The 115,343-nt window shown below is 66.0% G+C and carries 103 protein-coding genes, 1 tRNA gene and 2 pseudogenes (2 of these 106 running past the window's edge); 47 read left to right on the top strand and 59 right to left on the bottom strand.

The genetic code is table 11. The features are described from left to right. Positions 1–478: the 3' portion of a LysR family transcriptional regulator gene (locus L1080_RS30380; RefSeq protein ID WP_250770055.1), read on the top strand. The gene continues 398 nt to the left of window position 1, outside the view; only the last 478 of its 876 coding nucleotides appear in the window; the start codon falls outside the window, past its left edge; its stop codon occupies positions 476–478. A 4-nt stretch (positions 479–482) separates the two neighbouring features. Then, positions 483–1,370, top strand: a complete 888-nt coding sequence (locus tag L1080_RS30375; RefSeq protein WP_250770058.1) for a LysR family transcriptional regulator — start codon at positions 483–485, stop codon at positions 1,368–1,370. A 4-nt stretch (positions 1,371–1,374) separates the two neighbouring features. Here L1080_RS30375 and L1080_RS30370 read toward each other — a convergent pair whose 3' ends face one another. Beyond that, a complete protein-coding gene (locus L1080_RS30370) occupies positions 1,375–2,586 on the bottom strand; it encodes an acetyl-CoA C-acetyltransferase (RefSeq protein WP_250770061.1) in 1,212 nt (403 codons plus the stop codon). Positions 2,587–2,626: 40 nt separating this feature from the next. After that, positions 2,627–3,367: a 3-oxoacyl-ACP reductase FabG gene (fabG, locus tag L1080_RS30365; RefSeq protein ID WP_208960314.1), complete on the bottom strand. Its 741-nt coding sequence runs from the start codon at positions 3,365–3,367 to the stop codon at positions 2,627–2,629. Positions 3,368–3,564: 197 nt separating this feature from the next. On the opposite strand from fabG (L1080_RS30365), the gene L1080_RS30360 reads away from it, so the two are divergent. After that, positions 3,565–4,728 (top strand): acyl-CoA dehydrogenase family protein, encoded by a 1,164-nt coding sequence (locus L1080_RS30360; RefSeq protein WP_250770158.1) that lies wholly within the window; start codon positions 3,565–3,567, stop codon positions 4,726–4,728. 59 nt (positions 4,729–4,787) lie between these two features. On the opposite strand, the gene L1080_RS30355 is transcribed toward L1080_RS30360, so the two are convergent. From L1080_RS30355 to L1080_RS30340, 4 genes are read right to left on the bottom strand one after another with little or no spacing between them, the layout of a single operon-like run. Continuing rightward, positions 4,788–6,395: a class I adenylate-forming enzyme family protein gene (locus tag L1080_RS30355; protein ID WP_250770161.1), complete on the bottom strand. Its 1,608-nt coding sequence runs from the start codon at positions 6,393–6,395 to the stop codon at positions 4,788–4,790. A gap of 51 nt (positions 6,396–6,446) precedes the next feature. Beyond that, positions 6,447–7,211, bottom strand: coding sequence for an SDR family NAD(P)-dependent oxidoreductase (locus tag L1080_RS30350; protein WP_250770064.1), 765 nt, complete (start codon positions 7,209–7,211; stop codon positions 6,447–6,449). 32 nt (positions 7,212–7,243) lie between these two features. Next, positions 7,244–8,377: a thiolase family protein gene (locus L1080_RS30345; protein WP_250770067.1), complete on the bottom strand. Its 1,134-nt coding sequence runs from the start codon at positions 8,375–8,377 to the stop codon at positions 7,244–7,246. Then, positions 8,374–9,699, bottom strand: coding sequence for an MFS transporter (locus tag L1080_RS30340; protein WP_250770070.1), 1,326 nt, complete (start codon positions 9,697–9,699; stop codon positions 8,374–8,376). The genes L1080_RS30345 and L1080_RS30340 overlap by 4 nt, the downstream gene beginning before the upstream one ends. A 310-nt stretch (positions 9,700–10,009) precedes the next feature. Between L1080_RS30340 and L1080_RS30335 the strand changes: the two genes are divergently transcribed. Continuing rightward, positions 10,010–11,203 carry an acyl-CoA dehydrogenase family protein gene (locus tag L1080_RS30335; protein ID WP_250770073.1) on the top strand — a complete coding sequence of 398 codons (1,194 nt, stop codon included), beginning with the start codon at positions 10,010–10,012 and terminating at the stop codon, positions 11,201–11,203. A 16-nt stretch (positions 11,204–11,219) separates the two neighbouring features. Continuing rightward, complete coding sequence (locus L1080_RS30330) at positions 11,220–12,377, top strand: acyl-CoA dehydrogenase family protein (protein ID WP_159923740.1); 1,158 nt, start codon at positions 11,220–11,222, stop codon at positions 12,375–12,377. A 73-nt stretch (positions 12,378–12,450) separates the two neighbouring features. Here L1080_RS30330 and L1080_RS30325 read toward each other — a convergent pair whose 3' ends face one another. Genes L1080_RS30325 through L1080_RS30310 form a run of 4 tightly spaced genes read right to left on the bottom strand, consistent with a single transcriptional unit; the run spans position 12,451 to position 16,897 of the window. Next, complete coding sequence (locus L1080_RS30325) at positions 12,451–13,437, bottom strand: TAXI family TRAP transporter solute-binding subunit (protein ID WP_250770077.1); 987 nt, start codon at positions 13,435–13,437, stop codon at positions 12,451–12,453. Beyond that, positions 13,434–14,852: a sensor histidine kinase gene (locus tag L1080_RS30320; protein ID WP_250770079.1), complete on the bottom strand. Its 1,419-nt coding sequence runs from the start codon at positions 14,850–14,852 to the stop codon at positions 13,434–13,436. The genes L1080_RS30325 and L1080_RS30320 overlap by 4 nt, the downstream gene beginning before the upstream one ends. Before the next feature lies 1 nt (position 14,853). Continuing rightward, positions 14,854–15,513, bottom strand: a complete 660-nt coding sequence (locus tag L1080_RS30315; RefSeq protein ID WP_250770082.1) for a response regulator transcription factor — start codon at positions 15,511–15,513, stop codon at positions 14,854–14,856. 16 nt (positions 15,514–15,529) lie between these two features. Further along, positions 15,530–16,897 (bottom strand): MFS transporter, encoded by a 1,368-nt coding sequence (locus tag L1080_RS30310; protein WP_250770085.1) that lies wholly within the window; start codon positions 16,895–16,897, stop codon positions 15,530–15,532. 262 nt (positions 16,898–17,159) lie between these two features. Here L1080_RS30310 and L1080_RS30305 point away from each other — a divergent pair, with 262 nt between their 5' ends. Next, positions 17,160–18,572, top strand: coding sequence for an IS1380 family transposase (locus L1080_RS30305; protein WP_459031529.1), 1,413 nt, complete (start codon positions 17,160–17,162; stop codon positions 18,570–18,572). A gap of 144 nt (positions 18,573–18,716) precedes the next feature. Here the strand turns inward: L1080_RS30305 and L1080_RS30300 are convergent, their stop codons facing one another. Together L1080_RS30300 and L1080_RS30295 are read right to left on the bottom strand one after the other, a co-directional pair. Further along, positions 18,717–19,871: a CaiB/BaiF CoA transferase family protein gene (locus L1080_RS30300; RefSeq protein ID WP_250777000.1), complete on the bottom strand. Its 1,155-nt coding sequence runs from the start codon at positions 19,869–19,871 to the stop codon at positions 18,717–18,719. Beyond that, entirely contained in the window at positions 19,868–21,040 is a 1,173-nt protein-coding gene (locus L1080_RS30295; RefSeq protein WP_250777001.1) for an acyl-CoA dehydrogenase family protein, read from the bottom strand. The genes L1080_RS30300 and L1080_RS30295 overlap by 4 nt, the downstream gene beginning before the upstream one ends. Before the next feature lie 149 nt (positions 21,041–21,189). On the opposite strand from L1080_RS30295, the gene L1080_RS30290 reads away from it, so the two are divergent. Continuing rightward, entirely contained in the window at positions 21,190–22,224 is a 1,035-nt protein-coding gene (locus L1080_RS30290) for a LacI family DNA-binding transcriptional regulator (RefSeq protein ID WP_159923726.1), read from the top strand. Here L1080_RS30290 and L1080_RS30285 read toward each other — a convergent pair whose 3' ends face one another. The 11 genes from L1080_RS30285 to L1080_RS30235 form a co-directional block, all read right to left on the bottom strand. Next, positions 22,225–23,748, bottom strand: a complete 1,524-nt coding sequence (locus L1080_RS30285; RefSeq protein ID WP_250777002.1) for an acyl-CoA synthetase — start codon at positions 23,746–23,748, stop codon at positions 22,225–22,227. Positions 23,749–23,804: 56 nt separating this feature from the next. Beyond that, positions 23,805–24,587, bottom strand: coding sequence for an enoyl-CoA hydratase (locus L1080_RS30280; RefSeq protein WP_250777003.1), 783 nt, complete (start codon positions 24,585–24,587; stop codon positions 23,805–23,807). 43 nt (positions 24,588–24,630) lie between these two features. Beyond that, on the bottom strand, positions 24,631–25,821 hold the full coding sequence (fahA, locus tag L1080_RS30275; protein WP_250777004.1) for a fumarylacetoacetase: 1,191 nt from the start codon (positions 25,819–25,821) through the stop codon (positions 24,631–24,633). Then, positions 25,818–26,708 (bottom strand): hypothetical protein, encoded by an 891-nt coding sequence (locus L1080_RS30270; protein ID WP_250777050.1) that lies wholly within the window; start codon positions 26,706–26,708, stop codon positions 25,818–25,820. The genes fahA and L1080_RS30270 overlap by 4 nt, the downstream gene beginning before the upstream one ends. Continuing rightward, positions 26,675–27,874, bottom strand: a complete 1,200-nt coding sequence (locus tag L1080_RS30265; RefSeq protein WP_250777005.1) for a homogentisate 1,2-dioxygenase — start codon at positions 27,872–27,874, stop codon at positions 26,675–26,677. Before L1080_RS30265 ends, L1080_RS30270 begins: the two co-directional genes overlap by 34 nt. A 94-nt stretch (positions 27,875–27,968) precedes the next feature. Then, positions 27,969–28,523 carry a MarR family winged helix-turn-helix transcriptional regulator gene (locus L1080_RS30260; RefSeq protein ID WP_159923716.1) on the bottom strand — a complete coding sequence of 185 codons (555 nt, stop codon included), beginning with the start codon at positions 28,521–28,523 and terminating at the stop codon, positions 27,969–27,971. 141 nt (positions 28,524–28,664) lie between these two features. Next, on the bottom strand, positions 28,665–30,230 hold the full coding sequence (locus L1080_RS30255; protein ID WP_250777006.1) for a polyamine aminopropyltransferase: 1,566 nt from the start codon (positions 30,228–30,230) through the stop codon (positions 28,665–28,667). Between the two features lie 4 nt (positions 30,231–30,234). Next, a complete protein-coding gene (locus L1080_RS30250; protein ID WP_159923712.1) occupies positions 30,235–30,705 on the bottom strand; it encodes a DUF350 domain-containing protein in 471 nt (156 codons plus the stop codon). Positions 30,706–30,733: 28 nt separating this feature from the next. Continuing rightward, positions 30,734–31,147 (bottom strand): DUF4247 domain-containing protein, encoded by a 414-nt coding sequence (locus tag L1080_RS30245; protein ID WP_201453403.1) that lies wholly within the window; start codon positions 31,145–31,147, stop codon positions 30,734–30,736. Next, the gene (locus L1080_RS30240) at positions 31,144–31,650 is read right to left on the bottom strand and encodes a DUF2617 family protein (protein WP_250777007.1); all 507 of its coding nucleotides are present in this window, start codon (positions 31,648–31,650) and stop codon (positions 31,144–31,146) included. The genes L1080_RS30245 and L1080_RS30240 overlap by 4 nt, the downstream gene beginning before the upstream one ends. Further along, complete coding sequence (locus L1080_RS30235; protein ID WP_250777008.1) at positions 31,647–32,243, bottom strand: DUF4178 domain-containing protein; 597 nt, start codon at positions 32,241–32,243, stop codon at positions 31,647–31,649. Before L1080_RS30235 ends, L1080_RS30240 begins: the two co-directional genes overlap by 4 nt. A 197-nt stretch (positions 32,244–32,440) precedes the next feature. Here L1080_RS30235 and L1080_RS30230 point away from each other — a divergent pair, with 197 nt between their 5' ends. From L1080_RS30230 to L1080_RS30220, 3 genes are read left to right on the top strand one after another with little or no spacing between them, the layout of a single operon-like run. After that, complete coding sequence (locus tag L1080_RS30230; protein WP_109333727.1) at positions 32,441–33,088, top strand: isochorismatase family protein; 648 nt, start codon at positions 32,441–32,443, stop codon at positions 33,086–33,088. Between the two features lie 58 nt (positions 33,089–33,146). After that, complete coding sequence (locus L1080_RS30225) at positions 33,147–40,205, top strand: amino acid adenylation domain-containing protein (RefSeq protein WP_250777009.1); 7,059 nt, start codon at positions 33,147–33,149, stop codon at positions 40,203–40,205. Further along, on the top strand, positions 40,202–41,266 hold the full coding sequence (locus tag L1080_RS30220; protein WP_250777010.1) for an iron-siderophore ABC transporter substrate-binding protein: 1,065 nt from the start codon (positions 40,202–40,204) through the stop codon (positions 41,264–41,266). The genes L1080_RS30225 and L1080_RS30220 overlap by 4 nt, the downstream gene beginning before the upstream one ends. Before the next feature lie 12 nt (positions 41,267–41,278). Here the strand turns inward: L1080_RS30220 and entS are convergent, their stop codons facing one another. Then, entirely contained in the window at positions 41,279–42,538 is a 1,260-nt protein-coding gene (gene entS / locus L1080_RS30215) for an enterobactin transporter EntS (protein WP_250777051.1), read from the bottom strand. Between the two features lie 152 nt (positions 42,539–42,690). Between entS and L1080_RS30210 the strand changes: the two genes are divergently transcribed. The 3 genes from L1080_RS30210 to L1080_RS30200 all read left to right on the top strand — a co-directional run bounded on the left by L1080_RS30210 (position 42,691) and on the right by L1080_RS30200 (position 45,173). After that, a complete protein-coding gene (locus tag L1080_RS30210; RefSeq protein ID WP_159923707.1) occupies positions 42,691–42,933 on the top strand; it encodes a phosphopantetheine-binding protein in 243 nt (80 codons plus the stop codon). Continuing rightward, positions 42,930–43,766, top strand: a complete 837-nt coding sequence (locus L1080_RS30205) for a siderophore-interacting protein (protein WP_250777011.1) — start codon at positions 42,930–42,932, stop codon at positions 43,764–43,766. Before L1080_RS30210 ends, L1080_RS30205 begins: the two co-directional genes overlap by 4 nt. Positions 43,767–43,829: 63 nt before the next feature. Continuing rightward, positions 43,830–45,173 carry a YhgE/Pip domain-containing protein gene (locus tag L1080_RS30200; RefSeq protein WP_250777012.1) on the top strand — a complete coding sequence of 448 codons (1,344 nt, stop codon included), beginning with the start codon at positions 43,830–43,832 and terminating at the stop codon, positions 45,171–45,173. Position 45,174: 1 nt separating this feature from the next. On the opposite strand, the gene L1080_RS30195 is transcribed toward L1080_RS30200, so the two are convergent. Beyond that, positions 45,175–45,384 (bottom strand): hypothetical protein, encoded by a 210-nt coding sequence (locus L1080_RS30195; RefSeq protein ID WP_159923704.1) that lies wholly within the window; start codon positions 45,382–45,384, stop codon positions 45,175–45,177. A 119-nt stretch (positions 45,385–45,503) separates the two neighbouring features. Between L1080_RS30195 and L1080_RS30190 the strand changes: the two genes are divergently transcribed. Next, a complete protein-coding gene (locus tag L1080_RS30190) occupies positions 45,504–47,048 on the top strand; it encodes a bifunctional 3'-5' exonuclease/DNA polymerase (RefSeq protein ID WP_250777013.1) in 1,545 nt (514 codons plus the stop codon). 82 nt (positions 47,049–47,130) lie between these two features. Then, the gene (locus L1080_RS30185) at positions 47,131–49,359 is read left to right on the top strand and encodes an MMPL family transporter (RefSeq protein ID WP_159923702.1); all 2,229 of its coding nucleotides are present in this window, start codon (positions 47,131–47,133) and stop codon (positions 49,357–49,359) included. Between the two features lie 18 nt (positions 49,360–49,377). On the opposite strand, the gene L1080_RS30180 is transcribed toward L1080_RS30185, so the two are convergent. From L1080_RS30180 to L1080_RS30165, 4 genes are read right to left on the bottom strand one after another with little or no spacing between them, the layout of a single operon-like run. Beyond that, a complete protein-coding gene (locus tag L1080_RS30180) occupies positions 49,378–50,232 on the bottom strand; it encodes a DNA-3-methyladenine glycosylase family protein (protein WP_250777014.1) in 855 nt (284 codons plus the stop codon). After that, positions 50,229–50,834 carry a methylated-DNA--[protein]-cysteine S-methyltransferase gene (locus L1080_RS30175; RefSeq protein WP_250777015.1) on the bottom strand — a complete coding sequence of 202 codons (606 nt, stop codon included), beginning with the start codon at positions 50,832–50,834 and terminating at the stop codon, positions 50,229–50,231. Before L1080_RS30175 ends, L1080_RS30180 begins: the two co-directional genes overlap by 4 nt. Continuing rightward, complete coding sequence (locus tag L1080_RS30170; protein ID WP_250777016.1) at positions 50,831–51,337, bottom strand: RNA polymerase sigma factor; 507 nt, start codon at positions 51,335–51,337, stop codon at positions 50,831–50,833. Before L1080_RS30170 ends, L1080_RS30175 begins: the two co-directional genes overlap by 4 nt. Beyond that, entirely contained in the window at positions 51,328–51,840 is a 513-nt protein-coding gene (locus L1080_RS30165) for a methylated-DNA--[protein]-cysteine S-methyltransferase (RefSeq protein WP_250777017.1), read from the bottom strand. The genes L1080_RS30170 and L1080_RS30165 overlap by 10 nt, the downstream gene beginning before the upstream one ends. Before the next feature lie 137 nt (positions 51,841–51,977). Here L1080_RS30165 and L1080_RS30160 point away from each other — a divergent pair, with 137 nt between their 5' ends. Next, positions 51,978–52,532: a ribulose 1,5-bisphosphate carboxylase large subunit gene (locus L1080_RS30160; RefSeq protein ID WP_159923697.1), complete on the top strand. Its 555-nt coding sequence runs from the start codon at positions 51,978–51,980 to the stop codon at positions 52,530–52,532. 7 nt (positions 52,533–52,539) lie between these two features. Here the strand turns inward: L1080_RS30160 and L1080_RS30155 are convergent, their stop codons facing one another. The 5 genes from L1080_RS30155 to L1080_RS30135 all read right to left on the bottom strand — a co-directional run bounded on the left by L1080_RS30155 (position 52,540) and on the right by L1080_RS30135 (position 57,376). Further along, the gene (locus L1080_RS30155; protein WP_250777018.1) at positions 52,540–53,277 is read right to left on the bottom strand and encodes an SDR family NAD(P)-dependent oxidoreductase; all 738 of its coding nucleotides are present in this window, start codon (positions 53,275–53,277) and stop codon (positions 52,540–52,542) included. Beyond that, entirely contained in the window at positions 53,274–54,299 is a 1,026-nt protein-coding gene (locus tag L1080_RS30150) for a phosphotransferase family protein (RefSeq protein ID WP_250777019.1), read from the bottom strand. Before L1080_RS30150 ends, L1080_RS30155 begins: the two co-directional genes overlap by 4 nt. Continuing rightward, positions 54,296–55,507 carry an acyl-CoA dehydrogenase family protein gene (locus L1080_RS30145; protein ID WP_159923693.1) on the bottom strand — a complete coding sequence of 404 codons (1,212 nt, stop codon included), beginning with the start codon at positions 55,505–55,507 and terminating at the stop codon, positions 54,296–54,298. Before L1080_RS30145 ends, L1080_RS30150 begins: the two co-directional genes overlap by 4 nt. A 97-nt stretch (positions 55,508–55,604) precedes the next feature. Then, entirely contained in the window at positions 55,605–56,225 is a 621-nt protein-coding gene (locus L1080_RS30140) for a TetR/AcrR family transcriptional regulator (protein ID WP_159923691.1), read from the bottom strand. A 23-nt stretch (positions 56,226–56,248) separates the two neighbouring features. Further along, complete coding sequence (locus L1080_RS30135; protein ID WP_250777020.1) at positions 56,249–57,376, bottom strand: NDMA-dependent alcohol dehydrogenase; 1,128 nt, start codon at positions 57,374–57,376, stop codon at positions 56,249–56,251. A gap of 214 nt (positions 57,377–57,590) precedes the next feature. Here L1080_RS30135 and L1080_RS30130 point away from each other — a divergent pair, with 214 nt between their 5' ends. Continuing rightward, positions 57,591–58,058, top strand: a complete 468-nt coding sequence (locus tag L1080_RS30130; RefSeq protein ID WP_159923687.1) for an SRPBCC family protein — start codon at positions 57,591–57,593, stop codon at positions 58,056–58,058. Here L1080_RS30130 and L1080_RS30125 read toward each other — a convergent pair. The 7 genes from L1080_RS30125 to L1080_RS30095 all read right to left on the bottom strand — a co-directional run bounded on the left by L1080_RS30125 (position 58,055) and on the right by L1080_RS30095 (position 64,680). Further along, the gene (locus tag L1080_RS30125; protein WP_109333764.1) at positions 58,055–59,044 is read right to left on the bottom strand and encodes an NADPH:quinone oxidoreductase family protein; all 990 of its coding nucleotides are present in this window, start codon (positions 59,042–59,044) and stop codon (positions 58,055–58,057) included. The genes L1080_RS30130 and L1080_RS30125 overlap by 4 nt on opposite strands. Before the next feature lie 3 nt (positions 59,045–59,047). Continuing rightward, a complete protein-coding gene (fabG, locus tag L1080_RS30120; RefSeq protein ID WP_159923685.1) occupies positions 59,048–59,806 on the bottom strand; it encodes a 3-oxoacyl-ACP reductase FabG in 759 nt (252 codons plus the stop codon). Continuing rightward, positions 59,803–61,044 carry an acyl-CoA dehydrogenase family protein gene (locus L1080_RS30115; RefSeq protein WP_250777021.1) on the bottom strand — a complete coding sequence of 414 codons (1,242 nt, stop codon included), beginning with the start codon at positions 61,042–61,044 and terminating at the stop codon, positions 59,803–59,805. Before L1080_RS30115 ends, fabG (L1080_RS30120) begins: the two co-directional genes overlap by 4 nt. A 22-nt stretch (positions 61,045–61,066) precedes the next feature. Continuing rightward, positions 61,067–61,876 (bottom strand): SDR family oxidoreductase, encoded by an 810-nt coding sequence (locus L1080_RS30110; protein ID WP_250777022.1) that lies wholly within the window; start codon positions 61,874–61,876, stop codon positions 61,067–61,069. Between the two features lie 116 nt (positions 61,877–61,992). Next, positions 61,993–62,688, bottom strand: a complete 696-nt coding sequence (locus tag L1080_RS30105; RefSeq protein ID WP_109333772.1) for a TetR/AcrR family transcriptional regulator — start codon at positions 62,686–62,688, stop codon at positions 61,993–61,995. Between the two features lie 44 nt (positions 62,689–62,732). Continuing rightward, a complete protein-coding gene (locus L1080_RS30100) occupies positions 62,733–63,494 on the bottom strand; it encodes an SDR family NAD(P)-dependent oxidoreductase (protein ID WP_159923678.1) in 762 nt (253 codons plus the stop codon). A 40-nt stretch (positions 63,495–63,534) separates the two neighbouring features. Continuing rightward, positions 63,535–64,680: an acyl-CoA dehydrogenase family protein gene (locus tag L1080_RS30095; RefSeq protein WP_250777023.1), complete on the bottom strand. Its 1,146-nt coding sequence runs from the start codon at positions 64,678–64,680 to the stop codon at positions 63,535–63,537. Positions 64,681–64,820: 140 nt separating this feature from the next. Here L1080_RS30095 and L1080_RS30090 point away from each other — a divergent pair, with 140 nt between their 5' ends. The 13 genes from L1080_RS30090 (at position 64,821) to L1080_RS30030 (ending at position 76,045) form a co-directional block, all read left to right on the top strand. After that, positions 64,821–65,420 (top strand): TetR/AcrR family transcriptional regulator, encoded by a 600-nt coding sequence (locus tag L1080_RS30090; RefSeq protein WP_250777024.1) that lies wholly within the window; start codon positions 64,821–64,823, stop codon positions 65,418–65,420. Positions 65,421–65,496: 76 nt separating this feature from the next. Continuing rightward, on the top strand, positions 65,497–66,918 hold the full coding sequence (locus L1080_RS30085) for an HNH endonuclease signature motif containing protein (RefSeq protein WP_250777025.1): 1,422 nt from the start codon (positions 65,497–65,499) through the stop codon (positions 66,916–66,918). Next, the gene (locus L1080_RS30080) at positions 66,915–67,256 is read left to right on the top strand and encodes a hypothetical protein (protein WP_250777026.1); all 342 of its coding nucleotides are present in this window, start codon (positions 66,915–66,917) and stop codon (positions 67,254–67,256) included. Before L1080_RS30085 ends, L1080_RS30080 begins: the two co-directional genes overlap by 4 nt. Continuing rightward, positions 67,253–67,834 (top strand): DUF3558 domain-containing protein, encoded by a 582-nt coding sequence (locus L1080_RS30075; protein ID WP_284708908.1) that lies wholly within the window; start codon positions 67,253–67,255, stop codon positions 67,832–67,834. The genes L1080_RS30080 and L1080_RS30075 overlap by 4 nt, the downstream gene beginning before the upstream one ends. Positions 67,835–67,837: 3 nt before the next feature. After that, entirely contained in the window at positions 67,838–69,199 is a 1,362-nt protein-coding gene (locus L1080_RS30070; protein WP_250777028.1) for a hypothetical protein, read from the top strand. Then, complete coding sequence (locus L1080_RS30065; RefSeq protein ID WP_250777029.1) at positions 69,196–69,957, top strand: ESX secretion-associated protein EspG; 762 nt, start codon at positions 69,196–69,198, stop codon at positions 69,955–69,957. The genes L1080_RS30070 and L1080_RS30065 overlap by 4 nt, the downstream gene beginning before the upstream one ends. A 16-nt stretch (positions 69,958–69,973) precedes the next feature. Further along, on the top strand, positions 69,974–70,447 hold the full coding sequence (locus L1080_RS30060; RefSeq protein ID WP_250777030.1) for a DUF309 domain-containing protein: 474 nt from the start codon (positions 69,974–69,976) through the stop codon (positions 70,445–70,447). Then, complete coding sequence (locus tag L1080_RS30055) at positions 70,447–71,085, top strand: LON peptidase substrate-binding domain-containing protein (protein WP_250777031.1); 639 nt, start codon at positions 70,447–70,449, stop codon at positions 71,083–71,085. Before L1080_RS30060 ends, L1080_RS30055 begins: the two co-directional genes overlap by 1 nt. Positions 71,086–71,146: 61 nt before the next feature. Then, positions 71,147–71,223 (top strand) — tRNA-Met (locus L1080_RS30050). Positions 71,224–71,338: 115 nt separating this feature from the next. Then, on the top strand, positions 71,339–72,556 hold the full coding sequence (locus tag L1080_RS30045; RefSeq protein WP_250777032.1) for a cytochrome P450: 1,218 nt from the start codon (positions 71,339–71,341) through the stop codon (positions 72,554–72,556). A gap of 83 nt (positions 72,557–72,639) precedes the next feature. Then, positions 72,640–74,253, top strand: coding sequence for a phytoene desaturase family protein (locus tag L1080_RS30040; RefSeq protein ID WP_159923656.1), 1,614 nt, complete (start codon positions 72,640–72,642; stop codon positions 74,251–74,253). A gap of 87 nt (positions 74,254–74,340) precedes the next feature. Then, on the top strand, positions 74,341–75,180 hold the full coding sequence (locus L1080_RS30035; RefSeq protein WP_159923654.1) for an alpha/beta hydrolase: 840 nt from the start codon (positions 74,341–74,343) through the stop codon (positions 75,178–75,180). 61 nt (positions 75,181–75,241) lie between these two features. Then, entirely contained in the window at positions 75,242–76,045 is an 804-nt protein-coding gene (locus L1080_RS30030; RefSeq protein ID WP_159923653.1) for a transglutaminase-like domain-containing protein, read from the top strand. Positions 76,046–76,048: 3 nt separating this feature from the next. Here the strand turns inward: L1080_RS30030 and L1080_RS30025 are convergent, their stop codons facing one another. After that, positions 76,049–76,321, bottom strand: coding sequence for a MarR family transcriptional regulator (locus L1080_RS30025; RefSeq protein WP_236603204.1), 273 nt, complete (start codon positions 76,319–76,321; stop codon positions 76,049–76,051). Positions 76,322–76,529: 208 nt separating this feature from the next. On the opposite strand from L1080_RS30025, the gene L1080_RS30020 reads away from it, so the two are divergent. After that, positions 76,530–77,954, top strand: coding sequence for an MFS transporter (locus L1080_RS30020; RefSeq protein WP_250777033.1), 1,425 nt, complete (start codon positions 76,530–76,532; stop codon positions 77,952–77,954). Positions 77,955–77,985: 31 nt separating this feature from the next. Here L1080_RS30020 and L1080_RS30015 read toward each other — a convergent pair whose 3' ends face one another. Together L1080_RS30015 and L1080_RS30010 are read right to left on the bottom strand one after the other, a co-directional pair. Next, positions 77,986–78,510 carry a gluconokinase gene (locus L1080_RS30015; RefSeq protein ID WP_159923649.1) on the bottom strand — a complete coding sequence of 175 codons (525 nt, stop codon included), beginning with the start codon at positions 78,508–78,510 and terminating at the stop codon, positions 77,986–77,988. An 11-nt stretch (positions 78,511–78,521) separates the two neighbouring features. After that, positions 78,522–79,916, bottom strand: coding sequence for a GntP family permease (locus L1080_RS30010; RefSeq protein ID WP_159923647.1), 1,395 nt, complete (start codon positions 79,914–79,916; stop codon positions 78,522–78,524). A gap of 168 nt (positions 79,917–80,084) precedes the next feature. Between L1080_RS30010 and L1080_RS30005 the strand changes: the two genes are divergently transcribed. Continuing rightward, positions 80,085–80,810, top strand: coding sequence for a FadR/GntR family transcriptional regulator (locus L1080_RS30005; protein ID WP_109333811.1), 726 nt, complete (start codon positions 80,085–80,087; stop codon positions 80,808–80,810). A gap of 17 nt (positions 80,811–80,827) precedes the next feature. Here L1080_RS30005 and L1080_RS30000 read toward each other — a convergent pair whose 3' ends face one another. The 5 genes from L1080_RS30000 to zwf form a co-directional block, all read right to left on the bottom strand. Then, positions 80,828–82,282 (bottom strand): sugar porter family MFS transporter, encoded by a 1,455-nt coding sequence (locus L1080_RS30000; protein WP_250777034.1) that lies wholly within the window; start codon positions 82,280–82,282, stop codon positions 80,828–80,830. Positions 82,283–82,453: 171 nt separating this feature from the next. Further along, the gene (locus tag L1080_RS29995) at positions 82,454–83,632 is read right to left on the bottom strand and encodes an ROK family transcriptional regulator (RefSeq protein WP_250777035.1); all 1,179 of its coding nucleotides are present in this window, start codon (positions 83,630–83,632) and stop codon (positions 82,454–82,456) included. A 29-nt stretch (positions 83,633–83,661) separates the two neighbouring features. Continuing rightward, the gene (gene eda, locus L1080_RS29990; protein ID WP_250777036.1) at positions 83,662–84,288 is read right to left on the bottom strand and encodes a bifunctional 4-hydroxy-2-oxoglutarate aldolase/2-dehydro-3-deoxy-phosphogluconate aldolase; all 627 of its coding nucleotides are present in this window, start codon (positions 84,286–84,288) and stop codon (positions 83,662–83,664) included. Next, positions 84,285–86,153 carry a phosphogluconate dehydratase gene (gene edd, locus L1080_RS29985; RefSeq protein ID WP_250777037.1) on the bottom strand — a complete coding sequence of 623 codons (1,869 nt, stop codon included), beginning with the start codon at positions 86,151–86,153 and terminating at the stop codon, positions 84,285–84,287. Before edd ends, eda begins: the two co-directional genes overlap by 4 nt. Further along, the gene (gene zwf, locus L1080_RS29980; protein WP_159923637.1) at positions 86,150–87,646 is read right to left on the bottom strand and encodes a glucose-6-phosphate dehydrogenase; all 1,497 of its coding nucleotides are present in this window, start codon (positions 87,644–87,646) and stop codon (positions 86,150–86,152) included. Before zwf ends, edd begins: the two co-directional genes overlap by 4 nt. A gap of 151 nt (positions 87,647–87,797) precedes the next feature. On the opposite strand from zwf, the gene L1080_RS29975 reads away from it, so the two are divergent. Beyond that, a complete protein-coding gene (locus tag L1080_RS29975; protein ID WP_159923635.1) occupies positions 87,798–88,988 on the top strand; it encodes an ROK family transcriptional regulator in 1,191 nt (396 codons plus the stop codon). 70 nt (positions 88,989–89,058) lie between these two features. Here L1080_RS29975 and catC read toward each other — a convergent pair whose 3' ends face one another. Genes catC through catA form a run of 3 tightly spaced genes read right to left on the bottom strand, consistent with a single transcriptional unit; the run spans position 89,059 to position 91,349 of the window. After that, the gene (gene catC / locus L1080_RS29970) at positions 89,059–89,340 is read right to left on the bottom strand and encodes a muconolactone Delta-isomerase (protein ID WP_109333824.1); all 282 of its coding nucleotides are present in this window, start codon (positions 89,338–89,340) and stop codon (positions 89,059–89,061) included. Positions 89,341–89,355: 15 nt separating this feature from the next. Next, a complete protein-coding gene (locus L1080_RS29965) occupies positions 89,356–90,477 on the bottom strand; it encodes a muconate/chloromuconate family cycloisomerase (protein ID WP_250777038.1) in 1,122 nt (373 codons plus the stop codon). Between the two features lie 29 nt (positions 90,478–90,506). After that, complete coding sequence (gene catA / locus L1080_RS29960; protein WP_250777039.1) at positions 90,507–91,349, bottom strand: catechol 1,2-dioxygenase; 843 nt, start codon at positions 91,347–91,349, stop codon at positions 90,507–90,509. 208 nt (positions 91,350–91,557) lie between these two features. Here catA and L1080_RS29955 point away from each other — a divergent pair, with 208 nt between their 5' ends. Further along, positions 91,558–92,328: an IclR family transcriptional regulator domain-containing protein gene (locus tag L1080_RS29955; RefSeq protein WP_250777040.1), complete on the top strand. Its 771-nt coding sequence runs from the start codon at positions 91,558–91,560 to the stop codon at positions 92,326–92,328. Between the two features lie 14 nt (positions 92,329–92,342). On the opposite strand, the gene L1080_RS29950 is transcribed toward L1080_RS29955, so the two are convergent. Next, positions 92,343–92,831, bottom strand: a complete 489-nt coding sequence (locus L1080_RS29950) for a dioxygenase family protein (RefSeq protein ID WP_159923627.1) — start codon at positions 92,829–92,831, stop codon at positions 92,343–92,345. Positions 92,832–93,060: 229 nt separating this feature from the next. Between L1080_RS29950 and L1080_RS29945 the strand changes: the two genes are divergently transcribed. Beyond that, positions 93,061–94,008 (top strand): acyl-CoA thioesterase, encoded by a 948-nt coding sequence (locus L1080_RS29945; protein ID WP_250777041.1) that lies wholly within the window; start codon positions 93,061–93,063, stop codon positions 94,006–94,008. A gap of 30 nt (positions 94,009–94,038) precedes the next feature. On the opposite strand, the gene L1080_RS29940 is transcribed toward L1080_RS29945, so the two are convergent. Then, entirely contained in the window at positions 94,039–94,977 is a 939-nt protein-coding gene (locus L1080_RS29940; RefSeq protein WP_250777042.1) for an AraC family transcriptional regulator, read from the bottom strand. A gap of 165 nt (positions 94,978–95,142) precedes the next feature. Between L1080_RS29940 and L1080_RS29935 the strand changes: the two genes are divergently transcribed. Continuing rightward, on the top strand, positions 95,143–95,703 hold the full coding sequence (locus L1080_RS29935) for a flavin reductase family protein (protein WP_159923621.1): 561 nt from the start codon (positions 95,143–95,145) through the stop codon (positions 95,701–95,703). 28 nt (positions 95,704–95,731) lie between these two features. Then, positions 95,732–97,348: a 4-hydroxyphenylacetate 3-hydroxylase family protein gene (locus tag L1080_RS29930; protein WP_250777043.1), complete on the top strand. Its 1,617-nt coding sequence runs from the start codon at positions 95,732–95,734 to the stop codon at positions 97,346–97,348. A 20-nt stretch (positions 97,349–97,368) separates the two neighbouring features. Here the strand turns inward: L1080_RS29930 and L1080_RS29925 are convergent, their stop codons facing one another. Then, positions 97,369–98,310, bottom strand: a complete 942-nt coding sequence (locus L1080_RS29925) for an AraC family transcriptional regulator (RefSeq protein ID WP_250777044.1) — start codon at positions 98,308–98,310, stop codon at positions 97,369–97,371. Positions 98,311–98,521: 211 nt separating this feature from the next. On the opposite strand from L1080_RS29925, the gene L1080_RS29920 reads away from it, so the two are divergent. The 7 genes and pseudogenes from L1080_RS29920 to L1080_RS29890 all read left to right on the top strand — a co-directional run bounded on the left by L1080_RS29920 (position 98,522) and on the right by L1080_RS29890 (position 106,222). After that, positions 98,522–99,733, top strand: a complete 1,212-nt coding sequence (locus L1080_RS29920) for a cytochrome P450 (protein WP_159923615.1) — start codon at positions 98,522–98,524, stop codon at positions 99,731–99,733. Between the two features lie 2 nt (positions 99,734–99,735). Next, positions 99,736–100,743, top strand: coding sequence for a 2Fe-2S iron-sulfur cluster-binding protein (locus L1080_RS29915; protein WP_250777045.1), 1,008 nt, complete (start codon positions 99,736–99,738; stop codon positions 100,741–100,743). Positions 100,744–100,914: 171 nt separating this feature from the next. Continuing rightward, the gene (gene benA, locus L1080_RS29910) at positions 100,915–102,297 is read left to right on the top strand and encodes a benzoate 1,2-dioxygenase large subunit (protein WP_250777046.1); all 1,383 of its coding nucleotides are present in this window, start codon (positions 100,915–100,917) and stop codon (positions 102,295–102,297) included. A gap of 14 nt (positions 102,298–102,311) precedes the next feature. Continuing rightward, on the top strand, positions 102,312–102,821 hold the full coding sequence (gene benB, locus L1080_RS29905) for a benzoate 1,2-dioxygenase small subunit (protein WP_250777047.1): 510 nt from the start codon (positions 102,312–102,314) through the stop codon (positions 102,819–102,821). 37 nt (positions 102,822–102,858) lie between these two features. Further along, positions 102,859–104,001: pseudogene (benC, locus tag L1080_RS29900) on the top strand (benzoate 1,2-dioxygenase electron transfer component BenC); the annotation flags it as partial. Between the two features lie 14 nt (positions 104,002–104,015). Beyond that, the gene (locus L1080_RS29895; RefSeq protein ID WP_250777048.1) at positions 104,016–104,810 is read left to right on the top strand and encodes a 1,6-dihydroxycyclohexa-2,4-diene-1-carboxylate dehydrogenase; all 795 of its coding nucleotides are present in this window, start codon (positions 104,016–104,018) and stop codon (positions 104,808–104,810) included. Between the two features lie 74 nt (positions 104,811–104,884). Continuing rightward, positions 104,885–106,222 carry an MFS transporter gene (locus tag L1080_RS29890; RefSeq protein WP_250777049.1) on the top strand — a complete coding sequence of 446 codons (1,338 nt, stop codon included), beginning with the start codon at positions 104,885–104,887 and terminating at the stop codon, positions 106,220–106,222. Between the two features lie 10 nt (positions 106,223–106,232). Here L1080_RS29890 and L1080_RS29885 read toward each other — a convergent pair. The 3 genes and pseudogenes from L1080_RS29885 to L1080_RS29875 form a co-directional block, all read right to left on the bottom strand. Then, positions 106,233–107,106: pseudogene (locus tag L1080_RS29885) on the bottom strand (IS5 family transposase). A 46-nt stretch (positions 107,107–107,152) separates the two neighbouring features. Then, a complete protein-coding gene (locus tag L1080_RS29880) occupies positions 107,153–108,217 on the bottom strand; it encodes a 2-oxoacid:ferredoxin oxidoreductase subunit beta (RefSeq protein WP_250776996.1) in 1,065 nt (354 codons plus the stop codon). 5 nt (positions 108,218–108,222) lie between these two features. Next, the gene (locus tag L1080_RS29875) at positions 108,223–110,157 is read right to left on the bottom strand and encodes a 2-oxoacid:acceptor oxidoreductase subunit alpha (RefSeq protein ID WP_250776970.1); all 1,935 of its coding nucleotides are present in this window, start codon (positions 110,155–110,157) and stop codon (positions 108,223–108,225) included. 123 nt (positions 110,158–110,280) lie between these two features. Here L1080_RS29875 and L1080_RS29870 point away from each other — a divergent pair, with 123 nt between their 5' ends. From L1080_RS29870 to nhaA, 3 genes are all read left to right on the top strand, one after another. Then, positions 110,281–112,980 carry a helix-turn-helix transcriptional regulator gene (locus L1080_RS29870; protein WP_250776971.1) on the top strand — a complete coding sequence of 900 codons (2,700 nt, stop codon included), beginning with the start codon at positions 110,281–110,283 and terminating at the stop codon, positions 112,978–112,980. Positions 112,981–113,099: 119 nt separating this feature from the next. Next, on the top strand, positions 113,100–113,927 hold the full coding sequence (locus L1080_RS29865) for a class I SAM-dependent methyltransferase (protein WP_159923599.1): 828 nt from the start codon (positions 113,100–113,102) through the stop codon (positions 113,925–113,927). A gap of 86 nt (positions 113,928–114,013) precedes the next feature. Then, positions 114,014–115,315: a Na+/H+ antiporter NhaA gene (nhaA, locus tag L1080_RS29860; RefSeq protein WP_250776972.1), complete on the top strand. Its 1,302-nt coding sequence runs from the start codon at positions 114,014–114,016 to the stop codon at positions 115,313–115,315. Here the strand turns inward: nhaA and L1080_RS29855 are convergent. Beyond that, positions 115,306–115,343, bottom strand: partial view of an FMN-binding glutamate synthase family protein gene (locus L1080_RS29855; protein ID WP_159923595.1) — the 3' portion only. 1,567 nt of this gene lie beyond the right edge of the window; the window shows 38 of its 1,605 coding nt (coding positions 1,568–1,605); the start codon falls outside the window, past its right edge; it ends in the stop codon at positions 115,306–115,308. The genes nhaA and L1080_RS29855 overlap by 10 nt on opposite strands.

Raw genomic sequence — 115,343 nt, 5'->3', positions numbered from 1 at the left:
CCTCGGGGCGTTGCGACGCGGTGAGGCGGAGCTCGGGGTGATCGACCTGTCCGTGGATCACAGTGCTCTGCTGTCGGTCCCGATCGGCGAGCAGGAGCTGGTGCTTGCCGTGCCCGACCAGCTGGCAGCCGCCCTTCCCGACCCCGTACCCCGCTCTGCCCTGCGCCAGGTCCCGTTGATTCAGGACCTGGGTGACAAGAGTGACGCGGCGCTGATCTTCGAACTTCTCGGGGAGAACACGGACAACGTCGTCGTCGACTGCTCGCATCCGAGCGCCACCTGGGACCTGGTCCAGCGCGGGGCGGGCGCGACCGTCCTTCCCCGGGTCGTCGCCGAACAGGAACTGCGGGGTGTGACGATCCGGTCGTTGTCACCGCGGTTGACCCGCCCCGTCGGCCTGGTACAGCGCTCCGGACCGAGTTCGCCGGCGGCCGCAGCGTTCGTCGCGAGCGCACACGACACGTCGACAAGGGGCTGAGCACATGGAGTTACGTCAGGTCGAGTACTTCCTCGCCGTCGTCGAGCACGAGGGCATAGGCGGTGCCGCCGCATCGCTGGGCGTCGCCCAGCCGACCATCTCCCAGGCGTTGCGGGGTCTCGAGCGGGAACTGGGCGTGCAACTGTTCCATCGCATCGGCCGGGGCATGGTTCTCAGTGCCGCCGGACGAAGCATGGTGGGCCCGAGCCGCCAGATCCTGCGCGACGTCACCGCCGTCGAGGATCTGCTGGCCACCGCCGACGGAGAACTCGCCGGCCGCCTCGACGTGATGGCGTTTCCCGCCCTGGTCCTCGGCCCGCTCGTCGACCTGGTCGCCGAATTCCGACGGGCCTACCCGAAAGTGACGGTGCGGTTCGGTGAGCTGAAATCCGAAGCACAGGCCGCCTCCCTGATCGAGGACGGGCACTGCGAGTTCGTCGTCGCACATCTGCCCCTCGACGAAGACGGCCTCGACGTGGTGGAGCTGGGTGAGCAGGAGTACTGGCTCGTGTATCCCGCCGACACCGAGGTCCCGGACGGACCGGTCCCGCTGTCCGCACTTCCCAAAGTGCCCATGGTGTTCGTGCCTCGCGGTCACTCCCTCGCCGACGAAATCGAAGAAGCGATTCGTCACGCAGGGGCACGGCCGCCCCTGGCCGTGTTGTCCGATCACCGGGAGGCGCGGCTTCCTTTGGTACTGGCGGGAATCGGCGGCACCCTGGTGGAGAGGTCGATCGCGGAGTCGGCCCGCGACCGCGCGATCGTGCGCGAAGTGGAACCGAGATTCGCCCGGAGATTCGGGATCGCCTTCGATCCGGAAACGCTATCGCCCGTGGGACGCGCGTTCGTCGAACTCATCCGCGCGCGTGCCACAGGCCCACAGGGCGATTAGCCTTCTACGCCACTCGTTCGAACACTGCGGCCAGGCCCTGCCCACCACCGATGCACATCGTCTCGAGCCCGTACCGCGCGTCACGGCGATCGAGCTCCCGGGCCAGGCTCGCCAGCATCCGTACACCCGTGGCACCGACAGGATGACCGAGGGAGATTCCGGAACCGTGGACATTGGTGCGATCCAGATCCGCTGCGCGGAAATCCCATTCGCGCATCACGGCCAGCGCTTGCGCCGCGAACGCCTCGTTGAGTTCGATCAGGTCGATGTCGGAGAGGGTGAGCCCGGCCTTGCGCAGCGCGACCTCGGTGGCCGGGACCGGACCGATGCCCATGATTTTCGGTGCGACACCGGCCGCGCCCCAGGACACCATGCGCACGAGCGGACGCAGACCGAGCCGTTCCGCGGTCTGCGTCGTGGTGACGAGACACATTGCTGCAGCGTCATTCTGCCCGCTGGCGTTGCCGGCGGTCACAGTGGATTCCGGATCGGTCTTGCCCAGAATCGGTTTCAGGGCAGCCAGCGATTCGAGTGAGATGTCGGGACGAGGATGCTCGTCGGTGTCGATCACCTGCTCACCGGCCCGGCTGCGCACGGTCACCGGCACAATCTCTTCGGCGAGGATGCCGTTCTTCTGCGCCGTGACGGCTCTGGTGTGCGAAGACACCGCGAGCTCATCCTGCTCGGTGCGTGAAATCCCGTATTCGCGCCGGAGGTTTTCCGCCGTCTCGATCATTCCCCCGGGTACCGGGTAGAAGCGGCCGCCCGCGGTGGACCGGGCGCGCACGAGGCTGTCGTGCATCTGAACACCGGATCGTGCTCCGCCCCACCGCATATCGGTGGAATAGAAGGAGGCGTTGCTCATCGACTCGGTGCCCCCGGCTACCACGAGGTCGTTGTCACCGGCCGCCACTTGCATAGCCGCCTGGATGACGGCCTGCAGACCGGATCCGCACCTGCGGTCGATGTGCATGCCGGGCACGGTGATCGGCAGCCCCGCATCCAGGGCTACCACACGGCCGATGGCAGGCGCCTCACTGTTCGCGTTGCAGTGGCCGAGGATGACGTCCTCGATGTCGGACGGCTCGACGCCTGTGCGTTCGAGCAGCCCCTTCAGAGCCGCGACACCGAGATCGACGGCGGTGAGGGACTGGAACATGCCGCCGTACCGTCCGATGGGAGTGCGGACGGGTTCGCAGATGACGACTTCACGCATGATGGCCTTTCGGGGAAACGTCGGGAGGGTTCGGTGCGCGTCACATGAAGCGTCCACCGGTGACTTCGAGGACCGTGCCGGTCATGTACGACGAAAGGTCGGAGGCGAGGAACAAGGCAACGTTCGCCACCTCGCCGGCCTCGCCCGCACGCCCCATCGGGATTTCGCTCATCTTCTGGTCCCACGCCTTCTGCGGCATGGCCTCGGTCATGGCCGACCTGATGAGTCCCGGCGCGATCGCATTGACCCGGACACCGTGATGGGCCAGCTCCTTGGCCGCAGCTTTGCTGAGCCCGACGATGCCCGCCTTGGCCGCCGAGTAGTTCGTCTGCCCCACCATGCCGACCTTGCCGGACAGTGAGGAGATGTTGACGATGGCGCCGCGCTTGGCCTCCCGCATGATGGCGGCCGCCTTGCGCGTCCCGTTCCAGGTGCCCTTCAGGTGCACGTCGATGACCAGGTCGAAGTCGTTTTCGGTCATGGTGCGCATGGTCGCGTCGCGGGTGATCCCGGCGTTGTTGACCATCACGTCGAGCGAGCCGAAGCGTTGGACGGCTGCGCCCAGCATCTCGTCGACCTGCTCGGCGTGCACCACGTTGCACCGGACGGCGTGGGCGACGTCCGCGCCACCGAGCTTGTCGGCCGCTGCCGTGGCGGCGTCGAGGTCGAGGTCACCGATCACCACGCGGGCGCCGGCCTCGACGAAGGTCCGGGCAATTTCGAAGCCGATACCCTGGGCGCCTCCGGTGACGACGGCGGTGCGGTTGGCGAGCAGTTCCATGGAAGTCCTTTCGACATGACGAGTGCCCTCCCGCCACTCGGGGGTTCCGGCACCAGCCGAATATATCGGCGCAGAACCCTCCTGAACGGGTCGGAATCATCGGGATCTCCTATGGCGGCGTGGTCCGATTCGTATTGGACATGCGGCGACTACCATCCGACAGTGACTTCATGACAAGTTTGCAGGCCGGTGATTCCATGACCACATCTCAGGTCGGCGACGACGATTTTCAGGACATCCTCGCCCAGACGCGCAGTTTCGTTCGCTCCGCTGTGGTTCCCCGCGAGCAGGAGATCATGGATGCCGACGCGATCCCCGAGGACATCCGCGAGGCCGGCAAAGCGATGGGGCTGTTCGGATACGCGATCCCGCAGGAGTGGGGCGGACTCGGCTTGGACCTGACGCAGGATGTGGAATTGGCGATGGAGTTCGGTTACACGTCGCTGTCCCTGCGCTCCATGTTCGGTACCAACAACGGCATCGCCGGGCAGGTGCTGGTGGCGTTCGGCACGGACGAGCAGAAAGAGACGTGGCTCGAGCGCATCGCGTCGGGCGAGGTGGTGGCGTCGTTCGCGCTCACCGAACCGGGCGCGGGCTCGGACCCCGCGGGACTGCGCACCAAGGCGACGCGGACCGGCGGCGGCTGGATAATCAACGGCGAGAAGCGGTTCATCACTAATGCACCACTCGCGGACCTGTTCGTCGTGTTCGCCCGCACCCGCCCCGCAGACGCGGACGGCACCGGCATCGCGGTGTTCCTCGTTCCCGCCGACGCCGACGGAGTGCAGGTAGGCGCGAAGGACCGCAAGATGGGCCAGGAAGGCGCCTGGACCGCGGACGTGCATTTCACCGATGTGCGCGTGCCTGATTCCGCTCTCGTCGGGGGAAGCGAGGACGTCGGCTACCGTGCCGCGATGACGTCGCTGGCGCGCGGCCGGGTGCACATCGCCGCGCTGTCGGTGGGTGCGGCCCAGCGCGCACTCGACGAGTCGGTGGCGTACGCCGCCACCGCTACTCAGGGCGGCAGCGCGATCGGTGACTTTCAGCTGGTGCAGGCCATGATCGCCGATCAGCAGACCGGTGTGATGGCGGGGCGGGCACTCGTCCGGGACGCCGCCCGGGCGTGGGTGTCCGGTGAGGACCGGCGCATCGCGCCGTCGGTCGCCAAGCTTTTCTGCACGGAAATGGTGGGTAAGGTCGCCGACCTGGCGGTGCAGATCCACGGTGGCACCGGGTACATGCGGGACGTCCCCGTCGAACGCATCTACCGTGACGTCCGTCTCCTGCGCCTCTACGAGGGCACCAGCGAGATCCAGCGGCTCATCATCGGGCGAGGCCTGGTCAAGCGCGCGCAACGCTGAAGGAAACAACCGGCCCCCACCGCCGAGAGCGGGTGGGGGCCGGTTGCTTTCGTGGTCCTCTAGGTGGCTGCGACCTCGAGCATCTTCCGCAGAGTCGTTTTGAGGATCTTTCCCGCCGCCGACGTCGGCAACTGTTCGACCACCACCACGTCACGCACCTTCTTGTACGGCAGCACCCGCTCGGCTACGAACGCCGACACGGCATCCGGATCGACCGTCGCCCCCGGCATCGGGACGACGAACGCCACCGGTTCCTGACCGACGCTGCCGGCCTCTCTGCCGACGACGGCAGCGGAGGAGACGTCCGGGTGCGAGACCAAAATCTCCTCGAGCTCACGCGGATACACGTTGTAGCCCTTGTAGATCAGCATGTCCTTGGTGCGGTCGCAGATGAACAGGTAACCGTCCTCGTCGACGTACGCGATGTCACCGGTATCGAGCCAGCCGTCGACGTATTGCTGAGCGGTGATCTCGGGCTGATTCAGGTAACCGTCGGTGACCTGCGGGCCGCGGACCCACAGCTTGCCGCGGGTGTGGGCGTCGAGTACGGCCCCGGAATCGTCGGCTGCACGGATCTGCACTTCGGTGTCGAACACCGGCAGACCCACACTCCCGAGCTTGTATGCGTCGGCTCCGGTCAGCGGCGCGGACGCGACGAGACAGGTGCCTTCGGTCAACCCGTACCCTTCGACCACTGTCGCCGAGGGGAAAGCGCGGCCGAGCGCCTCGAGTGTGACGTGGTCGATCGGGGCCGCACCGGAGGAGACGACGCGCACCGAATCGGTGTTCCGGGTCGCCGCGTCTGGATGAGTGGCGACCGCATGCCACATTGCCGGGCTTCCCGTGATGTAGGTGGCACGGTGCTTCTCGATCAGTTCCAGCATCCTGCCGGGTTCGAAACGGCCGGCGAACACCTGAGTCGCCCCGCAGAGCAGCAGGAACGACATGTTGATCAGGGCGTGGGCATGGAACAGCGGTGACACGACGACCGTCGCCCCGACCCCGGGTTCGACACCGCGGTCCCCCAGTTCCGGGAGGGGTCGCAACTCGATCCCACCGTCAGCGGTGGCGAGCACCGCGTGTCCCGCTCGCCAGGCGACCATCTGGATCACGTTGGCGAGGACGTTGCGGTGCAGTATGCGAACACCTTTCGACAGGCCGGTGGTGCCGCCCGTGTAGGCGAGGTGGGCCACGTCGTCTCCGGTCACCTTCGAAGGGAACGGTGCGGCCGCGTACCCGCGGACGAACTCGTCGAATCCGAACTGTCCGCGACCTCGCCCGGCGGGCAGTCCCGCCACCACGATCGTGCGGACGGTGGTGCCGTCGGCAGCCGCGGTGAGGTTGTCCAGTTGCCCGGGCTGGGTCACGGCCGCGACCGCACCCGTGTCCACAATCTGTGTGCGGAGTCCCGGCACGGGTTGCAGCGGGTTGACCAGGGTGACGGTTGCGCCGGCTCGCAGGGCGCCGTAGTACGCGACCACGAACTCGATGCAGTTGCCGAGGTGCAGGAGCACCACGTCACGTTCGGTCACACCCGCGTCCCGCAGCGCGGACGCGAATGCACCCGACCGCTGGTCGAGCTCACGGTAGGTACACACCGTGTCGCCGTCGACCACCGCGGCCCGGTCTCCGTACAGGGCCGCCATGCTGGGCGGAAAGGCCGCCATGGTCAGATCCGGGTAGTGCAGTACCGGCTTGTTCACGTGGGTCCTCACTGGTCAGCGGGGTGCCATGCGGATGGCACCGTCGAGGCGGATGGTCTCACCGTTGAGGTAGCCGTTCTCGAGGATGGAGCAGGCGAGTTGCCCGAACTCACCTGGCTTGCCCAGCCGCGACGGGCTGGGTACGGATTTCTCGAGTGACGTCCGCACGTCTTCGCGCAGTCGCGCCAGGAGTGGGGTGTCCATGATTCCCGGGGCGATGGTGCACACCCGGATGCTTCGGCTGGCCAGATCCCGCGCCGCCGTGACGGTCATTCCGACGATGCCGGCCTTCGACGCCGTGTAGTTGATCTGGCCGATCTGACCTTCGAAAGCCGCCACGGAGGCGGTCAGCACGATCGCGCCGCGTTCGCCGTCGATCTCGTCGTGGCGGGCGATTCGTTCCGCTCCCAACCGCAGAGCGTTGAAGGAGCCGACGAGGTTGAGGCGAATCACGAACTCGAAATCCTCGAGTGAACCGGCCTTGCCGTCGTTGTCCAGGATCCGCATTCGTCGTCCCGCGCCGGCGCAGTGCACGATGCCGCGCAGTCCGCCTCGTTCGTCGGCGACATCGAGGGCCGCCGCGAACTGTTCGGGGTCGGTGATGTCGGCCGCCGCGAACTGCGCTGCGCTGCCGAGTTCTTTCGCCGCCGCCGCACCCTCGGAGTGGGGAAGGTCGATGAGCGTCACCTGAGCCCCGGCGTCCACCAGTCGACGGGCGGTGGCGAGTCCGAGTCCCGACGCGCCGCCGGTCACCGCGGTGGAGATGCCTTTAAGTTCCATTGCCTGTGGGGTCCCTTCAGAAAAGTGGTGGTTCAGAGAAGTTCGAGAATGGTGGCGTTGGCGAGTCCGCCTGCCTCACACATGGTCTGGAGGCCGTATCGGATGCCGTTGTCGCGCATGTGATGCACCAGTCGGGTCATCAGGATCGCCCCCGATCCACCGAGCGGGTGGCCGACGGCGATGGCGCCGCCGACCGGGTTCAGCCGGCCCATGGCGGCACCGGTCTCCGCCTGCCAGGCCAGCGGAACCGGAGCGAAGGCCTCGTTGACCTCGAACGCGCCGATGTCCTCGATGGTCAGTCCTGCCCGCGAGAGGGCTTTGTCCGTGGCTGCGATCGGACCGGTGAGCATGATGACGGGGTCGTCACCGACCACCGCGCTGGTGTGTATCCGGGCCATCGGACGCAGTCCCAGCTGCGCAGCCTTGTCGCTCGTGGTGATCAACAACGCCCCCGCGCCGTCGGAGATCTGCGAAGAGTTGCCCGCGTGGATCACGCCGTCGTCCTTGAACACGGTCTTCAGTTTCGCGAGGGACTCGAGCGAACCACCGCGGCGGATTCCCTCATCTCCCTCGAGCACGCCGGGTATCGGTGCGAGTTGCCCGTCGAAGGCGCCGCGGTCGGCGGCACGCGCCGCGAGTTCGTGAGAGCGAAGGGCGTATTCGTCGAGCACCCGACGAGTCAATCCCCATTTCGCTGCCACCATTTCTGCACCGGTGCCCTGGCTGAAGCCGTCGACGCCGTACCGGTCGAGAACGGTTGCGGGGAAGTGCTCGCCGTTCTTGCTGGCACTGCCCATCGGAACGCGGCTCATCGATTCGACACCGCCGGCGACGACGATGTCCTCGTGGCCGGCGATCACGGTCGCGGCGGCGAAGCTCACCGCCTGCTGGCTCGATCCACACGCCCGGGTGAGCGTGGTGCCGGGCACCTTCTCGGGCCAGCCGGCGGCGAGCACCGCGGTCCGGGCGACGTTGCCCGCCTGCTCGCCTGCCTGGCTGACGCAGCCCCAGATGACGTCGCCGACCTCGTCCGTGGAGAGACCGGTACGGGCAACGAGGGCTTCGAGCACGTGGGCCGACACATCGGCCGGATGAATATCCGAAAGGGACCCTCCGCGCCGGCCGATCGGTGTGCGGACTGCGTCGATAATTACTGCGTCATTCATCGTGTGCTCCTCACACTGTCGCCTCGAACCAATTTCTTGTCGCGTTCCGGGTTGGCCAGGATCAACGCGAGGACGGCACACACCGCGGCGACCAGACCGAGCGCTTGGAACGCGGTCGCGTAGCCCGCGGCGGGCGAACTGGCGGCGTCGACGATCAGGCCGGTCGCATACGGGGCGACGAGGCCGCCGACCGCCATGATCGCGAGGAACACCCCGAGCGTGCCGGCCGTCTGACGCGGCGGGCAGATCTCGGAGATCGCGGAGTTGAGCAGCGGGAACACCGAGGCGGCGAAACCGTACCCGACCGACACCACGAGCACCGCGAGGGCGGGGGTGTCGATGGACGGCAGGGCGAGCAGGATCGCGCCGCAGATGAGCACCCCGACGGCCGGCACGATGATCCGCACGATCCGGGACGTCGAGCCGCGCACCAGGAGGCGGTCGCCGATTACGGAGGTGAGGAGCATCAGGATCAGTCCCGCGATGCTCGGGAAGGCAAACATCGATCCGGCCTGCAGGCGGCTGTAGCCGAGGCCCACCTCGAAGTACGAGGGCAGCCAGGTGAGCACCACTGCGACCAGTGCATACACGCTCATGACGAGGAGGGCGCCGCTGATGAACGTGCGTGTCCGGAAGATACGACTCCACGGTACGGCGGGCTCACCGGCGTCACCGTCGGCATCGGTGGTCGCGCTCTTCCCGCTGCGAATGTAGGGACCCTCGGACCACGCGGTCAGCCAGACGGCACACCACACGACTCCGATCACCGACAGCGCGATCAGGGCGTAGCGCCAGCCGAAGGTGACGGTGACGAATGCGAGTGCCGGAGCAACGGCGATCTTCGCGATGGATGCCGCGCCGGCCAGCAGCGCGCTGGGCAGTCCGCGTTTTGCGGGCGCGTGCCAGGAGTACGCCCCGGTGTGCAGCAGCGCCGAGCTCGGGCCCTCGGCGAGGCCGAGGAGTAGCCGGCTGCCGAGTAGAACCACGAAGCTTGCGGCGACGACGAGCGGCAGCATGGCCACCGACCAGGCCAGCGCGAGTAGCACGAGCGCCCACCGCAGGGACATCCATCGGTTGAGCACGCCTGCGAAGAATCCGCCGACCGTGAAGGTCAGGAAGAACAAGCTCCCGACCAGACCGATCTGGGAGGAGCTCAGTCCCAGCTCCTGGGCGAGGGGTTGAGCGATGATGCCGAGTACGGCCTTGTCGGCATAGTTTACGACGTAGAGCAACACGAGGAGGGCGGTCAAGCCCCACGCACGGCGGCGGGACTCGGAGCCGATGTCGACGGGTGCGTCGAGGGTGGCGGTGGAGTGGGTCACCTGGTGATCCCTTCGAAGAATGGGTGGTGCAGGTCACAGCGTCAAGCCCATTCAACGGATGCGGGCCCACCCGATCAATACGCACTCGGCGAACGCACCGGCTGCCACTACCTATGGGTCAGGGCCCCCGCAGGTCACAGGCAGATGCAAGAAGCATTGGAGTGCGCTATCCGACCGATAGCCGAAGGCCTCTAGCCGCTCCACGGGAAGTCGGGCAAGCTGAAATTCGACCTCGCGGCTCCCGAGGCGCTCGTCCGCGCCCCGGTTCCGCACTCCCCTGCTCGGTACAACTCGTATTCGAAGGACCCCCATGAGCCGCCTCGCCCAGACTCTCGGCCTCACCGAGTTCCAGACCGAGATCATCGACACCGTGCGAACCTTCGTCGATCGCGACGTCATCCCCGTCGCACAGGAACTCGAGCATTCCGACACCTACCCGCAGGCCATCGTCGACAAGATGCGCGACATGGGCCTGTTCGGGCTGATGATCCCGGAGGAGTACGGCGGCCTCGGCGAATCCCTCCTCACCTATGCCCTGTGCGTCGAGGAACTCGCGCGGGGCTGGATGAGCGTCTCCGGGGTGATCAACACTCACTTCATCGTCGCCTACATGCTGCGTCAGCACGGCACCGATGCCCAGAAGGAGCACTACCTGCCCCGGATGGCTACGGGTGAGGTTCGCGGGGCCTTCTCGATGTCCGAGCCGGAACTCGGCTCCGACGTCGCCGCCATCCGCACCAAGGCCAAGCGCGGCGCCGACGGAAACTACGTCATCAACGGCCAGAAGATGTGGCTGACCAACGGTGGCAGCTCCACCCTCGTCGCCGCCCTGGTTCGCACCGAGGAAGGTGCCGCCAAGAAGCACGACAATCTGACCGCATTCCTCATCGAGAAGCCCGCCGGATTCGGCGAGGTGGTCCCGGGCATCACCATCCCCGGGAAGATCGACAAAATGGGGTACAAGGGCATCGACACCACCGAGCTCCTGTTCGACAACTACACCGCCGCGGCCGATGACATCCTCGGTGGCACGCCGGGTCGAGGCTTCTTCCAGATGATGGACGGGATCGAGGTCGGACGGGTCAACGTGTCCGCGCGCGCGTGCGGTGTGGCGATCCGCGCGTTCGAGCTGGCGGCCCGATATGCGCAGCAGCGCAGTACGTTCGGTAAGCCGATCGCGCAGCATCAGGCGATCGCGTTCAGCCTCGCCGAGATGGCGACGAAGGTCGAAGCGGCACATCTGATGATGGTCAACGCGGCACGACTGAAGGACTCCGGCGAACGCAACGACGTGGCCGCCGGGATGGCCAAGTACCTCACCAGCGAGTACTGCTCGGAGATCACCCAGGCCAGCTTCCGCATCCACGGCGGTTACGGTTACTCGAAGGAGTACGAGATCGAGCGGCTCATGCGTGAGGCACCGTTCCTGCTCATCGGCGAAGGCACCAGCGAGATTCAGAAGACGATCATCAGCAAGGGCGTACTGCGTAGTTACGCACTGTAAATCGAAGGAGAGATCCGTGCAGCGTACGGTGTTCAACGAAGATCACGAGGCGTTCCGGAAGACGATCCGCGACTTCATCGCCAAGGAAGTGGCTCCCGTCCACCATGATTGGGAGGTACAGGGACATCCCCCACGTGATTTCTATCGTCGGCTCGGCGAGCTCGGCGTCCTGGGCATCCAGGTGCCGGAGGAGTACGGCGGGGGCGGCGAGAAAAGTTTCAAGTTCTCCGCGGTGGTCGGTGAGGAGACGGCGGCGGCCGGTGTCACGTTCGGCAGCTTCTCGGTACACACCAATCTGATCCTGCCGTACCTGGTCGAATACGCGAACGATGAGCAGAAGCAGCGCTGGCTCCCGGGATTCGCATCCGGCGACATCATGTTCGCCATCGCGATGACCGAACCCGGTACCGGTTCCGACCTCGCCAACATCGCGACTTCGGCGAAGCTGTCCGAGGACGGCAGCCACTACGTGTTGAACGGCGCCAAGACGTTCATCACCGGCGGCGCGCTCGCCGACCGCATCCTCGTGGTGTGCCGCACCGCTCCCAGCACGCAAGAGAACCGCCGGGCGGGGCTGTCCATTCTCGTCGTCGACACCGCCGCCGAGGGTTTCGCGGTGGGCCGGAAAATCGAGAAGATCGGCCTCAAGGCGTCCGATACCGCCGAGTTGTCGTTCACGGACGTCAAGGTTCCGGTCGAGGATCGGCTCGGTGAGGAGGGTGCCGGATTCAGCTACCTCACCCACAACCTGGCACAGGAGCGGCTGACCATCGCGCTCGGCGCGTCGGCCACCGCCGCGGCCGCGTTGCAACACGCCCTCGCCTACGTGAAGGAACGCAACGTCTTCGGAAAGCCGGTGGCAGCATTCCAGAACACCAAGTTCGTGCTCGCCGAATGCGCCACCGAGGTCGAAGCAATCCAGCTGATGGCCGACCGCGCACTCGAACTCCACGACGCCGGTGAACTGTCCGTGCCCGACGCGGCGAAGGTCAAACTTTTCTGCACCGAGGCCGCGGGCCGGGTGATCGACAAGTGCCTGCAGCTGCACGGTGGATACGGTTACGTCCTCGAGTACCCCATCGCGCGCCTGTACGCCGACACCCGGGTGTCCCGCATCTACGGCGGCACCAGCGAAGTCATGAAGACGATCATCGCGAAGGATTTGGGATTGTAACCAGGCGCCTTCGGCGCCCGTGCGCCTTTCTGGTTGTTCCCACTACCAAAAGGGCGCACGAGCGCGAAGCGCCTCAGCCGTGGTGCCGCCGGTATGCCGCGGCGGCACCAGGGTGCAACGGCACTCCGGCGGTGACGATCAACGACTGCCGATCGAGGAACTGGCTGCCCGTCGCCTGTTCCGGCACCAGTTCTGCGGCATGGTCGATCAGCACTTCCACGAGTGCACCGGCAGCGTTGTCGGTCACCGTGGGGCCGGCGAGGAGAAGGTTGGCCAAACCGATTGTCGCGACCGGTGTCTGACTTCCGTACGTACCCGGCGGAATGAGCACGGACTCGTAGCGGGGGCCGAACCGCTGTCGCAGCAACTCGAGTTCTGCGGACAGATCGAGGAGTCGCAGCGCGATACCCAGGTTCGCGAACGATGGTGTGGGCACTCCGCCCGCCCATAGGACGGCGTCGACGCTGCCGTCGCGCAGAGCGTGACCTGCGTCCGTCATCGACAGGTGCAGGCGTGTGACGTCGCCGGGGTGGCCGAGGCCCAACACCTCCAGAATTCGTTCCGCGGTGAGTTCTGCGCCTGATCCTCGCGCTCCCAAACTTATTCGTGCTCCGGCAAGTTGGGACGTGTCCTCGATCTCGGAATCGGCGCGCACCGCCAGTTGCATGTAGTTTTCGTACACCTTGCCGATGGCGGTGAAGTCGGCGGCGGCATCTATGGCCGACACCGCGGCAGTGTCCATGGCCGTCACGGCGGCAGTGTCCATGGCCGTCACGGCGGCGTCGGCGAGGCTCAGGGCGAGCTCTGCTTCCCCGGACGCCAGCGCCGCGAGGTTGTCGATGGACCCGGCGGTTCGCAGCGGGACGATCGTCACGCCCAGGTCGGCGCGCTCCGCGGCAGCAGCGGTCAGCTGCGCGAACTCCCAGAAGAATCCACCTTCCTCACCGGCAGCGAGTCGCAGCTGTTCACGGGTGCCACCGGAACAGGCGGCGCCCGACCCGGCCACCGCGGCCACTGCGGTGGCCGCGAGAGCGCGGAACAGTTCGCGCCGGGAGATCACAACGCCTCCCCGGTACCGTCGGGCGACTCCGGCAGCGTCACGGTTACCTCGAGACCGTGCGGCTGTGCGGCCGCCACCGTGAGGGAACCACCACCGTTGTCAGCGAGAGCGGTGGCGATGGACAAGCCCAGACCGGTGCCCGGCCGGCCGGATGCGGACCCGCGAAAGAAGCGCGAGGACAACCTGTCGACCTCGTCTTCGGACACCCCGACGCCGTCATCGCTCACCCGAATACGGATCCCGGACTCCGTCTTCCGCGTGTCGATTCGCACCGTCGACCCGGAACCCGCGTAGGTGTGCGCGTTGCTGAGCAGCACGTCGAGAATCTGAGCGAGCTGACTGGACCGGAAGTCGGCGAACAAGGGCTCGTCGGTTCCGCCCGAGGTCGCGACCATCCCGGACTCCGCCAGCGCCTCCGCCCACGCGTCGAGCCGGTCGGCGACCACTGCGCCGACGTCACAGCCGCCGTGCGAGGTCTCGGCGGGCGACTCGGCGACTGCCAATGCCAGCAGTCCGTCGAGGATCCCGCCGAGACGGTCCACTTCCATACTCGTCCGGCGATAGGTTTCCGCCCCCGCCTCGAGGATGTACGGGGCGAGGGAGTCCAATCGAATATGCAATGCCGCCAGAGGGTTCCGAAGTTGATGCGCGGTATCGGCGATGAGTCGGCGCTGCGCATGGGCGGAAGCCTGAACGGCGCCCGCCATGGTGTCGAAGGCCCGGGCGAGTTCCTGCACCTCCGGCGGTCCGGTGTAGCGGTCCGCGGAGTTGCCGGCAGTGCGACGGGTCCACGGCTTGGGCGACGGGACGGCGTCCGCGAGAGCACCGACGCGGGCCGTCAGTGCACCGAGTGGACGAACGGTCCACCGGGACAGCGCGATGGCCACTGCGGTCACCGCCACCAGCGCCGCGAGCGCCCCGGCGGTGATCACCAGCCACGACGTCCGGATCGACTCGCGCGCCGCTCGGGTGGACACCTCGAGGACGACGGCGCCGTCGACCTGCGCTCCGGTGCCGACGGGGACGGCCGAGAGGACACGGTCCGCCGACCATGGTGTCAGCGAACCGCCGATGCCCTTCTTCTGATTTCGGAGTCCGGCGGTGATCGCCTCGCCCACGCCCGGGTCGGCCGGCGACAGCCCCGCTCCGGCGCGGACACCACCCCTAGCGTCCACGATGAGAACCCCCTCGCCGTACAACTCGTGGTAGCGCGCCACTTCCTCCCGCAACAACGCAGCGCTGCCGGGGGCCTGCGTCTGTCCGGCGAGGCTGGCGAAGTGTGTCGCATCCGCTTCCCGGCTCAGCCGGAGGGCCTGCGTTCTCCCGGCACCGGTGGCCAGAGCGAGGGGGACCGCGAACGCCACCACCGCGAGGGCGGCGAACACCAGCAGGACGGCGAGCACCCGTCGCCGCACGTCAGGTACCCCAGCGGTAGCCGTACCCGCGGATAGTCGAAATGAGGCCGGGGCGAGCAAGTTTCGCCCGCAGTCCGGTCATGTGCACGTCGAGGGTGCGTGAGATCGCCACATAGGCGTCGCCCCACACGGCGTCCATCAGCTGCTGGCGGCTCACCGCGGCGCCGGGCCGGGTGACGAGGACCTCGAGAAGCTCGAACTCTTTGGTCGTCAGCGCGATCGGTTCGCCTGCGACCTCCACTTCGCGAGAGATCAGATCGACCACCACGTCGCCTTCGGTGATCTGCTGCGACGCCGGCCGTTCTGCGGCTCGGCGGCGCTGAGTCACCACGTCGAGCCTGGCCAGCAACTCCGCGAGACGCGCCGGCTTGACGAGGTAGTCGTCCGCCCCGCCGCGCAACCCGCGGACCACCGAACGCTCGTCGTCGCGGGCGGTGAGGATGACCACCGGAACGTCGCTGACGGCCCGCAGCTGCCGGAGCACCTGCAGGCCGTCCGCATCGGGGAGACCGAGATCGAGAATCACCGCATCCATACCGCGATGGCCGAGGAGGAGGTCGGAGCCGCGTCGCATGCGCACCGTGTCGTGGCCGTGGTTCGCCAGCGCCTCCACGAGTGCGTCGCCGACTCCGTCGTCGTCCTCGACCACCGCGATCTGCACTTTCCGTTCCCTTCGATCAGCTCCGCGAGTCGACCAGCTCGACATCGTCGTCCGGGCTGTCTGCCCGGCTGCTCGCCCGGTCGAGCGGCGAACCTTCCGACGTCTCCCGCATGAAGACGTAGACGACGAGCGAGATCGCGATGCATCCGGTCACATAGTAGAAGAAGAGCGATTCGTGACCGGCCCGTTTCAGGGCGAGGGCGACGGTCTCGACCGTGCCACCGAAGATCGCCAGCGTGACGGCGTACGGCAGTCCGACTCCGAGCGCCCGCACCTTGGTCGGGAACAGCTCGGTCTTCACGATCGCGTTGACCGACGTGTATCCGGTGACGACGGTGAGTCCCAGCATCATCAGCCCGAAGGCAACCAGCGGATTCGACGTGTTTCCCAGCACGGTCATGAGCGGGACCGTCAGCAGGGTTCCACCGACACCGAAGAAGATGAGCAGCTTGCGGCGGCCGATGCGGTCCGACAAGGCTCCACCGAGCGGCTGCAACACGATGAAGACCAACAGAGCCGCGAAATTGATCCACGCGACCGTATCCTTGGAGATGCCGGAGGTGTTGATCATGAACTTCTGCATGTACGTGGTGTACGTGTAGAACGCCACACAGCCACCGAGTGTGAGGGCACACACCAGCAGGCACTCGCGTGGGTACTGCAGCAGCATCCGGAGCGAACCTTCCTTCGGCCCGTCGTCCGGGGTGTCTGTGTCACGCTTCGACTCCACCTCGTCGGTGAAAGCCTCGGACTCGTCCATCGTGCGACGCAGCCACATCACCGCGACGGCACCTGCCGCACCGATGACGAACGGAATTCGCCAGCCCCACGACTGCATGGCCTCGGCAGGCAACAGCAGTTGCAGGATAATCTGCACACCCAGCGCAAACAGCTGTCCGGCGACGAGGGTGACGTACTGGAAGCTCGAGTAGAACCCCCGCCGACCCGGTGAGGCGACCTCGGCGAGGTAGGTGGCGCTGGTGGCGTATTCACCGCCGACCGACAGTCCCTGGAGCATGCGGGCGAGCACGAGGAGCACCGGAGCCACCAGTCCGACGCTGTCGTACGACGGCGTGAGCGCGATGACGAGCGAGCCCGCCGCCATCACGGTCACCGACAAGGTGAGCGCCGAGCGGCGGCCGTGCCGGTCGGCATACCGCCCCATGACCCAGCCGCCGATCGGCCGCATGAGGAACCCGACCGCGAAAACCGCTGCTGTCGAGAGCAACTGGGCAGTGGTGTCGCCCTCGGGGAAGAACTCCTTCGCGAAGTACACACTGAACGCCGCGTAGACGTACCAGTCGTACCACTCGATCAGATTGCCGACCGAACCTTTCAAGACGTTGCCGATCACTCGGCGCTCACCAGTCTGTGTGGTGCTCACGCGGACTCCTTCCGATGTCCTGAATCTCTCCGTTCCCACCACAGTGGGTCGGGTCACAGACATTCGGAAGGGTCCGCGGGGGTTCCTAACACTCTCTTAGGAAAGTCCCCCTGTGAGTACTTCTTAACCGCGGGGGGTTAAGCCTGAATCCACCGATGGTTTGAGGTGGTGGGTGGGTCGTAACGGCGAGATGCCCTTACGTTTTGGAAAGATTGGGCTTGTCTAAGGTCCGATCCTCCCCATAACGAAGGGCATCTCTAGGGTGCAACTATCTCATACCCGCCCGGTACGGGCGGCGGTGTTCGATGACCGCAACCTCCTCGCCTCGGCCGGCCTGATTCCGGTGCTGGAGTTGGCCCAGGAAAACGGGCTCGCTGACCTGGCGGACGAGCACGTGTCGGTGCCGACCGACAAGGGCGCCAATGCGGGGCGGAAGGTGACCGCACTGGTCGCGGGCATGGTCGCCGGCGCCGACAGCATCGACGACATGGCGCTGCTGCGGCACGGCGCCATGGCCACCGTGTTCGACCGCCCGTACGCGCCGTCGACGCTGGGCTCGTTCCTGCGGTCGTTCACCTTCGGGCACGTCCGCCAACTCGACGCGGTCGCCGCCCGATTCCTGCGTGGCCTGGTCGAACGGACACCGCTGACCGGTGCTCCCGACGCCGGTGGGCGGGTGGTCGTCGACCTCGACGATACGATCGTGCCGGTGCACGGGCCCGGTAAGCAGGGCTCCGGGTACGGATATACCGGGGTCCGTGGGTTGAACGCCCTGATCGCCACCGCCACCTACGAGGGGCAGGCTCCGGTGATCGTCGGCCAACGCCTGCGCCGCGGGGCCTGCGGATCGCCCCGCGGGGCGGCGCGGATGGTCACCGACGCCCTCGCCGCCGTCCGCGGCCTGCACCCATCGACACCCGGTGGGGCGAAGGAACGGGTGTTGGTGCGGGCCGATTCGGCGTTCTACGGTTATCCGACCGTGTCCGCGGTAATCGGGGCCGGCGCGGACGTGTCGGTGACCGTGCGGATGACCGCGAAGGTGAAGAAAGCGATCGCCGCGATCGAGGAGTCGGCGTGGACACCGATCGAGTACACCGACGCCGTCTACGACGAACCGAGCGGGCGGTGGATCTCGCGGGCCGAGGTCGCCGAGATCGAGTTCACCGCGTTCGGCTCACGACTCGCACCCGAGCGGACACCCGGCCGGTTGGTGGTGCGTCGCATTCCCGACCTGCGTGAGCACACCGACGGTCAGGGCACCTTGTTCGAGACCTGGCGGTTCCACGCGTTCTTCACCACCACGGACCCGGCGGTGCTCGATACGGTGACCGCGGACAAACTTCACCGCAGGCACGCGATCATCGAACAGGTCCACGCCGACTTGAAGAATTCCGCGCTCGCGCATCTGCCGTCGGGGCGGTTCGCCGCGAACAGTGCCTGGCTGGTGCTGGCGGTGATGGCGTTCAATCTCACCCGCGCCGCTGCCAGCCTTACCGGGAAGTCGCTGGCCAAGGCGACGACCGCCACCATCCGCCGCACCCTGATCACCGTCCCGGCCCGGATCGCGTCCTCGGCCCGTTGCCTTACCCTGCATCTGCCCCGGTGCTGGCCCTGGGAAACCGAGTGGAACCGGCTCTTCACTCACACAGGGAGACGAAAACCGCAGGCCACCTAATCCGCCCCGCCATCTCCGGCCCGACGTGAAAGACCCAGTGGAACAATCCGACACCGAGGTCGGACGATCACCCACACCCACAGAGCCCCTCAACGCCCACAACCGGATCCGCTACCCGAACCACACCCGTTCGGTGGATCGAGGTTAAGAAGTACTCACAGCTGGGGTGTCCTCGCCCAGGAGCGGCGGCGCGCTGCGGTACCTCGCCGGGGTGGCACTGAGCCGGATCGGGTTCGCCACCTGTCGTACCGGTGTGTCCCGGCGTGGATCGTCAATCTCGACCACCGGATTCAAGCCGAGCCGCTCGGCCAGCGCGAGGGCATCGGCGATGTCGTTGAGCGGCCCGCACGGGACACCCTGCGCGGTCAGCTTCTCGAACCATACGTCCGCGGAATCCGATGCCAGCGCCGCGGTGAGGTCCCGGACCAATTGTTCGCGGTGCGCCACCCGTTGCATGTTGGTGGCGTACCGCTCGTCGGCGGCGAGGTGTGGAATTCCGAGCACCTGTAACAGAGAGGCGAATTGGCGATTATTGCCCACCGCCAACACGAGCGGGCGGTCGCCGGTGTCGAAGACCTCGTACGGCGCGATGCTGGGATGCCGGTTGCCCATGGCCTGCGGAACGACACCCGCGCCCACATACCCGGACGTCTGGTTCACGAGGGCGGACAGCAACGACGACAGCAGGTTCACCTCGACCCGCTGCCCCTCGCCGCTCCGGTCACGGTGACGCAACGCAGCCAGGATCCCGACCGCGGCGTGCAGCCCGGTGATGACGTCGACGACGGCCACCCCGACCTTGGTCGGGACACCGGGTTCGGGACCGGTGATGCTCATCAACCCGCCGACGGCCTGGATGAGCAGGTCGTAGCCGGGCAGGTTGTTGTGCCCACCGAACCCCGTCACCGAGCAGTAGACGACGTCGGGATTGGAATCCCGCACCGTGTCGTAGCCGAGACCGAGCCGGTCCATGGTGCCGGGCAGGAAGTTCTCCACCACGACATCCGCCCGGGCGACGAGTTCCCGCGCCTGCTGAACGTCGGTGGGGCTGTGCAAGTCCCACGCGACGGACTGCTTGTTGCGGTTCACCGATTGAAAGTAGGTCGACTCCTCACCCACCCACGGCGGCCCCCACTGCCGGGTGTCGTCCCCGACACCCGCACGCTCGACCTTCACCACCTCGGCGCCGAGATCGGCGAGGAGCATCGTGGCATACGGTCCGGCCAGCACCCGGCCGAAATCGGCGATCAGCAGACCGTCGAGCGAAGCACGCAGACCCGACTCGAGCGACCCGCTCACCTGAACGCGGCCTCGCCCGTCAATGCCTTGCCGATGGTGAGTTGGTGCACCTCGGACGTGCCCTCGTAGGTGAGTACGGACTCGAGGTTGTTGGCATGCCGAATAACGGGGTACTCCAACGTGATTCCGTTGGCACCGAGAATGGTGCGGCATTCGCGGGCGATCGCGATGGCCTCGCGGACGTTGTTCAGCTTGCCGGTGCTCACTTGCTCGGGCCGGACCTCGCCGCGGTCCTTGAGACGTCCGAGATGGTAAGCGAGCAGGTGACCCTTGCCGACTTCGAGCGCCATGTCCGCGATCTTCACCTGAGTGATCTGATAGCCGGCCAACGACTTGTCGAACACCTGACGGTCCTGGGCGTAGGAGATGGCGGTCTCGAGGCAGTCGCGGGCGGCACCCATCGCACCGAAGATGATGCCGAATCGGGCCTCGTTGAGGCAGCCGAGCGGACCGGACAGCCCCTTGGCCTCCGGCAGCATTGCGGAAGCGGGCAGCCGGACGTCCTCGAGCACGAGTTCCGAGGTGACGGACGCCCGCAGCGACATCTTGTGCTTGATCTCCGGCGCCGAGAAGCCGGGGGTATCGGTGGGCACAACGAATCCGCGAATGCCGTCGTCGGTGCGCGCCCACACGACCGCGACGTCCGCGACGGACCCGTTGGTGATCCACATCTTCGTGCCATTGAGAATCCAGTCCTCACCGTCCCGCTTGGCATTGGTGCGCATCCCTGCGGGGTTGGAGCCGAAGTCGGGCTCGGTGAGGCCGAAGCAGCCGATGGCCTGGCCGGCGGCCATGCGGGGCAGCCACTCCTGCTTCTGGTCCTCGCTGCCGTAGTGGTGAATCGCGTACATCGCCAATGAGCCCTGCACCGATACCAGGCTCCGGATTCCGGAGTCGACGGCCTCGAGTTCGAGGCAGGCCAGACCGTAGGCGGTGGCGCTCATACCGGCGCAGCCGTACCCCTCGAGGTGCATACCCAGCACGCCGAGTTCACCGAGGCCTTCCGCCAGCTCGCGCACCGGCAGCGCCCCGGCCTCGAACCACTCCCCGATGTGGGGGCGGATGCGCTCGTCGGCGAAGCGGCGCACGGTGTCGCGGATCGCGATCTCCTCGGTGTCGAGGAGGGAGTCGAGAGCGAAGAGCTGGGACAGGGACTGCGGGTCGGACATGGTTCCTCCACGGGGCCGGTGGGGCTGGTGCGCAAACGTTCGCGAGAACGATTGCACGAACGATTTCGTCACGTAGACTAGGGCGCGTTCCCGGTCGCCGTCAACCACGCGGCAGGCCGTACCCCCACCCCCGAGCGCGAGGATTGCCTGTGAACCTGCCGGACCGCCCGACACGCACCTCCGGGCGTCCGCCGACCCTGCGAGAGATCGCGGAACGCGCCGGTGTCCACGTGTCGACGGCGTCCCGCGTGCTCCGGCAGCCCGAACCCGCGGACGGCTGGTCGGAGGCCGCTCTGCGAGTCCGCGAGGTGGCGGTCGAACTCGGCTACCAACCGAATCTGTGGGCGGCCAGCCTGCGGACGCGCAAGACCACCACCCTCGGTGTCGTCATGCCGCGGCTCACCGACGGCGTGGTCGCGACCATGTTCCAGGGCATCGAGGAGACCGCTACGGCCGCAGGATATTCGGTCCTGTTGTCCAGCCCGCCGGACGATCTCGACGCCCAGCGCAAAGCCATCGAGTTCCTCGTCAGCAGGCAGGTGGACGGGCTACTGCTCAGCAGTCTGCACAGCCCCGGACAGGAGTTCGTCGAATCACTGTCGGTGGGTGCTCTGCCGATGCTCCAACTCAACCGGCATGCCGACGTCGGACTGCCGTTCGTGTCCGGTGACGACCACCGGGGCGGATACCTCGCCGGCCGGCACCTCCTCGATCGGGGTTTCACCGACGTCGCCGTCATCGCGGGGCCCGAACACGCCAGCACCTCCCGCGGCCGGGTGGCAGGGTTCCGCGACGCGCTGGCCGAAGACGGGATCACACTGCCCGCGGACCGCCTCGTCCGCTCGGACTTCGACGTGTCGGGTGGCGTCGAAGCCGCCGGCATCCTGCTCGACCGCGACGCGCGTCCGGATGCGATTTTCACCGTCAGCGACACCATCGCCATCGGTGTTCTGGGTGTCGCCCGCGACCTCGGTCTGCGCATACCGGACGACCTCGCACTGGTCGGCTACAACGACATTCCGGTGGTCGCCCAGCTACCGGTGCCGCTGACGACGGTGCGATCGCCGGCCCGTCTCATCGGGGCGACAGGCGTGCGTCACCTGCTGTCACTGATCGCCGGCCACGACGTGGAGTCGGTGCAACTTCCCGTCGAACTCGTCGAGAGGGCGTCGACCAGGCGGTGATCAGAGCGTCGCTCGCAGTTCCCTTTTGAGCAACTTGCCGCTTTGATTGCAGGGCAGTTCGTCGACGAAGACCACCCGCTTCGGCACCTTGAACGGCGCGATGCGCTCCTTGACGTGCGCGATGAGCCCGTCGGAGGTCACTCCGGCCGCGTTCTCCCGCAGCACCACCACCGCGGTGACCGCCTCGATCCATTTGTCGTCCGGCGTCCCGATGACGGCCACCTCGGCCACGTCCGGATGCGTGTAGACGGCGTCCTCGACCTCCCGTGAGGCCACGAGAATGCCGCCGGTGTTGATGACGTCCTTGATACGGTCGACCACGGTGACATAGCCGTCCGCGTCGCGCGTGACCAAGTCACCCGAGTGAAACCAGCCGTCACGGAATGCTTCTGCCGTGGCATCGGGGTTGTCCCAGTACCCCAGGCACAGTTGGGGTGAACGGTAGAGGATCTCACCGGGGGTGCCGTCCGGGACGTCGTTGCCGTCCGGATCCACCACCCGCGTCTCGACGAAGAACACAGCCTTGCCACACGACGACGGCCGATCTTCGTGCTCCTCCGGTTGCAGCACCGTGGCCAGCGGACCGATCTCGGACTGGCCGAAACAGTTGTAGAAACCGAGGTCGGGGTAGCGTTCACGCAGCCGGTTCAGCACCGTCACCGGCATGATCGACGCGCCGTACTGTGCCTTCTTCAGCGAGGACAGGTCGCGTGTCTCCAAATCCGGATGTCCGGCGAGCGGCACCCACACCGTCGGGGCGAGAAACAGCGATCCGATGCGATCGGCCTCGATTCGCCGCAGAATCTCCGGGATGTCCGGAGCCTGCATGAGATTCACCGAAGCTCCCACCGACAGGTAGGGCAACATGAAGACGTGCATGCCCGCCGAGTGATAGAGCGGCATGCAGATCAACGGATTGTCGCGGTCGTTCAGCGCGAGCGCGATCACGGAAGACACGTACTCGCACACGAGACCACCATGAGTCATCATGGCGCCCTTCGGCTTCGATGTCGTGCCCGACGTGTACAGCAATTGGGCCAGGTCAGTAGAAGCGACCAGCTCCGCGAGGACGGGTACGTCACCGGAACTGCTGTGGGACAGCAGGGAACCCTCGGCGTCGCGCAGGGGTACGACGTGGAGCAGGTCGAGCCCATCGCGGACGGAGTCGAGTGTTCCTGCCAGCGCCGGGTCCACCAGTGCCGCACTGCTGCCGGACTGCGACACCAAGTAGGTCAGCTCGTCACCCTTCAGTGCGTAGTTGACGGGTACGTGCACCAGACCGGCACGCGCACAGGCGAGGAACCCGATGACGTAGGCATCCGAATTGGTGCCGTACGCGGCGACGCGTTCCCCCGTCCGAAGCCCGAGGGACCGCAGGTACGCGGCGGCCCGGCTCACCGCGTCGTCGAGTTCGCGGTACGTCCACGTGCGCTCCTCGAAGAGCAGAGCCGTGCGGTCGGGGAACTTGGCGGCCGAGCGCCGGAGCACTCCGTCGACGGTATCGGTACGCGGATCCAGACTCATGCCCGAAGGTTATAGGACGTCCAACTATGACGGCAGAGGTTTCACCATGCCGACACCTACTTCCCCTGCCACTGCGGTGCTCGCTTCTCCACGAACGCCTGCATGCCTTCCTGCGCGTCACACGTGACGGCGTTGGCCGCCATCGTGTCGGCCATGGCCTCGTACGCCTGGTTCTGCGGCAATTCGATCTGCCGATAGAAGGCCTGCTTGCCGATTTTCACCGTGAGTGGACTTGCCTTTGTGATCTTCCGGGCGAGGGTAGTGGTCTCGTCCGCGAGCTTCGCGGCGGGGACAACTATGTTGACCAGCCCCCAGTCCGCGGCCGTCGCCGCGTCGATCGTGTCGCCGGTGAGGAGCATCTGCAGCGCCCGCTTCCGCCCGATCGCGCGGCTGAGCGCCACCATCGGAGTCGAGCAGAACAGTCCGATCTTCACACCCGGAGTCCCGAACACGGCGTCCGACGACGCCACCACGAGGTCGCACGAGGCGGCCAGCTGGCAGCCCGCCGCCACAGCAGCGCCCTGCACCGACGCGATCACCGGCTGCGGGATGTCCTGAACCGTCTGCATCATCTCCACGCAGGTGTCGAAGATGGCCTGCTCGTCCTCGAGGGTGCGACCGATCATCTCCTTCAGGTCGTGTCCCGCGGAGAAGACCGGTCCTTCAGCCCTGATGACGACGACACGGGTGGTGTCGTCGCCGCCCAGTTTCCGAAGCGCTGCGGTGACCTCCCGCATCGCCTCGGACGACAGCGGGTTGCGTTGTTCGGGCCGATTCAGGGTGAGGAACGCGACGCCGGTGTCCGGCTCGACGGTGGTGTCCACGAAGTTCTGGGTCATGCCTACTGCCTACCACCTGTGCGTACTTGTTAACCGTCCGCGGTTAAGAAGTACTCACAGGTGGTGTTGCCGGCAGAATACGACCGCGGACGTCACCGAAGCCGATGCGACTGCCGTTCGGGCCCGGTGCGGTGGCGGAGATGACGATCTCGTCGCCGTCCTCGAGGAAGGTACGCGTCTCGTCGCCGACCTGGACCGGTTCCTTGCCACCCCAGGTGAGTTCGATGAAGGCACCGCGCTGATTCTTCTCGGGACCCGAGATGGTGCCCGACGCGAACAGGTCACCGGTACTGGCGACGGCACCGTTGACGGTGGTGTGTGCGAGCATCTGCGCAGGCGACCAGTACATCTGCGCGTACGGCGGCCGCGACACGACGTGCCCGTTCCACTCGACGGTCAGATCGATGTCGAGGCCCCACTTCTCCTCGCCGCGCAGGTACGGTAGCGGCTCGGGATCCTGGCTCGGGGTGTCGATGCGAGCGGCCTCGAGGGCGAGCAGCGGCACCACCCACGGCGAGATGGAGGTCGCGAAGCTCTTGCCGAGAAACGGGCCGAGCGGCACGTACTCCCACGCCTGGATGTCGCGGGCCGACCAGTCGTTGACCACCACGGCGCCGAACACGTAGTCCGCGAACTGATCCGGGGTGATGGTCTCCCCCAGCTTCGTCGGGACGCCGACGAGGAAGCCCATCTCCGCCTCGATATCGAGGCGGAGGGACGGACCGAAGTCGGGGGCGTCCTGAGCCGGGGCCTTGCGTTGCCCACACGGCCGGATGACGTCGGTGCCCGACACGACGACGGTGCTCGACCGTCCGTGGTACCCGACCGGCAGATGCTTCCAGTTGGGCATCAGCGGCTCGGAGTCGGGCCGGAACAGCCGTCCGAGGTTGGTGGCATGGTTTTCGGACGCGTAGAAGTCGACGTAGTCCGCCACATCCACCGGCAGATGCATGGTGACCTCGTCGACCGCGAACACGGCAGCCGCGTCGACGTCTCCCTGCACCAGTTCGGTGATCTGCCGTCGGACCTCCACCCACCGGCCCCTGCCCTGCGCCATGAAGGCATTGAGGGTCGGCTGCGCGAAGACGTCGTCGCCGAGTGTGGCGGCGAGATCCACGACGGAATCCCCCACCCGCACTCCGACCCGTGGGGCCGAGTCCGCGGTCGAGAACACGCCGTATGGCAGGTTGTCGATCCCGAAAAGCGAATGGTCGGGGATGTCGAGCGTGGTCATGCGGAGGTTCCCTGTTCTGTGGAGAGGACGGACGACGGAACGAGCTGCAGCCCGACGAGGTCTTCGAGCGGCTCGAGGACGCTGCAGGTTCCGAAGGAACGGAACGCGGAGCGCACGGCGTCGACCACGTCGTCGGAGAGGTCACCGAGCTCCTGCGCGAGAAGGGCGCCGTCGCGTTCGGCGAGTGTCGCGGCGAGTTGGGTGACGGTGCCACCACCGAGGGCGTGCCGGGTGGCGAGCAGCACATTGAGGAAGCCGTGCTGTTCGAACCCAGTGTCCGGATCCGTGTTTCGCACGGCATGGTGCAGTCCGGCCGTCGCTTTGAAAGGGACCCCGGTCGCAACCACGGTGTGGATGGCGGCGGCGAGTTCACCTTCGTCCGGGTAGGCCTCCGCAACGACACCGCCGGTACGGAACTTGGCCGAGACCGACGTACCCACGAGTGCGGCCAGCACATCAGGACGCCTCTCGTCGCGTGGAATCTCGACGAACACATCGAGTCCAGCCGTCAAGGTCTCGAGAACCTGCAACGCGGTCATGAAGTCCGCGGCCGACTGCTCCGCCGGAACCGCGATCTCGAGGGCAACCGGGGTGACTCCCTCCACCGCGGCAATGCGCGTGAGCGCGGCCTCGAGAGTGGCAGGGCCGCCCGGCAGAGTAAGACTCACGTCGAGCTCGGCCGGGGTGAGTTCGTTCACCCGAGAGGCCGGAAAGACGAACGGGCCGACCAGGTCTGCGTACGGTGATGTCCGGTGACGTGTGTGCGCGGGGATGGCATCGGGCAAGGGCGCATTGCCGGGGGGAAACAGGGCGGCGTCGTCGCACAGACCAGTGAAGAGCGCGGGAATGCCGGTCACTGCGCCGGCCCCCGTCCCGCCCAGGTCCAGGCGTAGCCCGAGTCCTCGCACGCCAGCGCTCCTTCGCCGAGTTCGAGGGGCCGGAAGGTGTCGACCATGACCGCGAGTTCGTCGAAGAACTCGGCCCCGATGCTGCGTTCGTAGGCACCGGGTTGCGGACCGTGGGCATGCCCGCCGGGATGGACGGAGATGGAACCCTGTCCGATGCCTGACCCCTTGCGGGCCTCGTAGTCGCCGCCGCAGTAGAACATGACTTCGTCGGAGTCCACGTTGGAGTGGTAATACGGCACCGGAATCGACAACGGGTGGTAGTCGACCTTGCGGGGTACGAAGTTACAGATGACGAAGTTGTTGCCCTCGAACGCCTGATGCGCCGGCGGCGGCTGGTGCACGCGCCCGGTGATGGGCTCGTAGTCGGAGATGTTGAAGGTATATGGGTAGAGGCAACCGTCCCACCCGATCACGTCGAACGGATGGTTGGCGTACACCATCCGGGTGCCGACGATGCCGTGCGAGGTGCGGTGCTTGACGAGCACCTCGACGTCGGTGCCCTCGGCCTGCAACGTCTCCCCCGGACCGTGGAGGTCGCGTTCACAATATGGTGCGTGCTCGAGTAGCTGCCCGAACCGAGACAGGTACCGCTTCGGCGGGACGATGTGACTGTTGGCCTCGATTGCGTAGGCGCGCAACGGGTCCGGACCGGTCGGAATCCACCGATGGGTGGTCGACATCGGGATCAGGACGTAGTCGCCCTGCTTCGCCTCGAGCGCACCGAAAACGGTTTCCACTGTGGCCGCGCCGGATTCGACGTATACCATCTCGTCGCCGAGAGCGTTGCGGTAGAGCGGCGATTCCTTGCCGGCGACGACATATGAGATGCGCACGTCACCGTTGCCGAGGATCAACCGACGTCCGGTTACGACGTCGGTTCCCGCCCATACCGACTCCGGGAAGAGGTCGTGAAGCTTCAGGTGCCTCGGCGAGAGCGGATGGTTGGGCGTCGTGGTCTGATCTGGCAGCTCCCACACCGTGGCGTCGACGATCGCCGAGGGAATGTGCCGGTGATACAGCAACGACGAATCGGAGGAGAAGCCCTCCTCGCCCATCAACTCCTCGAAGTAGAGCTGACCGTCCTCATCACGGTGCTGCGTGTGCCGCTTCGGCGGGATGTTGCCCGCCTGCCGATAGAACGCCATGACCGGCCTCCTCGATGTGTCGTCGCTTAGTAAACACATTAACTAGTTTGAGGGCGTGATGGCAAGCACAGGCCGATAACGACGCCAGAAGGATCTAGTTGCGTCCGCGAACGTCGAACTGGCTACGGTTGGTGATCAACTTGTCGAGCAGCATGACGAGGATGCGCTGCTCAGGTTCGGTGAGCACGCTCGCCCACGCATGTTCGCGCTCGTTCTGCTCACGATAAATCTCCCCGATCTCCCGGCGACCGCGCTCGGTGAGCGACAGCTGCACCGATCGGCCGTCCCGCTCATCGGGCGTTCGTTCCATTAGACCGGCGCCGACCAGGGACTTCGTGAGATTGGAGACCGCAGCCCGACTCATGCCGGTGAGCTCGGCCGCACTCTTCGCATCGATCGGCCCGGCCAGCCAGGTGACGAACATCAGCCGGAACGACGACCACGACAGCCCTCGCGGACGGTGGATCGACGACTCGAGGTCGTAGGTCACCACATTGGACGCTCGGTTCAGCGTGAGCAAAACCTGCGTCGCCAGTTGGTGCGTCGAACCGTACTCGGTGCTCAGACGCCGATTGGCCAGCTCGATGAACGACCAGAAGTCGAGGCGCTCAGGCACCTCGACAGGCACCGGCGCAGCGTCATCGGTCATGAGGGAACCCTATCGCGACCGGGTGGCGGGCCGACTGCCTGCCACCGTCACATTTAGTATATCTATTAACCAACTGCGCCCGTGAGTACTTATTAACACTGGGTGGTTAAGAAGTACTCACAGGCGGCGGAGCCGCAGCGCTCAGCGCTGGTAGCCCCTACGCATGTCGTCGACGATGAGCGGCCTGTCAAGCGTGGAGGGCTCGAGTTCGCGCGGTGGGCGGTCACGGGAGAAGACCGCGGACGCCGCGAGAGTAGGACCGTCGAGGAAGCGCAGTTCGGGCGCGTCCGACGGGAGGCGTAGCGACGGCGCCTCGGACTCCGGGGAGGCGAGGACGAACCCCCAGTCGCCGAAGCTGGGCACCAGTACGTGGTACGGCGTGACACTCAGGCCCGCCGACGCGACCGTGGACGTGGTCCGCCAGAACGCGTCCGGTGTCGAATAGGGGCTTCCCGCTTGCACGACCATCAGGCCGCCGGGTTCGAGCGCACGGGCCGCGAGCCCGTAGAACTCGGTGGAGTACAGGCGTCCGAGTGCCGGGGTGTCGGGATCCGGAAGATCGACGATGACGGCGTCGAAGCCGGTGACGGGTGGATCCCGCAGCCACCGGAAGGCGTCGTCGATCACGACGTGCACGCGGGGATCCTGCAGTGCACCCTTGTTGAGGTCGGCGAGGCGGGTGGTGGCGAGTTCGATCACGGCGGGGTCGAGTTCTACTTGCACGATCTCGCGCACGCCGTTCAGCCGCAATACCTCCCGGGCGGCGAGACCGTCACCCCCACCGAGGATCAGCACCCTCTCCGGGTTGCGGGCCATCGCCGGGTAGACGAGGGATTCGGTGTAGCGGTGCTCGTCGGCGCTCGAGAATTGGAGGTCGCCGTCGAGGAACAGACGCACGTCGCCGCCGCGTTCGGTGATGACGATTTCCTGGTACTGCGACCGTTCGGCAGCCACCACCGGGTCGGTGTACAGCCGTTGCCGTGATGTGGTTTCGATATTGTCGGCGCGCACCAGCAACACGGCGATACTTGCGGCCGCCACGAGCAGCGCGACCACCGCGAGCAGTCGGGTGCGCACGCTCAGCTGCCACCTCAACAGGATCAGCGCCACGACCGCAGCCGCCACGAGGTTGATGACCCCGGTGATGGCGGCGCCGCGGATCATGCCGGCGATCGGAAGTAGGACGAACGGCCACAGCAATCCCCCGACGAGTGCGCCCGCGTAGTCGGCGGCGTTCAGGTCGGCCAGCACCTTGCCCGTCGTTTCGGCGTCGTTGTCGCTCCGCCCCGACTGCAGCAGAGTCATCAGCAGGGGTACTTCGGCGCCCACCAGGACACCGATGAGCGCTGTGGCGAGGACGAGAACCACTGCGCTGGAACCGAAGAACGTGAACGTCACATACAGCGTGACTGCGCTGAATCCCCCGGCGAGGCCCAGCACGATCTCTACGGCGACGAACGACACGGCGGCGTGAGAGAGCAGAGGTTTGGCCGCGAGAGCGCCCACACCCAGGGCCGCCACGAATCCGGCAACGATCAGGGAGGTCTGGGTGATGCCGCCGCCGGTGAGGCTGATCGAGAGGGTGAGCAATGCCAGTTCGTAAATCAAACCGCAGGCGGCGCAGGCGGCGACCGCCGCGAGCAGGAGGACGCGGGAACGTCCGTCGAGCGCCCGCTTCGCCTCGGACTGTGCCGCCACCGTGGTCATCGGTTCAGGTGAGCGCGGCGGCGTTGACGAGCCCGATGGCGAAGAGCGACGTTCCGACCGCCCACGCGGCACCACACATCTTCGGGTTGCCGACCAGTTCGACGAGCTGCCCAGGCAGTAGGCGGTTCATGAGACGCAGCGCGATCACCTGCAGGAGCACCCCGAACAGACCGTAGACCGCGGAATCGGCGAGCCCCTGGGCGAACCCGTCGTCGCTCGTGAGGATGGCCGCGACGACGATGACGGTGAGAGCAAGGTGGTTGGACGCGAGCAGGATGGCCGCATTCGGGTTCTTGTCGATGTACACCTGGTGCCGGAGGTTGCCGGGCGTGGCCAGGTCGAGAACCAGGAAGCCGACCCCGAGGACGGCGATCCCGACCACGAAGTACGCCAGGGTCCCGAGCATGCCGACTACGAGGAGCCCGGCGTCGACGGTGCCGATTTCGGTGGCTGCGGCCGTATAGGTAATGTTCACGCACTACTCCCGAGTTGTAGGTCGATGGTCATTTGGCATCGCCGGATCCGCCACTGCCGCCCGCGCCACCGGCCGGTGAGCCGGGGTTGAATCCCGGCCCCAGGTAGGCGAATCCACCGCTTCGGTATCGGCCGTCGATGTCTTCGACGCGGATGAGGCTGCCGCCGCCCGGGGCCCCGCTGACGGTGACGATGTCGTCGTCGTAGCGCAGGTACTCGCTGCCACCGTCGGCTTTGCGGGCGGCCGGGGCTTCTTCGCTGACAATTTTCGACACCGTGGTTCCGATGGGATCCTTGGACGTGTACGTCCTGGCGTCGCCGGAGGTGTTCTGGAGCGCGTACGTGTCTCCGATGAAGTCGCGGATGTTGCCGCCGCAGGCGGTGAGCACCAGCATCACGAGTAGGAGCGGGGCGATCAGCGCCCGCCTGGCGTTGCGTGTCATGGCTGCCACCTGCTTCGCGTCTCCACGATTACCCCGTCCTTCTCGCCCGGGTACAGGTGCCAGGTCTGCCAGGCCCACCCGCCCGAGTGCCCGGACTGTGCGGTCAGGGCCGTCAACGCGGTGGGGTCGCCGGGGAACGATCCGCAGATCCACCCGTCCGCCTCGGTGGCCTGACGGCGCAACCAGTCGGCGGTCTCTTCGAGGTGGACGCGGTCGACCGTCCGGGTGTCGGACGTGAAGTGGTACCCACTCGCCCTCTCCGACACGGGCAGCGGCTGTCCACCGGCCCGCACCGCATCACACGACACCTGCTCGGTGATGTGGTGCCCGCCGAGGGAGGCTCTGACGGCGTGCGACGCGCCCAGCACACCGAGGACGACGGAGTCGTTGCCGTTCACGACGGTGAGTTGCGCCAGTGGAACCGGGATTTCGGCATTCACGACGAGACCGAGTGCGCGGGCCGTCACATCCCGTGACTCGACGTCCAGGATGTGCAACGTCATTGCGGTGGACCCGAATGGATGACGGTGAGCTCACTGCGGGTGACGGCGCGGCCCGTGGATACCTCCCACGACTGCGTCCGGGCCCAGCGCTCGAACGACAGTAGTCCGGTCTTGTCGGCGGTCTCGTAGTCCGCGTAGTCGACGATGCCGCTGGGCGCCGTCCCGGTAGTGCCTTCCGCAGTGAACGAGGCGGTACCACGCTCGATCTGCCGGTGCACCCGGTCGTCGAGGATGACGTCACCGTTCGGCTCGAGTCCGGTGCCTTCACGCCGCATCCACAGCGTCATCTCGAGGTTGCCCTCGTCGTTCTCGACGGTCAGCCACCGTTGCCCGGTCGAGCCGTCGAGCAGGTGTTCGTGCCAGATGTATCCCTCTTCGTCGAGGGTGATCGTGCCGCGCACCACGTGGTCGATGCCGGCGTACGTGATGATGTCGCCGACACCGATCTTGTACGGGTCGTATACCTCGGGGTAGTCGGCGAGCGGATCGACGCGGGCCGGGGGCGCAGACTTCTTGCCTGTCCGGCTCCGCAGAATCAGCACGACGCCGACGATCACGACAACGATCAGCAGCAACAACAGCAGCTTGGTCAACGGTCTCTCCTGGCTCGGCGGCTCCGGCACGTGAGGCCCGTGACCGGCCCCCACCGGTGTGTCACCTTACTGTGCGACGCCTCCTCCGGTCTTCCCCGAGCGCAGGACGTACCGATTGCACAAGCGATGTAGCAAAGGTTAGCCTAACCGAATGTCCGAGGGGTTCTTCCAAGGCTCGACCGACAGTGAGGGAATACATGGCCATCCCGCCGATTGCGACGTACCCGATTCCGGATGTTTCCGAAGTACCCGAATCGAAAGTCTCCTGGCGTCTCGACCCTCGACGGTCCGCACTGCTGATACACGACATGCAGAACTACTTCATCGACGCCTACGACGTGCACTCGGAGCCGATGTCGACCGCGCTCGCCAACATGATCCGGATCCGCGAAGCCTGCTCGCTTGCAGGGATTCCCGTCGTCTACACGATGCAACCGGGCGACCAGCACCCCTCCCGACGTGGCATTCTCGCCGATTTCTGGGGCCCCGGCCTTTCGTCGGGCCGCGACACCGAGGTGATCGAACCGCTGGCACCACGCGCCGGCGACATCCAGGTGACGAAGTGGCGGTATTCGGCATTTCAGCGCACCGACCTTCGGCAGCTGCTGGGCCACCACGGTCGTGATCAGCTGATCGTCACCGGCGTCTACACGCACATGGGGTGCATGCTCAGCGCGGCCGAGGCTTTCATGTCGGACGTCCAACCCTTCCTCGTTTCCGACGCGACCGCGGATTTCAGTCGTGAAGAACATCTGATGGCATTGACATACGCGTCCAAGCGATGCGGCTCGGTGCTCACCACCGACGCCCTGGTATCCGCGCTCGCCCCCCTCGAAGTCGGCTGACCACCGCAGAGGTCGCAATCCGGAAACCCACGCCGACAAATACCAGGAGCACCGTCAGATGTCCCTCTCGATATCGTCGCCGTCCGCCGCGGAAACTGTGGAGGGCACTACAGCACTGTGCCTGACCGCTGCTCAATGTGAGTTGTGGGCCGGGCATCAGCTCGACGAGACCGGATCGGCCTACACCACAGCCGAGTACGTCGACATCGACGGAACCGTGGACATCGGGGCGCTGACGAGGGCCGTACGCACGGTGATCGACGAGGCCGAGGTGCTGTCGGTTCGGTTCGACGCCGAGCCCGATGCCGAACCCGTCGACGTACTGCAGCTGCACGATCGCAGTCCCGAGGTCGAGACCTTGGAGCTGAGCCGGGACGCCGCCCTCGAGTGGATGCGGGCGGATGTCCGCCGACCGCTCGACCTTCGCTCGGCCGGTCCGCTGGTGCGCACTGCCGTCATCCGCGTGGACACCGGTGCCCTCTGGTATCTGCGGGCCCCACACGTTCTCCTCGACGCGTACGGTTATTCGCTTCTCACGCGCCGGGTGGCCGCCCTCTACACCGCTTTCCACCAGGGCACCGATCCACGGCCCGCCCGTTTTCCCACACTGCGGGATCACGTCGAGCAGGCCCGGCAACTCGACTCCGCCCTACCCGAACCGCAGCCGCGAGCGAGCACTTCCGTCACCTTCACCGACACCACCCGCCGCCCGACTGCGGATCCGCACCGCGTCGCACTCACACTCGGGCCGGACGTGTCGACCGGTTTGCGCGACTCCGCCTCCGCACACGGCGCCACGTGGGCGGACGCGGTCTACGCTGCGGCCGCCGGCTACCTCGCCGCCCACACCGGCGCCGACGAGGTGACTCTCCGGGTCCCGGTGCTCGCACGCACAGGCGTGGAACTCGCGTCGCCGGTCACCGCGACGAACGTCGTGCCGCTCCGTCTCTCACTCGGCGGGCACCCCACCTTCGCCGACGTGATCGCCAGGACGACGGCCGAGCTGACGAAAGCGCGCCCGTTCCAGCGGGTCCGGAGCACCCATCGGAGTGCAGGCGGCGGGCCGGTGGTCAACGTCAAACCCTTCGACGCGGCTCTACGTTTCGGTCCGTCGCGCGGTGTGATCCATCAGGTGGCCACCGGGCCGGTGGATGACGTGGTGATCTCGGTGACCGGCGCAGGCGAGCACCTCACCCTCGAATGGGCCGGAAATCCGCTGGTGTACAGCGCAGACGAGATGCGGGTCCACCTGCACCGGTTCGCGCAGTACCTCGAGCGAATCTCGTCCGCGCCCGGGCCGGTAGCGACCGTAGACCTCTGCGCCGCCGACGAGTGGGCGCTGTGGCAGTCGTCGGCCGGACTGCACCGGACTCCGCAGCCCGATGCCGATGCCGATGCCGATGCCGAAACGATCGTCTCCTCCTTCCTTGCGCAGGCGGGCCGTCACGCGGATCATCGGGCGGTGAACGAGCTGACCTACCGGGAAATCGCCCGTCGCAGTGGGATTCTCGCGCGTCGACTTCAGGACGAAGGCGCCGGCCGCGGCACCGTGGTGGCCGTCAGCCTGCCGAGGGGCACCGAACTGATCGTCGCGATCCTTGCTGTCCTGCGGTGCGGTGCGACCTATCTCCCCATCGATCCCTCGTCACCGGCAGAACGCGTCCGCTTCATCCTCGAAGACGCCGAACCGACTCTGGCCATCGGCTCCACCGAACTACTGGGCCACCTACCCCGCATCGACCACCACGTCACCGAGACCGACCACTCGACCTACCCAGACAGCACGGTTCGCGCCGACGACATCGCGTACATCATCTACACGTCCGGCTCCACCGGTGTGCCCAAGGGAGTTCCCATCCCGCACCGCAACGTGATGCGCCTGTTCGCGGCGTCCCGTGAGTGGTTCACCTTCACCGCCGACGACTGCTGGCCACTGCTGCACTCGTATGCCTTCGACTTCTCCGTGTGGGAGATGTGGGGAGCCCTGCTCTACGGCGGGCGTCTCGTCACCGTCCCGGACGATGTGGTCACCTCGCCCGCGGACCTCGCGGCGCTGCTGGTCGACGAAGGTGTCACCGTGCTGAACCAGACACCGTCGGCCTTCGGTCATCTGGTCGATGCACTCGACGCCGAGGGTGCGCGGGAGCGACTTCGCCTGCGCTACGTCGTCTTCGGTGGGGAGGCACTCGATCCCGCCGTTCTGCGTTCCTGGTTCGCCGCGGGCTCGCCTGGTGACACCGAACTGATCAACATGTACGGCATCACCGAGACCACCGTGCATGTCACGGCAGCTCGGGTCACCACTCCCGATTCCGTCGACATCGGGGTTCCCCTCAGTGATCTGCGCATCTACGTCCTCGGACCGGGGCTGCGTCCGGTACCGCAGGGCATCACCGGAGAAATCTATGTGTCGGGGCCCGGTGTGTCGCTGGGGTATCTCGGCCGTCGCGGGCTGACTGCGAGCAGGTTCGTCGCCGACCCGTTCGTGCCGGGCGGGGAACGGATGTACCGCACAGGCGATCTCGCGCGCTACGACGCCACCGGCTCCCTCGACTACCGCGGCCGGATCGACGACCAGATTCAATTGCGTGGGTACCGCGTCGAACTCGGCGAGATCACGGCCGCGATGACCGCGGTGTCCGGGGTGCGTGCCGCCGTCGCCACCGTCTATGCACCGAAGGCCGGGGACGACAGGATCGTCGGGTATGTCGTGCCCGAACCCGGGACCGATCCGGACGACATCGAGGACGCGGTGCGGTGGCACCTGATACGCACGCTCCCCGGGTACATGACACCGTCCACGCTGACGCTTCTCGAGCGGTTGCCGCTGACGTCCCACGGCAAAGTCGACAAGGCGGCACTGCCCGTCCCGCGCTGGCGTGGGGCATCCGCCGACGGTCCCCGCACGGACACCGAACACCGCATCCTTCCCCTGTTCACCGCTGTGCTCGGGGCCGAACAGATCGGCATTCACGACGACTTCTTCACGCTGGGCGGCAACTCCCTGCTGGCGGCCGCCCTGGTGTCGTCGATCGGTGCGGAACTCGGTGTCGCGCTGCGTGTTGCGACGATCTTCGACAATCCCACCGTGGCCGGAGTGGCCGCGCGCGTCGACGAGACCGGGAGAAAGGGCACCGCCTCCGGCCCCTTCGCGCGGAGCATTCCCGAGGGCACGGCTGTGCCGTTGTCTCCCGCGCAGGAACGGCTCTGGTTCCTCGACAGCGCTGCGGGCGGCGGAACGTATCTCCTCGGCCTGGCGGTGGACTTCGACGTCGCGCCGGACTCCGACACTCTCGCCCTTGCACTCACGGACGTCGTCACCAGGCATCAGTCGCTGCGCACAGTCTTTCCCCTCGTCGACTCCGTTCCACAGCAGGTGGTGTTGCCCGCCGAGCAATCGCAGGTCAGCCTCGAACGGGTCGGCAACATCGGCAACATCGAAGCCCACATCTCGGCAATCACCACGGTGGGCCTCGGACTGGCCGAGCAACCACCGCTGCGTGCCGTCCTGTACGAACCGCAGCACACCCTCGTCCTGTTGATCCATCACATCATCGGGGACGAGTGGTCGCAGTCGAAACTGCTCGGCGACCTGGCCTTCGCCTACAACGCCCGCCGCGCCGGCCGCCCGCCGGTGTTCGAACCTCTCCCCCTGCAGTATCCGGATGTCGCGGTCTGGCAGCGCGAACGTGCCTCCGCCGGCCGGCTCGACTACTGGGAGAAGCAACTGGCAGGGCTGCCGCTGGAGCTCGGTTGGCGCACGGACCGGCCGCGCCCAGCGCTGCCGACCCATCGCGGTGCCAGCGTGCACCGCACCTTGCCGCCGTCGCTGCACGCCGCGATCGAAGCGCTCGCGACGGAGCGGCGCGCCAGTTTCTTCATGATCGTCCACGCCGCAGTCGCGGTGCTGCTGGAGCGACTCGGTGCCGGTGAAGACATCGCGCTGGGTGTCCCCGTCGCCGGCCGCAGCCACCCCGACCTCGACAGCATGGTGGGCTGCTTCGTCAACACCGTCGTCCTTCGCACCGATGTGTCGGGGGCTCCCACATTCGACGAGCTGCTCGACCGCGTGCGGAGGGTCGACCTCGAGGCGGTCGACCACTCCGACGTCCCCTTCAACCGTATCGTCGAACTGGTCAACCCGCCGCGGTCCAGCGCCCGCCATCCGCTCTTCCAGGTGATGCTGTCGCACTGGAAGGAGGACGGTTCACCGCAGCGATTCGACGGCGCGGAATCGTCGGTGCGGATGCTCGACGCCACGTCCGCGAAATTCGACCTGGCACTTCGCTTCCAGGAACACGCCGGTCAGGGTGGGGTCGACGTGACCATCGAGTACTCCACCGAACTGTTCGACGACGCCACCGTCGATTCGCTGGCCGATCGCCTCGCTGTGGTGATCGAGCGACTCGTGGCCCGTCATGACGAATCCATCACCAGACTCGACATCCTCACCGACGTCGAGCGTGCGCAGGTGCTCGGCACGTGGTCACACCGGGGCCACAGCATCGAGGCCCGCACGTTCGACGAGTACTTCTCCGCGCAGGTGGCCCGCACGCCGCACGCCGAGGCTCTCGCCGTGGGACGCGGTGTCCGGCCGGCGACGTCCCTTTCGTACGGCGAGCTCGATACGCGCGCGAATATGCTTGCGCGGCTGTTGATCGCGCGGGGTGCGGGACCGGGAGACGTGGTCGCCCTCGCGCTCGACCGATCCGCCGAGTTGATCGTCGCCGTTCTCGCCGTGCTGAAGAGCGGTGCCGCCTACCTACCGATCGACCCCACGTACCCGGCGGACCGGATCGCGCACATGCTCGCCGACGGCTCCCCGGTCGCCGTCGTCACCTCGTCCGTCGGGGTACCGGATCGCAGCCCGCTGGGCAGCAGCATTCCGCTGATCGACCTGGACGACCCCGAGGTTCGGAAGCTCCTGTCCGCGCACCCCGCCGTACCTGTCACGGACCGTGATCGCATCCGGCCACTGCGACTCGACGACGCGGCGTACCTGATCTATACGTCCGGTTCGACAGGTGTGCCGAAGGGCGTCGTGGTTCCGCATCGCGGTATCGCGGACCTGTTGTCGTTGCAGTCGGACGTGATCGGAATGGACTCCACTACCCGGGCACTGCACTTTTCCTCGATCAGTTTCGATCTCGCGTTCTGGCAGATCATGTGGGGTCTGCTGTCGGGCGGAACGCTGGTGGTCGCCACGGACGCAGACCGGGTCCCGGGTGAACCGCTCGCGCGTGTCATTCGCGACCACCGCGTGAACTTCGTGGGTGTCCCGCCATCTTTCGCGGCCGCGTTCCCGCCCGAGCATTCGATCCCCGACGGAGTCGATCTCATGCTCGGTGCCGAGAAACTCCCTGCCCAGCTGATCGAGCGGTATGCGCCCGGCCGGCGGTTGTTCAACGCCTACGGTCCCACCGAGTGCACGGTCAATGCCACGCTGGCCCTGGTGCGGCCGGGACACGAGGGCCCGGTGCCGATCGGCGTCATCGATCCGGGTAAGCATGCGTACGTATTGGATTCCGGTTTGCGGCCGGTGCCACCCGGGGTATCCGGTGAGCTGTACCTTGCCGGAGCCAGCGTCACCCAGGGCTATCGTCACCAGAGCACCAAGACCGCCGAACGATTCGTCGCCGACCCGTTCGGTGACCCCGGCACCCGCATGTACCGGACATCGGACGTGGTGTGGTGGGGCCGGGACGGGCAGATCTACTTCACCGGCCGCGCCGACACGCAAGTCAAGGTGCGGGGGTTCCGCATCGAACTCAACGAGATCGAGTCCGTGCTCGCCGGCGACCCGGACGTCGAGCACGTCGTTGTCGTGGTGCGTGAGGACCGGCCCGGAGATCAACGTCTGGTCGCGTATGCCACGTCGGTTCCCGGCGGCCGCATCGACCCCGACCAACTGCACCGCCGTGCCGCCAGCCGCCTGCCCGACTACATGATTCCCGCGGCATTCATTGCCGTCGAGGAATTCCCGACCCTCCCGAACGGCAAGCTCGACCAGTCGTCGCTGCCCATCCCGCACCTGTCGTTGCAGGTGTCCGAACGGGGCCCGCGCACGGCACGCGAGGAAGTGCTGTGCCAGTTGTTCGCCGAGGTGCTCGGTCTCGAGCGAGTCGGTATCGACGACAGCTTCTTCGACCTCGGTGGCCACTCGCTGATGGCCGCGGGGCTGATGAGTGAGATCTCGAAACGGCTGTCCGTGTCCGCGACGGTGGCGTCATTGTTCGCCGCGCCGACCGTCGCGCAACTCGCGGGCCGCCTCGACGACGATTCCGACGCCGACGCGCTCGCCGTCCTGTTGCCGTTCCGCACCGAGGGCTCCCGGCCGCCCGTGTTCTGCTTCCACCCTGCAGGCGGGATCAGCTGGGGGTATTCGGGACTGCTGCGGCACATTGACCCCGACTACCCGCTGTACGGGGTGCAGGCGTCGAACCTGTCGACCTCGTCCCGCCCACCCGAGACCCTTCAGGACATGGCCGCCGAGTACCTCGAGCACATGCGCGCGGTGCAACCGACCGGGCCGTACCACCTCCTCGGCTGGTCGCTCGGCGGCGTGGTGGCACACGCCATCGCCGGCGCGCTCCAGGAGCAGGGTGACGAGCTTGGCATGCTGGTGATGCTCGACTCCTTCCCGTCCGACGCCTGGGCGTCCATGCCGACGGAGCAGGACGCGCTGGCCGCACTGCTGTACATGGTCGGGTACGACCCGGAACCGCTTCTCGCGGAGGGGCTGACGAGGCAGCAGGTGATCGACATCCTCCGCGGCGAGGGCAGCGCACTCGCCGGCATCAACGAGCACACTCCCGCAGCGATGATCGACAACTTCGCCAACGCCGTGCGCCTCGAGTCCGAGCCCTCACAGATCGTCGTCAATTCCGACCTGCTCTTCTTCACGGCGGCACGCAATCCCGCCACTGCGGCCACGCACCGACTCTGGGAGCCCTTCGTGAACGGCACGATCGTCAATCACGACCTCGACTGTGAGCACAAGGACATGACCCAACCCCGCTGGATCGGGGAGGTCGGCACGGTGGTGAACGAAGCACTGGCCGCGTTCGACTCACACACCCCACAGACCCATCAAGTAAGAGAACAGGGAGATCGATGACAACGTCCGGAAGATATTGGCGCAGAGCCGGGATCGTGATGCTCGCGGCAACCGCTCTGCTGGCCGGTGCCTGCAGCGAGTCGACATCCGACTCGACCGACTCGGCGGCATCCGCCACCGGACAGGCCGATGCGTCGGCCTTCCCGGTGTCGATTTCGTCGGCACTGGGCACCGCCGAGATCACGGAAGCCCCCCAGCGTGTGATCACGCTCGGCTGGGGCAGCGAAGATGCCGCACTTTCGCTCGGCGTCGTTCCCGTCGCCGTCCAGAACATGAAGTCCGATACCGGAACCGACGACGGCCTCCTGCCGTGGTCGCGCGCACGCCTCGAGGAACTCGACCCGAACGCCGAGCCCACCCTGCTGACGGCGTCGAGCAAGGAGATGCCGTACGAGCAGATTGCATCGCTCGATCCCGATGTCATCCTCGCCGTGCACTCGGGACTGAACCAGGAGCAGTTCGACAAGCTGTCGGCCATCGCGCCCACGGTGGCATATCCGGAACGGCGCTGGGCGACCAGCTGGGAAGACCAGATCACCACCGTCGGAAAGGCTCTCGGACGGTCCGCGCAGGCCGAGGAACTGGTCACGAAGACGCAGGAGACGCTGGCCGAGCAGAAGTCGCAGCATCCCGAGTTCGCCGGCAAGACCGTGGCGTTCGGCAGCGGCACCGAGCCGGGCTCGTACAACTTCTATTTCGACACCGATCCGCGGCTGAAGATGCTCGCCAGCCTCGGGTTCACCGTCGACCCACTCGCGCAACAGCTTCGGGAGAAGAGCGACCAGACCAAGTTCGCGGCTCCGGTCAGCCTCGAACTGCTGCCCACGTACAACCCGGATGTTCTGCTCGCGTGGTACCTGTCGCCGGAACTGCAGAACGAGGTGCAGTCGAACCCGCTGTTCGCCGGTCTGAAGTCGGTGCGCACCAACTCCTACCTCGGCCTGACCGACCCGCCGCTGGTGTTCGCGTCGAGCTCACCGAATGTCCTGAGCATGCCGTGGCTGCTCGAGAAGCTTGTTCCGCAGCTCTCGCAGGCCGCGAACAACGCCTCGACCAGCTAGTTCCCCACAGCGTCACTGTGCCGCCGCCGAGAGGTCTTCGGCGGCGGCACTGCTGTAGGTGCGCAGCCCCTTCAGGACGAGCGCCAGGACGGCGAGCACGGCGATGCCACCGGCTCCGTAGAGCAGGAACGCTTCCCGCGGCCCGACTGCGGCACCGACGGCACCGGCGACAAGCGCTCCGGCTGCCGAACCGGTGGAGATCTGCGCACCCCACACACCGGCGACGCGGCCCCGGTATTCCTCCGGCGTCTCGGTCTGAATCACGGCGTATCGCAGGATGTCACCGACTACCCGCCCGAATCCGTGTGCCGCCAGGCCGAGGAACGTGACGGCGAACATCGGCACGGCGCCGACGCCCACGAGGCCTCCCGCGGCGATCATCGCGGCCAGAAATACCACGAGTCCGCCTCGACGGGCCTTCCCGGTCCAGCCGCTGGTGAGCGATCCGGTGAGAGCGCCCACGGCGGGGGCGCTGTAGAGGAATCCGGTTGCGGCGGGGCCGGTGTGGAGCACCTCGCTCGCATAGGCGGGCAGCAGAACGTTCCAACCCGTCAGCATCATCGCGCAGAAGCCCACGAGCAGAGTGCCGCCCACCACGGAATCCTTGGCGGCGTAAGTGAACCCGCTGGCGATCGAACGCAGGGGACCCTCGGTGTTCTTGACAGGTGGTGGCAGCGAGGGCAACCGAGCGATGCAGTAGGCGGTGATCGCCGAGGAGACAGCGGCGAGCACGTAATTCGTGCCCACCGACGTGGTCGCGATGATCACGCCGCCGATCGCCGGCGACGCGACGGTGCCGAGGTCGGCCATGACCGTCATCAGTGCCCCAGCGGCCGCCATCTTGTCCTTCGGCAGCAGCGACGGGATCACGGCCATCAGAGCCGTCGACGAGATCCCGCCTGCCAGTCCCTCGATCACGCCACACAGGTAGATCACCCACAGCTGCGGCGTCGGCAGAAACGCGTTGACCGCCAGGATCGCGAAAGCGATACCCGCACTGGCTCGCGCGACGGCGATCACGGGTCGTCGGTCGTACCTGTCCGCGATCACTCCACCGAACAACGTTCCGATGAACACCGACGATCCGACGACGATGCTGGCCGCGCCGACCGAGAGTGTGGAACCGGTCATGTCGTACACCTGCAGCGGCACCGCCACGAGCAGCAGTCCCAGGCCGAAGATCGAAATGGTACGGGCAACGAAGATGTACCGGAATTCGCGACTCGTCCGTAACGGTGTCAAGTCGATTGCGTACCTCGAGAATCCAGCCATCGTCATCCATTCACACTCGGTTGCAGCAGTTCGCCGTTCCCGCTCGCGGAAGCGACGAACTATGCTTAGGCTTCACTAACCCAGCAACCTACCCCATGTCGCCGAAGACGCTCAACGAGTCGAGTTCCGAGCGACGAACCGGAGGGAAACCAGTGAGCTCTGCCCCGAAGACCGCACTCAGCCGGAACCGGATTCGCGAGGACGTCGCCGACGTGCTCGGCGTTCCGGTGACCGAACTGGACGATTCGGCGAACCTCCTCGACGAGGGCATGGACTCGGTGCGCGTCATGGCGCTGGTGGAGCGGTGGCGGATGGCCGGCGCCTCCGTCGATCTGGTGGACCTCGTCGGCGAACCGACCCTCGACGCCTGGTTCGACGTCACTGCGGCCCGATGAGCGCGCCCCGCCTCCCACTTGTTCTGCGGGTCGCCGACATTCGCCCGGTCACCCCACGGATGACGTGTGTCCGGTTCGCCGGGACGGAGGTACTCGACTACGCCGCGGGATCGTGTGTACCCAACATCAAGTTGTGCTTTCCGCATCCCGTGCACGGACTGCTACTTCCTGATCCCGACGTGGACGGCCGCTACCAGTGGCCGGAGCCCGAGGGACGGCAACTGGTACGCACGTACACGGTGCGACGGCTCAGCCGGGAGAATGCCGAACTGGACGTGCATTTCGTCGACCACGGCGACGACGGTGTCGCTGCAGAGTGGCTCCGGAGCGCCGCGCCCGGTGATCGGCTGGGTGTGCTCGGCGGCGGCGGTAAATCGATCCGTCCCGCGCAGTGGTACCTGCTGGCGGGTGACGAGTCGGCACTTCCCGCTATCGCGGCCATCCTCGAGGACCTGCCCGCCGATGCGTCGGGACGGGTGCTGATCGACGTCGCCGACGAGCACGAACGCCAGGATCTGCGCCATCCGGCCGGCGTCGAGGTGGAATGGCTGTACCGCCGCGGCGGTGCCAGTCGCCTCGCCGACTCCGTCCGTGCCGCTGTCCTGCCCGCGGACCGGTCCGCGATGTTCGCGTGGGTGGGTGCCGAATCCGCGACGGTCCGCGAACTCCGCCGATACCTGCGCACCGAGGTCGGGCTCGATCGGTCCCAGGTGCTGCTCATCGGGTACTGGCACCGCGGCATGTCCGAATCGGCGTACAAGGCGGCCGCCGACAACGACCGGGACCCGGCCGAGTCCTCGAGTCGACCCGGCATTTCCCGGACGACCGCCTAGGCTTGACCCGGCTGGTCGGGTGTGCGGGTCGACCGGTGTCGACACGGGAGGACGCGAGGGGCAATGGCACACGAGACGAGCGGGTCCGGCAAGACGAGCGTGCTTCGGACACCACGCTTCTTGTTCGCACCACTGCTGCTGGTGTCGATCGTCATGTCGCTGTTGGCCGCGCTGTACATGGGCGGCATGCTCGACCCCACCAAGAATCTCGACCACTTCCCGATCGCGCTGGTCAACCAGGACGAGGGTGACACGCTACCCGGCTCGACTCCGCCCCAGCAGCAGAACCTCGGCGACCAGATCGAGGCGGGGCTGATCGAGGGTGTCGACCCCGAGAAGGTGGAACTCCGGCAGATCGGAATCGCCGAGGCGCAGTCGAAACTCGACAACGGTGACCTCTACGGTGCCATCGTCATTCCGAGCGACTTCACGAAACGCACGTTCATCCTGGCTCAGGCGAGTGTGATTCCCGGTGACGTGGAGCGGCCTGTCATCACCATCTACACCAATCCGCGCGCAGGAACGATCAGCGCCAATCTGGTGTCGAACATCGGTCAGATGGCGATGGACAAGGCCAATCAGACGATGGGCGAGCAACTCACCGCCCAGGTGACGCAGCAACTCGCGGCCACCACACCCGATGCCCAGCTGTCGGGCGCCAGCCGGCTCGTCCTCACCGACCCCATCGACGTCCGGACCGTCGCTCACAACCCGCTGCCCGAAGGCACCGGATACGGTCTGGCGGCGTTCTACTACGCCCTGCTCCTCGTTCTTGCGGGATTCACCGGCGCCACCATCGCGAGCACTCTCGTCGACGGCATGCTGGGATTCACCCCTACGGAGGTCGGGCCGCTGTACCTGCACAACGAGGCGGTGCCTATTTCGCGTTTCAATACCTTGCTGGTCAAGTGGGCCCTCATGACACTGCTCGCGGGAATCGTTTCCGGGCTGTACTTGTGGATCAGCTCGGCACTGGGACTGCCGATCACGGACCCGCTGGCCCTGTGGGAATACGGCGCTTTCGCCATCGCCGCTGTGGGTATCACGGCCATGTCGGTGATGGCCGCGTTCGGCAATCTCGGGCTACTCATCAATCTGATGATCTTCGTCGTCCTCGCGCTGCCCTCCTCGGGAGGAACCATCCCGCTCGAGGCAGCACCACGCTTGTACACCTGGCTCGGCGAATTCGAGCCGATGCATCAGATCTACATCGGGGTGCGCGCCATCCTGTTCTTCGGTGCGAAGGGCGACGCAGGACTCATCCATGCAGTGTGGATGACCGCCGGAGGTCTGCTCATCGGCCTGATCTTCGGGGCCGTCGTCACCCGGTTCTACGACCGTAAGGGCCTGCATCGCCGACACAAGGCACCGAACGCACCCGAACCGGTGGACGTGGCCGGAGCGTAGATCAGGCGGAGGAACTCGACCAGTACGTTCCGAACTGTTCGTACCAGGGATGCAGGGCCGGCGCGGCCGCCAGGATCCTTTCGACGAACTGATCGGGATCGCCGAGTTCGGACACTCTGACTCCCCGAGCCTTGTAGTCGGCGAATGTGGAGTGGAGTCCGGCGATCACCTTGTCGGTGACCGACCGCTCGAACTCCTCGATGGTTGCCATCGGATGCGCCTCCTTCCGGCGAGAAGCATCTTGCCTCAGTGTACCGCCCTACCTGCGGGTTTCCTCGCTGCCGACGGGGACGTCCCGGCCCTGTCGGAGGTGGGGAGCAGACTGGGCCCGTGAGAGTGGTGATGGTTCCGGACGCCGATGGTGGTGCGACGACGATCCGCACCGATCCGGCCGGGGTTCCGCTCGAATCGCCACGACATCACTCCGACGCCGCGGCTGTTGTGCGCGACATCGAAGCCGCCGATCATCCCCGCTGGATCTGGGCCGGCACCGCGGCCGTCTACCCCTCGTTGCTGCGGGCCGGAATACGGGTGGGGCGTTGTCACGACCTCGCCCTCACCCACGCGATCCTGAGCATGCGCGACGGGGTTCCGGCGCCGCCCGCCGAGGAACCGCTGACCGACGATCGTCTCGGCCTGTTCGACACCACACCGGTCGCCGATCCTGAACAGGTGGTCGCCAATTTCGCTGCACAACGGAAAACGATCGGCACCGATTCCCGGCTGGATCTGCTGGTGGCGGCGGAGTCGGCAGGCGCGCTCGCCGCCGCGGAAATGGGTTTCGACGGATTACCCTTCTCGACTCCCGCCCACGAGGCGTTCCTCGAAGCCGCACTGGGACCGCGCCCGGTGGGGTACGACCTTCCCCAGCGCATCCAGACAGTGTCCGCCGAGATCGGTGCGGCGTTCGGCCGCAGCATCAACCCGGCGTCCCATGTGGAGGTAATCGACGCCTTCCGCCGCGAGGGCATCGAACTGGTGTCGACGCGCAAGCATCTGCTGCGCGAGATCGACCATCCCGCCGTGCCCCTCCTCCTGCATCACCGCGACCTGTCGAAGTTGTTCAGCACCAACGGCTGGCAGTGGCTCGACAGCTGGGTCCGCGACAACCGCTTCCGGCCGGTCTACGTGCCCGGTGGTGTGGTGTCCGGCCGCTGGGCAAGTCGTGGTGGCGGGGCGCTGCAAATTCCGAAGCCGCTCCGGTCGAGCGTGATCGCCGACCCGGGTCACACCTTCGTCATCGCCGACGCCGGTCAGCTCGAGCCCCGCATTCTGGCGGCCATGTCGGGTGACCCGCGCATGGTGGCGGCGGCGGGCGCGGACGACCTGTACGCGCCGGTAGCCGCAGAGACGTTCGACGGTGACCGCGCCAAGGCCAAGGTGGCGATCCTCGGCGTTCTGTACGGTGCCACGGCGGGTGAAGCCCGTTCGCTACTCACCCTGCTGCGCACGCGTTTCCCTGTCGCAGTCGAGTACGTGGAGAAGGCAGCCCGGGCAGGCGAACGGGGTGAGGTGGTGCATTCGTGGCTCGGCCGGGCCTGCCCACCGCCCGCACCCGATTTCTGGTCACACGGTGACGCCCGTTCGCGTGGGCGGTTCACGCGCAATTTCGTCGTGCAGGCCACCGCCGCCGAATGGGCGCTCTGTGTGCTGGCCGATCTGCGACGCCGGCTCGCCGACGATTCCGACAGCGAGCTCGTCTTCTTCCAGCACGACGAGGTGATGGTGCACACCCGGAACGCGGAGACGGCTACCCGGCACGTTCTCGGCGCCGTCGACGTGGCCACCCGCCTTCTCTTCGGTGACACCCGGGTGCGGTTTCCCATGGACGTGGCGGTGCGGGACTGCTACGGCGAGAGTTCTATCGAGCCCTGACCACACCAATTTCCGGTGTCGCCGACGGGCTACGCGTGGTGTACTGGGACCCATTGCTGGTGGGGGCGGCGAAGGAGAACCCATGACCAAGTTGGATTCGACGGGCGCGAGCACAAGCGGTGAGGCGCCGCGCAAATTCCGCTGGCCCGCGTTCACCATCGTGGCCATCGCGATCATCGCCTTCTTCGCGGGGGGATTCGGTGGGTCGTTCCAGGGAAAGCTGACCGAGGTCCAGAAGAACGACAACGCCGCCTACCTGTCGAGTACCGCAGAGTCGACCGTCGTCACCAACGAGTCGTCGAAGTTCCTCACAGTGGAGACGATTCCCGGCTTCGTACTGTTTCACCGCGACTCGGCACTCACCGATCAGGACAAGGCTGCCATCGCGCAGGCCCGCGAGGACATTGCCGCCGTCGAGGGCGTCGATGCGGAGGGGATGTCGCAACCCCAGTACTCCGAGGACGGCACCACCGCGTCGATTTTCGTTCCCCTCGTCGCAAAGGAGAACGGCACTGCCGTCGCCGGTGACGTGCTCGCCACCACGGAACAGGATGTGCTCACCGCAGCCGAGAACGCGGCCGTCGGGCTCGAGGTGCTTCCCGCGGGGCCAGGTGGTCTCCTCGTGGCCTTCATCGACGCGTTCGCCGGGCTCGACGGCGCCCTACTCGGTGCCGCCCTGCTCGTCGTCGTCCTGATCCTGCTGGTGGTGTATCGGTCCCCGGTGCTGTGGTTCTTCCCGCTCTTCTCGGCGCTACTCGCCCTGGGCCTGGCGTCGATGGTGATCTACTTCCTCGCGAAGGCGGAGGTGCTCACGCTCACCGGTCAGAGCCAGGGCATTCTCTTCGTCCTGGTCATCGGTGCGGGCACCGACTATGCCCTGCTCCTGATCTCTCGGTATCGAGAGGAGCTCCATCTCTATCCCAGCCGGTTCGACGCGATGGCCAAGGCCTGGAGGGAGTCGGCTCCCGCCATCACGGCGTCCGCGGTCACCGTCATCCTGGGCCTGCTGTGCCTGACATTTTCGGAGCTCAATTCCAACAAGAGTCTCGGTCCCGTGGCGGCCATCGGCATCGCCTGCACGTATCTGGTGATGATGAGCTTCCTGCCGGTGGCTCTGGCCACCGCCGGCCGATGGGTGTTCTGGCCACGCAAACCTCGGGTGGACGAGGCAGCGGATCTCACCACGCACGGTCTGTGGGGCAAGATCGCCGCCCAGGTCGGCAGCAAGGACCGGCCGTTCTGGATCGGTACGACAGTGCTGTTGGCCGCACTGTTCCTGGTGGGCATCGGCAGTTTGAAGACGGAGGGGCTGACGTCCTCGGAAAGCTTCACCAACCGCCCGGACGCCGTCGTCGGGCAGGAACTCTACGACTCCAAGTTCGATCCGGGCGCCGGCGCTCCGGCCGTCATCCTCACCAACGCCGCGCAGACGCAGGCAGTCATCGACGCGGTCAGCGCTGTCGACGGGGTATCGAAGGAGCCCGGCGCCGTGTGTCCACAGGTCGACGTGGCGAAGCTGTCCGCACTGGTCAAGGCGAACCCCGAGGCGGTGGCGTCGGCCGCAGCAGGACAGACGGGCTGCCCGCCCGACTTCCTCACCGCAGCGCCGATCGACGGTCGCATGGTGGTCAACGCGACTCTCGCCGACTCGTACGATTCCCCAGAAGCCCTGGCGACCGTGGAGCGACTACGTGAGACGGTGCACGCCGTTCCCGGAGCCGACGGCTTGGTCGGTGGAGGCACCGCAACCACCCTCGACGTGCAGACGGCGTCCGTGCACGACCGGAACCTGATCATCCCCATCGTGCTCGTCGTCATCTTCCTGGTGCTGGCCGTGCTCCTGCGCGCACTGCTGGCACCGGTCATCCTCATCGCCACGGTGGTGTTGTCCTTCGCCGCGACTCTGGGCGTGTGCGGATTCTTCTTCACACACGTGTTCCACTTCGCCAACGCCGATCCGGCGTTCCCGCTGTTCGCGTTCGTGTTCCTCGTGGCACTGGGCATCGACTACAACATCTTCCTGATGACCCGTGTGCGCGAGGAAACCCAGGAGCACGGCACACGGTCGGGCGTGTTGCGCGGACTGGCGGTCACCGGTGGCGTGATCACGTCGGCCGGTGTCGTCCTCGCAGCAACGTTCGCGGTGCTGGGTGTGCTACCTCTGGTGTTCCTCGCCGAGGTCGGTTTCGCGGTGGCCTTCGGCGTGCTCCTCGACACGATCATCGTGCGCAGCATCCTCGTTCCCGCCCTCTCGCACGACATCGGCAAGAAGATCTGGTGGCCGTCCGATTTGGCAAAGGCAAAGGACTAGGTTCCCGAAAGCGAAGGGCTAGAACGCCTCTGCGGTCCAGAGGTGGAAGAGGGCATACGCACGCCACGGCCGCCACGCCTCGGCGAGAGCGGCAGCTTCGCTGCCCTTACCCACCCCGAGTGCCCGCCTGAGAACGAGGTCGTCGGCAGGAAACGCGTCCGGGTCGCCGAGCACTCGCACCGTCAGATAGTCCGCCGTCCACGGTCCGATTCCGGGCAGCGCGAGTACACCGGCCCGAAACTTCGCCGGTTCGGTGTCGGCGTCGAGCCGCAACCCGTCCGCGGCGGCGTGCGCAAGCGCATGCACAGTGCGTGCCCGGGCGCCGGTCAGACCGATCGCCGAACGCAACTCCTCCGGCGATCGATCCGCCAGTGCCTCGGGTGCGGGAAACGCACGGAACTCGCCGTGCACCGGTCGCCCGTAGGCAGCGACCAACCGGGCACCGAACGTCCGCGCTGCGGCGAGCGACACCTGCTGGCCCAGCACGGTGAGGACTGCGGTCTCGAAGCCGTCGACGCTGCCCAGCCGGCGGAGTCCCGGCCGCAAGGTCACCAGCGAAGCGAGTTCCGGGTGCCGGCCGAGTGCGGCGTCGATCGCGAGCGGGTCTGCGTCCAGATCGAGCCAGCGGCGCACGATAGCGGTCAACTCCCCGACATCGGCGGGATGCGCCGGAACGATGTGGGCCTCGACATGCCGTTTCTCGGGGCGGACGACAACGGTCACCAGGGCGGGTCCGTGCGCGGCGTTCACCACGCGGGTGTGGGCGCCGGTGTCGGGATCGTGCCGCTCGAGACCGGCGATGGTATGGGCTCGCAGTGCACTCCACAGCGGAGCGTGGGTGAAGGGGTCGCGGTAGGGCAGGAGAACCCTCACGCTGCGGCTTCCAACGTCAGTAGCAGGGACTTCGCTGCGGTCCCGCCCACGTACTGGCCGAGGCTGCCGTCGCTGCGCACCACTCGGTGGCACGGCACCACCACCGGCAGAGGGTTTGTCGCGCAGGCGGTTCCGACGGCCCGCACGGCGCGGGGACTGCCCGCAGCGGCCGCCACGGTGGCATAGCTCCACGTCTGGCCGTAGTGGATCTCGGGTAGGTGGGTGAGCACCTCCCGCCGAAAGCCCTTGGCCAGGCGGAAGTCGAGCGGGACGTCGAACGACGTGCGTTCCCCCCGGAAGTACTCCTCGAGTTCGCGGGCCACCGCGTCCAGCCGGGCCGGCGCACGGAGTATCCGGGGACTGATGCGCTCGGCGAGTCTCTGCAACACGGCATCGTGGCCCTCGCCGGCAAAGGCGACACGCACCAGGCCCCGGTCGGTCGCGGCCAGCAGCAGCGAACCGACAGGACTGTCCACGGTCCGGTACGCGACGTCGAGGAGTCCGGCGTCGTCGGCGGCGGCGGTGAGCTTGGTGCGGAGTCGTCGTTCGACATCGGAATCCGATACCGACAAGGCGTCGATGATGTCCGGAATGGTGTTCATCCTCTTTCTCCACTCACTCTGTCTCCCCGAATCGAGATCGAGCGGGACCTACGCAGGGCCGCAATACCGTCGGCCGCGGCGCGTCTGGCAGCGTCCGGCGAATTGCCGAGAATCACCGCGATGTCGGCGTAGGGCATTCCTGCCAAGTAGCGGTAGGCCACGGCTGCGCGTTGTTTCACGGGCAAGGCGCCCACCGCCTCCCACAATTCGGGCTCGCCGCTTCCGGGCAGCCCGCGGTCGGTGGTCTGCTCGGGAACGTGATTCGTGGGAACGGCCCGGCGTTCCCGCGCCCGAATGTGATCGAGCGCCTTGCGGTGCGCGATGGTCACGAGCCAGGCCTCGACGTTACTTCCAGGCCGCAGATCGGGATACGCGCGCAGGGCGGCGAGAAACGTGTCCGACCAGGCGTCCTCGGCGTCGACCGGGCCGACCACCGCCCGGCAGACCCGCAACACCGTGGGGCCGTGCTCGGCCACGATCTGCTCGAACGGAATCAGGCCCATCGGCTCAGCCGGATTCCCGCCCGTTCCGCTTCGCGGGTCAGCAGGAAACGCTTGCGGTCGAGCCCTCCCGCATACCCCGTGAGGCTGCCGTCGGTTCCGACGACCCGGTGGCACGGAACGATGATGCTGATCGGATTCTTGCCGTTCGCCGCGGCCACCGCCCGGATCGCCGTGGGACTCCCGAGCGCCTCCGCCAATTCGCGGTACGTCCACGTCTGCCCGTACGGGATGGTCCGCAGCAGGTCCCATACCCGCTGTTGAAACGGTGTGCCGCGGGCGGCGACAGGCAGCGTGAACTCAGTGCGTCCACCGTCGAAGTACTCGGTGAGTTGTGTCGCTGCGGCCTCGAAACCGCCGTCGCCGCGTTCACCGAAAGTCGCGACATCGGGCTGATGCCGATGTTCGGCCATGTAGATGCCGCTGAGAATCCCGTCCACGCTGACCAGCGTGAGGGGACCGATCGGGGAATCGATGACGGTGTGTGCTGCTCGTTCGGCATTCACGGGAACAATCCTTCCAGGTGTGCTGACCTCTGACAGGTAGACGCCTGGGAACGCCGAAACGTGAGATCACCCCGATGTCCCATTCTCGCGGGGCCGTCGTGAGACGGCCCCGCGAGGGCATCAGGCAGGATGTGGGGATGGCTCTCGCATTCCCCAGCCCCGACGACCTCGTGCGCACCGCCACGGGTATGGCCCGCTGGTCGATGGACACTGCTGGTTTCGCTGCCTCACTCCCCGATCGGGTCGCCGCGCTGCTCGACCGAGTGGAGGTGCTCATCACCCGGATCGAGGCGATCAGCGAACGCGCCGAAATGGCCGTCGCCAAGGCGAACGAGGTAGCCGACCGAGCCGCGACCGTGGTCACCTCGAGCACGGAGGTGTCCACCTCGGCCCAGACCCTGATCGGCCTATACGAGCCGCTCGCAACCAAGGCGGCGCCGATGGCGGCACGGTTCGTCGACGACCTGTCGGAGGACGAGATTCATGCGGCGATCGGGTTGGTGAATCATCTGCCCGAGCTGACACTGCGCATGGAGGGGTTGCTGCCCATTCTGGCGAGCCTCGACACGGTGTCCCCGGAGATTCACCTGCTCCTCGAGGAAGTGCAGGGTGTGCGTCAGGCGATCCAGGGTGTTCCCGGCTTCAAGTTCTTCCGTAAGCGCGGCGAATCGAAAGAGGACGACGAGGTCTGACGCCCGCTCAGGCCCGGTACCCGTCCGTTCCCGCGCGCCCGACGACGATCTTGGGCACCACCGCGCGGGACGACAGTCGCAGCAGCGCGTCGACCAGTTCGACGATGTCGTTTACCTCGATCATCGACTCCGGCGGAATCTTGTCGTGGGTCCACGCGGACATGTCGGTGTCGACGAACGCGGGAGCCAGGGCGGTAGCGGACACTCCGTTGCCCGACTCCTCCACGTTCAGTGTCTCGACCAGTGACATCAGGGCGGCTTTGGTGGCCCCGTAGACGGCCAGTCCCGCTTCGGCGTAGACGCCGGTGATCGAGGCCAGGGCGATGACTTTGGCGCCTTTCGCCGGATTCTCGGTCGCGGCGGTCCGGAGCATCGGCAGCGCCTGCTGCAGCAGGCTGAACGGGGCCCGCAGATTCACATCGACGCTCTTGGCGAAGCGGCGCATCGGAAACTCGCCGATCGGCCCGGCCGTCCCCACACCCGCGTTGAGCACCAACGCATTCAGTGAACCGAAGGTGTCGGCATGCGCCGTTACCACGCGGCCGGCGGAGGCTTCATCGGCGAGGTCGCCGGCCACGACGACCACCTCTTTCGCGCCGGCCGCGCGCAGCTCGGCTGCCACGACTTCGAGACGCTCGGCGTCACGAGCACTGAGGGTCAGCCCGTAGCCTGCTTCGGCGAGGCGGGTGGCGATACCGCGGCCGATTCCGCGCGACGCTCCGGTGATCAGTGCAGACCTGCTCATGCGGATTTCCCCTTCAGTGCGCGTAGTCCGGCGTCGACGAGCGCGGGCACCGCCTCACCAGCCTTGTCGAATCCTTCGGCTGCCGTGGCACCCGCGCGGTACCGGTGGTGGATGCCCTGGGCAATGACGGCCAGTTTGAAATTGGCCAACGCCAGGTAAAAATTCCAATTCTTCAGTTCACGACCGGACGCCGCGGTGTACCGCTGGGCAAGATCGTCAGCGGACGGCATCCGCGGACTCGTCCACGCCGCTGCTTCACCGAGCACGAGGTCGAAGGCGGGTGCGCGATAGACGCACATCAGCGCCACGTCGGTGAGAGGGTCGCCGAGAGTCGACAGTTCCCAGTCCACCACCGCCGCAACCTTGGTCACGTCTGCGGCCGACAGGATGGTGTTGTCGATCCGGTAGTCGCCGTGCACGATCGACGACTCCGACCGGTCGGGCACGGATTCCGCGAGAGCGGCGTGCAGACGATCGACGTCGGCCGAATTTTCGGTCTTGACCCTGGCCCACTGGCCCGCCCACAGCTTCACTTGCCGGGTGACGTATCCGTCCGGGCGCCCGAACTCTCCCAGGCCGACGGCCTGATAGTCAACGTTGTGCAGGTCACCGATCACCCGGACCAATTCGTCCACACAGGAGTCGATTTCGTTGTCGGACAGAGCATCCAACTCCGACTGGGTGCGGATGACCTGTCCCGTGACATGTTCGACGACGGTGAAAGGGGCCCCCATCACGTTGTTGTTCTCACACAGCGCCACCGTGGCTGCGACGGGAACGCTCGTGCCCTGCAGCGCCGACGTGACCCGATATTCGCGGGCCACGTCGTGCGCGGACGGTGTGAGCCCCGCGGTGGGCGGCCTTCGCAGCACCCACCGCGAGGAGTCGTCAAAAATTGTGTAGGTGAGGTTGGACTTTCCGCCGGAGATCAGTTCGGCCCGCAGTTCGCCGTCGAGCGGAACCTGCGACTCCGTCAGGAACTTCTCCAGGGCAACGAGGTCGAGCCCGCGATGCTCGGTCATGCCCCCGCCTCCCGCGCCGCTTTCTTCGCGGCACCGATGACGCGCTTGGCGATCGCCCAGCGATGCACCTCGGACGGGCCGTCGTACACCCGGAAGGGACGCACCTCACGAGAAAGCCGTGCGAGCGGCAGATCGCCGGACACACCGAGACCACCACACATCTGGATCGAGCGGTCGACGATCCGGAAGATCGCCTCTGCGGCATAGGTCTTGGCGATGGACGTGGCGTTGCTCGCGTGCCCGCCCTGATCGAGTTCCCAGCACGCCTGTGTCAGCAACGCCCGAGTAGCGGCGATGTCGATCTCGTTGTCCGCGACCATCTTCTGGACCATGCCCAAATCGCCCAGCTTTCCGCCGAACCCTTCACGCCGAGCGACGTGGGCCACCGCGACATCGTGACCGCGCCGCGCAGCACCGAGCCAGCGCATGACGTGCGTCATCCGGGCCGGGCCGAGCCGCACCTGCGCGTACGCGAATCCCTGGTCCACCTCGCCGAGCACACCGCTGTCGGGTATGAACAGATCGTCGAAGAACACCTCGCAGTGGCCTCCGATCATGGACTTGTCGAGCGTGTCGATGTGCCGGCCCACTTTCAGACCGGGCACGTCGGCTGGGGTGAGGAACATCGTGGCGCCACCGCGGTCGCCGGGCTGCCCCGACGTGCGCGCGAAAATGATGAAGAATCCGGCACCGTCGGCGCCGGTGATGAAGTACTTGTGCCCGTTGATCTTCCACCCGCCGGGCACCTTCTCGGCCCTGGTCGTCAAAGCCGACGGATCGGACCCGGCGCCTGGGGAGGGCTCGGTCATGGCGAAAGCCGACCGCACGTCACCGTGGGCGAGGGGTGCGAGGAACTGCTCCTTCTGCTCCGCACTGGCGATGTGCGCGAGCATGTGGACGTTGCCCTCGTCGGGCGCGCCGATGTTGAGGGCGATCGGGCCGAACAGCGAGTAGCCGGCTTCCTCGAAGACCGGGGCGCGGTCCGTCATGTTCAACCCGTGTCCGCCGTATTCGACGGGAGCGTGCGGGGCGAAGACACCTGCCTCCTTGGCGGCCTTCTGCAGCTCGACCCGCAGGGTGTCGCCACCTGCCGCGGTGATGTCGCCGCCGTGTTCGTCCTCGACAGGCAGCACCACCTCACGGGTGAACGCCCTGGTCTTCTCGACCAGCGCCGTCACCTCCGGCGCATAGGTCAGATCGATCGCCACCACTACCTCCAGTCAATACGAACACCGGGACCGACCGATCACTCGCTCGGTCGCATTGGAGTCGACAATCCCACAGGAACACGACCTGGTCAAGACGTCAGTCGACGGCCCCTACCGTGCTACGAGCAATCACCAGATACCGCTCGACGATTTCATCGGGCGACAACGGCCCGTCCTCGCGATACCACGTGGCGACCGAGACACACATCGTCACGACAGCGCGGCTCGCATCCTCCGGGAAGGGTGTCCGGAACAGGCCGGCTGCGACGCCGTCGCGCACGATGTCGTCGACCAGCTGCTGCTGCTCGTCCCGCAGGGCTATGTAAGCCTGCCTGCTGTCCGGCTCCATGCTCCGCGTCTCCCGAGAGGCAACGAAGGACTGTTCACGCCGATACATGTGAAAACGCAGCAGGGATTCGATCACCGCGTCGAATCGCTCGCCAGGAGTCGACCCCGCCTCGGCGACGGCCGCGCGACTGCGGTCGAGCAGGTCACGCATCACCGCGTTGGTCAACCCCACGAGCAGTGCCTGCTTCGAGGGGTAGTGATGGTAAAGGCCGGGTACGGACAGTCCGGCACGGGCCGCGATCTCACGAATCGAGGCGCCGTCGTACCCTTTCTCGACGAACGCAGCCAGGGCGGCCGCCAGAACCTTGGACAACCCCTGGTCCGTGTATTCGCGCCACGAACTACCGGCCTCCGTGCCGTTAACCGTCATGGGACATACGGTAGAGCGTCCCCTCAGTAGTCGTCGTCCGAGTACACGATCAGCCCACGCAGGTTCTTCCCTTCGAGCATGTCCTGGTATCCGTCGTTGACCTGCTCGAGGCGATATGTCCGGGTCACCAGCTCGTCGAGCTTCAGCGTTCCGTTGCGATAGAGGTCGAGGAGAGCGGGGATCTGCGACCTCGGGCCGACGCCGCCGAAGATGGCGCCCTGCAACCGCTTCTGCAGCAAGGTGAGCTCGAAGAGGCTGAGAGTGACCTGCGTGTCTGCCGCGCTACCCATACCCGTCACCACCACCTGACCGCCCTTGCCGGTGATGCTCATCGCCGGCTGAATCATGTCGCCTTCGATCTCACCGACCGTGATGATCGTGACCTCGGCCATCCGCCCCCAGGTGATCTCGCCGATCGTCGGAGCCGCCTCCTCGAGCGACGCGAACACATGGGTGGCACCGAATTCCTTCGCCTTCTGCCGCTTGAACTCCACCGGATCGATGGCGACGACGAAACGCGCGCCGGCACTGGCCGCGCCCTGCACCGAATTGATGCCGACACCACCGACGCCGATCACCACGACCGTGTCACCGACCTGCGTTCCACCGATCTGCGTGGCCGAGCCCCATCCGGTCGAGACGCCGCAGCCGAGGAGCGCCGCCTTGTCGAGAGGGATGTCGTTCTCGATCTTGATGACCGACGCCTCGCTCACCGTCACGTAGGGGGAGAAGGTGCCGAGCAGACACATCTGCAGAACAGGCTCACCGCCGAGGGTGACCCGGAAGGTCTTGTCGGCGATCGCCTGCCCGGTGAGGAGACCGGCCCCTTCGTCGCAGATGTTCTGCATGCCCTTCGCACAGGAACGGCATCGTCCGCACGCCGGGACGAAGGCGAGGACCACGTGGTCCCCTTCGACAAGATTCGACACTCCCGGGCCCACCTTGGTCACCACTCCTGCACCCTCGTGGCCGCCCAGGACCGGAAAGAAGGGCAGGGGCGTGGCCCCGGTTCGCAGGTGCTCATCCGAGTGGCACAACCCTGATGCCGCCAGACGGATCTGCACCTCCCCCGAAACCGGATCGCCGAGTTCGATCTCCTCGATCTCCCAGGGCTGCCCGATGCCTTTGATGACCGCTGCTTTCGTCTTCACGCCGACTCCTCAGGAAGGAAATATGGCCTGGATCACACCTACTTCGGAGTCTGCCCGAACCGTTCTCGTCGTGCAGCAAAATCAGCCGCGCATCGACGGCGCGGAAGGAAGGGGGGACCCGGCGACGCCCTGCTTCGGTACCGGGAGTTCACTAGAGTCGAGCGAGGTCGCCCAGATCGACAGTCATTTCCGACAGAGAGCCAGGGACCACCCGATGATCCACGTCCGTCATTCCGCGGTAGCCGCCGTCCCCATCGACGTGGCGTTCACGTACATCGACGACTACAGGACGGTCCCCGACTGGATGTTCGGCGTGTCGGACTTCCGTCCCATCGGCGGATTCGATCAGGGATTGGGCTCGACGTTCGATGCGTCGATCCACATCGGCCCGACCACCCTGCGGTCCCGCCTCGAGGTCACCGCCTGGGAAAAGGATCGGGTGATCACGTTGGCATCGCTCGACGGCGCGGCCAACTCGTCTACATGGACCTTCGTGGCGCTCGGCCCGGACAAGACCGAACTCGGCGTCGACTTCGCGTACAAGCTCCCCGGAGGTTTGGCCGGCAAGGCCCTCGGTCTCATCGTCGAACCGTTCGTCGAGACGGCCGTGAAGAACACCGAGGCGACCTTGCGGCACAACCTCGAGGAGCTGTACGAGAAACGCGACGCCGACGGCAGCTAGCGGCCCGGCAGGAAAGCGAGCCTGCCGACCGTCGTTCCCTCGCCGAGTCGGGCGAGTCCGTCCGCTACCTCGCTGAGTCCGAGGCGTTCACTGATCATCGGCTTGATGTCACCGGCATCGGCTAACCGTGTCAGCTCAGCGTGGCATTCCCTGATCGCCGCGGGATCGTAGGCGTTGTAGAGACCCCAATGCAGTCCGATGATCGAGTAATTCTTGATCAGCGCGTGATTGAGGCCGGGCGAGGGAATAGTGCCACTGGCGAAACCGATCACGACGATTCGCCCCTCGAACGCGATGCACTTCGTGGACTTCGCGTACGAGTCGCCACCCACCGGATCGAACACGACGTCCGCGCCCCGTCCCCCGGTGAAGTCCTTCACCGCGGCGACGAAGTCCTCACTGTGCCGGTCCACAACCAGGTCGGCGCCGAGAGCCCGGGTGTACTCGGCCTTCTGAGGGCCGCCCACCACACCGATCACCTTTGCGCCGGCCGCCTTGCCCAACTGCACGGCCGCGCTACCCACTCCACCGGCTGCCGCCTGCACGAGAAGTGTCTCGCCCGCCCGCAGCTGTGTCCTGCGGTGGAGCGCGAACCATCCCGTCTGATACCCGATCGACAACGCCGACGCCTCCGCGTCGTCCAATGTGGCCGGTGCCGGGAAGGCCGTGGCCACCGACATCACAGCGAGTTCCGCGAAACCGCCGTTCGGCAGGCTGGGCATGCCGATCACCCGGTCACCGACCGCGAACTCGGTGACACCCTCACCGAGCGCCACCACCTCGCCGCACAATTCCACCCCGGGAGTGAAAGGCAGCGGCGGCTTGATCTGGTACTCGCCGCGGCACAACAGCACGTCCGGGAAGTTGGCGGGAGCTGCAAGAACCTTGACCAGCAGCTCCCCGGACTTCGGCTCCAGGTCGGCGACGTCCTCGAAAGTGAGGACCTCCCTGGGTTGTCCTACTTCGTGCACACGCCATGCCTTCATCGATCAGTCCTTCGGTCCGCCGGCGACGTAGACGACCTGCCCCGAGACGAATCCGGCGCCTTCACTCGCGAAGAACGACGCGGTGTGGGCGATGTCAGCGGGCTGACCGACACGAGCGACAGGAATCTGTGACGCCGCGGCGGCTTTGAAATCCTCGAAGCTCATACCGACGCGCTCGGCCGTGGCGGCGGTCATCTCCGTCTCGATGAATCCGGGTGCAATCGCGTTCGCGGTGACGCCGAATTTTCCGAGCTCGAATGCCAGCGTCTTGGTGAAGCCCTGCATGCCTGCCTTGGCGGCCGAGTAGTTGGCCTGGCCGCGGTTGCCGAGCGCCGACGTGCTGGACAGGTTGACGATGCGGCCGAACTTGGCGTCCACCATGTATTTCTGGACGGCACGTGACATCAGGAAGGCGCCACGCAGATGCACGTTCATCACGGCGTCCCAGTCGTCGACCGACATCTTGAACAGCAGGTTGTCGCGGGTAATCCCGGCGTTGTTGATCAGGATCGTCGGTGCGCCCAGTTCGGATGCCACGCGCTCGACAGCCGCCGTGACCGAGGCCTCGTCCGCCACATTGGCACCCACGGCGAGGGCCTCGCCGCCGGCCGACGTGATCGCGTCGACCGTCCCGGCACAGGCGGACTCGTCGAGGTCGAGGACGGCGACTGCATGTCCGTCGCTCGCCAGCCGCTGTGCGACGGCGGCGCCGATACCGCGGGCCGATCCGGTGACGATGGCGGTTCTACGGTCCTGGCTCACTTGTTTCCTCCATGGTGGTTGTCGTCGGTTGTCGAACGGTATTTACGCAGTTCTCGTCTTGCGATGGAAAGTTTGTGCACTTCGTCCGGACCGTCCGCGAGGCGCAGCGTCCGCATATGGGCATACATCATCGCCAACGGGAAGTCGTCGGTGACACCCGCGCCGCCGTGCACCTGTATCGACCGATCGATAATCTTCAGCGCAATGTTGGGCGCCGCGACCTTGATTGCCGCGATCTCCGTGCGCGCTTCCTTGTTCCCGACGGTGTCCATCAGGTAGGCCGCCTTCAGTGTCAACAGGCGCACCATCTCGATCTCGATCCGGGCCTCAGCGATCCAGTCCTGGATATTGGCGTTCTCGCTGACCGGTTTCCCGAACGTCACCCGCGACGATGCCCGCCGGCACATCAGCTCGAGCGCCCGCTCGGCCATCCCGATCGCCCGCATGCAGTGGTGAATGCGTCCCGGGCCCAGCCGGGCCTGGGCGATCGCGAAACCCTCTCCCTCACCTTTCAGCACGTCCTTGGCGGGAACCCGCACGTCGGCGAAGTCGATTTCCGCGTGCCCCTCCCGGTCCTGATATCCGAACACCGGCAGACCCCGCATCACTGTGACTCCGGGCGCATCGATCGGAACCACCATCATCGACTGCTGCCGGTGCGGCGCCGCCGACGGATCGGTCTTACCCATCACGATCATTACCTTGCAGTTGCGATGCAAGGCATTGGACGCGAACCACTTCCGGCCGTTGAGCACGTAGTCGTCGCCGTCGCGGACCATCGACATCTCGATGTTCGTTGCATCCGAACTCGCCACCGCGGGCTCCGTCATCGCGAACGCCGACGCCATCGTCCCGTCGAGCAACGGCTTCAGGTACTTCTCCTTGTGCTCGTCGGTGCCGAACAGCGTGAGCACTTCCATGTTCCCGGTGTCGGGTGCGTTGCAATTACAGGCCTCGGACGCGAGATGGCTGCGGCCCATGATCTCCGCCAACGGCGCATACTCGAGGTTCGTCAGGCCCGGACCCCACTCCGGATGCGGATGAAACAGATTCCACAAACCCCGGCTACGCGCCTCCGCCTTCAACTCCTCGAGGATCGGCGGCTGAAAATGCGGATCACCTGCGTCGCGCATCTGCTCGTCGTACACCCTCTCGGCGGGATACACGTGCGAGTCCATGAACTCCAGTAGATCGGTCTGGTACTTCTTCGCGCGGTCGGATACGTCGAACACAGACATGCGAACTCCTCGTGGAGGTGGGTCAGGAAGACTGGCCGAGTAGTGCGGCCTGATAGCGGCGCATTCCCCGGATCCATCGGTCGTAGTCGGCGCCCTTGTGTCGATACATCTCCAGCACCTCGGGGTGCGGAAGGATCAGGAACTGCTCCGCTTCGATTGCCGCGAGAGCACATTCGGCCACGTCGGCCGGTTCGAGTACCGCTCCGGCAGTGGTGACAGCGCGTGCAGCCGTGGCCGACAACGCAGCGTCGTCCGTCAACAGCTTGGTGTTGACACCCATCGGGCACAGGCAACTGACGCGCACACCTTGATCGCCGTAGGTGACGGACAGCCACTCGGCGAAGCCCACGGCCGCATGTTTGCTCACCGAATAGGGCGCCGAGCCGATCTGCGTCAGGAGTCCGGCCGCCGACGCCGTACTGACGAAGTATCCTTCGCCGCGCTCGACCCAGCCCGGTATCAGCAGACGCGCGGCCCGAATGTGGGCGCGAACGTTGACGTCCAGGGCGAGGTCCCACACTGCGTCGTCGAATTCGAGGTCGCTGCCTGCCGCCACACCTGCATTGGCGAAGTAGAGGTCGACGGGACCGAATTCGCTTTCCGCTGCCGAGATGAGCGATGCGATCTGCGTGGTGTCCGATGCGTCGGCTCCCACCGCGATAGCGGCACCCGGACTGGTGGCGGTGATCCGGTCGACGACGGACTGCGCCGACGCGGCGTCGAGGTCGGATACGACCACGCGGGCGCCTTCCGCGGCCAGCCGCTCCGCCAGAGCACCACCGATTCCGCCTCCACCTCCGGTGACGATGGCAACTTTCTGCGCGATCTGCACGAGATTCCTCCCTCGGGGGACACGCTGATGATCCCCAGTCTTCCACAGAACATACCTGAATCCGGTGTCGGATTCAGGTATGCGGACCTGGTGTTGCCGTCACCGAGCCACGGTGTTCAGTCCCGATCAGGAAACCGCAGGCCGTTCGCCCAGATTCGGGTCGTGGTGAACACGACGTCGTCGAATTCGATGGGGGTGCCTCCCGAGCCGTGCTCGTTCGCCACGAAGGCGCTGTAGGCCAGGCGGCTGACCATCCCGGACAGCGCCCGCGACGCCAGCATCGGGTCCAGCTTCGTGTCGGCGATTCCGCGCGCCTGCAGTTCGGCGATGCCCCGGGCGTTGCGGGCAATGAAGGCATCGGCACGCTGCCGGCGCAGATCCGCGAATGCCGGGTCGATGTGAGCTACCTGCTCGAGAAGTCCCATGAGCTTGGCATTGCGACGATAAGCCTCGAGGTATGCGCGATTACTGGCCTCGAGCACCGCGTACGGATCATCGGTGTCCTGCACCCGCTTCATCCCGGGATGCATCATGTCTTCCTGCGCCGCCTCCAGGACAGCGGCGAACACCTGCTCCTTGTTGTCGAAGTAGGTGTAGAACGACCCCGTCGAGCACTGTGCTTCCTTGGTGATGTCGGTGAGTCGGGCGTCGAGGTACCCGGACCGCTCGAACACCGTGCGCGCTGCCGCCACCAGAGCCGCACGAGTACGTGCCCCCCGAGGGGTGGCGGGCGGCTCCCGCAGCAGAGCGGTGGCCGCCATCGACGGGGCGGGTTGATCGTCCCAGTCTTCGTGGGCGGTACGCGTGGTCATTTCCTACTTATACGCCAGCGCACCGACGCCGCCCAATCCGACGGTCAGGTGATTGTGATGCCGCCGTCCACCGCGATCGTCTGTCCCGTGACGTACGCGGCAGCGTCCGACGCCAGCCAAACCACGGTCGCAGCCAGCTCCTGCGGGTCACCGAGTCGGCCGAGCACCAGCCGCGGCCGCATCGATTCGAGGTACCCGTCCTGGTACTGGTCTGTCATCTCCGTCTCGAAAAATCCGGGGGCGATCGCGTTGACGCGGATGCCCTTACGGGTACCCCACTGCTGCGCGAGGTCGCGGGTCAAACCGATCACCCCGGCCTTGCTCGCGGCGTACGCGGCCTGGGGTAGTCCCGCGGTGGTCAACCCGAGCACGCTCGCAATGTTGACGATGGCACTGCCCGGCTTCATCACCTTGCCGGCCGCCTGAGCCGCCCAATAGGAGCCGTTCAGGTTGATGTCGACGACCTGCCGGAACTGCTCGGGGGTTTCCCTCGTCGCGGGCACGGCGGTACCGACGCCTGCGTTGTTGATGAGCACGTCGACGCGACCGAACTGCTCCATGGCCTTGTCGATCATGTTCTGCGCTTGCGCCGGGTCAGCGATGTCCGTCGCCACACTGAGCGGCGTCCTCCCCGCAGCCCGCACCAGCTCCGCAGTCTTCTCGAGACGGTCCGTGCGCCGGGCGGCGAGCACCACATCGGCGCCCGCCTCCGCCGCAGCCTGCGCGAATGCAACCCCGAGACCCGAAGACGCACCGGTCACGACGACCACCCGGTCGGTCAAGCTGAACTTGTCGAGAACGGACATACGAAGCGACTCCTTTGTCGTCGGGCTACGGGGTACGGGCTCAAAGGCCGAGGTCGCGACCGATCAGTTCCTTCATGATCTCGTTGGAACCGGCCCAGATCTTGGTGACACGCGCATCCATCCACGCGCGGGCGGCGCGGTATTCCGTCATGAAGCCGTATCCCCCATGGAGCTGGACACAGTGGTCGAGGACCTCGTTCTGCACCTGTGCAGTCCACCACTTCGCCTTGGCCGCGTCTACGGCAGTCAGCTCACCGGCGGCATGGGCGGCGACACAGTTGTCGACGAAAGCCTGGGTCACCTCGACGCGCGTCACCAGATCTGCAAGAAGGAACTTGTTCCACTGCAACGATCCGATGGACTGACCGAACGCCTTGCGCTCCTTGGCGTACTGGATCGTCTCCTCGAGGATCGGCGCTGCGTGCGCAATGTTCGAGATGGCGGCACCGACGCGTTCCTGCGGAAGCATCTCCATCATGTGGATGAAGCCGCGGTCGATCTCGCCGATGATGTTGGTGGACGGCACCCGGACGTTCTCGAAGAACAGTTCCGCCGTATCGGCCTCGTGCTGGCCGACCTTGTCGAGCTTGCGGCCGCGCTCGAAGCCCGCCATCCCGGTCTCGACCGCGAACAGGGTGATCCCCTTGGACTTCTTCTCCGGGCTCGTGCGTGCCGCGACGATCACCAGGTCGGCGTTAAAGCCGTTGGTGATGAAGGTCTTGGAGCCGTTGATGATCCAGTCGTCGCCGTCCTTGACCGCGGTGGTCTTCAGCGCAGCAAGGTCGGAACCGCCGGACGGCTCGGTCATCCCGATTGCGGTGAGCAGCTCGCCGGTGCAGAACTTCGGCAGCCAGCGCTGCTTCTGCTCCTCGGTGGTGAGCTGAACAAGGTAGGGCGCGACGACGTCGGCGTGAATCCCGAAGCTCGACGACACAGCAGCACTCGCACGTGAGAGCTCCTCGGCGAGAACAGCGTTGAACCGGTAGTCACCGGCTTCGCTTCCGCCGTAAGCCTCGGGGACTTCGAGTCCCAGGAGGCCGTTACGGCCGGCCTCGAGCCAGATTTCGCGGTCGATGAAGCGCTGCTCGATGAGCTTGTCTGCCACCGGCAAGATGTTGCGGTTCACGAACTCGCGGGCGGACTCGCGGAACGCCTCGTGATCGGGGCCGTACAGGGTGCGTCGCATGACCAATCCTTCTGGGTTCGAACTCTTCGCTGTGTGACGCTTCGGGCATGTAAGCGTCTGCTTATTTTCTAAGCGCTTGCTTATAGTGATACTGCGACACGGTATTGTCAACCGCCGCAGAGCCGAGGATGGAGAGAGTCATGAGCGAATCACCGAGTCAGGTGATCAGCCCCTCCAAGGCTGCCGCGCGCATCCGTGCTGCTGCTGTCGACGCCTTCGCCACCAATGGGTACGGCGGAACCACTACCCGCGAGATCGCGGCCCGGCTCGACATGAGCCCGGCAGCCATGTACCCGCATTACCGGTCCAAGGAAGAATTGCTCTTCGCCATCAGCTACGAGGGACACACCGCAGCCCTCGACGTCGTGACCGGCGCCGATCTACCGGACGAGTCGCCGTCGACCCGTTTGAAGGCGCTGATCGGAGCCTTCGCCAGTTGGCAGGCCACCCATCACGCCCAGGCCCGTGTCGTCCAGTACGAACTCAACGCCCTCACCCCCGAGCACTATCGCGATGTCGTCACACTTCGACGCGACATCACCCGCGTCGTCCGGGCCGTCGTCGATGCCGGCGCCGCCACCGGCGAGTTCACCGTTCCGGACGGCGAAGGCGTCACTCTCGCGCTCATGTCCCTGTGCGTTGATATCTGCCGATGGTTTCCGGCCGGCGCCTATACCGAACCCCACGTAGTAGCCGACCTCTACGCAGACCTTGCCATGCGCATGGTGGGAGCTAACTGACTCTTGCCCTTGCCTCGCCCGCTGGGTAAGATCGAACATAGGTTCGATTCGGGGGATTCGACGGTGGGGGCTTTCGGTGGATTCAGCAGCAGTGTCTACATTTCTGGCCGAGTTGCCGGAACTGGGCAGCGATATCGATGATGCTGCGCGAATCGACCTACTCCGCACGCTGGAAGAACTGAAGGCCGCATGCGCGGGGGCACAGGCCCGAGTGACGGCCGACCTCGATGCCTCCATCCGCGCATCCCGCGCCGATCAGGGAGTGCCCAGGAATCAGCAAGGGCGGGGCATCGCCAACCAAGTGGCGTTGGCGCGGCGCGACTCCCCCTTTCGCGGTGGACGCCATCTCGGAATGGCCACCGCACTGGTCCACGAGATGCCTCGCACGCTCAGACTGCTCGAGCAGGGAATCCTCAGTGAGTGGCGGGCCACCATCCTCGTCCGCGAAACCGCCTGTCTCACCCGGGAAGATCGCACTGCTCTCGACTTCCTGCTCTGTGCCGATTCCTCGACGCTCGACGGACTCGGCGACCAAGCCGTGTGCGCCAAGGTCCGGGCTGCCGCCGCGCGGATCGATGCGGAGGCGGTAGTTCGTCGAGCGCGGAAGGCCGTGTCCGATCGGCGGGTCACCTCACGACCGGCACCCGACACCATGGCGTACGTCAGTGCTCTCCTTCCAGTGGCGCAGGGAGTAGCCGTACATGCCACCCTAGCCCGCGATGCCGACGCGATCCTGGCCGCAGGTGATGCGCGAACCAGGTCGCAGATCATGGCCGACCTCCTGGTCTCCCGCGTCACCGGCAGCACCACCGCTGCCGAACGGCCCGTCATCACAGTGAACCTGGTGATCTCCGACCAAGCCCTTCTCGGCGGCGGATGCGAACCCGCTCACGTGCAAGGGTACGGCCCTGTTCCCGCAGCGCTTGCCAGGCAATGGGTTTCGGACGCCGCCAGCGCCGAGTTCGAGTCGGGAGCGTTGTTGCGACGGGTGTACGCCAACCCGCAGTCGGGTGCCTTGACCGCCACGGAGTCGCAGGCACGGTGCTTCCCGACAGGACTGGCCAGGCTGATCGATCTTCGCGACAAAACTTGTCGAACGCCATGGTGTGACGCGCCGATACGACACCACGACCACATCCAGTCCCGGCATACCGGAGGCCCCACCACCGCACACAACGGTGCCGGGCTGTGTGCTGCGTGCAACTACGCCAAACAGGGGGTCGGGTGGAACGCCAGTGCGCACCAGCAACCCGGCAAGGCACACGAAATCGAACTGCGCACGCCCACCGGACACCGATACCGGTCAACCGCACCCCCGCTACCCAGGCCCCTACGAATCCGCGGAACCGAGGTCACCTCACCGGTCGAGCGCCTCATCATCCACTACCTACGCGGCCTGAACATCAGCAAGATTTGCAATCCGACCCCAACACACGCGTGCGGTAGCATCACCGCACGCGACCGTGGGGGTCCAGTCGAGCAGGGGGATGGGGAATGAGCAACACACTGCGTCTGGAAGATGACGCGATCGAAAAGTGCGTGGGGGTCTGCGACACGATGTTGGAGCAGATTGATGATGCGATAAAGAAGGCCCGCGCCTTGTCGAACGTTTCTGGGTTCGGCGGGTTTCAGTCCGCACGCGAACTACAGTCCGGCTACTTAACGAAGTTTACCGGCGGCGGCGGGTCGGGTTCCGTAGTAGAGCGGCTTAGCCAGTTCCGTTACGCAATCGAGGGAATGCGCGCGGCATTCTCAAGTGGGGGCGAGTCCTTCGCCGAGACTGACAGCCTTATCGGGCAGGCTTTAGCCTCTCTCCAAGAATCGGCAGACAAATGAACCGCTTGAGCGCGAACATAGGACTCGTTCTACTAGCATTGTTGCTGACGAGTTGTTCCACACACGGCGAAGTGGCATCGCATGATGGGTCGGCGACCGCTTCGTCACCCACACGCGTACCCCGTCATGTCGACAAGTCGAATCGACCGCAGGTCACATTCGACCCCTGCCTCGACCTGCCGGACGCAGCACTCGTCGAAGCCGGTTATAACCCCGCCAGCGAGGAGAACGCGGATTTCACTCCTGAGGAGTACACCTTTTTGGGTTGCAGCTACGACACTCCACAGCGGCTCTACGGCCTGAACGTGCTGTCCGGGAACATATCCTTCGCCGAAGAGTCTCAGAAGGCAAAAGAATACGCTGCACCGATTGACATCAACGGCCGGCCCGCGCTTCTCAAATGGGAGCGAGGACTACCCGACGCTTGTGCTGTATCAGTCGAAACGGCATACGGTGTTTTGATCATCGATCGCAGCGTCTTCAAAGGCACGGGAATGCCCGCACCCGAGGCTGAGTGGTGCGCCGGCCTGGAGGACACCGCCCGCATTTTCGAACGCTACATCCCGAAGGAGGGATGACTCGTGGCACCGAAGGACGTCGTATCGGAGTTGCTCACTTCACTGAGTCCGAATGGAGCGGGGCAAGAACGCCGATCGACCTTGCAGACCTCCGCAACTACGCTCACCGCCGATGCAGCGATCGATGATCCATACATCCGAACCATGGAGAATTTCCACGGTATGAGCCATGAGGAGATGTACTCGCAGGTTCAATCCATGGTCCCCGACGCCATTGGCGAGCTCGCACAGGCCTGTCACGGCATCTCCAATTCGCTACCCCTCGCCTTCGGTTTCGCAATTCTCCGCAACACCATCAGCGAAAAGTGGGAGGGCGCAGCCGCCGACGCCGCGTTGCTCGCCACGGAAAAACTGGCACAAACCAGCGGTCAGCTCACCTCCAGCCTTGCCGCAATCGCGGTCAAACTGGACATCTTGAGTAGTTCGGCGGCAGATGTCAAAGCCGCTGTGCCACAGCCTGATAGTTCTGTTGGCATACTCAGCCAGCTCCCACTCAGTCCGCTTGCGGCGGAGAACTCGGAGACGGCGCGCGAGGCTGCGCGCCTCGAGGCCGTCCGGAAGCTGGAAGCAATCTATGTTCCGAACTATCGCGATGTTGGAACCAACGTCCCGCGATTGCCCGAGCCTTACGCCCCATCAGGCGCAGCTGCTGACGGTGCGCGAATCCTCGGCGTGGACGGCGCGGGTTCTCCGGGTGCGACTGACCGATCCGTGCTGAATGGCGACGGAGGGTTCACGTCCGGCACCGGCGACTCCCCCGCGAACGGTGATGCCGCGACGGACGGACAACCTAACGCCAATGACCCGGCGGCTACGTCTGCCGCCAGTGCCGAGGGTGCCGGACAGGGCGGAGGCACTGGATCCGGATCAGCAGCAGGTACTGCGGCCCCGACTACCGCCGCGAACAGCCAGAACGCCGGGGCGGCCGGTTCAGGTGTGGGTGGTTCCACAAATTCCGGCGGTGTCGGCGGCTTCGGCGAGGGTTCGCGGTCGGGCAGCTCCGGCCCGGGTAGTGGCGGCAGTGGTGCTGGCGGATCGAGCACCCGCAAGCGCAATGACAAGCGGGACAGTGAATCACAGGGAAGCTCCGTGGTATCCGGCAGCCCGATACCACCAGGCGGGGCAGCAGCTGGAGCTGGAGCTGGAGCTGCGGCGGCCGCAGCTGCCGCGACACCGGTGAAGCCGAGCATGAGCCGACCCGGAATGGGCATGGGTCCGGGCATGATGGGTGCCCCCGGACGGGTCGGCGGCAACGGTGATGGTGACACCGAACACCAAACCCCCAGCTACCTGATCAACGTCGACAACGGCAACGAATTGATCGGCAAACTCGACCCCGTAGCCCCACCGGTCATCGGCGCATGAACTGGCAGCTGTCTTCGGCGCAGTTCATGTCTCTCTGGGAGGCAACGAATCTCGACAGAATGCCGTACCCGTTGTTGTATCGTTCGGCCGCTGCGACCGCGGACGGGTACGCCCGCCAACAGCGCGAACTGGAAGAGTGGCGGCTCGCCCTCCGCGAGCCGGAACTCGACGCCGCGATAGCTTCCCTACGGAACCCCGACATGTCGGTTACCGTCGTAGCCCCCTCCGCCCAATCCGACTCTGGGGTGCGGCGGAGGGGCAGCATCCGCGGCCGGGTTGCGGTCGTCGCCGAACAGTTGCGTGGTGCCCCCGGGCGGGGAGACATACGACTCGACTTGAACACCGCCACGGTCAGCGCCAACCTCGACTGGCTCACTACCCGGTTGCTGCTCGATCTTCCCGACTGCACACCCGGACGAACCCCCTCGCTGACGGCACACCCCGACGACCTCGATACCGGTGGCCACCGTTCCTCAGTGCTCCAGAATGCTCAGGCTTCGGACGGCGCATTACTGAGGCGACTGGTCACTCGACCACGGACGGGAATCGGATACATCTGCATCCGGGGACAGCGTCGGGAGCTCGACGAACCGGTGCTCGGTGAACTGACGTGGATCGATGTGGAAGCCGACGGACGATACCTCTACCACCAGGATCACCGCGTCCATCTGCGATCGGCGACCGTCCACACAGTCCGCGAGGAGCTCGGGAAACGTCTGGGCACTGCCCTGGCCGCACCTTCGCCGAGACGGCGTTGAGCGTTACTCTGGTCGCATGGCCGATCGGGACAGGGACGGAACAGGCAAACCCGTCAATGCGCGCCCCCGCGACGAACTCGGCCGCCCGCTGCCGCACGACGCCGAGGGTGTGCCCCGAGTCCCGGATGACTTGCGGTTACCACCTGACGAGTCGATCACCGAAGCGCAACGCCTCCTGGACCACGGTATGCCCTTCCACGCCCATGAAGTTTTGGAAGGCACGTGGAAAATCGCGCCCGAGGATGAGCGGGAACTGTGGCAAGGACTCGCTCAGCTCGCCGTCGGATTGACGCATCTGATGCGCGGCAACAAGACCGGCGCCCGCTCACTTCTGCGCCAAGGTCACGACCGTATCCGGCATTACGAGGTCGAGGCACCGCACGGCCTCGACATCTCCGGACTGCTGACGTGGTCCGAACACCTCACCGATGAGATCGATCGCGTCGACCCGCTGCCGGCGACGCCCGTCCCCCGATTGCGAATCCCCTGATGCCACTGCTCCCCATGTTCCCGCTGGGATCGGCGATGCTGCCCGGCCAGCAGCTGCCGTTGCACGTCTTCGAACCGCGGTACCAGGAGTTGGTTCGCGACTGCCTCGCTTCACCTGACGGTCCCCGCTTCGGTGTCGTCCTGATCGCCCGCGGCCACGAGGTGGGTGGTGGTGACGTCCGCCATGATGTCGGGACCATCGCCCGCATCGAATCCCATGCCACTGTCGGCGACGGGCGTTACGAGCTGTTCTGCCGAACCGAAGATCGCATCAAGGTGTCGAAGTGGCTGCCCGACAATCCTTATCCGATCGCCGAGGTCGATCTGTGGCCAGACGAGAACACCGGCACACAGACCGCCGACTACGAATTTCCGGCCCTCGTCGAGCGACTCGAGTTCCTGTACGGCCTGTTGCGACGGCTGGCGATCGCCACCGACAACGCCCCACCCGAGGTTCCCGTGGTAAGCGGTTTCCGAGGTGACCTGGGTGCGCGGCTCTACGAGCTGGCCACCTACATCCCGATGGGCGACGCCGATCGCCTCGAAATTCTCGCCGCTGCCGGCGCCGACGAACGGACCAGGGTGGTCTCGGAGGCCATCGAGAACGCCATCGAAATGGTGCAGTTCCGGCTGCTGTGATCCACCCCTCCCCGAGGGTGGTCAAGAGTGGTCCGGAGAGCGTGTACAGTAGGAAATGCAACGCGGGGTGGAGCAGCTCGGTAGCTCGCTGGGCTCATAACCCAGAGGTCGCAGGTTCAAATCCTGTCCCCGCTACCACAGAGAACGGCCCCGGAGATTTCGATCTCCGGGGCCATTTTTGCATGCATGCGCTCATGCCGCCCCATCCTCCCGAACTAGAACGTATTCTCGATGGGGAGGCTCAGGAGGTACCGTGCAGCTCGAAGACGTGGATCTTTACGACCCGGACACGTATGTGAACGGCGTGCCGCACGAGATGTTCGCCGCGCTTCGACGAGATGCACCGATCTATCGGCATTACGACCACAGAGGTGAACCGTTCTGGTGCGTCACCCGCCACGCAGACATCGTGACGGTGAACCGGGATGCCACCACCTACTCGTCCTGGCGAGGCGCCACCTACATCGACGACCTCGACCCCGCGGATCTGGCCGGCCAGCAGTTGATGATGCTGAACATGGATCCGCCCGACCACACGGCATTGCGCAAAATCGTCAGCAAGGGCTTCACACCGCGGCGGATCGGTGAACTCCACGACATCCTCGCGCGCCGGGCCACCACGATCGTCGATGCGGTGATCGAACGGGGCGAATGCGACTTCGTCGTCGATGTGGCGTCAGAACTTCCTTTGCAGGCGATTGCCGACTTCCTGGGTGTACCGCAGGAGGATCGTAAGCTCATCTTCGATCTGACCAACCAGATGATCGGTTCGAGCGACCCGGAGTTCCATGGCGAGGCAGGTCAGGAGCGCGATGCCGCCGCTCAGATGTTCGCGTACAGCCAGTCGATGTTCGAGGACCGTCAGCAGCATCCGCGCGACGACATCGCGACCGCGTTGATCAAGGCCGACGTCCACGGTGAGAAACTCAGTGAACTCGATTTCAACATGTTCTTCATGCTGCTCGCGGTCGCCGGCAACGAGACCACCCGCAACGCAATCTCGCACACGCAGTTGGCCCTGATGGAACACCCCGACCAGCGCCGGAAAGTGCTCGACGATCCAGCCAAGCTCGACTCCCTCATCGAGGAGGGTCTGCGTTGGGCCACCCCGGTCATGCAGTTCCGGCGCACCGCGACCACCGACACCGTGCTCGGTGGTGTGGAGATTGCAGAGGGTGATCGAGTGGTGATCTGGCACATGTCCGGCAATCGCGACGAAGCGGTATTCGATGACCCCTATACGTTCGACATCGACCGCTCCCCCAACCACCACGTTGCCTTCGGCGGCGGTGGTCACCATTTCTGTCTGGGCGCCAACCTCGCACGGGCCGAGATGAAGGTGATGCTCGCGGAAATTCTGCGTCGTATGCCCGACATGGAGCAGACCGAGCCCGCCCAGCGACTGCGATCCAACTTCATCAACGGCCTGAAACACCTGCCCGTCCAGTTCACGCCGGCGGCTCCTTCGTGACGGGGGGCCGCGAAAACACCGACCAGCCATAGCTATTCGACGGGCAGGCTGCGGCCTTCCGGTTTTTCTGTCAGGCTGAGAGAGTGAACAACGTCGACGCAGTGGTCATCGGATCCGGCCCCAACGGCCTCGTCGCTGCCGCGACTCTGGCGGACGCAGGGTGGGATGTCGCAGTTGTCGAGGCACAGCCCACCGCTGGTGGCGCCGTGCGATCCGCGGAGCTCGTGCCCGGTTACTGTTCCGACCTGTTCAGCGCCTTCTATCCGCTGTCCGCGGTCTCCCCTGCGATCCGCGGGCTCGACCTCGAAGCGCACGGGCTGCGGTGGAGTTACGCACCCAAAGCCCTCGGGCACGCCCGATCAGCGGACGACGAGGATGCGCCCGTCATTCATCCGGATCCCGCGGACACCGCCGCGGATCTCGAACGCAGGCAGCCCGGCGACGGTGATGCGTGGATGCAGCTCATCGAGCAATGGCACGACATCAAGGACCCGTTGATCAACACCTTGTTCAGCCCGTTCCCGCCCGTGCGCGGCCCGGGTCGCCTGCTGCGGCAACTGGGCACTGCGGACACTCTGCGGCTGGCTCGGTTCCTCCTGCTTCCTGCCCGGCGGATGGCTCACGAGCTGTTCCGCAGCGAGGCTGCCCGCGTGCTGCTGCTCGGCAACGCGATGCACGCCGACGTTCCGCCCGACTCCGCCGGCAGCGGCGTCATGGGCTACATCCTGACGATGCTCGCCCAGGACCACGGCTACCCCGTGCCGATGGGTGGGGCGGGTGAGCTGGCAGCCGCCATGGTGCGGCGAGGAGAACGCGCCGGGGCGCAGTATCACTACAACGACGCCGTCACCGCCATCGACGTGCGTGCAGGGCGCGCCGTCGGCGTGCGAACGGCGTCGGGTGCACACTTCCTCGCGCGCCGGGCCGTGGTCGCCGACGTTTCGGCACCGGCCCTCTACGGATCGCTGCTCCCGGACGCCGCCGTCTCGTCCCGGCTGCGCGACGATCTCCGGCACTTCGAATGGGACACACCGGTTGTCAAGGTGAATTATGCTCTGTCGCACAAGATCCCATGGCGTTCCGCCAGCCTTGCCGGGGCGGGCACCGTCCATCTCGGGGCCGGCGACGACGGACTCGTGCATTGGATGGCCGATCTGACCACCGGAACCGTTCCCGAGACTCCGTTCCTGCTGTTCGGGCAGATGACCACCTCGGATCCGACGAGATCACCCGAGGGCACCGAAAGTGCGTGGGCATACACGCATCTTCCGCGCGGCGTCAGCGACGACGCGTCCGCAGAACTGCTGGCACAGCGGGTGGACGACGTGCTCGAGGCGCACGCGCCCGGGTTCAAGGACATCGTCGTCGGGCGCGTCGTCCAGCGACCCTCCGATTTGGAGGCGTCCAATGCCAACCTCGTCGGGGGCGCCGTGAACGGCGGGACTGCGCAGCTCCACCAGCAGCTGGTGTTTCGGCCAGGACCGGGCAATGCCCGCGCAGAGACGCCGATCAGCGGTCTCTACCTGGGCAGTTCCTCGGCTCACCCGGGCGGTGGCGTCCATGGCGTCTGCGGGCTGAATGCCGCCCACGCCGCGCTGAGTGCGGACGGCCCGCGTGGTTGGCTGCGACGGCGCACCTCGACCAGTGTCATCGACCTCTTGTCGAAGGGCCCGAAAGGGAAACCCTTCGAGAAATGATCCCGCGCGTCCCGTGATTCACGCCTTGCCGAGCCCCCTTACCGTGCGATGATCTGAGTCGTCGAACTGGGACAACGAAGGGGCGTCATGCACCATCGAGAATCATCCTTCGCCGGTGTCGGTGGAGTCCGCATCGCCTACGACGTGTGGCTCCCGGACCGTCGCCCCCGCGGCGTGCTGGTCCTCTGCCACGGATTCGGCGAGCATGCCCGGCGCTACGACCACGTGATCGAACGGCTCGGCGAACTCGACCTCGCGATCTACACTCCCGATCATCGTGGCCACGGACGATCGGGTGGCAAGCGAGTTCATCTGCGGGATTGGACCGAGTTCACCGACGACCTGCACCAGTTGTTCGGTATTGCATCCACCGACTGGCCCGGCACCGATCGTTTCCTCCTGGGCCACAGCATGGGGGGTGCCATCGCCCTGTCCTACGCGCTCGATCATCAGCAGGACTTGAAGGCCTTGATGCTGTCGGGGCCCGCCGTCGACATCACCAGCGGGACGCCGCGGGTGGTCGTCGAGATCGGCAAGCTCGTGGGCCGTTTCCTCCCCGGGCTGCCGGTGGAGTCACTCGACGCGAAACTCATTTCCCGCAATCCGGCTGTCGTATCGGCCTACGAGGATGATCCGCTGGTGCACCACGGGAAGGTCCCTGCCGGCATCGCCCGCGGCATGATCGTCACCGCCGAGAAACTGCCCGAGCGGCTGCCGTCGTTGACCATCCCGCTCCTCCTCCAGCACGGCAAGGAGGACGGACTCGCCAGCGTCCGTGGTACCGAACTGATTGCCGAGTACGCCGGTTCTCCGGATCTGACGGTCGAGATCTACGAAAACCTCTACCACGAGGTGTACAACGAACCTGAGAACGAAGAGGTTCTCGACGACCTGCTGAACTGGTTGCGTCCCCGCGTTCAGAGCTGATCGCGCGCGTCCGCGGCAGGGGTGCACTGCACACCTGTTCGGGGGATGCCAGGATGGGCTGATGAAACGTCACGTCTCCGCCACTCTCGACATCGAGGTCACCGACGCCACCAGTCTCGAGTTCAAGATTGCGGTGGCGCGGAATCCGGCCTCCGAATTGTCGGAGTCGCTGACGTTCACTCTCGACGGCGACCGTATCGATGCACGGGAGATCTTGGCAGAGCACGGTACTCGCGTGCACCTGCTCGAGGTAGCGCCGGGATCACTGCACGTCGAGTACTCGGCTTCGGTTGCGGGCAAGGGCGATCCGCCGCCGGTCACCGATTACGACATCTCGAAGTACCTGCGGCCCAGTCGATATGCCGAGGCGGACAAGTTCTTCGGATTCACCGGCGGCGAGTTCGATCTATCCAAGCCGAAGGCCGAACTCGTGCAGGACATCACGAACTGGGTCGGGTCACGGTTGCTGTACCAGGGTGGATCGAGCAGATCCACCGACAGCGCGGTAGACACCATGCTTTCCGGCGCGGGCGTATGCCGTGACTTCGCCCACCTCACCGTGGCGCTTCTGCGCGCCGTCACCATTCCTGCCCGCCTCGTGGCGGTGTACGCACCGGGGTGCGATCCGATGGATTTTCACGCCGTGGTCGAGGCGTTCGTCGACGAGCAGTGGCGGGTGGTCGACCCAACGCAACTCGCCCCGCGCGAATCTTTGATGCGGATCGCGACGGGTCGCGACGCCGCCGACACGGCTTTTCTCGACAATCACGGCGGGGCCATCACCCTCGAGAACACGGTTGTCACCGCCGTGGTGGACGGCGAATTCCCCTCCGACGACTACCGCACTCCGACGTCACTGACCTGACGGTCAGGTTGCGTCCGAGAGCTTTTCGTTGAGAACGGCCAACTGAATCTTCTTGGCGTCGGCGTGCACCTGCCGCCCGTGTTCGGTGACGTCCACGAACACGCCCCTCCGATCTGCTTCACACAAGGAACGGGCGACGAGGCCGGCTTTCTCGAGTCGGGCCACGCTGCGGGACAACGCGCTGGGGCTGAGGTACATCTCTGCGGCCAGGTCCTGCATGCGAGGCCGGTCGCAGGTGGCGTCCATGAGGCGGTCGAGCGTCTCGAAATCACTCATGCTCAAGCTGTGAGCGTGTTGCATCTCACGGTCCAACTCGCAGGCTATGTCGTTGTACCTGCTTGCAAGCAGCCTCCACGTGTCGCGCAGGTCTGCATTCGATCCCATGTCCGCATCCTAGCGCGCGAACGAATTAGATGCAAAGGCATTAAATGCAGACGAAATTAGTGCTTGCGCATTGATTGCATGTGCATCTACATTTCCTTCTGTGACTATCCTCGAGACCACCCCGCCGACCGAGCAGACCTGGACTCCCCGCCTCTGGGGCATCCTCGCCGTGCTGTGCCTCGTAATGTTTCTCGACGGTCTGGACGTGTCGATGGTGGGCGTCGCGCTGCCCTCCATCGGCACCGAACTAGGACTGTCGACCACCTCGCTGCAATGGATCATCAACGGTTACGTCCTGGGATTCGGCGGACTGCTGTTACTCGGTGGCCGCACCGCCGACCTGCTCGGGCGGCGTCGGGTGTTCCTGACCGCCCTCACCGTGTTCGCCGTCGCGTCCCTGGTCGGCGGTCTCGTCGACAACGGCACGCTGCTCATCGCCAGCCGCTTCGTCAAGGGACTGGCCGCGGCGTTCACCGCGCCGACCGCGATGTCGATCCTCACGACGACGTTCAAGGAGGGCCCGGCGCGCAACCGGGCGTTGTCGATCTTCTCGGTGTTCGGAGCAAGCGGCTACTCGTCCGGCCTGATCCTGGGTGGCCTCCTGACCAGCGCCGGCTGGCGCTGGACCTTCCTCATGCCCGTGCCGTTCGCAGTTCTCGCACTGGTCGCCGGAACCATCCTGATTCCGCGCGACCGAGCAGCCGACACGGGCGGGCACGACGTGGTCGGAGCAGCGACACTGGTGTCCGGGATGCTGCTCGCCGTGTACACCGTCGTGTCGGCGCCGGCGCGCGGATGGTCGGAACCGCTCACTCTGGTGTCCTTCGCGCTGGCCGCAGCACTTCTCGCATCGTTCTTCGTGGCGGAGCAGCGGGTGGCACATCCACTTGTGCGACTGAGCATCCTGCGGGTAGGAACGATCGTTCGGGCCAACCTCAGCATCGTCGCGCTGTTCGGCTCCTATCTGAGCTTCCAGTTCATGATGACAATTTTCCTGCAGTCGGTACTGGGCTGGTCGCCCTTGGAGATGGCCCTGGGCCTGCTCCCCGCCGGCGTGATCGTGGCCTTCGGATCACCGTTCGTCGGACGGCTCATCGATGCTTTCGGCACGGCACGCATGATCATCGCCGCGCTGACGTCCCTGAGCTTGGGCTACCTGTGGTTCCTCTTCGCCGGTAGTGACGATCCGAACTACGTTTTCGCCATCCTGCCCAGTGTGATTCTGCTGGGGGTGGGGTTCGCTTTCGGATTCACGTCGATCATGGCCCAGGCCACGTCGGGCGTCGACGACTCCGAGCAGGGCCTGGCGTCGGGACTGGTGCAGACCTCTGCACAGGTGGGTGCCGCACTCGTTCTCGCACTCACGACTGCGCTGGTCACCGCCGGTTCGCATGCCGCGTCCAGCATCAGCGGTACCGGCTTCCACCAGTTCCATTCGGGTCTGGTACTTGTCACCGGGGTCGCGCTGGCCGGCCTCCTGGTCACCGTCTCACCGTTGCTTCGCCGGGTGATCAACCCGGCGTAGCGATGACGGCCAGGAAGTTGCAGGGCGAAGTTCAGCTCGCCAATCGGCGCTCTAGCTGCGTAATGATGTCGGCGGCCACCTCGGTGGGCGAACCGCCCACGTCGACGACGATGGCGTTCTCGTCCGGTTCGATCGGCTCGAGCGTCGAAATTTGCGTGTCGAGGAGCGAAGCCGGCATGAAATGGTCGAGCCGGGTGGTCAGTCGCTGCCCGATCTGTTCTCTCGATCCGGCGAGATGGACGAACACGACCCGATCGCCGCGCAGCACGTCACGATAGCTGCGCTTGAGGGCCGAGCACGTAATGATTCCCGGGAGACCCTTGTCGGTGTGGTCCTTGATCCAGGCCGCGATCAGGTCGAGCCACGGCCACCGGTCCTCGTCGGTCAACGGCTGCCCGGACGCCATCTTCGCGACGTTCGCCGGTGGATGCAGGGCGTCACCCTCCTGCAGGTCCCATCCCATGGCGCCGGCGATGATTCCGGCCACCGTCGACTTCCCCGACCCGGACACACCCATCAGTACCAGTACCGGAATTGTCTTGTCGTTACGCGTCATTGGTCTGTCCCTCAGATGAACGCGCTCAGCGCGAGGACACCGGCCAGGCCGGTCACGGAAATGATGCACTCCATCACCGTCCATGTCTTCAGGTTCTGGACCACCGTGACTCCCAGATACTCCTTGACGAGCCAGAAGCCGGCGTCGTTGACGTGGGAAAGGAAGAGTGAACCGGAGCCGATGGCGAGAACCATCAACGACACGTGTGTGGACGTCAGTTCGGCAGCGACCGGGGCGAGAATCCCTGATGCGGTGACGGTCGCAACGGTGGCCGAGCCCGTGGCGACGCGGATCAACACCGCGACCAGCCAGGCGAGGAACAGCACCGGAAGGGCGCTGCCCTTGATGGCCTCGGCGATCACATCGGCGATACCCGTGTCGATGAGAACCTGCTTGAATCCGCCGCCCGCTCCGACGATGAGAAGGATTCCCGCGATGGGGGGCAGCGAACTCTCGAGCGACGACGCAATGGCCTTGCGGTCCATACCGCCACCGCGGCCGAGTAGCACCATCCCGGCGAGCACGGCCAGACCGAGGGCGACGACCGGGGTTCCGAGGAAGTCGAGCAGGTTCTTGGCAGCGGTCTCCGAATCGGGGGCGATGACGTCGGCGATGGCCTTACCCAGCATCAGAACGACGGGCAGCAGGATGGCGGCGAGGGTCGCCGCGAAACCGGGGCGCTGACGCTCTGCGGCTGCCTCGGCACCCTCGAGGTCCTCGGTCGTGACGTACAGCTCGGGTACCGGCACGTCCACCCAGCGCGCCGCCAGCTTGCTGAACAGCGGGCCGGCCACGATCACGGTGGGAATGGCCACGACCACACCGAGCGCGAGAGTGAGCCCCAGATTGGCGTTGAGAGCCGACACCGCGACGAGTGGTCCGGGGTGCGGTGGGACAAGGCCGTGCATGGCCGACAAACCGGCAAGGGTGGGGATGGCGATGCGCATCAACGACAGGCCCGACCGTCGAGCTACCAGGATGATCACCGGCATCAGCAGCACGAGGCCGATCTCGAAGAACATCGGTAATCCGATGACCGCACCGACCAGAGCCATCATCCAGGGCAGTGTGCGTGGCCCGGAACGTCCGACGAGCGTGTCGACCACCCGATCTGCGCCACCGGAGTCGGCAAGCAACTTTCCGAACATCGCGCCGAACCCGATGAGGATGCCGACGCTTCCCATCGTCGCGCCGAAGCCCTCCACGAAAGCGGTCACCGAATCCGTGGCTCCGAGCCCGGCAGCGATTCCGACACCGACGGCACCGATCGCCAACGCGAGAAAGGGATGCAGCTTGAGCCAGGTGATCATCGCGATGATGGCGGCGACGCCGACGACGGCGGCCGTGATCAAGCGCGCGTCATGACCGGCGCTGTCCGCGGCGGCGAGTAGTGAAGCGGTACCCATCTGTTGCTCCCGGGTTATCGGTGGTGGACTCGACCCATGTTCGTGATGCCCGTCACTTTGCCTCATAAATCCTACGATTACAAGATGCGTAGCTATTACGTAGTACTTAGAGGGGCAAGATGGGCGTCAATGTGTGTTCAGTGCGGGCGACCATGGGAGCATCGGCGAATGACCAACTCAGACGCCGTCGAGTACCGGCAATTGCACGAGACGGTGCTCGACCGGTTGGGAAGCGACATCGTGGCGGGTGTCGTCGCGCCCGGCACCCGCATCTCGGCCGACGACGTGGTGACGCAGTACTCCGTCTCCCGCACCGTGGTCCGGGAAGTGGTACGCGTACTCGAATCATTGGGACTTCTCGCGGTGCGGCGCAGAGTAGGCATCACCGTCCTCGGCGAGGACCACTGGAACTCCCTCGACCCCAGCGTCATTCGATGGAAGCTGGCCGGGCCACAGCGCTTCGAGCAGCTGTCCAGTCTGAGCGAGTTGCGGTCGGGTATCGAGCCTCTCGCGGCCCGTCTCGCAGCAGAGCGCGCCACACCGGAACAGTGTGGCGCGCTCACAGCGGCAGTGATCGGCATGGCGTCCACCGCCCGGGCTGCGGACACCGACGCCTATCTCGGCCACGACTCCGACTTCCATCGGACGTTGCTGGCCGCCTCGGGCAATCCCTTGCTGAGGGCGATGTCGCAGATCGTGGTGGAGGTTCTCGAGGGCAGGACCCGGCATTCGCTCATGCCGCACGTCGCCGAAGACGAGGCCATTGCGCTCCACGGCGTCGTCGCTTCGTCCGTTCAGAGGGGCGATGCGGCTGCCGCGGAGGCGGCCATGCGGGCGATCGTCACCGAATCCGCCACCGCGATCGAAGAACTGAAGGACGACGCCGAGCGCTGAGTATCTACGCTGAGTCTCTACACCACCGGATCCGATTGCATGGCTTCGAGTTCCACGCCTTTGGTCTCTTCGACCCAGCGGAGGACGAAGACGAGCGACAGCACCGCGCACACGGCGTAGAAGCCGTAGGAGATGCCGAGCGAGAAGTCCTTCATCGACGGGAAACTCACGGTGATCAGCCAGTTCGCCGCCCATTGTGCACCGGCGGCCAGGGACAGGGCCGCCGCCCGGATGCGGTTGGGAAAGGCCTCTCCGAGCAAAACCCAGACCACGGGTCCCCACGACATTCCGAAGGCCACCACGAAGAGGTTGGCGGCGATCAGCGCGATCGGCCCCTGCAGACCCGTGAGCTGGGGAGTTGTCACCCCGTTCACGACGGTGGTGGAAGCGGTGCCGAAGATGACGGCCATGGTCGCGAGTGTCACGGCCATGCCGGCCGAGCCGATGATCAGGAGCGGTCGACGGCCCACCCGGTCGATGTATGCGATCGCGATGAGAGTGGTCGCGATGTTGACCACCGAGGTGATGACGGTGATCTGCAGCGAACTGCCCTCGTCGAAACCGACCGCCTGCCACAGCACGCTCGAGTAGTAGAAGATCACGTTGATGCCGACGAACTGTTGAAAGACTGACAGACCGATGCCTATCCACACGATCGGCAGGAGACCGAACGCCGGCCCCTTCAGGTCCTTGATGGAGGGTTCGTTCTCGCGAGCAAGAGTGGCACGAATGCTCTCGACTTTGAGGTCGAGACCCTTCTCCCCGAGAAGCACTGCGAGAACGCCGCGGGCCTCACCGAGACGACCCTGGGCGATCAGGTAGCGGGGCGATTCGGGGATGGTCAGCGACAGCAGTCCATACGCGAGCGCCGGAACGCACATGGCGAGGAACATCCATCGCCAGGCTTCGAGTCCGAACCACAATTCCTCCTGGGACCCGCCGGCGAGCGCGGCCAGTGCGTAGTCGACGAGGAGCGAGACGAATATGCCGGTGACGATCGCGAGCTGCTGCAGTGAACCCAGACGTCCCCGCACCCGGGCCGGAGAGATTTCCGCGATGTATGCGGGGGCGATCACCGAGGCCAAGCCGACGCCTAGGCCGCCCACGATGCGGAACACCACGAGGACTTCGACATCAGGGGCGAACCCCGTCCCCAGCGCGCTGAGCAGGAACATCACCGCGGCAGCTTGCATCGTGACGAGCCGTCCGTACCGGTCGGCGATGCGGCCGGCCACCATGGCGCCCGCGGCCGCGCCCAGCAGGGCCGAAGCGATGGCGAAGCCGAGCAAGGCCGACTCGACCTGAAACTTGCCTTCGATCGCCGAGACCGCGCCGTTGATCACCGCGCTGTCGTATCCGAACAAGAGGCCGCCCAGGGCAGCGACAGCCGCGATCCGGAAGGGCACAGCTGCGCCCTCCCCTGTGTCGCCGGGCGGCACGTTTGCGCCGGGTGACAGAACGTTTTCGGTCATGGGACTCCTCGGGAGGAAGGGGGTATGCGAGGCCGAGACCCGCCGCGCGGCGAAGGCGCACGCAGTAAATGTGGTGTGGACCACAGTAGGCAAGAAAGCCGCGAATCGTCAACCTATGAACATAAGAGCCCGGAAATGCTGGGCGTGATGTTCGGGAATGAATACCTTGAGTCAGGCAGGTAGCGCAGAACGCAAGCCCAGCGCGACGGCACCGAGCACCTGGGCCCGGGAACCCAACTCGGCGACACGCACCTCGAGCGATCGCACTGCGCTGGGCACGGCGTAACGCGCCAGGACCTCACGGAGGGGACCGAGCAGCAAATCGCCCGCCAGGGCGAGTTCCCCGCCGATGACGAGACGCTCAGGGTTGAGGAGGTTGCAGAGGCTCGCGGCTGCGACGCCGACATGCCTGCCGGTGTCGGCGAGCACCCTGACGCATGCGGCATCACCGTTCTCGGCCATGGCGACGACGTCGGCGATACTCAGGCCGGTGCCGCGGCTCGGCTCGAGGAGGGCGATGACGACGTGGGAGGCAACGAGCGTCTCGAGGCATCCTCGGTTGCCGCAACGGCATACCTGACCGAACTCGTCGAGAGTGACGTGGCCGATTTCGCCTGCGGTGCCGCCTCTTCCACGGTAGAGCCGGCCGTCGAGGACAAGGCCGGCGCCCACACCGTCGGACAGTTTGATGTATGCGAGATCGGTGGTTCCCCGGCCTGCGCCCCACATGTGCTCGGCCAATACACCGAGGTTGGCATCGTTGTCGACGTGGACGGCGATACCGAGATGATCGGACGCGATGGCGGCGGCGTCGACACCCACCCAGCCGGGGAGGATCGACGGGCCACCGACCTCACCGGTATCGGTCTCGAGCGGCGCGGGCAGGCCCATGCCGACGGCCAGGACGGACGTGCGGTCGCAGCCGAGACGGTCGAGGGCAGCGTCGAGAAGGGTGCCCGCCTGCACCACGCCTTCTTCGGCACGATGTCCGGCTGCGAGTTCGACTCTCTCCTCGGCCAGGACATCGTGTGCCATGTCGGCGACTGCGACGGTGAGGTGGCGGTGCCCGAAGTCGATCCCGACCGCGAGGCCCATCTTCCGCGTCAGTCGCACCGCCCGACCGCGCTGGCCGGGATGGTCGCCGTCAGGCACGGTGACCATCCCGGCCGCGGTCAGTTCCTTGACCATGTTGGAGACGGTGGCGGGAGCTAAACCGGTGCGCCGGGCGATCTCGGCCTGGGTCAGCTCGCCCGACATCTGCAGGGCGCGTACCACTCGGTGCTGATTGGCGGACTTCAGCGAAGACTGCGAGCCCGGCCGTCCTGGATCACCGTTTTCCTTGTCTCGCACGACCTCACCGTACCGCGCGCATTCTCGGCCTAACGAGCGAGTGCTGCCGCCTCACTGGCCAGCGCGCTGATCCGCTCCCAGTCCTTCTGCTTCACCGCGTCGGAGGGCGTGAGCCAGGATCCGCCGACGCACCCGACGTTGGGCAGCGCCAGGTAGTCCCGCACATTCGAGGTCGACACCCCGCCGGTGGGGCAGAACCTGGCAGCGGGAACGGGCGAATGGATCGAGCCGAGGAACTTGGCACCCCCGGACGCCTCGGCCGGGAAGAACTTGAGCTCCCGGTAGCCGTGTTCGAGGAGGAACAACACCTCGGACACGGTCGCGGCACCGGGGAGGTGCGGCAGACCGGTGTCGGTCATCGCCTTCAGCAGCGACTCGGTGCTACCCGGCGACACCAGGAACTGGGCACCGGCTTCTGCTGCAGGCGCCGCCTGGTCCGGTTCCACAATGGTGCCTGCACCCACGCAGATGTCCGGCACCTCGGTCGCGATCGCCTTGATGGCGTCGAGTGCGCAGGATGTGCGCAGGGTGAGTTCGATCATGGGGATGCCGCCGGCCACCAGCGCGCGCGCCACCGGGACGGCATGTGCAACGTCGTCGATCACGACGACAGGGATGACCGGGACACGGTCGAGGAGAGAAGGATTGGCAGTCACTGGAGTTGCTCCTTAAGCGGGTGGGGATGAAAGACGCTGGCGCCCTGGGTGGCCGGTCCGACGGCGGCGCGGAGTCCGGCGAAGAGTTCACGACCCGTGCCGACCCATTCGTCGACACCGAGCGCACGACCGGTCGCCGGGCGGGCGGCCAGTTCTTCGTCGTCGAGATGCACGTTCACAGTTCCGGTCACGGCATCGACGGTGAGGAGGTCGCCGTCACGCACACGCGCGAGCGGTCCGTCTGCGGCCGCCTCCGGGGTGAGGTGAATAGCTGCCGGCACCTTTCCCGAGGCGCCGGACATCCGGCCGTCGGTGACTAATGCGACCCTCCGGCCCTGGTCCTGCAGAACACCGAGTACCGGTGTGAGCTTGTGCAATTCGGGCATGCCGTTGGCGCGGGGGCCCTGGTACCGGAGCACGGCCACGAAATCGCCTGTCAGAGTGCCCGCTTCGAACGCGGCGAGGAAGTCGAGCTGGTCGTCGAACACCCTGGCCGGCGCGGTCACGACGCGGTGGTCCGGGTGGACGGCCGACGTCTTCATCACGCACGAACCCAGATTCCCGGTGAGCATCTTGAGCCCACCGTTGACGTCGAACGGGTCTTCCGGTCCGCGCAACACGCTGGTGTCGAGGCTGATTCGCGTACCCGGCTGCCATTCGACGCCGTCACCGGACAGCTTCGGTTCTTCCGTGTAACGGCGGAGTCCGGGACCGGCAACGGTCTTGACGTTCTCGTGCAGCAGGCCCGCATCCAGCATGGAGGAGACCACGTAACCGAGGCCGCCGGCGGCGTGGAAGTGGTTCACGTCCGCCGAGCCGTTGGGGTAGATGCGGGCGAGCAAGGGCACGACCGCGGACAGCTCCGCCAGATCATCCCAGGTCAACGTGATGCCCGCGGCCCGGGCGATCGCGACGAGGTGCATGGTGTGGTTGGTCGACCCGCCGGTCGCGAGCAACGCGACGCAGCCGTTGACCACGGCACGCTCGTCCACGACCTCGCCGACCGGTGTGTAATCGTCGCCGAGTGCGGTGAGCCCGGTGACGCGCTTCCCCGCTTCGGACGTCAGTGCATCACGCAGCGGTGTACCGGGGTTCACGAAGCTCGATCCGGGCAAGTGCAGGCCCATGACCTCCATGAGGAGCTGGTTGGAGTTGGCCGTGCCGAAGAACGTGCAGGTGCCTGCGCCGTGGTAGCTGGCCGCCTCCGCGTCGAGCAGTTCCTCACGTTCGGCCTTGCCCTCCGCGTAGAGCTGGCGCACGCGCGACTTCTCGTTGTTGGGCAGACCGGACGTCATCGGACCGGCCGGGACGAAGATCGTCGGCAGGTGCCCGAAACCCAATGCGCCGATAAGCATTCCCGGCACGATCTTGTCGCACACGCCCAGCATCAGCGCGCCGTCGAACATGTCGTGTGACAGTCCGATCGCCGTCGCCATCGCGATCACGTCACGGCTGAACAACGACAACTGCATGCCGTCGCGGCCCTGGGTGATGCCGTCGCACATCGCGGGAACACCACCGGCGAACTGGGCGATGCCACCGGCCTCCATGACCGCGGCCTTCAGCTGTCGCGGAAAGTGCTCGAACGGCTGATGCGCCGACAGCATGTCGTTGTACGACGAGACGATCGCGATGTTGGGCTTGACGAAGCTGCGCAGCGCCTTCTTGTCGGCCGGGCCGGACGCGGCGAAGCCGTGCGCGAGGTTCGCGCAGGCCAGTTTGCCGCGGGCCGGTCCGTGGTCGCCCGCCTGCCGGATCCGGTTCAGGTAAGTAGTGCGCTCGGGCCTGCTGCGTTCGATGATCCGCTCGGTGACGGCGGCGAGGACGGGGTGCACGTCGGCAGTCGGTGTGGGTGTTTCGGTCATGCGGGAACTCCTTCGTGCCAGGTGCGTCCGTCGCGCTCGATGAGAGTGGTGGCGTCGGTGGGTCCGTTGGTACCCGCCGGATACCGGCGCGGGAGCCGTTCGGAGCGGTCCCAGCCGACAAGGATCTGTTCCACCCATTCCCATGCCGCCTCCACCTCGTCGCGGCGCATGAACAGGGTCGGGTTGCCCCGAACCACGTCCATCAGCAACCGCTCGTAGGCATCCGGCGACGGCCGCTTGAATGTCTCGATGTAGTTGAGGTCCAACGACACCGGCCGCAGGCGGATACCACCGGGGCCGGGTTCCTTGGCCGTCATGTGCAATCGCATGCCCTCGTGGGGCTGGAGCTGGATCACGAGACGGTTGGGTTCGCTGTGGCCTTCACTGCCGGGAAACATCGGGTGCGGGACGGGCTTGAACTGCACCACGATCTCCGAGCATCTGCGGTCCATCCGTTTGCCGGTGCGCAGGTAGAACGGCACACCCGCCCACCGCCAGTTCTGGATCTCGGCCTTCACGGCAATGAACGTCTCGGTGCGACTGTGGGGGTTCTCGACCTCGTCTCGGTAGCCGGGAACGGCCACACCCTCGGCCAGTCCGGGACCGTACTGTCCTGCGACGGTGCACCGTTCGACGTCGTCCGGGCTCATGGGCTTCAGCGCTTGAAGCACTTTCAGCTTTTCGTCGCGCACAGTCTCACGATCGACGTAGGTCGGGGGTTCCATCGCGACGAGGCACAGCAACTGCAGCAGGTGGTTCTGCAGCATGTCGCGCAGCGCTCCGGCCGACTCGTAGTACCCCCCACGACTCCCGACACCCAGCGATTCCGCGACATTGATCTGCACGTGGTCCACGGACGTGGAATTCCACAACGGCTCGAGAAACGTATTGGCGAAGCGAGTGACCAGGAGGTTCTGCACACTCTCCTTGCCGAGGTAGTGATCGATGCGGAAGATCTGCGATTCGTCGAATACGGCGCCGACCGCGTCGTTGACGGCGCGTGCCGAGGCGAGGTCGTGTCCGATCGGCTTCTCGAGTACCGCCCGGGACTGCGCACTCGCAAGGCCGTGCAACTGCAGGTTCTCGCAGATCGGCCCGAACAGTCCCGGTGCGCAGGCTAGATAGAAGACTCGGATGAGCTCCTCCCGGCCCGCGAGACATTCGGTGATGCCCGTCCAGGTGTCGGGATCAGCGAGGTCGACGCTCACGTACTCGAGCCGACGGAGAAATCGGTCACACGTCTGCGCATCCAGTTGATCGTTCGGGACGAACCGCGCGAGTTCCCCCCGGACCTTGTCCCGGTAGCCCTCGGTGTCGAGGCCCGCTCGCGAGGCGCCGATCACCCGGGTCTCCGGTGGAAGCTGTCCGTCGCGATCGCGCAGGTAGAGCGCCGGAAGCAGCTTTCGGACGGCGAGGTCGCCTGTTCCGCCGAAGACGACGAAGTCGCAGGGATCCACCGTCTTGGCTGGAAAGACCGTGTTCGCAGGTGGCATGTCATTCTCCCTCTGAAAGCCAATGTGTGGGCCGTCACAGACGAGAGTAGGGCAACTTCGGCGCTCAATCAATACAGACTTAAGCATTTTTGAGGACAAAGACGCTTCGCTTACGTTGTACGTCGAGCGTCCGGGTTGGTTGAATGGCCGTATGCGGACGACGCCACGATCGACTACTTCCCCGGCGACGGGCGGCGACGTCTTCGCGCTCATCCGCGACGGCCAAGCAACCACCCGAACCGAGATCGGGAATCTCACCGGCCTGTCCCGCACGGCAGTCGCGGCCCGCGTCTCGACACTGCAGGCGTCCGGACTCGTCGTGGAACGAGAAGAAGGCGTCTCGACCGGCGGCCGGCCACCGGTCAAGCTCTCCTTCCACGTTCAGGCAGGGGTGGTGCTGTCCGCCGCGATCGGCCGGAGTCGCACCCAGCTTGCGATCTGCGACCTGGCCGGGGACGTCCTCGTCGTCGAGGACGTCGAGCAGGAAATCGGCACGAGCCCAGCGGAATTGATGCCGGTCATAGCGCAACGCCTGATCGCGCTACGCGAGAGCCTTGGTGAGACGGCCCGCCGCACCGTGGGAGTCGGGATCAGCCTGCCCGGCACCGTCGACATCGAGCGCGGGTGCAGCCTCAACTCACCGATGATGTCGGGGTGGGACGGGGTGCCGTTGCAACCATTTCTCGCCGAGGTGACCGATGCGCCCGTCTTCGTCGACAACGACGCCAACGTGATGGTTCTGGCGGAGCGGCGTGGAGAGCGCCGGGACTTCGCCGACATGCTCCTGATCAAGGCATCCACCGGCCTCGGAGCCGGGATCGTGTCCGGAGGAGCCCTTCAGCGGGGCGCTCTCGGCGCTGCCGGTGAAATCGGGCATACGAAAACCGCAGCAGCACAAGGTGTGGTGTGCCGGTGCGGCGACGTGGGATGTGTCGAGGCCGTTGCGGGTGGGTGGGCCTTGGTCCGCAACCTTCAGGGACAGGGACGCAACGTCACCCACATCCGCGACGTGATCACGCTGGCGCTCGCGGGCGACGCGGAAGCGCGGCGGATGATTCGGGAGAGCGGGCGTCAGATCGGCGAAGTGTTGTCCGGCGTGGTCAATCTCCTCAACCCGGAGGTCGTCATCGTCGGCGGCGACATGGCACAGGCCTACGACACCTTTGTCGCCGGACTTCGGGAAACCCTGTACGGCAACGCTATTGCCGTGGCCACACAGCAGCTACAGATTCTGCCCTGGACGCACGGGGAGCTGTCCGGGGTGGTCGGTAGCGCCACCATGGCGCTCGACCACGTCCTCAGCGTCCGGGCCGTAGACCGGCTCCTCGCGCAGCAGAAATAGGGCGCTCCGCGCCTCGTGCGCCTTTCTGGTTGCCCCAGCTACCAAAAGGGCGCACGGGCGGCGAAGCCGCCTACTTGACGTCGGAACCGTGCCGGGTGAGCGCGGTGATCTCGATGTTCATGTAGGGGAACAGCGGCAGATTCCACAGTATTTCGTGGAGTTCGTCGGCCGAGTCGACGTCGAAGATGCTGATGTTGCTGTATTTTCCGACGATTCGCCAGATTTCCGGCCACTTACCGGAGCGCTGCAGCTCCTGAGAGTAGGCCTTCTCCTTGGCGATGGTCTCGTCCCGGACGTCCGGGTCGAGGTCGCGGGGAATGTTGACGTCCATCCGGACGTGAAAGAGTGCCATCGGGTGGTGTTCTCCTCAGTTCCTGGTCCAAGTCTTGACGGCATCCATGTTGAGCTCGACTCCGAGCCCGGGACCTTCGGGCAGATGCACCTTGCCGTCGCCGTACCGCAGTGGTTGCTGCAGCAGTTCTTCGCTGAACAGCAGGGGTCCGAACAGTTCGGAACCGAAGTTGATGCCGGGTTCCGAGCAGGCGAAGTGAATGGACGCAGCTGTGCCGATCGGCCCCTCGATCGACGTGGCTCCGTGGCAGGCGATGCCGGCCGCCTTGGCGATGGCCACCACCTCCCGACTGCGCCTGAGCCCACCGCATTTGGTGGTTTTCACGGCGATGACGTCGGCCGCGCCGCGCCGCGCGACCTCGAGAGCATCGTGCGGCGTCTGGACGCTTTCGTCCGCCATCACTGGGACGGGGACGAGCCGGTTGAGTTCGGCGAGGACCTCGAGCTGTTCACCGGGGGTGGGCTGCTCGATCAGTTCGACGCCGCCTTCGACGAGGAGGGGCACGTACTTCAGCGCGGTGAGCCGGTCCCAGCGGGCATTGACGTCGATACGGACGCCGGCCTTGCCCTGCAGTGCCTGGGCGATCCGGACGACCCGGGCAGTGTCGACCTCCGGGTCGAGGGCGCCCATCTTCAGTTTGAAACTGAAGTGCCGCTTCGACTCGACGAGGCCGAGGGCCTCCTCGACGATCTCCTCGGCGGGAGCGGCGCCGAGAGCCCAGGTGACCTCGACGCTGTCCCGGAAGGCTCCGCCGAGCAGCGTATGCACCGGCACACCGAGGCTCCGCGCCCAGGCGTCGTGCAGTGCGACGTCGACGGCGGCCTTCGCGAAACGCGCGTTCGCGACCACCCTTTCGATGTCCGACATGATGCCGGTGATCTCGTCGACACCCCGCCCCAGCAGGACCGGGACGATGTAACGCTCGACAATCGCCTGCATCGTCTCCACCGATTCGCCGCCCCACCACGGGCCACCCGGGACGACACCCTCGCCGTAACCGGTCACGCCGCCCGCGGTGGTGACGGCGACGAGCAGCAGCGGCTGCGCCGTCATCGACGTGGTGGCGAACTTGTGGGGACGCACCAGCGGCACATCGAGGATCGTCGTTTCGACGGAAACGATAGACAGGTCGGTCATCGAATCACTCTCTCTACGGGTGGAACAGCTCACGCGGGGTCGAGCACGAAGTTGTAGGTGACGTAGTTCTTGCCGTCGTCACCGGTCTTCGGGTCGAGGATGAGCTCGGGCTTGGTGGCGGACGCGACGTCGCTGTCGATCCACTCGCCGCCCTTGAAATACAGCTGCGTGGTCACCGACTCCTTACCGGGAGCCGACACGATGAGATGCAGGTGCGCGGGACGCCACGGGTGCCCGTTCTGCGCCTCGATGAACTGACCGGTCGGACCGTCGGTCGGAATCTTGTAGGGCGCCGGCTGGATCGTGGTGATCTCGTAGCGGCCCTCCTCGTCGGCGATGATCGTGCCGCGCAGGTTCCACTCGGGAAGGTGCGGGGCGAACTGCGAGTAGTAGCCGTCGTCGTCGGCGTGCCACAGCTCGACCTTCGCGCCGGCGAGCCCGTTCCCCTCGAGGTCGGTGACCTGGCCGGAGAAGACCAGCGGGGTGATCTTCCTGTCTTCCTCGCGCATGGGCAGGGTGCAGGTGGAGGGCAGTTCCGGCGCACCGGCAATGTAGTACGGGCCCTCGATGCTGCCCTTGGTTCCCTTGCGGGTGCGGGCGAGAACCTCTTCGACGGAGTGCTCGATGAACACGTCGAGGAACAGCGGCCACTCCCCGCCCTCACCGACGTCGATGAGCCACTGCTTGAACACGCGGTACTCGGGGTAGGTGACGCCGTGCTTCAGGATCACGTCGTTGAGCGCGCCGAGGGCGTCCTTGGCGATCGCCGCGAGCCGCTCCGGCGAGGTGTCGGCGCTGACGCGTTCGGACTTGAACTTGTCGGTGGCTGCGGAGCCGGATCCGGCGGCGGTGGGGCTCTCGGTGGTGGTCATCTGTTTCTCCTTGGGCTGGGAGGGAAGCGGATAAGGCTGATATCGAGTTGTGGGCGACACGGTGGGTGTTCACGCGCCGAGGTCTTGCGTATGTACGCTGTGCGTACTACTATCACGCTGTGCGTACATACCTACTGTGCGCGCAGTCACATTGAAATGTCAACCCCGACTTCCGTGCACCCTGACGAGACCGCTGGTGGAGGCCGCAATGCCCGAGAACGATCGCGACTACATCCAGAGCATCGAGCGTGGCTTCGCGGTGCTTCTGGCCTTCGATGCGCAGCGCCCCAACCCGACACTGGCCGAACTCGCCACCGAAGCGGGGCTCTCGCGTCCCGCGGTCCGCCGAATCCTGCTCACCCTGCAGAAGCTCGGTTACGTCGCCGGCTCGGGAGGCCGGTGGTCACTCACGCCCCGCGTGCTCAGCATCGGGCAGCACTACTCGGAGTCGCACGCCCTCATCGAGGCGGCGATGCCCCGACTACTCGAGGTGGCGGAGAAGACGCAGGAGTCGGCCTCGCTGGGAGTGCTCGACGGGGCCGACGTGGTCTACGCAGCGCGCGTCCCGGTGCGCCGGATCATGAGCATCAACGTCTCGGTGGGCACCCGGGTCCCCGCGTACGCCACGTCGATGGGTCGCGCACTGCTCGCGTGGGCGCCCGCCGACGTTGTCGAACGCGTGGTCAGCGAGTCGACCTTCGCCAAACTCGGACCCGACACCATCGGCAGCGCCGCAGAGTTCGAACGTGAACTCACCAATGTTCGTGAGCAAGGATTCGCGCTGACGTCCGAGGAGCTCGAAAAGGGACTCATCTCGCTGGCCGCCCCGGTCCGGGACGCGGCGGGCTCCGTCGTGGGCGTGGTGGCCTGCTCCACCTCCACTGCACGCAATACGCCCGCGCAATTCCGGGAACAGGCCGTGCCGTGCGTCCTCGCCGCCGCGGCCGCCCTCAGCTCCGACATGGGGTTCGCGGGCTGACAGCTGCAGTCCGGCTACAGCGGGTCGAGCACGAATTCGCAGGACATCTCCTGCGTTGCGCCGGGTGGCGGCACCACCCGCGTCCCGAGCGAGCGGTAACCGCGCGCATGCACGATCACGTTGATGTGACCCACCTCGTTACCGATTGGGACACTGGAGAATTCGCACGGCGCGGGCTTGATGGTGGAGATGTCGAAGCGACCCCCGGCGCAGGTGACGACGATGCCGCGCAGGTTGTTGCGCAGAATCTCGACGGAGTACCCGGAATAGCATCCGTCGGCGTCCGCGTGCCACACCTCGAGCTCTGCCCCCGACAACGTTTCGCCGTCGCGCGACCGCACCACTCCCGTGATGCGCAGCGGAGTTCCGGGTTCACCGGGGAGTGCCGCAAGGTTTGCCTTCCAGGGCAGCACTCGCTGGGCGGGGAGGTAGAACTCCCGGTCGACGTGGTCGAGGCTTGCCCGATCCACGTGCGGTGCGGACGTGGTCGACGTCGAGGTCATTAGTAGATCCGATCACTCTCGTACGCTGTGCGTACTGTGAGAACGCTGTGCGGTCATTACCGAGTGTGCTTGTAGTCACACGGTTCGTCAACCCGCGGCCCGTTCACATCGGGACGGGTGGGTCCAGGGCATCCGTGGGATAATTGCTCCGCCATCGGCGGACAACGACGTTTCGCCGCCCCGGTTCGCGCTTTGTGCCGGCCACGTCGAATCTCCGAGGATTTCATCGATGAACACCCCTCCCCGCAGCATCACACTCCGCTTCCTCGCGGCCCCCACGGAGGTGGCAACCCTGGGCGGATCGATCCAGGGTGGACGCATCCTCGAGTGGATCGACAAGGCCGCCTACGCGTGCGCGGTCGGCTGGAGTGGCGGCTACTGCGTCACCGCCTATGTGGGAAACATCCGCTTCACCCGATCGATCGAGTCCGGTCACCTGGTGGAAGTCGAGGCGAGGCTGGTGCACACGGGCCGATCGAGCATGCACATCCAGTGCACGGTGTCTTCCGCAGACCCGCGTACCGGTGAGTTCACCGAGGCCAGTAACTGTCTGGTGATTTTCGTGGCCGTCGATGATTCCGGTAAGCCGAAAAACGTCCCGCCGTGGCTGCCTGTCACCGCCGAGGACCACGCCGAAGCCGACGAGGCGATCATGCGGATCGGGCTCCGCGCCGACATCGAAGAGGCGATGAGCAGGCAGGAATACACGGACAAGGGCACGGCACCCGTGTCGGTCATGCGATTCCTCGCAGCCCCCACCGACGTCAACTGGGGTGGCAAAACCCACGGTGGCACGGTGATGCGCTGGATCGACGAGGCCGCCTACCTCTGCGGTACCGCCTGGAGCGGCGGTCCGTGCGTCTCGGTGTACGCCGGTGGGGTCCGGTTCTACCGGCCGATCCAGATCGGTCACGTCGTCGAGGTCGATGCCCGACTGCTCCATACCGGCGCGCAGACCATGCATATTTCGGTGCACGTGCGCTCAGGCGATCCGCGCACGGGCGAGATGAATCTGACCACCCACTGCCTCACCGTGGTCGCCGCGATCGACGAGGAGGGCGCCGCAACCGCAGTGCGGCAATGGATTCCGCAGTCCGACGAGGATCGCGGGCTCGAGGCACACGCCCGGGAACTCATCGCGCTGCGGGCCCGCGCCCGGATCGGTGCCCTGTCGTAGCCAGGCCGAACAGCGACTGACCAGACGACGTCAGCCGCGCAGCACGTCCGACGGCGCCGCCCCGTACTTCTTCCGGAACGCCGCCGCGAACCGGCCGGTGTGGGTGAACCCCCACCGCATCGCGACATCGGACACCGTGGCCGAGGAGTCGGCGCGGAGCAGGTCGGCGTGGACACGATCGAGCCGCACGTCGAGCAGGTAGTCGCGGGGGCTCACCCCGACGTACTCCTGGAATCCCTCCTGAAGGCGCCGAACCCCGACGCCCGCGATCTCGGCCATCTCGGCCGCCGTCCACGCCCGCGCGGGGTCGGCGTGGATCTCGTCGATGACGCGCTTGACGATGCGCGGCCGGGTACCGGCACCGGCCGTCTCGTCGTCCGGTATCGCTGCCAGGACCAGTGCCGTGGTGACCGCCCCCGACAGCTGCTCGGCGACGAGGGGGTTGGCGTAGACACCGTCCGAACGCAACATCTGATCGAGGAGTGACCGCACCAACGCCAACCAACTGGCGCCGTTCTCGCTGGTCAGATCGAATTGCGGGGGCAGGCGCAGTCCGGGTCGCGCCAGAATTCGCGCCATCTCCCTGTGGAGGTAGTCGCGGTCGACCCGCACCCCGATGATCGAGCAGTCCTTGCTCCAGTCGGTGATGAGCGTCGTGGTGTCGGGTGGACAGATGGTCCCCGACCCGGGCGCCGACGACACCTCGGTTTTCCCGGTCACCGACTCCAGGTGTCCCGACAGCGGCACGTTTACCGCGTACGCACCCGGGTGATCCGACTGGATCGACACGTCGGCTCCCCATCCGATGCGGGTGATCTTCACCGGGCCCAGCTCCACGGCTTCCGCGACCGTATTGCTGGCGGTCTCTCTGCTCAGCGGGGTCAGGCGGTGCGGGAAGTAGACGTCCGACACCACGTGCGACGCCTCGTCCCAATCATCGGAACGGACGAACCTGGACGTGGTCGACATGGCACAAGTGTGACCGCGGACACCATCGATTGCAATTTCCGCCGTGATCCGAGTCACTGCGCAAAGTGGATCGGCACCTCGCACAGCGGATCGACGCGCGGTGGACCTGGTCGTACCTTCGTGTTCACCGCACCAGCGCCCCGACACGAAGGGAGGCTTCCGATCATGGAACAGCGCGAACTCCGGAACATTTTCGGACAGTTCGCCAGCGGAGTCACTGTCATCACGTGCAGCAACTCCGACGGCGAACCGCACGGGGCCACCGTCACCGCCTTCACCGCCGTCTCCCTCGAGCCACGGCTGTGCCAGGTGACGCTGACCCGTAAGTCGAAGGCGTGCCGCTACCTCAGCAATGCGCCCTTCGCGGTGAACATCCTGGCCGCCGACCAGGTCGACACGGCACTGCATTTCGCCGGCCGGCCGCAGGAGCCGCAGCCGACGTGGACGGACGGCCCCACCGCCCCCGTCCTCTGCGGTTCGGCCGCCACGCTGTCGTGCGTGCCGTGGGCGGAGTACGACGGTGGCGACCATCTCATCTTCATCGGCGAGATCGTCGACGCGCAGACCACCGGGAAGGATCCGTTGCTGTTCTACCGCAGCACATTCCACGACCTCGGCGCCCCGTCGGCTTCGGCCGCCTGGAACGGTTCCATGGACGACCCGCACAGTGGCTGGTTCGACGCCACCACCTCGTTCACCCCGTTCCATCTCCACACCGTCTCCTGATTCCGATTCCCGAAGAAAGGCCATCTCGATGACCACCACCGAATCCGCCCCCGACACCGCCGTCGACCGCACTAAGGTCAACGTCGCCGCCGACAGCGAGGTAAATCGCACGAAGAACTTCGCGTCGCGGCCGATGACCGGCGACGAGTACATCGAATCGTTGCGTGACGATCGCGAGATCTGGTTACACGGCGAGCGTGTCGAGGACGTCACCACCCACCCGGCGTTCCGGAACCCCATTCGCATGACTGCCCGTCTCTACGACTCGATGCACACCGGTGAGCACGTCGACAAGGTCACCACCCCCACCGACACCGGCAACGGCGGCGTCACCATGCCGTTTTTCAAGGCGCCGACCTCGTCCGACGACCTCCTGAAGGAGCGCGACGCCATCGCCACCTGGGCGCGGATGACGTACGGCTGGATGGGCCGCAGCCCCGACTACAAGGCGTCCTTCCTCGGAACCCTCCACGCGAACAAGGAGCTGTACTCGCCGTTCCAGGACAACGCCGAACGCTGGTACAAGGAGTCGCAGGAGAAGGTCCTGTATTGGAACCACGCCATCATCAACCCGCCCGTCGACCGGCAGCTGCCCCCGGACGAGGTCGGCGACGTGTTCATGAAGGTGGAGAAGGAAACCGACGCGGGCATCGTCGTTTCCGGCGCCAAGGTCGTGGCCACGGGCTCGGCGATCACCAACTACAACTTCATCGCCCACTACGGTCTGCCGATCAAGAAGAAGGAATTCGCGCTCATCTGCACGGTGCCGATGGACGCACCGGGCGTGAAGCTGATCTGCCGGTCCTCGTTCACCCAGAACGCCGCGGTGATGGGCACCCCGTTCGACTACCCGCTGTCGAGCCGGATGGATGAGAACGACACCATCTTCATCTTCGACAAGGTCCTCGTGCCGTGGGAAAACGTTTTCATGTACGGCGACGTCAACAAGATCAACGGCTTCTTCCCGCAGTCGGGCTTCCTGCCCCGCTTCACTTTTCAGGGCTGTACCCGCCTCGCCGTCAAGCTCGACTTCATCGCCGGCATGCTGATGAAGGCACTCGACGCCACCGGAGCGGGCGGCTTCAGAGGCGTGCAGACCCGAGTCGGTGAAGTGATCGGCTGGCGCAACCTGTTCTGGTCCCTCACCGAATCGATGGCACGCAACCCGGAGCCCTGGATCGGCGACACCGTCATCCCCAAGCTCGAATACGGCCTCACCTACCGCATGTTCATGATCCAGGGCTACCCCCGCATCAAGGAAATCATCGAGCAGGATGTGGCCTCCGGGCTGATCTACCTGCCGTCGTCGGCCGCCGACTTCAAGAGTCCCGACGTGCGTCCGTACCTCGACAAGTACGTTCGCGGCTCGGACGGCATGACCGCGGTCGACCGCGTGAAAATCATGAAGGCGCTGTGGGATTCGATCGGCACCGAGTTCGGTGGCCGCCACGAACTCTACGAGCGGAATTACTCCGGCAACCACGAGAACGTCAAGGCGGAGCTGCTTTTCGCCGCCGAGAACCGTGGTGACGTCGCCTCCATGAAGGGTCTGGCCGAGCAGTGCCTGGCCGAGTACGACCTCGACGGCTGGACGGTGCCGGACCTCATCGGTAACGACGACGTCTCGTACTTCGGCAACAAGTAACTACACACGCGCAATCCCCGTCAGAAGCGCACGAGCTCTGACGGGGATTTGCCGTACCTGCGACGATATGCAGCGGAAAACCGGCCGGCGTGGGTAAACCCCCACCGGGCAGCGATGTCGGAAACCGTGACACCTGGCTCCCGCGCCCTCAGATCGGCGTCGGCGCGGCTCAAGCGGATGTCGAGGAGGCATTCGGACGGGCTGCGCCCGACGTACTCGCGAAACCCTTCCTGCAGCCGGCGAACGCTGGTGCCCGCCAGCTCGGCCATGTCTGCCGCCGTCCACGCGCGGGCCGGGTCGTCGTTCAGCCCGTCGAGTACGCGCTTGACGATGCGGGGACGCGGCGCCGTCCTGCGCACGTCCTGATCCGGTGTGACTGCCAGGACGAAGGCTGCGGTGATGGCGCCGGCGAGCTGCGGTCCCACTACCGGATTGGCGAGCAGGTCGGACGGTTCGCGCAGTTGCGCGGTCAGCGACCTCAACAGTCGGAACCAGCTGTTGCCCGAGGCGTCGGTGAGGTCGATCTGGGAGGGCAGCAGCAACTTCGGGCGCACGTCGGTGCCGAGTATGCGATCCGCTTCCCGTTCGAGGTATTCGCTGTCGAACTTGACGCCGAGCACCGAGCAATCACCGCTCCACCGGCTGATCAGGGTGGGTTCGTTCGCCCGGAACACCGTCGCCTGGCCGGGCCGCGACACCACGTCGCCCACCGGGGAGCGCGACTCCAGGGAGCCGGAGAGCGGGATGTTGACCTCGTACGCGCCCGGGTAGTCGCAGGCGATCGACACGTCCGCACCCCAGCCCAGTCTGCCGAGGGTGACCGGCCCGAAATCGACGGTACGCATCGAGAGTTTCAGGGAGCCGTCCGGAGACAGGTCCGTCAACGTGTGCGGGAAGTACGCACCGGCCACCGCCCTCGACGCCGCGTCCCAGTCATGAGTCTCGGTAATCGTCGATGCCATCGCCTACACCTGCCTCGTCCACACGTCGTTCCGACCTCCATTGAAGCTGTGCCGTCCCGCTGAGTCGAGGATAACTGAGATACCAATCACAACTAGTCGCGCACATCGTCCAGCCGTCGCGCGAATCGGCTAGACGCGCCCGAGAGCCGGGCCCTACATTCTCCTTCACCCGCCGTTGCAGCGAAAGTTGTTACCGAACAAGGAGAATCACATGACTGCGACCCTTTCCTGGATCGACGAGATCACCATGACGGAACTCGAACGCAACCCCTACCCCGTGTACGAGCGGTTGCGCGCCGAGGCTCCACTGGCATACCTCCCGGTTCTCGGCTCCTACGTGGCGACCACTGCGGAGCTGTGCCGAGCCATCGCCACCAGCCCCGACTTCGAGGGGATCATCACCAAGGCCGGCGGCCGCACGTTCGGCCACCCCGCGGTGATCGGGGTCAACGGCGATATCCACCGCGACCTCCGCTCGATGGTCGACCCCGCTCTGCAGCCGTCGGAGGTGGACCGCTGGGTCGATTCACTCGTTCGCCCCATTGCCCGGCGTTACGTGGAGCAGTTCGAGAACGACGGCAAGGCCGACCTGGTGTCGCAGTACTGCGAGCCGGTGAGCGTGCGGGCATTGGGCGACCTGCTCGGTCTGAACGACGTCAGCTCGGACACGCTACGCGACTGGTTCCACCGGCTGTCGAACTCCTTCACGAATGCCGGCGTGGACGAGAACGGTGAGTTCACCAATCCGGAGGGCTTCGTCCAGGGCGACGAGGCGAAGGCCGAGATCCGGGCCATCGTGGACCCCCTGATCGACAACTGGATCGTCAATCCCGATGACAGCGCCATCTCCCACTGGCTGCACGACGGCATGCCCGAGGGACAGGTACGGGAGCGGGACTACATCTATCCCACACTCTTCGTCTTCCTGCTCGGCGCGATGCAGGAGCCCGGGCACGCCATGGCGTCGACCCTCGTCGGCCTGTTCAGCCGTCCGGAGCAGCTCGAGGCGGTGATCGACGAACCCGCGTTGATCCCGCGCGCCATCTCCGAGGGGATGCGCTGGACTTCCCCGATCTGGTCGGCGACGGCCCGCATCAGCACGAAGGACGTCACGGTCGGCGACGTCTTCCTGCCCGAGGGTTCGGTCGTCCTGATGTCCTACGGCTCCGCCAACCACGACGCCGAGGTCTACGACGCTCCGACGGAGTACGACATGACGCGCCCACCGCTGCCCCATCTGGCGTTCGGCGCCGGACAGCACGCCTGCGCCGGTATCTACTTCGCCAATCACGTGTGCCGCATCGGGCTGGAGGAGCTCTTCGAGGCGATCCCCAACCTCGAACGGGACACCGGCGCCGACGTCGAATTCTGGGGCTGGGGTTTCCGCGGCCCGACAGCACTGCACACGACCTGGGAGGTATGACCATGACCCGCACCGAGACACACACCGTGTCCGTCGGCACCGACACAGTCCAGTGCGGTCCCGATCAGGCCATCCTCGACGCGTTTCTCCGCGGCGGCGTCTGGATGCCCAACTCATGCAACCAGGGCACCTGCGGGACTTGCAAACTGCGGGTCGTGTCGGGTTCGGTGGATCATCGGAGATCGCCCGACAGCACACTGAGTGCGGCCGAGCGTGACGCCGGGTTCGCGCTGGCCTGCCAGGCCGCTCCCCGCGGTGACACGGTGGTGGAGCGGCTGGACTCGGCACCCGCGACGACCGTTCATGCCCTGCGGGATCTGGTGGGCACGGTCAGCGGAATCGAGGACGTCGCCCGCGACACCCGGCGCTTACTCGTCACTCTCGACAGTCCGCTCGAGTTCTCGGCGGGGCAGTATGTGGAGTTACGGGTGCCGGGCTCGGATCAGGGGCGCCAGTACTCGATGGCGAACTCCCCCAGTGAATCGAAAGTGCTCGAATTCCACATTCGCCGCCAACCCGGCGGGCTGGCCACCGACAACTGGATCTTCGGACCGTTGAGTGTGGGCGATCGCGTCGACATGGTGGGTCCGCTCGGCGACTTCTGCCTCGACACCGACGACGACGGGCCGATAATCCTGCTCGGCGGCGGAACCGGGCTCGCGCCGCTCAAATCGATTGCAGCCCAGGCTCTTAGGTCTACGCCCGACCGCACGGTTCATCTGTATCACGGCGTGCGCGAAGAAGCCGACCTCTACGACGTGGACCTGTTCCAGGAGTGGGAACGCGCGCACCCCGGCTTCCGCTACCGTCCATGCCTGAGTGACCAGACGTGGCCCGGGCGGACCGGCTACGTCACCGATGCATTCGTCGACGATTTCGACAGCTGTCGCGGCTATTCCGGTTACCTGTGCGGGCCACCCGCGATGGTCGACGCCGGCGTCAAGGCGTTCAAGCGCCGGCGTATGGCTCCGCGGCGGATCTTCCGCGAGAAGTTCACCCCGGCCGTCTGATCGTTGCGCACACCGGGGTCGCCGGCCCCGGTGTGCGCATCGCGAACATGTCCTAGGCAGTACTCGGTAAATGCCTAGTGTGATGCAGCGCACAGGCTGCAAGAGTGGAATCCATTGCCGGACCCGGGCGCCCTCGCAGGGCGCAAGCCCCCGGAGATCTTGGAGGATCCCATGACTGAAACCCTGTACACAGCGCCGTCCGACGACGTGCGCGCCAAGCTGGCCGACGCACTGATCGAGGACGCGGAAACCGGACGCTACCAGGTGCGACGCAGCGTCTTCACCGACGAGGACCTGTTCGAACTCGAGATGAAGCACATCTTCGAGGGCAACTGGATCTATTTGGCCCACGAGAGCCAGATCCCGAACGTCGGCGACTACTTCACCACGTACATGGGCCGTCAGCCGATCGTCATCTCCCGGAACAAGGAGGGCGAACTCAACGCCCTGGTGAACGCGTGCAGCCACCGCGGCGCCATGCTCTGCCGGCGGAAGACGGACAACCGGACCACGTTCACCTGCCCGTTCCACGGCTGGACGTTCAACAACTCCGGCAAGCTCCTCAAGGTCAAGGACCCGCGCGAGGCCGGCTACCCGGAACAGTTCAACAAGGACGGTTCCCACGACCTCACCAAGGTCGCGCGGTTCGAGAACTACCGCGGATTCCTGTTCGGCAGCCTGAACCCCGATGTCCCGCCGCTCGAAGAACACCTCGGTGACACCACGAAGATCATCGACATGATCGTCGACCAGTCACCCGAGGGCCTCGAGGTGCTGCGCGGTGCGTCCACCTACACCTATGACGGTAACTGGAAGCTGCAGACCGAGAACGGCGCCGACGGCTATCACGTGTCCGCCACCCACTGGAATTACGCCGCGACCACCTCGCGTCGTGAGTCGGGCGAATCCACCAACGCCACCAAGGCGATGGACGCCGGCAAGTGGTCGAAGCAGCAGGGCGGGTACTACTCGTTCGACAACGGGCACCTGCTGCTGTGGACCAAGTGGGCCGACCCCGCCAACCGTCCCCTCAACGAGCGTCGTGACGAACTCGTCGCCGAGTACGGGGAGGACCGCGCCGACTGGATGATCGGGGTGTCCCGCAACCTGTGCCTGTACCCGAATGTGTACCTGATGGACCAGTTCGGTTCGCAGATCCGGCATTTCCGTCCGATCTCCGTCGACAAGACCGAGGTCACCATCTACTGCATCGCGCCCAAGGGTGAGAGCCGGGTGGCACGTGCCACCCGCATCCGCCAGTACGAAGACTTTTTCAACGCCACCGGCATGGCCACCCCGGATGATCTCGAGGAGTTCCGCTCCTGCCAGAAGACGTACCAGGCCGCCGCCGCACCGTTCAACGATCTCAGCCGTGGTGTCACCCACCAACTCCAGGGCCCCGACGAGGGTGCGAAGAGGATCGGCATCAATCCCATCTCCAGTGGTGTGAAGACCGAGGACGAGGGCCTCTACCCGATCCAGCACGGGTACTGGGTGCAGGCGCTCACCAAGGCACTCGACGCCGACGCTGCCGCTGCTGCGAACAACCGCTGAGGGAGAAAAGTTACATGACTGCAGTAGCCGAAAACACCGTCACCCAAAACGATATCGAGCAGTTCCTCTACCGTGAGGCCCGCTACCTCGACGACCGCGAATTCGAGAAGTGGATCGAGTGTTATCACCCCGACTCCGAGTTCTGGATGCCTGCATGGGCCGACGACGGTGAACTGACCACCGACCCGATGACCGAAATCTCCCTGATCTACTACGCCAACCGCGGCGGCATCGAGGATCGGGTGTTCCGCATCAAGACGGACAGGTCGAGCGCGACGAGCCTGCCGGAACCGCGTACCGGTCACAACATTTCGAACGTCGAGGTGACCGAGCGCCGCGGCGAGGTCGTGGACGTCCGGTTCAACTGGTTCACGCTCTATTTCCGCTACAACACGGTCGACACGTACTTCGGAAATTCGTTCTACACCATCGACTTCTCCGGTGAGCAGCCACTGATCCTGAAGAAGAAGGTCGTGCTCAAGAACGACTACATCCACCACGTGGTCGACATCTATCACATCTGATCTTCTTCCCCATTCTTCGCGAATCGAGCTGGTTTTCATGACTTTCCAAGTTGCACTGAGTTTCGAGGACGGGATCACCCGCTTCATCAAGTGTGACGGCGACGAGACGGTCGCCGACGCGTCCTACCGCGCGCGCATCAACATCCCCCTCGACTGTCGAGACGGGGCGTGCGGCACCTGCAAGTCGCTCTGCGAATCCGGCACGTACGACGGCGGCGACTACATCGAGGAAGCACTCACCGACGACGAGGCGGAGCAGGGCTACTGCCTTCCGTGCCAGATGATGCCGGAAAGCGATCTGGTGCTGCAGATCCCGACGACCTCCGACGTCGCCAAGACCGCCGCAGGCACGTTTTCGTCGACGATTACGGAGATCCGCAGGTTCTCCGACACCACCATCGGGTTCACGATCGAGATCGCAAACCGCGAAGATCTGGTGTTCCTCCCAGGGCAGTACGTCAACATCACCGTGCCCGGGACCGAGGCGACCCGCTCGTACTCGTTCAGCGCCGGGCCCACGTCCGAGGAACTGTCGTTTCTGGTCAAGATCACCGACGGCGGCCTGATGTCGGAATACCTGCGCGACCGCGCACAGGTCGGCGACACACTCGAGTTCACCGGCCCGATGGGAAGCTTCTTCCTCCGCGAGCAGAAGCGCCGCGCCCTGTTACTCGCCGGCGGCACCGGGCTCGCTCCGCTGCTGTCGATCCTCGACAAGATGCGCACCGACGCCGCCGACCACCCCGTGCACCTGGTCTACGGAGTCTCGTCCGACGCGGACCTGGTGGAGCTGGACAAGCTCGAGGCATACACGAAGTCGCTGCCGCAGTTCACATTCGACTACTGCGTGTCCGATCCGGCGAGCAGCGCGCCGAACAAGGGATACGTCACCGGGCTGTTCGAACCGGCGCATCTGAACGACGGTGACGTCGACGTGTACCTGTGTGGGCCGCCGCCCATGGTCGAAGCCGTCCGCGACCACCTGAAGTCCGAGGGGATCACGCCGGCGAACTTCTACTTCGAGAAGTTCAACAACGCGGCGACCCCCCACGGATCCGAGACGCCCGCACCGCGACCGGCCGACACGCCCGAATCCGCTGTGCCCGAGCATGAGATCGGCGAGGAGCACCAGCCGCTGTCCGAGTCGGGTGCGCAGTTCGACGCCCGCATGGCACTCGAGAACAGCACAGTCGCATGAGGCCGGCGTTCTACGCGAATCGGTTCGACGGCAGGGCCGTCACTGTCACCGGCGCCGCACAGGGAATTGGGCTTGCCGTCGCAACCCGGCTCGCCGATGAGGGCGCGTCCGTCGTCCTCGTCGACCGCGCCGAACTCGTCCACGACGTCGCCAAGGAACTGCGGGAGAAAGGGGCCGAGGCACACAGCATCACCGCGGACCTCGAACAGTTCACCGACGCGCAGGACGCGATCGATGATGCCCGCGCCCAGCACGGCCGGATCGACGTGCTGATCAACAACGTCGGCGGAACGATCTGGACCAAACCGTACGAGCACTACACGCCGGAACAGATCGCCGCGGAGGTGCAGCGGTCGCTGTTCCCGACGCTGTGGACGTGCCGCGCCGCACTGCCGCATCTCATCGCGCAGCACAGCGGCACGATCGTCAACGTGTCGTCGGTTGCAACCCGCGGAGTCAATCGGGTGCCCTATGCAGCCGCGAAAGGCGGGGTCAACGCTCTCACCGCGTCGCTCGCGCTCGAGGTGGCACAGTACGGAATCCGCGTGGTGGCCACCGCTCCCGGAGGAACTGAGGCACCGGCGCGCCGCGTCCCACGCGGTCCCGGTACCGAATCCGAGCAAGAGAAGGCGTGGTACCAGAACATCGTCGACCAGACCGTCTCTTCGTCGCTGATGAAGCGGTACGGCACCCTCGACGAACAGGCCGCTGCGATCCTTTTCCTCGCCTCCGACGAGGCCTCCTACATCACCGGCTCGGTACTGCCCGTCGCCGGTGGCGACCTCGGCTAGCAGCCCCACATATCTCCACCGCCTCATCGGCGGGCAATCCGGCTCGCCGTCACACTTCCCGAGCGGAGATCGTCATGAACCCGTCCACGACCGACAGCTGGGCAAGCCTCCGACATCGCAGGGCTGTCACCTGGATCGTCACACTCGCGACCATCGCCATCGTCTTCGACGGCTACGACCTCGTCGTCTACGGCACCATCCTCCCGATGTTGCTCGACGACCCCACACAACTCGGGGCGATCTCGCCGGCCCAGGCGGGCGCGCTCGGTTCCTACGCCCTCGTCGGTGTGATGGTCGGCGCGCTGGCGTCGGGCGCCATCGGCGACTATCTCGGCCGCCGCCGGATGATGCTGATCAACATCGTGTGGTTCTCCGTAGGTATGGGACTCGCGGCGCTTGCCACGAGCATCACCACCTTCGGACTGCTCCGATTCTTCACCGGGATCGGTGTCGGCGGACTCGTCGCCACCGTGGGCGCGATGGTCGCCGAATTCGCGCCTCCCGGAAAACGCAATCTGTACAACGCCATCGTCTACAGCGGAGTACCCGCCGGCGGTGTACTCGCATCTCTGCTGGCCATAGTGCTCCGCGACGCGATCGGCTGGCGCGGCCTGTTCTGGATCGGCGCACTCCCGCTCGTCACGCTGCTGCCACTGGCCCTCATGAAGCTGCCGGAGTCCCCGAAGTGGCTCGTCGCACGCGGGCACGAGGACAAGGCCCGCCGCATCTCCGAACACACGGGTATCCCCATGCCCGACCCAGAGGAGATCGCCCTCGAACACGCATCGGTCGAGAAGGTCGGATTCGCAGCCCTCATGACCCGACGGTATGCCTGGGCGACAGGACTTCTCGGTGTGATGAGCTTCTCCGGTCTCCTCCTCACCTACGGACTCAACACCTGGTTGCCGAAAATCATGGGAGACGCGGGCTTCAACGCCAAGGGGTCACTGTCCTTCCTGCTGGTCCTCAACGGCGGCGCCATCATCGGCGGTCTGATCGCCTCCAAGATCGCCGACGGTATCGGCCCTCAGCGCGTCGTGGCCACCACGTTCTTCCTCGCTGCGGTCGCGCTGGTGGTGCTCACCCTGGGATTCCCACTCCCGGTGCTGCTCGCCTCGGTCGCGGTCGCCGGAGTGGGCACGATCGGAACTCAGGTGCTGATCTACGGTTTCGTGTCCAACTACTATTCGACCTCCGCCCGCGCTGCGGGAGTGGCATGGTGCGCCGGATTCGGCCGGCTGGGCGGAATCTTCGGACCCCTCATCGGCGGCGCGCTCATCAGTGCAGGGATCAGCAGCCAGGTCGCATTCTCCGTGTTCGCGGGCATTGCCGTACTGGGCGCCTTCGTCACGTTCTTCGTACCGCGCGCACGAGTCGCCCTCCGCGCCGAGGTTGCGCCCGTCACCGCCTAGGTTCTGTCTGCTAATTGCGCAGACGGTGCGTTGTGACTGTTGAGGCGAGGAGTACGCCACCGAGGTAAGTGATGGCGTACTTGTCATACCGAGTGGCTATACCGCGCCAGTGCTTGAGTCGATTGAAACCCCGCTCAACGGTGTTGCGGTGTCGGTAGAGCGCCGGGTCGAAGGCCGGTGGTCGCCCGCCTCGGGAACCTTTCTCCTTCCGTCGTGCAATCTGATCGGATCGTTCCGGAATCGTGTGCGAGATGCGCTTTTCCCGCAGGAAGTTTCGAGTCGAAGGATGGGAGTACGCCTTGTCTGCCAGCAACCGCATCGTGCCACCGTGCCGATCCGGATAGATCTCGAGCAGCGGCGCCAGCTGTGGGTTATCGCCGACCTGCCCGGCAGTCAGCAACAGGGCGACCGGAGCGCAGGTGCCGTCGATGAGGGCGTGGATCTTCGTCGTCCACCCGCCTCGGGACCGTCCCAGGGCGTGATCGGTGGGCTCGCCCGCAAACGTGTAATTCGACTCAGCCCCCTGTGGATCTGGGAGCTGGAGCACCCGCCGCATGCTGATGGGCACGCACGCTGGTCGAGTCGATCGAGACCAGAGCCGCCAACGCCTCATCGTCGACATCACGGACCGCATGCACGGCGCGGAACATTGCCTCGTAGGTTCCGTCGATCGACCAGCGCTTGTGTCGTTCCCAGATCGACTGCCAGGCACCGAACTCGTCGGGAATATCCCGCCATGGGGAACCGGTCCGGAACCGCCAGCAGATCGCCTCGAGTGTCACGCGGTGGTCGTTCCATGGCCGACCACGCCGCGGACACGACGTGGGCATCACTTCCGCGAGCACCTCCCACAAGTCATCGGAAATCACACCTGAACGAGTCACCTGTCCACCATGAACCATCTTCGCCTCGCGATTTAGCAGACACGCCCTAAACGGTCCAGGTGTCGTGACCGGTCAGAAGCCGCTGGAGCGAGCCCTCGTCTACGGGATCCCTCTCGCGGGCGAGGTCGTTCTGCCTGCGCACCGCATCGTCGTAGGTGTCGCGCACAACGCTGCGGAATACGCCGGTCACCGTGTGGGTGAGGTCCTGGTCGGACAGCCGCGAGAGGGCGTACGCGTAATCGGGATCATCGGTGTGGGCGTCGTGCACGACGATCTCGCCACGGTCGACATCGGCGGTCTCGACCACCTTCAGACCGAAACCGGCACGCACGACGCAGTATTCGCCGGCGTTACCGAAAACGATCGGTTCTCCGTGTGTCAACGGAATCAGCCGCTGCTCCGCACCCTCCTTGCGGAGCACGTCGAACGAGCCGTCGTTGAAAATCGGGCAGTCCTGAAAGATCTCCACGAACGACGTGCCCCGGTGCGCCGCGGCCGCACGCAACACCTCGGTGAGGCCCTTGCGGTCGGAGTCCAGGGCGCGTGCCGCGAACGTCGCCTCGGCACCGAGCGCCAGGGACAACGTGTTGAACGGGTGGTCCACCGACCCCAGCGGGGTGGACTTGGTGACCTTTCCGACCTCCGACGTCGGTGAGTACTGGCCCTTGGTGAGGCCATAGATCCGGTTGTTGAACAACAAGATCGTCAGATTGACGTTGCGCCGCAACGCGTGGATCAGGTGGTTGCCACCGATGGAGAGGGCATCACCGTCACCGGTGACCACCCACACCGACAGGTCCGGACGCGTAACCGCCAGCCCGGTCGCGATGGCCGGGGCACGGCCGTGGATCGAGTGCACGCCGTACGTGTCGAGGTAATAGGGGAACCGGCTCGAACATCCGATGCCGGAGACGAACATCATGTTCTCGCGCTTCAGGCCGAGCTCCGGCAGGAAACTGCGGATCGTGGCCAGGATGACGTAGTCACCACAACCCGGACACCACCGCACCTCCTGGTCCGTGGTGAAGTCCTTGGCTTTCTGCGCTACATCGGTGTGTGGGACGTCCGCGGTCGCGCTGAGCCCGAGAGTCCTCCCGATGCGGTTGATCATCTGGGTCACGCCGGTTCCTCCTGCCGGGGGCGGTTCGTCCGATAGGTGGCCGAAGCGAGCGCGTCGGAGGTCTTGGCCAGCTCCTGTTCGCGCAACGTTCCCGCCAGCGCCGCGTCGATCACCCTGTGTATTTCTTCGCTGAGGAATGCGAGACCCTGCACCTTGGTGACCGACTGCACGTCGACGAGGTACCTCGACCGCAGAATCATCGCCAGCTGGCCCAGGTTCATTTCGGGTGCCACCACTGTGGGATAACTGCGGAGCACCGCACCGAGATTCGACGGCAGGGGGTTGAGGTGTCGCAGGTGTACCCGGGCAACCTTCTTCCCCTCCCGCCGGGCCCGGCGGCACGCCTCAGCGATGGGACCGTACGAACTACCCCACCCGATCAACAGCAACTCCGCCTGACCGGACGGATCGTCGACCACCACATCCGGGACGGTGATGCCGTCGATCTTCGCCTGCCGCAACCGGACCATGAGGTCGTGGTTGGCGGGATCGTAGGAGATGTCACCGCTGCCGTCGGCTTTCTCGAGCCCACCGATCCGGTGCTCGAGCCCGGTGGTGCCCGGCACCGCCATGGCGCGGGCCAGCGTCTCCGGGTCGCGCGCGTAGGGCGCGAACACCCCTTCCGACGGAGGCGCCTTCTCGTAGTCCACGTCGATCGGGTCCATGTCCGCCACATTCGGAACAGCCCACGGTTCACTGCCGTTCGCGATGGCACCGTCGGAGAGCAGAAGCACCGGAGTGCGATAGGTGAGGGCTATCCGCGCGGCCTCGACGGCGGTGTCGAAGCAGTCGGCGGGTGACCGCGGCGCCAGCACCGCGACGGGCGATTCACCGTTGCGCCCGTACATCGCCTGCAGCAGATCCGACTGTTCCGTCTTGGTCGGCAGTCCGGTGGACGGCCCACCGCGCTGCACATCGATCACCAGCAATGGCACCTCCGTCATCACCGCCAGCCCGATCGCCTCACTCTTCAGCGCCAGGCCCGGCCCGGACGTGCTCGTCACCCCCAGCGCCCCGCCGATCGACGCCCCGAGGGCCGCCCCGATACCGGCGATCTCGTCCTCCGCCTGGAAGGTGGTGACACCCAGGTTTCGATGCTTACTCAGCTCGTGCAGGATGTCCGACGCCGGAGTGATCGGATAGGTACCCAGGAACACCTCGCGCGAGGCCAACTGCGCCGCCGTCACCACCCCGTAGGCCAGCGCGGTGTTGCCGGTCACCTGACGGTAGGTGCCCCGCGGCAGGGTCGCGGCCGAGATTTCATAGGTGGTGGCGAAGGTTTCCGTCGTCTCCCCGTAATTCCACCCCGCCGTGAAGGCGAGGAGGTTACCCTCCGCAACCTGGGGTTTCGCCGCGAACTTGGTGCGCAGGAACTGCTCGATACTGCGTGTGGGCCGGTTGTACATCCACGAGAGCAATCCGAGCGCGAACATGTTCTTGGCCCGCTCACCGTCTTTTCGGCTCAGGCCCGCAGGTTGTACCGCGCCCACCGTCAGCGTCGTCATCGGGACCGGGTGCACCGTGTAGTCCGCGAGGGAATCGTCCTCGAGCGGATTGGCCGCGTACCCGACCTTCGACAGGTTCCGCTTGGTGAACCCGTCCATGTCGACGATGATCATCCCGCCGCGCGGCAGGTCGGGCAGGTTCGCCTTCAACGCGGCCGGATTCATTGCCACCAGCACATCGGGGCGATCACCCGCGGTGAGAATGTCGTAGTCGGCGATCTGGATCTGGAACGACGACACCCCGGGCAACGTGCCCTGCGGCGCACGAATCTCGGCGGGGAAGTTCGGTTGCGTGGCGAGATCGTTGCCGAATGCCGCCGCCTCCGAGGTGAACCGGTCCCCGGTCAGCTGCATGCCGTCACCCGAATCGCCGGCAAAGCGGATGACCACCCGCTCCAGCTTGGTGGAGTTCGCGTCCGTCGTCATAAGTGCACCGGATCTCTCGACTGCTGCGTCCGTGTCGATCAGCTGCTTCTCACCTCACGTTACAAGCGTTCCGCCGTTCTGCCAGGCACCCGCCCGAAATCGCGTCGCGATACGGTGAGCCTTGTGAGTGACCCAGCCAACAGCGAACTCGTCGGCCGTTCACGTGAGCTCGCAAGTCTCGAGGCTTTCCTGCGCGGGGCGACTCCCGACCTGCCGGCCGTCGTGCTGGTCGAAGGGGCCGCCGGCATCGGCAAGACCACCCTCGTCGAGGCGTTCCTTGCAGCGCACTCCGAGGTGCCGACGCTTGCCGCAGTGTCTACGCCCTGGGCGACGGGGCACCCGTTCGGCGTGGTCGAGCAGTTGCTGGGGTCCGCAGTGACCGCACGACATCCTCTGGACGTCGCCCACGAGCTCGCCGCCGCGGTGACCGCACTTCCCGGGGAGAAGGTCGTGGTCGTGCTCGACGACGCACACTGGGCCGACCTCGAATCGTTGCAGGCCGTCACGTCGGCGACTCCTCTTCTCGACCGCCCTGCCATGCTGGTGCTGATTACGACGTCGGAACCGGCCGCCGACGTCTCGCCCGACGTGATCGAGCTCCTCGACCGACATCACCGTCACCGGCTGTGCGTCCCGCCCCTCGATGCGTCCGACATTCGCACACTCGCGAACCACATTGCGCACGTGGACCTTCCAGCGCCCGTCGCGCACCAGCTCAGGCAGCACACGGCCGGAAATCCCCGGCACGTCACGCAACTCCTCCACGAAGTGGAGCCGGACGCCTGGTCCCACTGGCAACCCGTGCTGCCCGTCCCCCGGGCCGTCACCGCATCGGTGCGCTCGCGGCTCACGGCGTGCTCGGCGCCCGCGCGCGCCCTGGTCGAATCGGCCTCCGTCCTCGTCGGTGATCCGCGTTTCGCCGATGCCGCCGAACTTGCGGACATCGCGAATCCCGTCGAAGCACTCGACGAGGCGCACCGAGCGGGACTGCTGACGATGGGCGAGCATCGCGGCGTCACCGTGCTCGTGTTCCCCTCGGCACTCACCCGGGCCGCCGTCTACCGCGACCTCGGCCCGATCCGACTGCGCGACCTGCACGAGCACGCAGCACGCATCGTCGACGACGACAGTCAGCGCCTCGACCATCTGGCTGCCGCGTCACCGTTTCCCCACCCCGAACTCGCCGATGAACTCGACCGCCACGCCGTCCACCGGGCCACGGTCGGGGCCTGGTCCGCCGTCGCGGACGCCCTGATCAAGTCGAGCCGCCTCAGCGCAGACCGACGCATTCGAGAGCAACGCCTGATCCGCGCCGTCGACGCCCTGGTCGGGACCGGAAATCTGCCGCAGGCGATCGCGTTCGCACCCGAAATCGAAAGCTTCCCCGCAAGCCCGCTCCGTGACGCCGTCCTCGGCTATCTGGCCATCCAGCGGGGCCGCCCCGCGGAGGCCGACCTGCTGCTCACGCAGTCGTGGTCGGCCTGCGACCCCGCAACGGATCCGGCGACTGCCGCACTGATCTGTCAGCGCCGGGTCCTCGACTCCCTGGCCCGGTGGCACGGGCCCGACCTCGTCCAGTGGGGTTCGCGGGCAGTATCCCTCGTCGACCCGAGCGATCCTTCGGCCGTCGAATCCGCGGCGATCATGGGCCTCGGACTGGCAGCGACGGGCAAGACAGCCGAGGCGCGGGCCGCGTACGACCACCTGTCGGCCACAGTCGCACTGGGCGCCCAGTCGCAACGCTTCGAGATGGCCCGGGGCTGGCTCGACCTGGCGTTGGACGAACCGGAGGCGGCGCGGCAGGAACTCGAAAGTGCCGTGCCGACGGCATTTCGGATGGGCTCTGCCCGTATTTCGCTGTGGGCGCAGGCCTGGTTGGCTCGCACCCAGTTCGCCCTCGGTGACTGGAGTGGGGCCGTGGCCACCGTCGAACGTGCCGCGCGTCAGCTGGAGGATGTCGGGCTGGACCTACTGCGGCCACTCGTGCACTGGACGGGAGCCCAGACGCAGGCGCTGCGTGGCAATCGCGATGCCGCACAGCACCACCTCCGGCGGGCGGCCGCGAGCCTCCACGACTACCCGATCATGTTCTTACCGGCCTCGCTGGCACGCGCCCAGTGCGCCGAAGTGGAAGCCGACTACCCCACGGTGATTCGCGCACTCGAACCCCTCATCCGGCTCCAGCCGCGGGAGGGCGTCGACGAACCCGGATTCTGGCACTGGCCGGACGTCTACGCGAATGCGCTCGTCATGGTCGGGAGGGTGGACGACGCCGACACCTTCCTCATCCCCCACGAGGAACGGGCCGCAGCGCGACAGCACCGTTCCGCCCAGGCGCGGCTCGGCTATGCCCGCGGACGCATACTCGGCGCCCGCGGGGATATCGACGCCGCCCGAGCCGTCTTCGAGCAAGCACTGCAGCATCTCGACACGCTGCCGCTGCCCTACGACCGCGCCCGGGTCAACTTCGCGTACGGCCAGACCCTGCGACGGGCCGGTAAACGCCGTGAGGCCGATGCGGTGATCCAGGCCGCGCGGGAGGGATACTCGGCTCTCGGTGCCACGTCGTACGTGTTGCGGTGTGACCGCGAGATCAAGGCGGGCGGGCTCAACCTCGAGCGCAGTCGTGTCTCACTCGCGGACCTGACGCCTCAGGAACAGGCGGTGACGGAACTCGTCGCCGGTGGTGCCAGCAACAAGGAGGCAGCGGGAGAACTGTTCCTGTCGGTCAAGACGGTGCAGTACCACCTGACACGGGTCTACGCGAAGCTCGGCGTGCGCTCCCGCAGCGAACTCGCGGCGCAGTTCCGCAACGACGGCTGAGGTCGGGCGGGGGCCGGAAACCACCCCAGGGTGTCTTTTCCCGGGCACCCGTTGCGCGAAGGCTGGCACCTGGGCGTCCTGACAACCAGGCGCCCATCCGACCACAGGAGGTCTTCGAGATGAAGGACACGATCGACGCGGTCGAGGCCGACCGCGAGTTGAAAACCCGGCACCGCGCCATGTGGGCGCTCGGCGACTACCCCTCGCTGGCCGGCGAGGTGATCCCGGACCTCGGACCGGCGCTGGTGGCAGCGTGCGAGGTGCGGTCGGGCGACCACGTTCTGGATGTCGCAGCGGGGTCGGGCAATGCCGCTATTCCTGCCGCGCTCGCAGGGGGTCACGTCGTCGCGAGTGACCTCACCCCGGAACTGTTCGATGTGGGACGCCGTGAGGCTGCCGCGGCGGGGGCTGCTGTCGAATGGCAGCAAGCGGATGCCGAGGCACTGCCCTTCGACGACGAGGAGTTCGACGTCGTCATGTCCTGTGTGGGTGTCATGTTCGCGCCGCACCACCAGCAGAGCGCCGACGAGATCGTCCGTGTCTGTCGTCCGGGTGGAAGGATCGGACTGCTCAGCTGGACGCCGGAGGGTTTCATCGGTCAGATGTTCGCGACGATGAAACCGTATGCCCCGGCTCCCCCACCCGGCGCGCAACCCCCACCGCTCTGGGGTCGCGAGGAACACGTCCGCGAACTGTTCGGGGACAGGGTGACCGATCTGACGGCGACGCGGCAGACGTTGCACGTCGAGAAGTTTCCGACGCCCGAGGAGTTCCGCGACTATTTCAAGGAGCGGTACGGCCCCACGATCGCCGTGTACCGCAACATCGCCGGTGACCCGGAACGGGTGGCCGCACTGGACGGTGAACTCGCCGACCTCGCGCGACGCCACTTCGACGGGACCGCCATGGAATGGGAGTACCTCCTGGTGACCGCGCGCAGACGGTGACCACCCTGGGACGGTAGGGTAGTCAACGGTGCGCCGGGAAGTCTGGTCGGCAAGGATATTGTCGACCCGATTTCCAGGAGTGTGCCGTGAGCGAATCCCAGACCCGATCGACGCTGTTTTCCCGCGGATCGTGGGCGGAGACCGCGCGGATCTCCGACATCCTGCGCAAGGAAACGGTGGGCGGAGCGCTACTCCTGATCGGCTCGGTCATCGCTCTCGTGTGGGCGAACTCGCCGTGGTCCGACGGGTACACGGCGCTGCGCGACACCACCGTGGGGCCGGCCTCCCTGCACCTGAACCTCTCGCTCGGGACGTGGGCCGCCGACGGGCTGCTCGCGATCTTCTTCTTCGTCGTGGGCCTCGAACTCAAGCGGGAGTTCGTGGCCGGAGACCTGCGTGATCCTCGCCGCGCCGCTCTTCCCATCGCCGCCGCCGTCGGTGGCATGGCCGTCCCCGCGCTGGTCTTCGTTCTGATCAACGCCCGCACCGGTGAGGGGGCGCTCGCCGGCTGGGCGATTCCGACGGCCACCGACATCGCGTTCGCGGTGGCCGTCCTCGCCATCGTGAGCACTCACCTTCCGGCGGCCCTGCGCACCTTCCTCCTCACCCTCGCAGTCGTGGACGACCTGCTGGCCGTCACCGTGATCGCCGTCTTCTACACCGATGAGCTCGCGTTCGGCCCATTGCTTCTCGCGCTGATCCCGCTGGCACTGTTCACCGTTGCCGTGCAACGACGCGTCCGCTCCTGGTGGATCCTGCTGCCCCTCGCCGCGGCCACGTGGATCCTCGTGCACGAGTCGGGGATTCACGCGACCGTGGCAGGCGTCCTCCTCGGCTTCGCCGTTCCCGTGATGCGCAGTGAGAAGGCCGGCGGTCCCGAGGCCGGACCCGGTCTGGCCGAGCACTTCGAGCATCGGATTCGGCCCATCTCGGCGGGATTCGCAGTGCCGCTGTTCGCCTTCTTCGCCGCAGGGGTCACCATCGGCGGATTCTCCGGACTGAGCACCTCACTACGCGACCCGGTCGCGCTCGGTATCGTCGCCGGCCTGGTGATCGGCAAGGCGGTCGGAATATTCGGCACCACGTACCTCATGTCGCGGTTCACCCGGGCGACCCTCGACTCCGGCCTCGCCTGGCTCGACGTCCTCGGAGTCGCCCTGCTCGGCGGCATCGGGTTCACCGTCTCTCTCCTCGTCGGCGACCTCGCTTTCGGCATGGACTCCCTGCGGGGTGATCACGTCAAGGTCGGCGTACTGACCGGATCGTTGACCGCCGCGGTCCTGGCCGCGGCGGTCCTGCGAATGCGCAACGGCGCTTACCGCACCATCGCGCTTGCGGAGAGCCGGGACGAAGACGGCGACGGCATCCCCGACGTGTATCAGCGGTGACCGTCTGCCCCGGTTGTTCCGGGCTTCG

Origin of the sequence: Rhodococcus sp. MSC1_016, assembly GCF_023667485.2 — a bacterium.
GTDB classification, from domain to species: domain Bacteria; phylum Actinomycetota; class Actinomycetes; order Mycobacteriales; family Mycobacteriaceae; genus Rhodococcus_F; species Rhodococcus_F oxybenzonivorans.
Note: the sequence above shows the minus strand (reverse complement) of the source record. Positions and strands in the feature narration are given on the sequence as shown.

Excerpts from the sequence above, each read along its gene's own strand:
- L1080_RS30375 (WP_250770058.1), top strand. The coding sequence starts at position 483 with ATGGAGTTACGTCAGGTCGAGTACTTCCTCGCCGTCGTCGAGCACGAG.
- L1080_RS30370 (WP_250770061.1), bottom strand. The coding sequence starts at position 2,586 with ATGCGTGAAGTCGTCATCTGCGAACCCGTCCGCACTCCCATCGGACGG.
- fabG (WP_208960314.1), bottom strand. The coding sequence starts at position 3,367 with ATGGAACTGCTCGCCAACCGCACCGCCGTCGTCACCGGAGGCGCCCAG.
- L1080_RS30360 (WP_250770158.1), top strand. The coding sequence starts at position 3,565 with ATGACCACATCTCAGGTCGGCGACGACGATTTTCAGGACATCCTCGCC.
- L1080_RS30355 (WP_250770161.1), bottom strand. The coding sequence starts at position 6,395 with ATGGCGGCCTTTCCGCCCAGCATGGCGGCCCTGTACGGAGACCGGGCC.
- L1080_RS30350 (WP_250770064.1), bottom strand. The coding sequence starts at position 7,211 with ATGGAACTTAAAGGCATCTCCACCGCGGTGACCGGCGGCGCGTCGGGA.
- L1080_RS30345 (WP_250770067.1), bottom strand. The coding sequence starts at position 8,377 with ATGAATGACGCAGTAATTATCGACGCAGTCCGCACACCGATCGGCCGG.
- L1080_RS30335 (WP_250770073.1), top strand. The coding sequence starts at position 10,010 with ATGAGCCGCCTCGCCCAGACTCTCGGCCTCACCGAGTTCCAGACCGAG.
- L1080_RS30295 (WP_250777001.1), bottom strand. The coding sequence starts at position 21,040 with ATGTCCGACCCGCAGTCCCTGTCCCAGCTCTTCGCTCTCGACTCCCTC.
- L1080_RS30285 (WP_250777002.1), bottom strand. The coding sequence starts at position 23,748 with ATGAGTCTGGATCCGCGTACCGATACCGTCGACGGAGTGCTCCGGCGC.
- L1080_RS30280 (WP_250777003.1), bottom strand. The coding sequence starts at position 24,587 with ATGACCCAGAACTTCGTGGACACCACCGTCGAGCCGGACACCGGCGTC.
- fahA (WP_250777004.1), bottom strand. The coding sequence starts at position 25,821 with ATGACCACGCTCGACATCCCCGACCATTCGCTTTTCGGGATCGACAAC.
- L1080_RS30265 (WP_250777005.1), bottom strand. The coding sequence starts at position 27,874 with ATGGCGTTCTATCGGCAGGCGGGCAACATCCCGCCGAAGCGGCACACG.
- L1080_RS30260 (WP_159923716.1), bottom strand. The coding sequence starts at position 28,523 with ATGACCGATGACGCTGCGCCGGTGCCTGTCGAGGTGCCTGAGCGCCTC.
- L1080_RS30255 (WP_250777006.1), bottom strand. The coding sequence starts at position 30,230 with ATGACCACGGTGGCGGCACAGTCCGAGGCGAAGCGGGCGCTCGACGGA.
- L1080_RS30245 (WP_201453403.1), bottom strand. The coding sequence starts at position 31,147 with ATGACACGCAACGCCAGGCGGGCGCTGATCGCCCCGCTCCTACTCGTG.
- L1080_RS30240 (WP_250777007.1), bottom strand. The coding sequence starts at position 31,650 with ATGACGTTGCACATCCTGGACGTCGAGTCACGGGATGTGACGGCCCGC.
- L1080_RS30230 (WP_109333727.1), top strand. The coding sequence starts at position 32,441 with ATGGCCATCCCGCCGATTGCGACGTACCCGATTCCGGATGTTTCCGAA.
- L1080_RS30225 (WP_250777009.1), top strand. The coding sequence starts at position 33,147 with ATGTCCCTCTCGATATCGTCGCCGTCCGCCGCGGAAACTGTGGAGGGC.
- L1080_RS30220 (WP_250777010.1), top strand. The coding sequence starts at position 40,202 with ATGACAACGTCCGGAAGATATTGGCGCAGAGCCGGGATCGTGATGCTC.
- entS (WP_250777051.1), bottom strand. The coding sequence starts at position 42,538 with ATGGCTGGATTCTCGAGGTACGCAATCGACTTGACACCGTTACGGACG.
- L1080_RS30205 (WP_250777011.1), top strand. The coding sequence starts at position 42,930 with ATGAGCGCGCCCCGCCTCCCACTTGTTCTGCGGGTCGCCGACATTCGC.
- L1080_RS30200 (WP_250777012.1), top strand. The coding sequence starts at position 43,830 with ATGGCACACGAGACGAGCGGGTCCGGCAAGACGAGCGTGCTTCGGACA.
- L1080_RS30195 (WP_159923704.1), bottom strand. The coding sequence starts at position 45,384 with ATGGCAACCATCGAGGAGTTCGAGCGGTCGGTCACCGACAAGGTGATC.
- L1080_RS30185 (WP_159923702.1), top strand. The coding sequence starts at position 47,131 with ATGACCAAGTTGGATTCGACGGGCGCGAGCACAAGCGGTGAGGCGCCG.
- L1080_RS30175 (WP_250777015.1), bottom strand. The coding sequence starts at position 50,834 with ATGAACACCATTCCGGACATCATCGACGCCTTGTCGGTATCGGATTCC.
- L1080_RS30170 (WP_250777016.1), bottom strand. The coding sequence starts at position 51,337 with ATGGGCCTGATTCCGTTCGAGCAGATCGTGGCCGAGCACGGCCCCACG.
- L1080_RS30160 (WP_159923697.1), top strand. The coding sequence starts at position 51,978 with ATGGCTCTCGCATTCCCCAGCCCCGACGACCTCGTGCGCACCGCCACG.
- L1080_RS30155 (WP_250777018.1), bottom strand. The coding sequence starts at position 53,277 with ATGAGCAGGTCTGCACTGATCACCGGAGCGTCGCGCGGAATCGGCCGC.
- L1080_RS30150 (WP_250777019.1), bottom strand. The coding sequence starts at position 54,299 with ATGACCGAGCATCGCGGGCTCGACCTCGTTGCCCTGGAGAAGTTCCTG.
- L1080_RS30140 (WP_159923691.1), bottom strand. The coding sequence starts at position 56,225 with ATGACGGTTAACGGCACGGAGGCCGGTAGTTCGTGGCGCGAATACACG.
- L1080_RS30130 (WP_159923687.1), top strand. The coding sequence starts at position 57,591 with ATGATCCACGTCCGTCATTCCGCGGTAGCCGCCGTCCCCATCGACGTG.
- L1080_RS30125 (WP_109333764.1), bottom strand. The coding sequence starts at position 59,044 with ATGAAGGCATGGCGTGTGCACGAAGTAGGACAACCCAGGGAGGTCCTC.
- L1080_RS30115 (WP_250777021.1), bottom strand. The coding sequence starts at position 61,044 with ATGTCTGTGTTCGACGTATCCGACCGCGCGAAGAAGTACCAGACCGAT.
- L1080_RS30105 (WP_109333772.1), bottom strand. The coding sequence starts at position 62,688 with ATGACCACGCGTACCGCCCACGAAGACTGGGACGATCAACCCGCCCCG.
- L1080_RS30100 (WP_159923678.1), bottom strand. The coding sequence starts at position 63,494 with ATGTCCGTTCTCGACAAGTTCAGCTTGACCGACCGGGTGGTCGTCGTG.
- L1080_RS30095 (WP_250777023.1), bottom strand. The coding sequence starts at position 64,680 with ATGCGACGCACCCTGTACGGCCCCGATCACGAGGCGTTCCGCGAGTCC.
- L1080_RS30090 (WP_250777024.1), top strand. The coding sequence starts at position 64,821 with ATGAGCGAATCACCGAGTCAGGTGATCAGCCCCTCCAAGGCTGCCGCG.
- L1080_RS30080 (WP_250777026.1), top strand. The coding sequence starts at position 66,915 with ATGAGCAACACACTGCGTCTGGAAGATGACGCGATCGAAAAGTGCGTG.
- L1080_RS30075 (WP_284708908.1), top strand. The coding sequence starts at position 67,253 with ATGAACCGCTTGAGCGCGAACATAGGACTCGTTCTACTAGCATTGTTG.
- L1080_RS30065 (WP_250777029.1), top strand. The coding sequence starts at position 69,196 with ATGAACTGGCAGCTGTCTTCGGCGCAGTTCATGTCTCTCTGGGAGGCA.
- L1080_RS30060 (WP_250777030.1), top strand. The coding sequence starts at position 69,974 with ATGGCCGATCGGGACAGGGACGGAACAGGCAAACCCGTCAATGCGCGC.
- L1080_RS30055 (WP_250777031.1), top strand. The coding sequence starts at position 70,447 with ATGCCACTGCTCCCCATGTTCCCGCTGGGATCGGCGATGCTGCCCGGC.
- L1080_RS30035 (WP_159923654.1), top strand. The coding sequence starts at position 74,341 with ATGCACCATCGAGAATCATCCTTCGCCGGTGTCGGTGGAGTCCGCATC.
- L1080_RS30030 (WP_159923653.1), top strand. The coding sequence starts at position 75,242 with ATGAAACGTCACGTCTCCGCCACTCTCGACATCGAGGTCACCGACGCC.
- L1080_RS30025 (WP_236603204.1), bottom strand. The coding sequence starts at position 76,321 with ATGAGTGATTTCGAGACGCTCGACCGCCTCATGGACGCCACCTGCGAC.
- L1080_RS30015 (WP_159923649.1), bottom strand. The coding sequence starts at position 78,510 with ATGACGCGTAACGACAAGACAATTCCGGTACTGGTACTGATGGGTGTG.
- L1080_RS30010 (WP_159923647.1), bottom strand. The coding sequence starts at position 79,916 with ATGGGTACCGCTTCACTACTCGCCGCCGCGGACAGCGCCGGTCATGAC.
- L1080_RS30005 (WP_109333811.1), top strand. The coding sequence starts at position 80,085 with ATGACCAACTCAGACGCCGTCGAGTACCGGCAATTGCACGAGACGGTG.
- L1080_RS30000 (WP_250777034.1), bottom strand. The coding sequence starts at position 82,282 with ATGACCGAAAACGTTCTGTCACCCGGCGCAAACGTGCCGCCCGGCGAC.
- edd (WP_250777037.1), bottom strand. The coding sequence starts at position 86,153 with ATGACCGAAACACCCACACCGACTGCCGACGTGCACCCCGTCCTCGCC.
- zwf (WP_159923637.1), bottom strand. The coding sequence starts at position 87,646 with ATGCCACCTGCGAACACGGTCTTTCCAGCCAAGACGGTGGATCCCTGC.
- L1080_RS29975 (WP_159923635.1), top strand. The coding sequence starts at position 87,798 with ATGCGGACGACGCCACGATCGACTACTTCCCCGGCGACGGGCGGCGAC.
- catC (WP_109333824.1), bottom strand. The coding sequence starts at position 89,340 with ATGGCACTCTTTCACGTCCGGATGGACGTCAACATTCCCCGCGACCTC.
- L1080_RS29965 (WP_250777038.1), bottom strand. The coding sequence starts at position 90,477 with ATGACCGACCTGTCTATCGTTTCCGTCGAAACGACGATCCTCGATGTG.
- catA (WP_250777039.1), bottom strand. The coding sequence starts at position 91,349 with ATGACCACCACCGAGAGCCCCACCGCCGCCGGATCCGGCTCCGCAGCC.
- L1080_RS29955 (WP_250777040.1), top strand. The coding sequence starts at position 91,558 with ATGCCCGAGAACGATCGCGACTACATCCAGAGCATCGAGCGTGGCTTC.
- L1080_RS29950 (WP_159923627.1), bottom strand. The coding sequence starts at position 92,831 with ATGACCTCGACGTCGACCACGTCCGCACCGCACGTGGATCGGGCAAGC.
- L1080_RS29945 (WP_250777041.1), top strand. The coding sequence starts at position 93,061 with ATGAACACCCCTCCCCGCAGCATCACACTCCGCTTCCTCGCGGCCCCC.
- L1080_RS29940 (WP_250777042.1), bottom strand. The coding sequence starts at position 94,977 with ATGTCGACCACGTCCAGGTTCGTCCGTTCCGATGATTGGGACGAGGCG.
- L1080_RS29935 (WP_159923621.1), top strand. The coding sequence starts at position 95,143 with ATGGAACAGCGCGAACTCCGGAACATTTTCGGACAGTTCGCCAGCGGA.
- L1080_RS29930 (WP_250777043.1), top strand. The coding sequence starts at position 95,732 with ATGACCACCACCGAATCCGCCCCCGACACCGCCGTCGACCGCACTAAG.
- L1080_RS29925 (WP_250777044.1), bottom strand. The coding sequence starts at position 98,310 with ATGGCATCGACGATTACCGAGACTCATGACTGGGACGCGGCGTCGAGG.
- L1080_RS29920 (WP_159923615.1), top strand. The coding sequence starts at position 98,522 with ATGACTGCGACCCTTTCCTGGATCGACGAGATCACCATGACGGAACTC.
- L1080_RS29915 (WP_250777045.1), top strand. The coding sequence starts at position 99,736 with ATGACCCGCACCGAGACACACACCGTGTCCGTCGGCACCGACACAGTC.
- benA (WP_250777046.1), top strand. The coding sequence starts at position 100,915 with ATGACTGAAACCCTGTACACAGCGCCGTCCGACGACGTGCGCGCCAAG.
- benB (WP_250777047.1), top strand. The coding sequence starts at position 102,312 with ATGACTGCAGTAGCCGAAAACACCGTCACCCAAAACGATATCGAGCAG.
- L1080_RS29895 (WP_250777048.1), top strand. The coding sequence starts at position 104,016 with ATGAGGCCGGCGTTCTACGCGAATCGGTTCGACGGCAGGGCCGTCACT.
- L1080_RS29890 (WP_250777049.1), top strand. The coding sequence starts at position 104,885 with ATGAACCCGTCCACGACCGACAGCTGGGCAAGCCTCCGACATCGCAGG.
- L1080_RS29880 (WP_250776996.1), bottom strand. The coding sequence starts at position 108,217 with ATGATCAACCGCATCGGGAGGACTCTCGGGCTCAGCGCGACCGCGGAC.
- L1080_RS29875 (WP_250776970.1), bottom strand. The coding sequence starts at position 110,157 with ATGACGACGGACGCGAACTCCACCAAGCTGGAGCGGGTGGTCATCCGC.
- L1080_RS29865 (WP_159923599.1), top strand. The coding sequence starts at position 113,100 with ATGAAGGACACGATCGACGCGGTCGAGGCCGACCGCGAGTTGAAAACC.